The organism is Knoellia remsis (assembly GCF_003002895.1).
GTDB lineage: Bacteria > Actinomycetota > Actinomycetes > Actinomycetales > Dermatophilaceae > Knoellia > Knoellia remsis.
Genome location: NZ_PVTI01000006.1, coordinates 1 through 112,619, shown reverse-complemented (window position 1 = coordinate 112,619; position 112,619 = coordinate 1). Strand labels below are relative to the sequence as shown.

The 112,619-nt window shown below is 71.0% G+C and carries 107 protein-coding genes and 4 tRNA genes (1 of these 111 running past the window's edge); 41 read left to right on the top strand and 70 right to left on the bottom strand.

The annotated features are described in order from the left end of the window. Positions 1 to 213, top strand: the 3' end of a protein-coding gene (locus BCF74_RS05540; RefSeq protein ID WP_106296961.1) for a class I SAM-dependent methyltransferase. 516 nt of this gene lie to the left of the window's left edge; the window shows 213 of its 729 coding nt (coding positions 517-729); its start codon lies off the left edge, out of view; its stop codon occupies positions 211 to 213. Positions 214 to 257: 44 nt separating this feature from the next. Here BCF74_RS05540 and BCF74_RS05535 read toward each other — a convergent pair whose 3' ends face one another. Further along, positions 258 to 1,169 carry a TIGR03560 family F420-dependent LLM class oxidoreductase gene (locus tag BCF74_RS05535; protein ID WP_106296960.1) on the bottom strand — a complete coding sequence of 304 codons (912 nt, stop codon included), beginning with the start codon at positions 1,167 to 1,169 and terminating at the stop codon, positions 258 to 260. Positions 1,170 to 1,218: 49 nt separating this feature from the next. Here BCF74_RS05535 and thpR point away from each other — a divergent pair, with 49 nt between their 5' ends. After that, positions 1,219 to 1,830, top strand: coding sequence for an RNA 2',3'-cyclic phosphodiesterase (gene thpR / locus BCF74_RS05530; protein WP_106296959.1), 612 nt, complete (start codon positions 1,219 to 1,221; stop codon positions 1,828 to 1,830). Positions 1,831 to 1,848: 18 nt separating this feature from the next. Here thpR and ettA read toward each other — a convergent pair whose 3' ends face one another. The 4 genes from ettA to BCF74_RS05510 form a co-directional block, all read right to left on the bottom strand. Continuing rightward, the gene (gene ettA / locus BCF74_RS05525) at positions 1,849 to 3,531 is read right to left on the bottom strand and encodes an energy-dependent translational throttle protein EttA (protein ID WP_106296958.1); all 1,683 of its coding nucleotides are present in this window, start codon (positions 3,529 to 3,531) and stop codon (positions 1,849 to 1,851) included. A gap of 60 nt (positions 3,532 to 3,591) precedes the next feature. Continuing rightward, the gene (locus BCF74_RS05520) at positions 3,592 to 4,104 is read right to left on the bottom strand and encodes a single-stranded DNA-binding protein (RefSeq protein ID WP_170070144.1); all 513 of its coding nucleotides are present in this window, start codon (positions 4,102 to 4,104) and stop codon (positions 3,592 to 3,594) included. Between the two features lie 168 nt (positions 4,105 to 4,272). After that, a complete protein-coding gene (locus BCF74_RS05515; protein ID WP_106296956.1) occupies positions 4,273 to 5,943 on the bottom strand; it encodes a YfjP family GTPase in 1,671 nt (556 codons plus the stop codon). Then, complete coding sequence (locus BCF74_RS05510; protein WP_106296955.1) at positions 5,940 to 7,652, bottom strand: dynamin family protein; 1,713 nt, start codon at positions 7,650 to 7,652, stop codon at positions 5,940 to 5,942. The genes BCF74_RS05515 and BCF74_RS05510 overlap by 4 nt, the downstream gene beginning before the upstream one ends. Positions 7,653 to 7,759: 107 nt before the next feature. Here BCF74_RS05510 and BCF74_RS05505 point away from each other — a divergent pair. Both BCF74_RS05505 and BCF74_RS05500 read left to right on the top strand, forming a co-directional pair. Further along, positions 7,760 to 7,832 (top strand) — tRNA-Arg (locus BCF74_RS05505). A gap of 281 nt (positions 7,833 to 8,113) precedes the next feature. Further along, on the top strand, positions 8,114 to 8,794 hold the full coding sequence (locus tag BCF74_RS05500; protein ID WP_106296954.1) for a 4'-phosphopantetheinyl transferase family protein: 681 nt from the start codon (positions 8,114 to 8,116) through the stop codon (positions 8,792 to 8,794). A 12-nt stretch (positions 8,795 to 8,806) separates the two neighbouring features. Here the strand turns inward: BCF74_RS05500 and BCF74_RS05495 are convergent, their stop codons facing one another. Both BCF74_RS05495 and BCF74_RS05490 read right to left on the bottom strand, forming a co-directional pair. After that, positions 8,807 to 10,087, bottom strand: a complete 1,281-nt coding sequence (locus BCF74_RS05495; RefSeq protein WP_106296953.1) for a M20 metallopeptidase family protein — start codon at positions 10,085 to 10,087, stop codon at positions 8,807 to 8,809. Further along, positions 10,087 to 11,265 carry a PrsW family intramembrane metalloprotease gene (locus BCF74_RS05490; RefSeq protein ID WP_106296952.1) on the bottom strand — a complete coding sequence of 393 codons (1,179 nt, stop codon included), beginning with the start codon at positions 11,263 to 11,265 and terminating at the stop codon, positions 10,087 to 10,089. The genes BCF74_RS05495 and BCF74_RS05490 overlap by 1 nt, the downstream gene beginning before the upstream one ends. Before the next feature lie 38 nt (positions 11,266 to 11,303). Between BCF74_RS05490 and orn the strand changes: the two genes are divergently transcribed. From orn to rpmB, 4 genes are all read left to right on the top strand, one after another. After that, positions 11,304 to 12,032, top strand: a complete 729-nt coding sequence (gene orn, locus BCF74_RS05485; RefSeq protein ID WP_177426634.1) for an oligoribonuclease — start codon at positions 11,304 to 11,306, stop codon at positions 12,030 to 12,032. A 49-nt stretch (positions 12,033 to 12,081) separates the two neighbouring features. Further along, positions 12,082 to 12,157 (top strand) — tRNA-His (locus tag BCF74_RS05480). A gap of 123 nt (positions 12,158 to 12,280) precedes the next feature. Then, complete coding sequence (locus BCF74_RS05475) at positions 12,281 to 12,907, top strand: copper resistance CopC family protein (RefSeq protein WP_170070143.1); 627 nt, start codon at positions 12,281 to 12,283, stop codon at positions 12,905 to 12,907. A gap of 183 nt (positions 12,908 to 13,090) precedes the next feature. Then, positions 13,091 to 13,285 (top strand): 50S ribosomal protein L28, encoded by a 195-nt coding sequence (gene rpmB, locus BCF74_RS05470; RefSeq protein WP_009778186.1) that lies wholly within the window; start codon positions 13,091 to 13,093, stop codon positions 13,283 to 13,285. A 176-nt stretch (positions 13,286 to 13,461) separates the two neighbouring features. Here rpmB and thiL read toward each other — a convergent pair whose 3' ends face one another. Then, positions 13,462 to 14,511, bottom strand: coding sequence for a thiamine-phosphate kinase (gene thiL / locus BCF74_RS05465; protein ID WP_106296950.1), 1,050 nt, complete (start codon positions 14,509 to 14,511; stop codon positions 13,462 to 13,464). A gap of 137 nt (positions 14,512 to 14,648) precedes the next feature. On the opposite strand from thiL, the gene BCF74_RS05460 reads away from it, so the two are divergent. Both BCF74_RS05460 and BCF74_RS05455 read left to right on the top strand, forming a co-directional pair. Then, positions 14,649 to 14,882 carry an Lrp/AsnC ligand binding domain-containing protein gene (locus BCF74_RS05460; RefSeq protein WP_106296949.1) on the top strand — a complete coding sequence of 78 codons (234 nt, stop codon included), beginning with the start codon at positions 14,649 to 14,651 and terminating at the stop codon, positions 14,880 to 14,882. A gap of 14 nt (positions 14,883 to 14,896) precedes the next feature. After that, positions 14,897 to 15,349 (top strand): DUF3515 family protein, encoded by a 453-nt coding sequence (locus BCF74_RS05455; protein ID WP_170070142.1) that lies wholly within the window; start codon positions 14,897 to 14,899, stop codon positions 15,347 to 15,349. Between the two features lie 136 nt (positions 15,350 to 15,485). Here the strand turns inward: BCF74_RS05455 and BCF74_RS05450 are convergent, their stop codons facing one another. Next, entirely contained in the window at positions 15,486 to 16,604 is a 1,119-nt protein-coding gene (locus tag BCF74_RS05450) for a D-alanine--D-alanine ligase family protein (protein WP_106296948.1), read from the bottom strand. A gap of 116 nt (positions 16,605 to 16,720) precedes the next feature. Here BCF74_RS05450 and BCF74_RS05445 point away from each other — a divergent pair, with 116 nt between their 5' ends. After that, entirely contained in the window at positions 16,721 to 17,812 is a 1,092-nt protein-coding gene (locus tag BCF74_RS05445) for a trans-sulfuration enzyme family protein (protein WP_106296947.1), read from the top strand. A gap of 83 nt (positions 17,813 to 17,895) precedes the next feature. Here the strand turns inward: BCF74_RS05445 and BCF74_RS05440 are convergent, their stop codons facing one another. Together BCF74_RS05440 and BCF74_RS05435 are read right to left on the bottom strand one after the other, a co-directional pair. After that, positions 17,896 to 18,894 carry an NAD(P)H-dependent glycerol-3-phosphate dehydrogenase gene (locus BCF74_RS05440; protein ID WP_106296946.1) on the bottom strand — a complete coding sequence of 333 codons (999 nt, stop codon included), beginning with the start codon at positions 18,892 to 18,894 and terminating at the stop codon, positions 17,896 to 17,898. Then, positions 18,891 to 19,736 carry a lysophospholipid acyltransferase family protein gene (locus tag BCF74_RS05435; protein WP_245889229.1) on the bottom strand — a complete coding sequence of 282 codons (846 nt, stop codon included), beginning with the start codon at positions 19,734 to 19,736 and terminating at the stop codon, positions 18,891 to 18,893. Before BCF74_RS05435 ends, BCF74_RS05440 begins: the two co-directional genes overlap by 4 nt. 130 nt (positions 19,737 to 19,866) lie before the next feature. On the opposite strand from BCF74_RS05435, the gene cofC reads away from it, so the two are divergent. Together cofC and BCF74_RS05425 are read left to right on the top strand one after the other, a co-directional pair. Then, entirely contained in the window at positions 19,867 to 20,490 is a 624-nt protein-coding gene (gene cofC, locus BCF74_RS05430; RefSeq protein WP_170070141.1) for a 2-phospho-L-lactate guanylyltransferase, read from the top strand. Between the two features lie 10 nt (positions 20,491 to 20,500). Beyond that, positions 20,501 to 20,713 carry a hypothetical protein gene (locus BCF74_RS05425; protein WP_106296944.1) on the top strand — a complete coding sequence of 71 codons (213 nt, stop codon included), beginning with the start codon at positions 20,501 to 20,503 and terminating at the stop codon, positions 20,711 to 20,713. A gap of 73 nt (positions 20,714 to 20,786) precedes the next feature. On the opposite strand, the gene BCF74_RS05420 is transcribed toward BCF74_RS05425, so the two are convergent. The 3 genes from BCF74_RS05420 to leuC form a co-directional block, all read right to left on the bottom strand. Further along, positions 20,787 to 21,431 carry an HU family DNA-binding protein gene (locus BCF74_RS05420; RefSeq protein WP_106296943.1) on the bottom strand — a complete coding sequence of 215 codons (645 nt, stop codon included), beginning with the start codon at positions 21,429 to 21,431 and terminating at the stop codon, positions 20,787 to 20,789. A 389-nt stretch (positions 21,432 to 21,820) separates the two neighbouring features. Then, a complete protein-coding gene (gene leuD, locus BCF74_RS05415; RefSeq protein ID WP_106296942.1) occupies positions 21,821 to 22,408 on the bottom strand; it encodes a 3-isopropylmalate dehydratase small subunit in 588 nt (195 codons plus the stop codon). Position 22,409: 1 nt separating this feature from the next. Further along, a complete protein-coding gene (leuC, locus tag BCF74_RS05410) occupies positions 22,410 to 23,837 on the bottom strand; it encodes a 3-isopropylmalate dehydratase large subunit (RefSeq protein ID WP_106296941.1) in 1,428 nt (475 codons plus the stop codon). A 142-nt stretch (positions 23,838 to 23,979) separates the two neighbouring features. On the opposite strand from leuC, the gene BCF74_RS05405 reads away from it, so the two are divergent. Next, positions 23,980 to 24,723, top strand: coding sequence for an IclR family transcriptional regulator (locus BCF74_RS05405; RefSeq protein ID WP_106296940.1), 744 nt, complete (start codon positions 23,980 to 23,982; stop codon positions 24,721 to 24,723). 209 nt (positions 24,724 to 24,932) lie between these two features. On the opposite strand, the gene BCF74_RS05400 is transcribed toward BCF74_RS05405, so the two are convergent. From BCF74_RS05400 to gltX, 3 genes are all read right to left on the bottom strand, one after another. Beyond that, positions 24,933 to 25,005 (bottom strand) — tRNA-Glu (locus tag BCF74_RS05400). Between the two features lie 72 nt (positions 25,006 to 25,077). After that, positions 25,078 to 25,152 (bottom strand) — tRNA-Gln (locus BCF74_RS05395). A gap of 109 nt (positions 25,153 to 25,261) precedes the next feature. After that, positions 25,262 to 26,806: a glutamate--tRNA ligase gene (gltX, locus tag BCF74_RS05390; protein ID WP_106296939.1), complete on the bottom strand. Its 1,545-nt coding sequence runs from the start codon at positions 26,804 to 26,806 to the stop codon at positions 25,262 to 25,264. A gap of 55 nt (positions 26,807 to 26,861) precedes the next feature. On the opposite strand from gltX, the gene BCF74_RS05385 reads away from it, so the two are divergent. Beyond that, positions 26,862 to 27,419: a GNAT family N-acetyltransferase gene (locus tag BCF74_RS05385; protein WP_106296938.1), complete on the top strand. Its 558-nt coding sequence runs from the start codon at positions 26,862 to 26,864 to the stop codon at positions 27,417 to 27,419. A 6-nt stretch (positions 27,420 to 27,425) separates the two neighbouring features. Here BCF74_RS05385 and BCF74_RS05380 read toward each other — a convergent pair whose 3' ends face one another. Beyond that, positions 27,426 to 27,623, bottom strand: coding sequence for a hypothetical protein (locus BCF74_RS05380; protein ID WP_106296937.1), 198 nt, complete (start codon positions 27,621 to 27,623; stop codon positions 27,426 to 27,428). A 234-nt stretch (positions 27,624 to 27,857) separates the two neighbouring features. On the opposite strand from BCF74_RS05380, the gene BCF74_RS05375 reads away from it, so the two are divergent. After that, positions 27,858 to 28,892, top strand: a complete 1,035-nt coding sequence (locus BCF74_RS05375; protein ID WP_106296936.1) for a LamG domain-containing protein — start codon at positions 27,858 to 27,860, stop codon at positions 28,890 to 28,892. Then, positions 28,889 to 30,523 carry an alpha-L-fucosidase gene (locus tag BCF74_RS05370; RefSeq protein ID WP_106296935.1) on the top strand — a complete coding sequence of 545 codons (1,635 nt, stop codon included), beginning with the start codon at positions 28,889 to 28,891 and terminating at the stop codon, positions 30,521 to 30,523. Before BCF74_RS05375 ends, BCF74_RS05370 begins: the two co-directional genes overlap by 4 nt. A 14-nt stretch (positions 30,524 to 30,537) precedes the next feature. Here the strand turns inward: BCF74_RS05370 and BCF74_RS05365 are convergent, their stop codons facing one another. Then, positions 30,538 to 31,311 (bottom strand): fumarylacetoacetate hydrolase family protein, encoded by a 774-nt coding sequence (locus BCF74_RS05365; protein ID WP_106296934.1) that lies wholly within the window; start codon positions 31,309 to 31,311, stop codon positions 30,538 to 30,540. 38 nt (positions 31,312 to 31,349) lie between these two features. On the opposite strand from BCF74_RS05365, the gene BCF74_RS05360 reads away from it, so the two are divergent. Next, positions 31,350 to 32,270 (top strand): 3-methyladenine DNA glycosylase, encoded by a 921-nt coding sequence (locus tag BCF74_RS05360; protein WP_106296933.1) that lies wholly within the window; start codon positions 31,350 to 31,352, stop codon positions 32,268 to 32,270. Here BCF74_RS05360 and arfB read toward each other — a convergent pair. The 15 genes from arfB to BCF74_RS05285 form a co-directional block, all read right to left on the bottom strand. Then, positions 32,236 to 32,697, bottom strand: a complete 462-nt coding sequence (arfB, locus tag BCF74_RS05355) for an alternative ribosome rescue aminoacyl-tRNA hydrolase ArfB (RefSeq protein ID WP_106296932.1) — start codon at positions 32,695 to 32,697, stop codon at positions 32,236 to 32,238. The two genes, BCF74_RS05360 and arfB, sit on opposite strands and share 35 nt — an antisense overlap. A gap of 29 nt (positions 32,698 to 32,726) precedes the next feature. Then, positions 32,727 to 34,355, bottom strand: coding sequence for a citramalate synthase (gene cimA, locus BCF74_RS05350; protein ID WP_106296931.1), 1,629 nt, complete (start codon positions 34,353 to 34,355; stop codon positions 32,727 to 32,729). A 436-nt stretch (positions 34,356 to 34,791) separates the two neighbouring features. Further along, a complete protein-coding gene (locus BCF74_RS05345) occupies positions 34,792 to 35,910 on the bottom strand; it encodes an MBL fold metallo-hydrolase (protein ID WP_245889228.1) in 1,119 nt (372 codons plus the stop codon). A gap of 10 nt (positions 35,911 to 35,920) precedes the next feature. Continuing rightward, positions 35,921 to 36,661 carry a gamma-glutamyl-gamma-aminobutyrate hydrolase family protein gene (locus tag BCF74_RS05340; protein ID WP_106296929.1) on the bottom strand — a complete coding sequence of 247 codons (741 nt, stop codon included), beginning with the start codon at positions 36,659 to 36,661 and terminating at the stop codon, positions 35,921 to 35,923. A gap of 3 nt (positions 36,662 to 36,664) precedes the next feature. Continuing rightward, a complete protein-coding gene (locus BCF74_RS05335; RefSeq protein ID WP_106296928.1) occupies positions 36,665 to 37,432 on the bottom strand; it encodes a 3-oxoacyl-ACP reductase in 768 nt (255 codons plus the stop codon). A 33-nt stretch (positions 37,433 to 37,465) separates the two neighbouring features. Next, the gene (locus BCF74_RS05330) at positions 37,466 to 38,842 is read right to left on the bottom strand and encodes an aldehyde dehydrogenase family protein (RefSeq protein ID WP_106296927.1); all 1,377 of its coding nucleotides are present in this window, start codon (positions 38,840 to 38,842) and stop codon (positions 37,466 to 37,468) included. Between the two features lie 6 nt (positions 38,843 to 38,848). Further along, positions 38,849 to 40,234 carry a glutamine synthetase family protein gene (locus tag BCF74_RS05325; protein ID WP_177426633.1) on the bottom strand — a complete coding sequence of 462 codons (1,386 nt, stop codon included), beginning with the start codon at positions 40,232 to 40,234 and terminating at the stop codon, positions 38,849 to 38,851. 16 nt (positions 40,235 to 40,250) lie between these two features. Continuing rightward, positions 40,251 to 40,979: a FadR/GntR family transcriptional regulator gene (locus tag BCF74_RS05320; protein WP_245889227.1), complete on the bottom strand. Its 729-nt coding sequence runs from the start codon at positions 40,977 to 40,979 to the stop codon at positions 40,251 to 40,253. A gap of 19 nt (positions 40,980 to 40,998) precedes the next feature. After that, positions 40,999 to 42,546 carry an amino acid permease gene (locus tag BCF74_RS05315; RefSeq protein WP_106296926.1) on the bottom strand — a complete coding sequence of 516 codons (1,548 nt, stop codon included), beginning with the start codon at positions 42,544 to 42,546 and terminating at the stop codon, positions 40,999 to 41,001. 147 nt (positions 42,547 to 42,693) lie between these two features. Next, a complete protein-coding gene (locus BCF74_RS05310) occupies positions 42,694 to 43,791 on the bottom strand; it encodes a branched-chain amino acid aminotransferase (protein ID WP_106296925.1) in 1,098 nt (365 codons plus the stop codon). Positions 43,792 to 43,866: 75 nt separating this feature from the next. Continuing rightward, a complete protein-coding gene (locus BCF74_RS05305; RefSeq protein ID WP_106296924.1) occupies positions 43,867 to 44,967 on the bottom strand; it encodes a 3-isopropylmalate dehydrogenase in 1,101 nt (366 codons plus the stop codon). Positions 44,968 to 45,101: 134 nt separating this feature from the next. Continuing rightward, positions 45,102 to 45,191 (bottom strand): 3-isopropylmalate dehydrogenase, encoded by a 90-nt coding sequence (locus tag BCF74_RS05300; protein ID WP_245889226.1) that lies wholly within the window; start codon positions 45,189 to 45,191, stop codon positions 45,102 to 45,104. Positions 45,192 to 45,437: 246 nt separating this feature from the next. Continuing rightward, a complete protein-coding gene (gene serA, locus BCF74_RS05295) occupies positions 45,438 to 47,021 on the bottom strand; it encodes a phosphoglycerate dehydrogenase (RefSeq protein ID WP_106296922.1) in 1,584 nt (527 codons plus the stop codon). Positions 47,022 to 47,180: 159 nt separating this feature from the next. Continuing rightward, on the bottom strand, positions 47,181 to 47,519 hold the full coding sequence (locus BCF74_RS05290) for a type II toxin-antitoxin system PemK/MazF family toxin (protein WP_106296921.1): 339 nt from the start codon (positions 47,517 to 47,519) through the stop codon (positions 47,181 to 47,183). Continuing rightward, positions 47,503 to 47,730 (bottom strand): DNA mismatch repair protein MutS, encoded by a 228-nt coding sequence (locus BCF74_RS05285; RefSeq protein WP_106296920.1) that lies wholly within the window; start codon positions 47,728 to 47,730, stop codon positions 47,503 to 47,505. Before BCF74_RS05285 ends, BCF74_RS05290 begins: the two co-directional genes overlap by 17 nt. A 17-nt stretch (positions 47,731 to 47,747) precedes the next feature. On the opposite strand from BCF74_RS05285, the gene BCF74_RS05280 reads away from it, so the two are divergent. Further along, on the top strand, positions 47,748 to 48,530 hold the full coding sequence (locus BCF74_RS05280) for an SDR family oxidoreductase (RefSeq protein ID WP_106296919.1): 783 nt from the start codon (positions 47,748 to 47,750) through the stop codon (positions 48,528 to 48,530). Here the strand turns inward: BCF74_RS05280 and BCF74_RS05275 are convergent. From BCF74_RS05275 to BCF74_RS05245, 7 genes are all read right to left on the bottom strand, one after another. Further along, positions 48,519 to 48,983 (bottom strand): DedA family protein, encoded by a 465-nt coding sequence (locus tag BCF74_RS05275; protein ID WP_245889225.1) that lies wholly within the window; start codon positions 48,981 to 48,983, stop codon positions 48,519 to 48,521. The genes BCF74_RS05280 and BCF74_RS05275 overlap by 12 nt on opposite strands. A gap of 114 nt (positions 48,984 to 49,097) precedes the next feature. After that, entirely contained in the window at positions 49,098 to 50,126 is a 1,029-nt protein-coding gene (gene ilvC, locus BCF74_RS05270; RefSeq protein WP_106296918.1) for a ketol-acid reductoisomerase, read from the bottom strand. A 102-nt stretch (positions 50,127 to 50,228) separates the two neighbouring features. Beyond that, positions 50,229 to 50,738, bottom strand: a complete 510-nt coding sequence (ilvN, locus tag BCF74_RS05265) for an acetolactate synthase small subunit (RefSeq protein WP_106296917.1) — start codon at positions 50,736 to 50,738, stop codon at positions 50,229 to 50,231. After that, positions 50,738 to 52,654 carry an acetolactate synthase large subunit gene (locus BCF74_RS05260; protein ID WP_106296916.1) on the bottom strand — a complete coding sequence of 639 codons (1,917 nt, stop codon included), beginning with the start codon at positions 52,652 to 52,654 and terminating at the stop codon, positions 50,738 to 50,740. Before BCF74_RS05260 ends, ilvN begins: the two co-directional genes overlap by 1 nt. A gap of 327 nt (positions 52,655 to 52,981) precedes the next feature. After that, complete coding sequence (gene ilvD / locus BCF74_RS05255) at positions 52,982 to 54,700, bottom strand: dihydroxy-acid dehydratase (protein ID WP_106296915.1); 1,719 nt, start codon at positions 54,698 to 54,700, stop codon at positions 52,982 to 52,984. A gap of 218 nt (positions 54,701 to 54,918) precedes the next feature. Then, positions 54,919 to 55,467: a SixA phosphatase family protein gene (locus BCF74_RS05250; RefSeq protein ID WP_106296914.1), complete on the bottom strand. Its 549-nt coding sequence runs from the start codon at positions 55,465 to 55,467 to the stop codon at positions 54,919 to 54,921. 69 nt (positions 55,468 to 55,536) lie between these two features. After that, a complete protein-coding gene (locus tag BCF74_RS05245; protein WP_106296976.1) occupies positions 55,537 to 56,454 on the bottom strand; it encodes a 2-hydroxyacid dehydrogenase in 918 nt (305 codons plus the stop codon). Between the two features lie 29 nt (positions 56,455 to 56,483). Here BCF74_RS05245 and BCF74_RS05240 point away from each other — a divergent pair, with 29 nt between their 5' ends. Then, complete coding sequence (locus BCF74_RS05240; protein ID WP_106296913.1) at positions 56,484 to 57,653, top strand: PQQ-dependent sugar dehydrogenase; 1,170 nt, start codon at positions 56,484 to 56,486, stop codon at positions 57,651 to 57,653. A gap of 150 nt (positions 57,654 to 57,803) precedes the next feature. Continuing rightward, a complete protein-coding gene (locus tag BCF74_RS05235) occupies positions 57,804 to 58,448 on the top strand; it encodes a DUF937 domain-containing protein (RefSeq protein WP_106296912.1) in 645 nt (214 codons plus the stop codon). Between the two features lie 135 nt (positions 58,449 to 58,583). On the opposite strand, the gene gatB is transcribed toward BCF74_RS05235, so the two are convergent. The 5 genes from gatB to BCF74_RS05210 all read right to left on the bottom strand — a co-directional run bounded on the left by gatB (position 58,584) and on the right by BCF74_RS05210 (position 62,870). Next, entirely contained in the window at positions 58,584 to 60,161 is a 1,578-nt protein-coding gene (gene gatB / locus BCF74_RS05230) for an Asp-tRNA(Asn)/Glu-tRNA(Gln) amidotransferase subunit GatB (RefSeq protein ID WP_245889224.1), read from the bottom strand. 1 nt (position 60,162) lies between these two features. After that, positions 60,163 to 61,692, bottom strand: coding sequence for an Asp-tRNA(Asn)/Glu-tRNA(Gln) amidotransferase subunit GatA (gene gatA / locus BCF74_RS05225; RefSeq protein WP_106296910.1), 1,530 nt, complete (start codon positions 61,690 to 61,692; stop codon positions 60,163 to 60,165). Between the two features lie 109 nt (positions 61,693 to 61,801). Next, positions 61,802 to 62,098 carry an Asp-tRNA(Asn)/Glu-tRNA(Gln) amidotransferase subunit GatC gene (gatC, locus tag BCF74_RS05220; protein ID WP_106296909.1) on the bottom strand — a complete coding sequence of 99 codons (297 nt, stop codon included), beginning with the start codon at positions 62,096 to 62,098 and terminating at the stop codon, positions 61,802 to 61,804. 66 nt (positions 62,099 to 62,164) lie between these two features. After that, positions 62,165 to 62,548, bottom strand: coding sequence for a hypothetical protein (locus tag BCF74_RS05215; RefSeq protein ID WP_106296908.1), 384 nt, complete (start codon positions 62,546 to 62,548; stop codon positions 62,165 to 62,167). Between the two features lie 31 nt (positions 62,549 to 62,579). Beyond that, entirely contained in the window at positions 62,580 to 62,870 is a 291-nt protein-coding gene (locus tag BCF74_RS05210) for a hypothetical protein (protein WP_146132879.1), read from the bottom strand. Positions 62,871 to 62,997: 127 nt separating this feature from the next. Between BCF74_RS05210 and BCF74_RS05205 the strand changes: the two genes are divergently transcribed. Together BCF74_RS05205 and BCF74_RS05200 are read left to right on the top strand one after the other, a co-directional pair. After that, the gene (locus tag BCF74_RS05205; RefSeq protein ID WP_106296906.1) at positions 62,998 to 63,459 is read left to right on the top strand and encodes a YbaB/EbfC family nucleoid-associated protein; all 462 of its coding nucleotides are present in this window, start codon (positions 62,998 to 63,000) and stop codon (positions 63,457 to 63,459) included. Beyond that, positions 63,456 to 63,854: a hypothetical protein gene (locus BCF74_RS05200; RefSeq protein ID WP_106296905.1), complete on the top strand. Its 399-nt coding sequence runs from the start codon at positions 63,456 to 63,458 to the stop codon at positions 63,852 to 63,854. The genes BCF74_RS05205 and BCF74_RS05200 overlap by 4 nt, the downstream gene beginning before the upstream one ends. Positions 63,855 to 63,883: 29 nt before the next feature. On the opposite strand, the gene BCF74_RS05195 is transcribed toward BCF74_RS05200, so the two are convergent. Then, positions 63,884 to 64,495 (bottom strand): hypothetical protein, encoded by a 612-nt coding sequence (locus BCF74_RS05195; protein ID WP_146132878.1) that lies wholly within the window; start codon positions 64,493 to 64,495, stop codon positions 63,884 to 63,886. A gap of 28 nt (positions 64,496 to 64,523) precedes the next feature. Further along, on the bottom strand, positions 64,524 to 64,814 hold the full coding sequence (locus BCF74_RS17275) for a hypothetical protein (protein ID WP_170070140.1): 291 nt from the start codon (positions 64,812 to 64,814) through the stop codon (positions 64,524 to 64,526). Positions 64,815 to 64,941: 127 nt separating this feature from the next. Here BCF74_RS17275 and BCF74_RS17270 point away from each other — a divergent pair, with 127 nt between their 5' ends. After that, positions 64,942 to 65,250: a type VII secretion target gene (locus BCF74_RS17270; RefSeq protein ID WP_170070139.1), complete on the top strand. Its 309-nt coding sequence runs from the start codon at positions 64,942 to 64,944 to the stop codon at positions 65,248 to 65,250. Then, positions 65,250 to 66,251 carry a hypothetical protein gene (locus BCF74_RS05180; RefSeq protein WP_106296901.1) on the top strand — a complete coding sequence of 334 codons (1,002 nt, stop codon included), beginning with the start codon at positions 65,250 to 65,252 and terminating at the stop codon, positions 66,249 to 66,251. The genes BCF74_RS17270 and BCF74_RS05180 overlap by 1 nt, the downstream gene beginning before the upstream one ends. Before the next feature lie 77 nt (positions 66,252 to 66,328). Here BCF74_RS05180 and ligA read toward each other — a convergent pair whose 3' ends face one another. Next, entirely contained in the window at positions 66,329 to 68,521 is a 2,193-nt protein-coding gene (gene ligA, locus BCF74_RS05175) for an NAD-dependent DNA ligase LigA (protein WP_106296900.1), read from the bottom strand. A 36-nt stretch (positions 68,522 to 68,557) separates the two neighbouring features. Beyond that, entirely contained in the window at positions 68,558 to 68,893 is a 336-nt protein-coding gene (locus tag BCF74_RS05170) for a hypothetical protein (protein WP_106296899.1), read from the bottom strand. 155 nt (positions 68,894 to 69,048) lie between these two features. Between BCF74_RS05170 and BCF74_RS05165 the strand changes: the two genes are divergently transcribed. The 4 genes from BCF74_RS05165 (at position 69,049) to BCF74_RS05150 (ending at position 72,674) form a co-directional block, all read left to right on the top strand. Beyond that, on the top strand, positions 69,049 to 69,996 hold the full coding sequence (locus BCF74_RS05165; RefSeq protein ID WP_245889223.1) for an ABC transporter ATP-binding protein: 948 nt from the start codon (positions 69,049 to 69,051) through the stop codon (positions 69,994 to 69,996). After that, the gene (locus tag BCF74_RS05160) at positions 69,993 to 71,972 is read left to right on the top strand and encodes an FtsX-like permease family protein (RefSeq protein WP_106296897.1); all 1,980 of its coding nucleotides are present in this window, start codon (positions 69,993 to 69,995) and stop codon (positions 71,970 to 71,972) included. Before BCF74_RS05165 ends, BCF74_RS05160 begins: the two co-directional genes overlap by 4 nt. Before the next feature lie 79 nt (positions 71,973 to 72,051). Next, complete coding sequence (locus tag BCF74_RS05155) at positions 72,052 to 72,294, top strand: type II toxin-antitoxin system VapB family antitoxin (protein ID WP_106296896.1); 243 nt, start codon at positions 72,052 to 72,054, stop codon at positions 72,292 to 72,294. Next, on the top strand, positions 72,291 to 72,674 hold the full coding sequence (locus BCF74_RS05150) for a type II toxin-antitoxin system VapC family toxin (RefSeq protein ID WP_106296895.1): 384 nt from the start codon (positions 72,291 to 72,293) through the stop codon (positions 72,672 to 72,674). The genes BCF74_RS05155 and BCF74_RS05150 overlap by 4 nt, the downstream gene beginning before the upstream one ends. Here BCF74_RS05150 and BCF74_RS17540 read toward each other — a convergent pair whose 3' ends face one another. Together BCF74_RS17540 and BCF74_RS17535 are read right to left on the bottom strand one after the other, a co-directional pair. Then, positions 72,675 to 72,815 carry a DUF664 domain-containing protein gene (locus tag BCF74_RS17540; protein ID WP_218279200.1) on the bottom strand — a complete coding sequence of 47 codons (141 nt, stop codon included), beginning with the start codon at positions 72,813 to 72,815 and terminating at the stop codon, positions 72,675 to 72,677. It abuts the gene before it with no gap. Continuing rightward, positions 72,812 to 73,000: a hypothetical protein gene (locus BCF74_RS17535; protein ID WP_218279199.1), complete on the bottom strand. Its 189-nt coding sequence runs from the start codon at positions 72,998 to 73,000 to the stop codon at positions 72,812 to 72,814. The genes BCF74_RS17540 and BCF74_RS17535 overlap by 4 nt, the downstream gene beginning before the upstream one ends. Positions 73,001 to 73,092: 92 nt before the next feature. Between BCF74_RS17535 and BCF74_RS05140 the strand changes: the two genes are divergently transcribed. After that, complete coding sequence (locus BCF74_RS05140) at positions 73,093 to 74,628, top strand: long-chain-fatty-acid--CoA ligase (protein ID WP_106296894.1); 1,536 nt, start codon at positions 73,093 to 73,095, stop codon at positions 74,626 to 74,628. A 16-nt stretch (positions 74,629 to 74,644) separates the two neighbouring features. Here the strand turns inward: BCF74_RS05140 and BCF74_RS05135 are convergent, their stop codons facing one another. The 7 genes from BCF74_RS05135 to BCF74_RS05105 form a co-directional block, all read right to left on the bottom strand. Continuing rightward, positions 74,645 to 75,706 carry a DMT family transporter gene (locus BCF74_RS05135; protein ID WP_106296893.1) on the bottom strand — a complete coding sequence of 354 codons (1,062 nt, stop codon included), beginning with the start codon at positions 75,704 to 75,706 and terminating at the stop codon, positions 74,645 to 74,647. Beyond that, complete coding sequence (locus BCF74_RS05130) at positions 75,706 to 76,707, bottom strand: uroporphyrinogen decarboxylase/cobalamine-independent methonine synthase family protein (RefSeq protein WP_106296892.1); 1,002 nt, start codon at positions 76,705 to 76,707, stop codon at positions 75,706 to 75,708. The genes BCF74_RS05135 and BCF74_RS05130 overlap by 1 nt, the downstream gene beginning before the upstream one ends. Before the next feature lie 65 nt (positions 76,708 to 76,772). After that, entirely contained in the window at positions 76,773 to 77,747 is a 975-nt protein-coding gene (locus BCF74_RS05125; protein ID WP_106296891.1) for a pirin family protein, read from the bottom strand. A 73-nt stretch (positions 77,748 to 77,820) separates the two neighbouring features. Further along, a complete protein-coding gene (gene mnmA, locus BCF74_RS05120) occupies positions 77,821 to 78,972 on the bottom strand; it encodes a tRNA 2-thiouridine(34) synthase MnmA (protein ID WP_106296890.1) in 1,152 nt (383 codons plus the stop codon). Next, a complete protein-coding gene (locus BCF74_RS05115; protein ID WP_106296889.1) occupies positions 78,972 to 80,156 on the bottom strand; it encodes a cysteine desulfurase family protein in 1,185 nt (394 codons plus the stop codon). Before BCF74_RS05115 ends, mnmA begins: the two co-directional genes overlap by 1 nt. A gap of 98 nt (positions 80,157 to 80,254) precedes the next feature. Further along, entirely contained in the window at positions 80,255 to 81,211 is a 957-nt protein-coding gene (locus BCF74_RS05110) for an electron transfer flavoprotein subunit alpha/FixB family protein (RefSeq protein ID WP_106296888.1), read from the bottom strand. Between the two features lie 12 nt (positions 81,212 to 81,223). Continuing rightward, positions 81,224 to 82,015, bottom strand: a complete 792-nt coding sequence (locus tag BCF74_RS05105; protein WP_106296887.1) for an electron transfer flavoprotein subunit beta/FixA family protein — start codon at positions 82,013 to 82,015, stop codon at positions 81,224 to 81,226. Positions 82,016 to 82,239: 224 nt separating this feature from the next. Here BCF74_RS05105 and BCF74_RS05100 point away from each other — a divergent pair, with 224 nt between their 5' ends. Further along, on the top strand, positions 82,240 to 82,596 hold the full coding sequence (locus tag BCF74_RS05100; RefSeq protein WP_106296886.1) for a hypothetical protein: 357 nt from the start codon (positions 82,240 to 82,242) through the stop codon (positions 82,594 to 82,596). A gap of 30 nt (positions 82,597 to 82,626) precedes the next feature. On the opposite strand, the gene BCF74_RS05095 is transcribed toward BCF74_RS05100, so the two are convergent. Further along, a complete protein-coding gene (locus tag BCF74_RS05095; protein WP_106296885.1) occupies positions 82,627 to 83,421 on the bottom strand; it encodes an enoyl-CoA hydratase/isomerase family protein in 795 nt (264 codons plus the stop codon). 2 nt (positions 83,422 to 83,423) lie between these two features. Further along, complete coding sequence (locus BCF74_RS05090) at positions 83,424 to 84,008, bottom strand: T3SS (YopN, CesT) and YbjN peptide-binding chaperone 1 (RefSeq protein WP_245889222.1); 585 nt, start codon at positions 84,006 to 84,008, stop codon at positions 83,424 to 83,426. A 114-nt stretch (positions 84,009 to 84,122) separates the two neighbouring features. On the opposite strand from BCF74_RS05090, the gene glgX reads away from it, so the two are divergent. The 3 genes from glgX to BCF74_RS05075 all read left to right on the top strand — a co-directional run bounded on the left by glgX (position 84,123) and on the right by BCF74_RS05075 (position 91,118). Further along, positions 84,123 to 86,288: a glycogen debranching protein GlgX gene (gene glgX / locus BCF74_RS05085; protein WP_106296884.1), complete on the top strand. Its 2,166-nt coding sequence runs from the start codon at positions 84,123 to 84,125 to the stop codon at positions 86,286 to 86,288. A 65-nt stretch (positions 86,289 to 86,353) separates the two neighbouring features. Continuing rightward, on the top strand, positions 86,354 to 90,577 hold the full coding sequence (locus tag BCF74_RS05080) for an FtsK/SpoIIIE domain-containing protein (RefSeq protein ID WP_106296883.1): 4,224 nt from the start codon (positions 86,354 to 86,356) through the stop codon (positions 90,575 to 90,577). A 292-nt stretch (positions 90,578 to 90,869) separates the two neighbouring features. Further along, entirely contained in the window at positions 90,870 to 91,118 is a 249-nt protein-coding gene (locus tag BCF74_RS05075; protein WP_106296882.1) for a WhiB family transcriptional regulator, read from the top strand. Between the two features lie 139 nt (positions 91,119 to 91,257). On the opposite strand, the gene BCF74_RS05070 is transcribed toward BCF74_RS05075, so the two are convergent. Beyond that, positions 91,258 to 92,739 carry a sensor histidine kinase gene (locus BCF74_RS05070; RefSeq protein WP_106296881.1) on the bottom strand — a complete coding sequence of 494 codons (1,482 nt, stop codon included), beginning with the start codon at positions 92,737 to 92,739 and terminating at the stop codon, positions 91,258 to 91,260. Between the two features lie 26 nt (positions 92,740 to 92,765). After that, positions 92,766 to 97,694, bottom strand: coding sequence for an NAD-glutamate dehydrogenase (locus BCF74_RS05065; protein WP_106296880.1), 4,929 nt, complete (start codon positions 97,692 to 97,694; stop codon positions 92,766 to 92,768). Between the two features lie 159 nt (positions 97,695 to 97,853). Between BCF74_RS05065 and BCF74_RS05060 the strand changes: the two genes are divergently transcribed. From BCF74_RS05060 to BCF74_RS05050, 3 genes are read left to right on the top strand one after another with little or no spacing between them, the layout of a single operon-like run. Beyond that, a complete protein-coding gene (locus BCF74_RS05060; RefSeq protein ID WP_106296879.1) occupies positions 97,854 to 98,207 on the top strand; it encodes a hypothetical protein in 354 nt (117 codons plus the stop codon). 36 nt (positions 98,208 to 98,243) lie between these two features. After that, positions 98,244 to 98,756: a hypothetical protein gene (locus BCF74_RS05055; protein WP_106296878.1), complete on the top strand. Its 513-nt coding sequence runs from the start codon at positions 98,244 to 98,246 to the stop codon at positions 98,754 to 98,756. 60 nt (positions 98,757 to 98,816) lie between these two features. Then, positions 98,817 to 99,305 carry a DUF2505 domain-containing protein gene (locus BCF74_RS05050; RefSeq protein ID WP_170070137.1) on the top strand — a complete coding sequence of 163 codons (489 nt, stop codon included), beginning with the start codon at positions 98,817 to 98,819 and terminating at the stop codon, positions 99,303 to 99,305. Between the two features lie 136 nt (positions 99,306 to 99,441). Here BCF74_RS05050 and pruA read toward each other — a convergent pair whose 3' ends face one another. The 5 genes from pruA to BCF74_RS05025 all read right to left on the bottom strand — a co-directional run bounded on the left by pruA (position 99,442) and on the right by BCF74_RS05025 (position 105,475). Next, complete coding sequence (gene pruA / locus BCF74_RS05045; protein ID WP_106296876.1) at positions 99,442 to 101,070, bottom strand: L-glutamate gamma-semialdehyde dehydrogenase; 1,629 nt, start codon at positions 101,068 to 101,070, stop codon at positions 99,442 to 99,444. A gap of 243 nt (positions 101,071 to 101,313) precedes the next feature. Then, positions 101,314 to 101,739, bottom strand: coding sequence for a DUF6912 family protein (locus tag BCF74_RS05040; protein WP_106296875.1), 426 nt, complete (start codon positions 101,737 to 101,739; stop codon positions 101,314 to 101,316). 10 nt (positions 101,740 to 101,749) lie between these two features. Next, positions 101,750 to 103,180: a WS/DGAT/MGAT family O-acyltransferase gene (locus tag BCF74_RS05035; protein WP_106296975.1), complete on the bottom strand. Its 1,431-nt coding sequence runs from the start codon at positions 103,178 to 103,180 to the stop codon at positions 101,750 to 101,752. Positions 103,181 to 103,235: 55 nt separating this feature from the next. Further along, entirely contained in the window at positions 103,236 to 104,795 is a 1,560-nt protein-coding gene (locus tag BCF74_RS05030; protein ID WP_106296874.1) for a CpaE/TadZ family protein, read from the bottom strand. Next, entirely contained in the window at positions 104,792 to 105,475 is a 684-nt protein-coding gene (locus BCF74_RS05025; RefSeq protein ID WP_106296873.1) for a CpaB family protein, read from the bottom strand. Before BCF74_RS05025 ends, BCF74_RS05030 begins: the two co-directional genes overlap by 4 nt. 275 nt (positions 105,476 to 105,750) lie before the next feature. Here BCF74_RS05025 and BCF74_RS05020 point away from each other — a divergent pair, with 275 nt between their 5' ends. Continuing rightward, positions 105,751 to 105,963 (top strand): helix-turn-helix domain-containing protein, encoded by a 213-nt coding sequence (locus BCF74_RS05020; RefSeq protein WP_106296872.1) that lies wholly within the window; start codon positions 105,751 to 105,753, stop codon positions 105,961 to 105,963. A gap of 9 nt (positions 105,964 to 105,972) precedes the next feature. Here BCF74_RS05020 and BCF74_RS05015 read toward each other — a convergent pair whose 3' ends face one another. Next, positions 105,973 to 106,515 (bottom strand): hypothetical protein, encoded by a 543-nt coding sequence (locus BCF74_RS05015; RefSeq protein WP_106296974.1) that lies wholly within the window; start codon positions 106,513 to 106,515, stop codon positions 105,973 to 105,975. Positions 106,516 to 106,588: 73 nt separating this feature from the next. Here BCF74_RS05015 and BCF74_RS17050 point away from each other — a divergent pair, with 73 nt between their 5' ends. Together BCF74_RS17050 and BCF74_RS05005 are read left to right on the top strand one after the other, a co-directional pair. Continuing rightward, positions 106,589 to 107,515, top strand: coding sequence for a LysM peptidoglycan-binding domain-containing protein (locus tag BCF74_RS17050; RefSeq protein WP_146132877.1), 927 nt, complete (start codon positions 106,589 to 106,591; stop codon positions 107,513 to 107,515). Further along, positions 107,512 to 108,063, top strand: coding sequence for an Rv3235 family protein (locus BCF74_RS05005; RefSeq protein ID WP_106296871.1), 552 nt, complete (start codon positions 107,512 to 107,514; stop codon positions 108,061 to 108,063). Before BCF74_RS17050 ends, BCF74_RS05005 begins: the two co-directional genes overlap by 4 nt. A gap of 76 nt (positions 108,064 to 108,139) precedes the next feature. On the opposite strand, the gene secA is transcribed toward BCF74_RS05005, so the two are convergent. Further along, positions 108,140 to 111,100 carry a preprotein translocase subunit SecA gene (secA, locus tag BCF74_RS05000; RefSeq protein WP_106296870.1) on the bottom strand — a complete coding sequence of 987 codons (2,961 nt, stop codon included), beginning with the start codon at positions 111,098 to 111,100 and terminating at the stop codon, positions 108,140 to 108,142. Positions 111,101 to 111,262: 162 nt separating this feature from the next. On the opposite strand from secA, the gene BCF74_RS04995 reads away from it, so the two are divergent. Beyond that, positions 111,263 to 112,456 (top strand): GNAT family N-acetyltransferase, encoded by a 1,194-nt coding sequence (locus tag BCF74_RS04995; protein WP_106296869.1) that lies wholly within the window; start codon positions 111,263 to 111,265, stop codon positions 112,454 to 112,456. Positions 112,457 to 112,619 lie beyond the last annotated feature (163 nt).

Sequence of the window (112,619 nt, the reverse complement as noted above, 5' to 3'; positions counted from 1 at the left end):
TCAGTGTTCCCCGGTTTCGTGGCGGAGCGCCTGGTGCGCAAGGCCCGCGGCCCTCGGCACACCGGTGCGGTCGACATCGTCAAGGACCCCGAAGTGCCTCGGTTCCTCCACCACGCCCTGCTTGCCGCCTGCAAGGTCGACGAGGCCATCCTGCGCCGCACCAACCTGCCCTTCGGCAGCTCGGTCTTCCTCGCCGCCACCAAGCCGATCTGACGGACGCTGCGTCAGGAGGCCGTCACCACGCCGTCACCACGCCGTCACCACGCCGCGGCAGTCACCGGTTCCAGCTGACGCACCAGGTCGGCAACGAGCTCGTATGCCGCGTCGTCGGTGTTGTTGTCCATGCTGAGGATCACGGTGTCAAGACCGACCTCGGCCAGACGCGCGTAGTGGTCGACGGCCTCGTCGACGCTGCGAATCTCGTTGCCGGACACCGATGTTCCGCCGTTCGTGCCGAGCGTGAGCCGCGACAGTGCCGTGACCTCGATGTCGCGCGGGTCGCGTCCGACGTCCTCGCAGTGCCCGCGCAGGATGGCGAGCCGCGCCGCCATCGCGTCAGGACCCGCGTCGAAGAGGTTGCAGGCATCGGCGTACTGCGCGACGAGCCGCAACGTCTTCTTCGGTCCGCTGCCACCGACGAGAATCGGCACCCGCCGCAACGGCGCCGGCACGTTGAGGGGACGGTCGAGCGTGCCGTGCCGGCCGGCATACGGACTGTCGTCGCCGTCGAACATGCGACGTGCGATCTGCAGCGTCTCCTCGAGACGCTCGAAGCGCTCACGCGTCGAGGGGAAAGGCACGCCGAGGCCGCGGTGCTCCTCCTCGTTCCACGCTGCGCCGATGCCGAGCCAGGCCCGTCCGCCGGAGAGGACGTCGAGGGTCGTCACGGTTTTGGCGAGGAGGCCGGGGTGGCGATAGGTCACCCCGGTGACGAGGGTGCCGAGCTCGATCCGCTCGGTGACCGCCGCGGCATACCCGAGCGCGGTGTAGCCCTCGAGCATGTCCAGCTCAGGAGGGCCGATCATCGAGATCTGGAAGAAGTGGTCCATGACCCACAGCGACGACAGACCGGCGGCCTCGCTGTTGCGGGCGATCCGCGCGAAGGTTGGGCCGATAGACGCCGGCGCTCCGGGCCAGGAGAAGTACGAGATCTGGGTGCCACACCGCATGGCGTGATCCTGCGCAGAATTTCGCGGTCCTGACAAGCACAATGGCGCGGTGCGAGTCTTTGCCGCGATCGTCCCGCCCGAGGATGCCCATGCCGACCTCGAGGAGTTCGTCGAGGTGCGCCGCGAGGTCGAGTCGGACCTGCGCTGGACGCCGGCCCACCTGTGGCACGTGACCCTGGCGTTCATGGCCGAGGTGCCCGAGCGGATCCTCGACGACGTCGGGGACGCCGTCGCGGCAGTCGCGGCCACCACCGTGCCGATCCCGTTGCGGCTGAGGGGCGCTGGCGTTTTCCCCAATCCCTACGAGGCGCGGGTCGTCTGGGTGGGGGTGGCCTCGGACGACGGTACCGGGCTGTCCCGGCTGGAGTCGCTGGCGCTGGGCACCCGCCGCGCGTGCGGTCGCGTCGGCGCCACCGCGGCGGGTGGGGACTACCGGCCGCACCTCACGCTCGCGCGCTCACGGCGCCCCTTCGAGGCGACGCGGTGGCTGCGGACCATGGACACGTATGCCGGCCCGTCCTGGACCGCGGAGGAGGTCACCATCTTCGTGTCCCACCGGGGAGAAGGGAGGGGCAGACCGCACTACGAACCTGTGGCGGTCTGCCCCCTCGGTGGCGAGGTCGGCGGGGCCGGTGACGCGGACGACGCCGTGTCTCCTTGACCGGTCCCGGCCGGCAGCTCAGTCGCGCGTGAGCTTGCGGTAGGTCACGCGGTGCGGGCGCGCGGCCTCCTCGCCGAGCCGCTCGACCTTGTTCTTCTCATAGGCCTCGAAGTTGCCCTCGAACCAGTACCACTTGGCCGGGTTCTGCTCGTCCCCCTCGTAGGCGAGGATGTGCGTCGCGACGCGGTCGAGGAACCAGCGGTCGTGGCTGATGACGACGGCGCAGCCGGGGAACGCGAGGAGCGCGTTCTCGAGCGAGCCGAGGGTCTCGACGTCGAGGTCGTTGGTCGGCTCGTCGAGGAGCAGCAGGTTGCCGCCCTCCTTGAGGGTGAGCGCGAGGTTGAGCCGGTTGCGCTCGCCACCGGAGAGGACCCCGGCCTTCTTCTGCTGGTCCGGGCCCTTGAAGCCGAACTGCGAGACGTAGGCGCGCGAGGGGATCTCGACCTGGCCGACCTGGATGTAGTCGTGGCCGCCGGAGACGACCTCCCAGAGGTTCTTGTTGGGGTCGAGGCCGCCACGGCTCTGGTCGACGTAGGAGATCTTCACGGTCTCACCGATGTCGACGGTGCCGCCGTCGGCCGGCTCGATGCCGACGATCGTCTTGAAGAGGGTCGTCTTGCCGACACCGTTGGGACCGATGACGCCGACGATACCGTTGCGCGGCAGCGAGAACGAGAGACCGTCGATGAGGACGCGGTCGCCGAAGCCCTTCTTGAGGTCCTTGACCTCGATGACCTTGCTGCCGAGGCGCGGGCCCGGCGGGATCTGGATCTCCTCGAAGTCGAGCTTGCGGGTGCGCTCGGCCTCGGCGGCCATCTCCTCGTAGCGGGCGAGACGAGCCTTGGACTTGGTCTGCCGGGCCTTGGCGTTGGAGCGGACCCACTCAAGCTCCTCGGAGAGGCGCTTGGCGAGCTTGGCGTCCTTCTTGCCCTGGACCTCGAGGCGAGCCTGCTTCTTCTCGAGGTAGGTCGAGTAGTTGCCCTCGTAGGGGTAGGCGCGGCCGCGGTCGAGCTCGAGGATCCAGCCGGCGACGTTGTCCATGAAGTAGCGGTCGTGCGTCACGGCGACGACGGCGCCGGGGTAGGACGCGAGGTGCTGCTCGAGCCAGAGCACGGACTCGGCGTCGAGGTGGTTCGTGGGCTCGTCGAGGAGCAGCAGGTCGGGCTTCTGCAGGAGGAGCTTGCAGAGCGCGACGCGGCGGCGCTCACCACCGGAGAGGACGGAGACGTCGGCGTCCGGCGGCGGGCAGCGCAGGGCATCCATCGCCTGCTCGAGCTGGGAGTCGAGGTCCCACGCGTCGGCGGCGTCGATCTCCTCCTGGAGCTTGCCCATCTCGGCCATGAGCGCGTCGAAGTCGGCGTCCGGCTCACCCATCTCCTCGGAGATGGCGTTGTAGCGGTCGAGCTTGGCCTTGATCTCGCCCGCGCCCTCCTCGACGTTGCCCAGGACGGTCTTGGTCTCGTCGAGCTCGGGCTCCTGCATGAGGATGCCGACGCTGTAGCCCGGGGTGAGCCGCGCCTCGCCGTTCGACGGCTGGTCCAGGCCCGCCATGATCTTCAGGACGGACGACTTGCCGGCGCCGTTCGGGCCGACGACGCCGATCTTGGCGCCGGGCAGGAACGACAGGGTGACGTCGTCGAGGATGACCTTGTCGCCATGCGCCTTGCGGGCGCGCGACATGACATAGATGAACTCGGGCATGGGGCAAGGCTAACGACCTGCCCGCCCCATCCCCGAATCGGTTTGCCGGTCCGAACCCGTTCAGGCGGCGTTGTGCCCGACGAGCGGTCCCGTGTCGCTCTCGCCGGCGGTGTCGTATGCCGTCCGCTCGGGATCGCCGAAGCTCTCCTCCTCGTCGCGGATGGTCTCGAGGGCCTCGTCGTGCCGGTCGCCGTCGCCGTAGGTCGGGCGTGCCACCTTCTCGTAGGCGGCCTGACCCCAGCTGAGGTCGTGGCCGACACTGTTGGCGACGATGCTCACCGAGCTGCCGTAGGTCCCGTCGTCCTTCTTGAACTCCCGCGAAGAGATCCGGCCGTGCACGACGACCGGCTGCCCCTTCTCGATGGACCGGAGGAGGTTGGCGCCGAGGTTGCCCCAGGCGAAGACCCGGTACCACGACGTCTCGCCGTCCTCATAGGTGCCGGGGGCGCCACTGACCTGGTGCCGCGGCGTCGACGCGATCTTGAAACTCGCGAAGGGGTTGTTGTTCTTCGAGACCTTCATCTCGGGGTCGGTGGCGACCCGCCCCTGCACGGTGATGTAGGTGTCCTGCATGAGTGGACCTCCACTGCTCTGGCCCCCGCCCGTGCGGAGGCGTGAGGCACCAGACTCGGGAGCGGACGGCATACGGCACAACGGCGAAGGCCTTCGCCTGTGGACAACGCCGAGGCACGGCCCCACCTGTGGACGACCGCCACGCACGAATGCGCGACGGAACGCCACTCAGACCTTCGCGGCGTCCTTGAGATGGGTGCGGGTCGACCGATGCCGCTCGAGGACGTCGGCGACCGGCTCGAGGATCCGCTCGTGGGCGACCTTGGTGATCGACTCGTGCAGCCGCTCCCGCATGACCCGGCCACGGCGGCGCGCCCCGATCCCGGCGAGGAACCGTGACACGAGGGCGAGCAGGAGTCCGGCGAGCACTCCCCCGACGAGGAGCACGAACGGCCAGGGCAGCGGACCCCACATGGGCGTCTCGATGCTCGGGAACTGCAGCCATCCGAGGAGCATGAGGACCAGGACCCACAGCAGACCGGCGAGGGCCGTGAGGGCGAAGAGCACCTGAAAGATGCCGACGACCTGCCACCAGATCGGGTTGCGCGCCCGGAGGGACGTGCTGATGACCGCCTGGTCGAGCGCGTCGGTCATGTCCGCCCCGGGTGGTGCCGCCGCGGCATGCACCGCGTCGCTCCACGGCACGGGCAACGCGGAGCCGGCCTTGTCGGCGAGTTGGCGCGTGGCCAGGTCCACGGCTGCGCGAGCCGCCGGGGTGGGCGGCGGGAGGGACGATCGCCCGAGGACCGAGCGCACGTCGGCGTTGCTCACTTCGATGCCACCGCCGCGACCGTCGTCGAGACGCAGCCGGCGCAGGGGCTTGGGACGCAGGCGCTGCACCCAGCGGGTGAACGGCCAGCCGGTGTGCTGGACGGCCTGCATGCGGTAGTCGCGCTCGACCGCGCCCACGACGACCGGCACACCGGCCGCCCTCGCCAGGGCTGACACGAGCTCGTCCTCGCCGCTGGCGTTGATCGCGGGCTCGCTGTCGGCGACGGCCGGGCTCAGCGCGGCGGCGCTCTGGCGCACGTCGGCCGCGAGACGTGACCGAGCGGCGCCCGCACCGGCGACGGCGTTGCTCAGCCGCTGCCCGAGGACATCGAGCCCCTGACCGGTGCGTGCCGACGTCGGGATGACGGGGGCGTCGGGCATGCCGTCGCGCGCCATGAGGCGCTTGAGGTCGGCGATGCACTCCTCGACCTGCTGGGGCGTGAGCCGGTCGACCTGGTTGAGGACCACGAGGGTCACCGCGTCGTGGGTCGCGAGGGCAGCGACGTAGTCGTCGTGCAGCCGCGCGTCGGCGTACTTCTGCGGGTCGGTCACCCAGACGAAGACGTCGACGAGCTCGAGGACACGCTCTGCCTCTTCCCGGTTGGAGGTCTCGCGGGAGTCGAAGTCCGGCAGGTCGAGCAAGACGAGCCCGTCGAGGCTGCCGATCGTGCCCTCGCGGGGCGAGGTGTTGTCGACGTGGTGGCGGGCGGCGACGTCGAGCCAGTCGAGGAGCGGCGCGGCGGGCTCGTCGCCCCAGATCGCGGCGGTCGGCCGCGACGTCGTGGGGCGGCGGGCGCCCACCGTCGCGACGTCGGCGCCGGCGAGCGCGTTGAAGAGCGAGGACTTGCCACTGCCGGTGGCGCCGGCGAGGGCGACGACCGTGTGTCCGCCGACGAGCGCGGTGCGCTCGCCGACCTTGGTGATGATCGCGCGAGCGCGCTCGGCCTGGGTCTGCGGGAGCTGGGCGCCGCCCGACTCCAGCGCGGACCCCAGCGAGGAGGCGGCCGACGCCAGCGACTCGGCCGAGACCGCGGGTGCGTTCGCGCGACCCATGCGCAGCGGGCTCATGCGCTCACCTCGCGCACGCGCGCGGCGGCAGCGGCAAGCTGCGCGGACTGGCCCTCGGGGTCCCCGAGACCGGCGACGGTCTCGGCGTAGCGGGCGCGCTCCGCGGCATACAGCTCCTCGACGTGGCGCAGGAGGCTCTTGCGGGCCTTGGCCGCCATCTCGCGGACGGCCTGGTCGCCGAAGATCGCCTCGAGCACGCGCTGGGCCAACACCGAGGTGCCACCGGCGATACCGACCTCGGCGCCGGTGAGGCCCCCCGTGGCGGCGAACGACACGAGCATGAGGAAGAGGCCGATGCCGTTGACGCCGTATGCCGCGATGCGGGCGTTCGTGCGCCGGTTGGCTCCCTCGCTGCGGACGATGTCGAAGACCTCGCCCTGCCAGAGGCGCACCGTCTTCTCCACCTGCGCCGAGAAGTCAGGCGAGGACTTCGCGAGGGCCGGGTGGTCGGCGAGGAGGGCGTCGCCCCCGGGGAGCCGGCGCCACTCGCGCGCCGTGTCCGCGGAGGCGCCGTTCGCCTGGGACAGGATGAGGTTCGCGACGCCGGACTGAAGGGCCTCGCCGAGGTCCTCCGCGGGTGCGGGCTGGCCCTTGACGGCGGCGGTGACGCGGTCGCGCAGCTTCGAGAGCCGGGACTCGATCTGCCGGAAGAACTCGCCGGTGCCGACGAACTCCTGCCAGCGGGCGAGGACCTCGCCGCGCAGCAGCGTGCCGTCGGTCATGCCGTCCTTGACCCCGGCGAGGGCGCGGTCATAGTTCTCCCCCGCGACGGCGGAGAGAGCGCGCGCGGCGCCGGCCTGCTGCGAGGAGGCCTGTGCCAGAGCGGTGGTGCGTCCGGACAGGGAGCCCAGTGCACCCTTGAGCGTCTGGCTCACCACGACGGAGCGGGCCCTCGAGTCGCCGGCGAGCGCCTCGAGCCAGGCCTTGAGCCGACCCATCGCCTCCGGCGGGAGGAACCCCTGCTCGGTCAGCGTCGTCTCGGGGACGGTGAAGATCGGTGCCGTCGGCAGGCCCTGTTCGCGCAGCATGCCGGCGAGGTGGGGGCGGATTTCGTCGATGGCCTCGGGCGCGACGCGGTCGAGGACGATCGCGACGGCGGTGCCGCGCTCGGCGGCGGTGCGCAACAGGTCCCATGGCACGGCGTCGGCGTAGCGGGCCGCGGTGGTGACGAAGAGCCAGAGGTCAGCGGCCGAGAGGAGCTGGCCGGCGAGCTCGCGGTTGGCCTGGACGACGGAGTCGATGTCGGGGGCGTCGAGAAGGGCCATGCCCGAGGGCAGCGTGGTGGACTCGACGAGGCGCACGGTGCCGGGCTGCGACTGCTCGGTCGGGGCTCCGGTGACGCGCGAGAGGCTGGGGAGGATGCGCTCGTCGGCGAACCAGCGACGGTCCTCGGGGTGGTGGACGAGGACGGGGCTCGTCGTCGTCGGGCGCAGGACGCCGGAGCGGCTCACCTGCGTGCCGACGATGGAGTTGACGAGGGTGGACTTGCCGGCGCCGGTCGACCCGCCCACGACCGCGAGCAGGGGTGCGTCGATGGACCGGAGCCGGGGCAGCACGTAGTCGTCGAGCTGGTCGAGCAGCTCCTTGCGCACGCGCACACCCTGGTCGCGGTCGGGCGTCGAGAGCGGCAGGATGGTGGCCTCGACGGCGTCCCGCAGTCCCGACACGGCGTCGACGAGTGCGGCTGTCTCATCCGCGGTCCTGGTCACGCGTTCACCCTAACCAAACTGGAGGAACCTGCACGTCAGGCAGGCGAGCTCCTGAGACTCGTCGTGCCCGCGAGAGCAGCACTTCCGTCTCACTAGACTGCTCGTCGGCCCCCGTGGCGCAATGGATAGCGCAACGGCCTTCTAATCCGTAGGTTGCAGGTTCGAGTCCTGCCGGGGGCGCAAACGGCCAAGCAGCGCGGAGCGCTGGCTTGGCCGTTGTGCCCCGGGCAGAAGCAACAGGCGCTCGAACGCAGTGAGAGCGCCGACGGGGGCGCGGACCCAGGCCGGCGGGGGCGCAGACCCGCGCCGACGGACGTGCAATGCGGCGCCGACATGCCACTCGTCATGCTCATCGCACAGCGTCGCCACCGGGCCAGGCCGCCAATGCACGTCCGTCGGTCCGCAGCCCGGGCACGTGGACGGGCGCACAGCTCGTCGACGGCCAATGACATGATCGGCACATGTCCTCCGTCGTGATCCGCGCCACACCCGTCGTGGACGACGCGCGGCTCCTCGACCTCCTCGATGACGGCGAACGCGAGCGCGCGGACCGTCGTCGCGACCCGAACCCGTTCGTCACGGCTCACGCCCTGCTGCGGCGCCTCGTCGCCGACGAGACCGGTGCCGACCCGCGCGCGATCGAGTTCGAGAAGCGGTGCGCCACGTGCGGCACCGACAAGCACGGCAAGCCGCACGTCGTCGGACATCGGGACCTCTTCGTCTCCGTGTCCTACGGCGAGCGCGCAGCAGTGGCGGCGGTGACCCGGCTCGGCGAGGTGGGTGTCGACGTCGAGGACTTCGCGTCGACGGACTTCGACGGCTTTCCCTCCGTGACGCTGGACGCCTCGGAGCAGGGCTACTTCGCCGACCTCACCGGGAACGACCTCCTGGCGGCGCGGGCGACGACGTGGGCGCGCAAGGAGGCGATCCTCAAGGCGACGGGCCACGGGCTCGTCGTCGACCCGAGCGAGGTCCTCGTCTCGGCCCCCGACGTGCCGGCGGAGCTGCTCGAGTGGAAGGCGAAGGAGCACCCACCGGGCCCGACGCAGGTCCGCGACGTCAGCATGCCCTGGCCGGACCACCGGGCTGCCGTGGCGGTGCTCACCGACCGCGAGCTCGACCTCGATGTCCACACGGCGTGAAGGCCGGTCGACTCAGTCGTCGACCCCGAGCGCGCAGCGTCGCAGCGCGAGCTCGGCGAGCAGGGCCGCGACGTCGGGGACGACCGAGTCGTCGAACGCCGCCCGCGGAGAGTGGTTGTCGTCGGCGAGTGTGTGGTCGTCGAGCACGCACGCCCCGACGTTGAGGTAGGCGCCGGGAACCTGTTCGAGGACGAACGCCATGTCCTCGGACCCGGCCTCGGGCGTGACCATGTCCGCCCAGCGCTCGCTGCCGAAGAGCTCGACCGCTGTCGCCTTCGCGAACGCGAACTCGTCCGCGTCGTTGACCGTCACCGGATAGCCGCCCCCGATCTCGACGCGCGCCTCGAGCCCATGCGCTGCGGCGACGTGCTCGACGACCCGCCTGATCTCGGCGTGCGCGAGGTCGCGGTGCTCGGCCGAGAAGGTGCGCAGCGTCGCGTCGAGCCGGGCCGAGTCCGGGATGACGTTGCCCACGGTGCCCGACTCGATCCGCCCGACGGTGAGGACGACCGGGTCGAAGGCGTTGAACCGGCGCGTCACGATCGTCTGCAGGGCGAGGACGAGCTCGCACGCGACCGGCACCGGGTCGAGCGCGTAGTGCGGCTGCGACCCGTGCCCACCCCGCCCAGCGATGATGATCGCCACCTCGTCCGCCGCCGCCATCTGTGGCCCCGAGCGCCCGAACCACACGCCACGCGGAACCTCCGCGGCATACACATGGACCGCGTATGCCGCGTCCACGCGTCGTCCGGCCACGTCGAGAAGTCCTTCGCGCAGCATGGGTTCGGCCCCTCCGGGGCCCTCCTCCCCCGGCTGGAACATGAAGACGACGTCGCCTGCGAGGTGGTCACGCAGGTGGTGCAGGATGCGCGCCGCACCGACGAGACCGGCGACGTGCAGATCGTGACCGCAGGCGTGCATGAGACCGTCCTCGACCGAGGCGAAGTCGAGACCGCTCGCCTCGGTGACGGGCAGGGCGTCCATGTCGCCGCGCAGCAGCACGACGGGCCGGGGAGCGTCGGCACCCGGCCCGTCCAGCTCGTCGCCTCCGGACCGGCCTCGCCCGCGCAGGACGGCGACGACGCTGCTCAGCTCCTCGCCCAGCGTGACCTCGAGGTCGAGCCCGGCGAGAGCCTCGAGCACCGCCCGCTGCGTCCAGGGCAGGTCGTTGCCGAGCTCGGGGTGGCGGTGCACGTCCCGGCGCAACGCCACGAGGTCGTCGGCGATCTCGGCGGCTGCGTCGCGCACCGACGGCCAGCCGTTTGCGGCCACCGCTGCCGGCTCGGGGGCCATCAGATCAGCTGTCCAGCGAACTCCCGCCGCCGTCGCGTGAGCACCGCCAGGAGGTCACGCTCGTCGCGCAGGGTGCGCTCGTCCGGGGGGATGTGCTGCATCCGGCGGCGCAGCAGGGCGAGCTCGCTCGCGGCGTCCTGGAAGTCCTCCATAGACCTCAGCGCAGCACGTCCGCCGTTGACGCGAGCCCACTGCCGCGCCTCGCGACGACGCGGCATCGACGCCAGCATGACGACCTCCGCGGGCGAGAGCCAGCCCGCGTCCGCGTAGGGGCTGAGGAACTGGCCGATGAGTCGGCCCTCCCGGCGTCGCACCCACACGACGAACCCGAGGAAGGCGAGGAAGATCGGCACCTCGACGAGCAGGTAGACCGCAATGAGGCCCTGCGCTCCGCTCACGGCGGCGAGGTTCCACAGCGCGTGTGCGAGGACCGCGATGACGTACCCCGCGCCGATGGCGACGATCCGCACGAGCCAGCGGCGGGTCATGGCGGCGACCCCGACCCCGACACCGATGCAGATCGTGAACATCGGGTGGGCGAACGGCGACATGATGCCCCGCCCGATGAAGGTCGCGGTGAGGCCCTCCTGGCCGTACTCGACCCACGCGAGCGCGAGGTACTGGATGTTCTCGGTGAACGCGAACCCGGCAGCCGTGACCCCGGCATACACCATCCCGTCGGTGATCCCGTCGAACTCGCGCTTCGCGAAGAGCCACACGAGGAGGACGAAGGCCCCCTTGGCGGCCTCCTCGACGAACGGCGCGACGAAGACCGCGGTGAGCGCGAGCGACTCGTCCGCGGGCACCGATCCCCACAAGACGAGCTGCCCCGCCGTGTTGAGGGTCATCGCGATGAGGACGGCGATGAGCGCGCCCCAGAGGAAGGCGAGGACGAGGTTGCGGGTCGGTTCGGCCTCGAACCGGTCGAGCCACAGGAAGGTCGGCACGACGATGCCGAGCGGGATCATCGCGATGACGAACCCGAGCAAGGTCGCGCTCACCCCGGCCGCGGCTCCGATAGCCACCGCCACGGCGAGCGCCGCGAGCCCGAACCCGACCACGGCGATTCCGGTGAGGATCCAGCGGCGCAGCATCGGGCGGCCCCGGTGCGCACCCGCGCTCCGCTGCGGGGTCGGCGGCACGGGCGTCTGGACGTCCACGGACAGGTCCCCACTCATGGACAGCGAGACTAGTGCAGCGCCATACGATTGAGCCCATGTCCGCAACGCCCGACCGAGCCCTGACCGACCGCATCGTCTGGATCGACTGCGAGATGACCGGGCTGTCGCTCGAGACCGACGCACTCGTCGAGGTCGCCGCGCTCGTCACCGACTTCGAACTCAACATCCTCGGCGACGGCGTCGACGTCGTCATCCGCCCGCCGGACGCCGCGCTCGCACAGATGGGCGACTTCGTCCGCCAGATGCACTCGACGTCGGGCCTCATCGACGAGCTCGCGTCCGGTGTCACCCTCGAGGAGGCGCAGCGTCAGGTCCTCGACTACGTGCGCGAGTGGGTTCCCGAGCCGCGCAAGGCACCGCTCGGGGGCAACACCGTCGGCACCGACCGCGGCTTCCTCGCCAGGGACATGCCCGAGCTCGAGACCCACCTGCACTACCGGATCATCGACGTCTCGTCGGTCAAGGAGCTGTCACGTCGCTGGTTCCCGCGGGCGTTCTTCGCGGCGCCGGAGAAGTCCGGGGGCCACCGCGCCCTCGCCGACATCCGCGAGTCCATCGCCGAGCTGCGCTACTACCGCGAGGCCGTCTTCGTCGACCCGCCCGGGCGCACGAGCGAGGAGCTGCGTGCGCTCGCGTCCCGTCATGTCGTCGACCACGAGTCGCCCGTGTCCTCGACTGCCACGGCGACTGCCACGGCGGACGGAGCGGATGCGCCCGGGCCGGCGGACGTGGTCGGGAGCACCCCCGAGGAGCAGGTACGATAGTCCGCGCTGCCCGCACCGGACTCGTTCCGTATGCCGTGCAGTCGCCGTGGTGGGCGTAGCTCAGCTGGTAGAGCACCGCGTTGTGGTCGCGGGGGTCGCGGGTTCAAGCCCCGTCGCTCACCCCACTCGAAAGCCCCTGTCCTGCAGGGGCTTTCGTCATGTGTGGAGGAGATCTGCGGTCCGGCACCCCGCAAGACCTGCCCGTCCCCGATCAGCCTTCGCTCAGGAAACTTTGCCAAACTGGTGTCATGCGCCTGATGACCCGCGGACTCCTGCTCGTGATCGTGACGACCTTGCTCGGCATCGGTGTCGGCGCGCTCCCGGCGGGCGCCCACTCGCAGCTCATCTCGATCACCCCCAAGGACGGCGCGACCCTGCCGTCCTCTCCGACCGAGGTCGTGCTCACCTTCAACGAGGACGTGAACCCGCAGTTCGTCACGGTCAGGGTGACCGACTCCGAGGGTGGTGACGTCGTCGGGGCCAAGGCGACGGCGGACGGGCCGAAGGTGACGCTGCCCGTCGGCGACCCCATCGCCGCCGGCAGCTACAACATCGTCTACCGCGTCGTCAGCGCCGACTCGCACCCGATCTCGGGCTCGACGACGTTCACCATCGAGGGCGACCCGCAGGCCCCTGCCCCGAGCGCGACGTCCTCGTCGGCCGACCCGTCGGCGTCGTCCAGCGAGAGCACGTCCCCGTCGGCCTCGGGTCCGGTCGCCCCGGCACCGAGCGCGAGCTCCACCGACGCCGCCGACTCACCGCAGGACCAGTCCGGCGACAACCACCTCCTCGTCTGGGCGCTCGTGCTCGCCGCCCTCGCCGCCGCCGTCGGCGCCACGCTCTACGCCGTGCGCAAGGACCGCGGCAGCGAGTGACGGTCGCCGACCGCGCCCACCCCTCCGGCGACGTTTTGGAGGGACAGGCGCACCTCCGCTAGGATTTGACGGTTCCGTGTGAGCCCGCTGCCGGTAGAGCAGGGTGGACACCGGAGACTCGACCTGGGGAGTCCGGCCGACGCCGGGCTCTTCGTCTGAACACCTCACTCAAGGAGATCACCCGTGGCTGCCAACTGCGATGTCTGCGGCAAGGGACCCGGCTTCGGCCACAGCATCTCGCACTCGCACCGCCGCACCAAGCGTCGCTGGAACCCCAACATCCAGCGCGTCAAGGCTCTTGTCGGTGACAAGGGTGTGACCCCGAAGCGTCTCAACGTCTGCACCTCCTGCCTCAAGGCGGGCAAGGTCAAGCGCTGACCCGAGCTGCAACCCGATACGGGGCGTCGTCCATCGCGGACGGCGCCCCTTGTCGTCTCACCAGCCCCAGCGTTATCGGGTCACCCGATAGCGTCACGGTGGACCCGAGCAGCCTTGTCGGGTCGAGCAGGCCGGTATCGGGTCACCCGACAACGTCACGGTGAGCCGTATGCCGGTCAGCCGGCGAAGTGGTCCCAGCCGGTGACGCTCGGTTCGGCTCCGCCGACCGTGAGCCGAGGGCCTGCCGCACCTGCTTCGACGACCTCGCCGATGACGGTCCACGGCGCGCTCGGGTCGTCGGGTACCGCTCCCGGGGGGAAGGTCGCGAGCAACGAGTGCTCCTCTCCCCCGGACAGCACCTGGCGCCAGCCCTCATCCTCACCGACGGCGTCCGCGACGACACCCGCGAGGAACGTCTCGCGCAGCACCCGCTCGTCGAGCGCCAGCTCGACCCCGCTGGCGGCAGCGATGCGACCACCGTCGCGCACGAGCCCGTCGGAGAGGTCGATCATCGAGCTTGCCCCCACGGCCGCGGCGACGGGACCGGCCTCCCACGGCGGTCGCGGCGACCGGTGGAACCACGTCACGAGCGAGCGCGCCCGTTCCACGGAGCCTTCCCTGGCCTTCCTCTCGGAGCCGGCGCGAGGGTCTGACGGGCCGGCCTCACCGGCGAGGAGGAGCGCGAGCCCCGCGCCCGACCAGCCGAGCGATCCGGCGACCGCGACGACGTCCCCGGGCCGGGCACCGGAGCGCAGCACCGGCGCGCGCCCCTCGAGGTCCCCGAAAGCCGTCACCGCGACGATGACGACGCCCTCCGGCGCCGACGACAGGTCTCCCCCGACGACCGGACACCCGGCGTCCTCCGCCCCGGCGGCGATGCCGTCGGTGAGGTCGACGACCCAGTCGAGTGAGGTCGCCGGGGCGGCGGCCAGGGCGATGAGCAGGCCGGTCGGGACAGCGCCCATCGCGGCGACGTCGGCGACGTTCTGCGCGACGAGTTTGAGACCCACGTCGTGTCCGCTCGACCAGTCGTCCCGCCAGTCCATGCCCCGCACCATCGAGTCGGTTGTGACAACGACCGAGCCGCCGGTCGCGAGCACCGCGGCGTCGTCCCCCGGAGGCACGAGCACGCCTCGCCCCGCACCCTTTCCGGCGGCGAAGACCGGCAGGATGCGAGCCAGCAGGTCGGACTCGCTCAGCTCGCCGATCGTCGTGTGCGCGACCACACACCCACCTCCCTGAACCGCCCGAGACGCCAGAACCACCGGCACGGTACCGTGACGGCACCCGCCACCCCGGTGGCGGCCGACGACAACCGGCGAGCCCGCACCGGCGGGCTCCCCCGACAGTGAGGTGATCCGAAGTGGTCCAGGCCTACATCCTCATCCAGACCGAGGTCGGTCGCGCCGCCGCGGTCGCCCAGGCGATCGCCGACATCCCGGGCGTCGCGCTCGCCGAGGACGTCACCGGCCCCTACGACTGCATCGCTCGCGTCGAGGCCCCCACCGTCGACGAGCTGGGCAAGCTCGTCATCGCGAAGATCCAGGAGGTCGAGGGGATCACGCGCACCCTCACCTGCACGGTGGTCCACGTCTGAGCGTGGCTCTGCTCATGGCTCGACGGACGGCGGTGGCGCTCGGCGCCACCGCCGTCGTCGCTGTGATCGGACTGACCGGGTGTTCGTCGGCCGTCGAGATCGCGCCCACTCCCCTCGCGTCCGGTGACGTATGCCGTTCCGTCGCCGACGCGTGGCCGGCCACCGTGGGTGACCGGGAGCGACGGAAGGTCACCGACGAGGAGGCGGGGGCGGCATACGGCGACCCGGCGATCATCGCGAGGTGCGGCGTCCCGGCACTCGGGCCCACCGACTCGGACTGCATCGAGGTGGACGGCATGGGCTGGGTGGCTCAGAAGCTCAGCGACGGCACCCGGTTCACGACGTTCGGACGCGACCCGGCGATCGAGGTGCTCATCCCGGCCGACTACGCGCCCGAGCCGCTGCTGCTGCCGGCGTTCACCGCCGCCGCCGAGAAGCTGCCGAAGAACAGCTACCGCTGCCGCTGACCCCACTCCCGGGTCCCCCGCCGGCCCGAAACCCGCAACGCCCGCGCACGATCCGGTTCGCGAACCATCGGGTGCTTCGCAGAGTCCGGATCGATCCGGACTGCGCAGCACCGGGCGGTTCGCGAACAGTTGTGGGTCAGCGCAGGCCGACGCGGCGCTCCATGGCGAGCCCGATGAGCTCGTCGATGAGCTCGGGGTAGGTCAGGCCGGCCGCGTCCCACATGCGCGGGTACATCGAGCTCGGCGTGAAGCCGGGCATCGTGTTGATCTCGTTGATGAGGATCTCGCCGTCGTCGGTGAGGAAGAAGTCGCACCGGGCCAGGCCCTCGCAGCCCGCGGCAGTGAACGCGGTGACCGCCATCTCGGCGATGCGCACGGCGACGTCGTCGGGCACGTCGGCCGGGGCCTCGAGCCGGATGTCGTCGTCGGCGAGGTACTTCGCCTCGAAGTCGTAGAACTCGTGGTTCTGCACGACGATGCACTCGCCGAGCGGGCTCGTGCGTGGCAGGTCGGTGCCGTGCCCATCGAGGACACCGCACTCGATCTCGCGCCCGGCGATGCCCTGCTCGACGACGACCTTGGGGTCGTGCTCGCGGGCCTTCTCGACGGCGGCGGCGAGCTCACCGGGCGAGTCGACCTTGCTGATGCCCATGCTCGACCCAGCCCGGGCCGGCTTGACGAAGACGGGGAACTCCAGTGCCTCGACCCGTGCGAGGGCCGCGTCCGGGTCGCGCAGCCAGTCGCGGTCGGTGATGACGGCATACGGTCCGACGGGCAGACCGGCCTGCTCGAAGACGACCTTCATGAGGTGCTTGTCCATCATCACGGCTGAGGCGGCGACCCCGGACCCGACATAACGGACCCCCGCAAGGTCGAGCATCCCCTGGAGCGTGCCGTCCTCGCCGAACGGGCCGTGCAGCAGCGGGAAGACGACGTCGACCTCGCTCAGCTCGCGCGGCGCGGCCCCCGGCTCCTGGACGATGAGGTGCCGAGCAGTCGCGCTCGTCGGGACGAGCACGCTCGGGCCGGAGGGGTCGACCTCCGGGATGTGGTCCGCGGTGAGGCGCAGCGGCTCGGGATCGCTTGGAGCGAGCACCCAGCTGCCGTCCTTGGCGATGCCGATGGGGATGATCTCGTAGCGCTCGGGGTCGAGCGCCGAGATGACGCTCGCCGCGGTCGCGCAGGACACGGCGTGCTCGGACGAGCGGCCCCCGAAGACGAGGGCCACACGGAGCTTGCGCGAGGTGGTGTTCATCGCCAGCGACCCTATCTCGCGCCGCAGTGGACCCGAGACCGCCCGGCGGGCGCGGGTCGCACGCGCGCGGCAGGCGCGGATCCCACGCCCTGCGCGGAACGGCATACCCTCACCTCGTGGACGCCGGAGAACGCACCCCGCTCAGCCCGAACACCCGGGTCGTGGCCCTCGGCCGCGCGGACCCCACACCCGGGGAGCAGGTCGGTGCGCCGCTCGTGCTCACGTCGACCTACCACGCCGACGGGCCGGTGAACTACGCCCGCGGGGGAAACCCGACGTGGAGCGCGTTCGAGGAGGCGCTCGGCAGCCTCGAAGGCGGTGACGCGCTCGTCCTCGCTTCCGGCATGGCCGCGGTGGCGGCCGCGCTGTCGCTCGTGCCCCATGGCGGTCGCGTCGTCGTCCCGACCGCGGCCTACAACGGCACCCTCGTCACCCTCGCGGACCGCGAGGCCGCCGGCGAGGTCACGACCACCGCCGTGGATGTCACCGACACCGACGCCGTCGTCGCCGCCCTCGACGGGGCCGCGATGCTGTGGGTCGAGTCGCCGACGAACCCGCTGCTCGACGTGGCCGACGTGGCCGCACTCGCCGCCGCCGCGCGCGAGCGCGGGGTGCTCGTCGCCGTCGACAACACCTTCGCCACCCCGCTGCTCCAACGGCCGCTCGAGCTCGGCGCCGACGTCGTCGTGCACTCGGTGACGAAGTACCTCTCCGGGCACAGCGACCTGCTGCTCGGAGCCGTCGTGACGGGGCCGTCCGAGGCCGGCCGCGCCCTGCACGAGCGGCTGCGGAGGCAGCGCCAGCTCCACGGCGCGGTGGCCGGGCCGATGGAGACGTGGCTCGCGCTGCGCGGGCTGCGCACCCTCGCGATCCGGCTCGAGCGGTCCTCCGCGAACGCCGCCGAGCTGGCCCGCCGGCTCGAGGAGCACCCGGCGGTGAGCCGCGTGCGCTACCCCGGGTTCGGAGCGATGGTCTCGATCGAGGTCGGCGCCGGACCGCACGACGCCGACGCGGCCGAGCGGGTGGCGGCGGCGACCCGGGTGTGGGTGCACTCGACGAGCCTCGGCGGAGTGGAGAGCCAGATCGAGCGACGGCGGCGGCAACCGGGCGAGCCGGATGTCGTCCCGGAGAGCCTGCTGCGGCTCTCGGTCGGAATCGAGGACGGCGAGGACCTGTGGCGCGACCTCGACGCCGCATTGCGCGCGTGAGCGCGTGACCTCGCGCCCCGTCACGCCCGGGGTCGCCGCGGCGGCCCCCGGAACGTGGTCCGGGCACACGAGCTCGCGACGCGTCAGTCGGTCTCGGACTTGCGCGGCCGGGAGAGCAAGGTCTCGACGACCTCCTGGGCTGAGCGGCCCTCGGTGATCATCGCGTTGACCTGCTCGATGATCGGCACGTCGACGCCGTGCCGGTGCGAGAGGTCGAGGATCGACGTCGCCGACTTCACGCCCTCGGCGGTTTGCTTCGTCACCGCGACGACCTCGTCGACGCTCATGCCCTGACCGAGCCTCACTCCGAAGCTGTGGTTGCGCGACAGCGGCGACATGCACGTGGCGATGAGGTCACCGACGCCGGCGAGCCCGGCGAAGGTCACCGCCTCACCCCCGAGAGCGGTCCCGAGCCGCATCGTCTCGGCGAGGCCGCGGGTGATGATCGACGCCTTGGAGTTGTCGCCCATGCCGAGACCTTCGGCCATGCCGACGGCGAGGGCGATGACGTTCTTCGTCGCACCGGCGATCTCGGTGCCGATGACGTCGGTGCCGGTGTAGGGACGGAAGTACGGCGCATGGCAGGCATCGGCGACCCGTTGCGCCGCAGACTCGTCCGAGGACGCGACGACGCTCGCGGCGGGCTGCTTCACGGCGATCTCGCGGGCGAGGTTCGGCCCGGAGACGACGGCAATGCGCGACGGGTCGACGCCCGCAGCGTCGGTGATGACCTCGCTCATCCGCTTCGTCGTCCCGAGCTCGACGCCCTTCATGAGCGAGACGACGTCGGCATGCTGCGGCAGGGCGCTGCCCCACGACTCGAGGTTGGCGCGCAGCGTCTGGGACGGGACAGCGAGAACGACGAGGTCGGCACCGGCCGCGGCCTCTTCGGGGTCCGTCGTGGCGCGGATGCGCGGCGAGAGAGGCAGCTCGGGGAGGTACTCGTCGTTGCGGCCCGCGTTGATCGCGTCGACGACCTCATCTCGGCGGCCCCACATCGTGCAGTCGGTGCCCGCGTCCGCGAGGACGGCGGCGAACGCCGTCCCCCAGCTGCCGGTGCCGTAGACGGCGGCCGTCGTCATGCGCGCTCCTCGGTGTCGTCGGAGGGGGTGGGTGTGCGGGACGAGCCGGTGCTCCCGGCCGCGGAGCCGGCGCTGCCGGCCGCGGTGCCGGTGTCCCCGGGTGTGGGGCGGGGCCGGCCGATCGAGGTCACGCCGCGGGTGCGCGGGTCGAAGCGCTCCGCCGGTGCGGTCTCGCCGCGCAGCATCTCGAGCTCACGGGTGATGGCCGTCATGATCCGCTCGGTCGCCTCGGCGAGGACCTCGCGGGTCACCGGCTGGCCGCGCAGGTCGTCGAGGTCGACGGGCTCTCCCGCGCGCACCCGGATCGTGTGTCGCGGAAGCAGGCTGGGCTTCCTGCCGTACGGCGCGAGGATCTCCTGGGCACCCCACTGCGCCACCGGGATGACGGGGCAGCCCGTCTCGAGGGCCACCCGGGCGGCACCGGTCTTGCCGCGCATCGGCCACACACCCGGTTCGCGGGTGATGGTGCCCTCGGGGTAGATCGCCACGCACTTGCCCTCGGCGATGGCCTCGACGGCGGCGCGATAGGCGTCACCGGCCTGGCCGGTCTCGCGGTACACCGGGATCTGCTCGGCGGCCCGCACGATCGCCCCGACCCCGGGGATGTCGAACACCTCGGCCTTGCCGAGGAAGTGCGGCACGATCCCGTTGTCGTTGAGGAAGTGCGCGAAGGGGAGGACGTCGACGTGCGAGATGTGGTTCGCGACGGCGACGAACCCGCGGTCCCTGGGCAGGTTCTCGCTTCCGGACCACTCGCGCCGGGTGAGCCCCATGAGCAGCGGCCGCACGACGCCGACAATGAACCGGTATGCCGGTGGGGAGTTGCGGGGTCCGACTCTCATGCACGCCTTCCGTCTCGAGCGCCCGTGCCGTCGCCGTGCGGGTTTTCGGTCCGGTCGTCGGGTCACCGACATCTTGGTCGGCGGCAGGGGCGATGTCGAGACACGGCACGCGGGACGGGAGGATCGGGTCATGCAGGCGCAGCGCGACACCGGCTGGTTCGTCGTCGTCCCCGTCAAGGGCGGGACGGGTGCGAAGTCGCGCCTGCGCACCGCGGTGGACGACCCGGCGGTCGTGCGCGCCATCACCCACGACACACTCGCCGTCGCCGCCGAGGTCGTCGGAGCCGACCGCGTCGTCGTCGTGACGTCCGACCCCGACGAGACCTCGTATGCCGTGTCGTCCGGTCTCGTCGTCGCTCCCGACCCGGGTCGGGGGCTCGACGCCGCCGCGTCCGCGGGTGTCGAACGGGCGCGCTCGCTCGGTGCCACGTCCGTCGCGGTCCTGCTCGGCGACCACCCCGCCCTGGCGCGCGCGGAGCTGCGCGAGGCACTCGAGGCGAGCGGACGGCATACGAGTGCGTTCGTCCCGGACGCGGACGGAACGGGGACGGCCCTCGTTGCGGTGACTGCCGCGGGAGAGGCGAGGTTCGCCTTCGGGCCGGGCAGCGCGGCGCGCCACGAAGCGCTCGGTCACGTCCGCCTCGACCTCGACCTCGCGGGCCTGCGCCACGACGTGGACGACGCGGCCTCGCTGCGAGTCGCCATCCGCGACCTCGACCTCGGCCCGCGCACGCGGACAGCCCTGGGCCGGTAGCGTCGCGTCCGTGCAGGCATCGATCCACACCTGGTCCGACGACGACGGCTCGGGCTCCGCGCTTCTCGACGACGGCCGTCTCGTGACCTGGGCACCCGAGGTCTTCGACGCGAGCTCCCTGCGACATCTGCGGGTGGGTCAGCGGGTGAGCGTCGACCTCGACGGCACGACGGTGACGCGCCTCTGGATCGTCGGGATCGGCGAGGGCGAGACGATCCGCTGAGTCGCGGCCGGACGCGCCGACGGGGCCGGTGCCTCAGCGGCGCCGACCCCGTCGGGTGTTCGTGGTGACCTGCTCAGCGGCGGGTGGCCTTCTTGGCCGTCGCCTTCTTCGCCGTGGTCTTCTTGGCGGTGCTCTTCTTCGCCGCGGTGGCCTTGGTGGCGGTCTTCTTCGCGGGGGCCTTCTTGGCGGCCGCCTTGGTGGCGGTGGCCTTCTTCGCGGTGGCCTTGGTCGCCGTCTTCTTGGCCGCCGCCTTGGTCGCGGTCGCCTTCTTGGCGGTCGTCGCCTTCTTGGTCGTGGTCGCCTTCTTGGCGGTCGTGGCCTTCTTCGCCGCCGTCTTGGTGGCGGTCGCCTTCTTGGCCGCCGTCTTCTTCGCTGCCGTGGTGGCGGTCGTCGCGGTGCCGGCGCTGGCACGCTGGACGGCGGGGGCGGCCTTGGGCAGGGTCGACGGCTTCTTGACGTACGACTTGAAGGACGCACCGGCACGGAAGCGCGGCGCCTTGGACTTCGGGATGCGCACGCTGGCGCCCGAGCGCGGGTTGCGGCCGGTGCGGGCGGCCCGCTCGACGCGGTCGAAGGTGCCGAAGCCGGTGATGCCGACCTTGCCGCCCTTGGTGACCTCGCGAACGATCGTGTCGAGGACGGCCTCGAGGGCGTCCGATGCGGCCTTGCGGCTGCCGAGACGCTTCTCCAGCTCCCGGACGAGTTCTGCCTTGTTCACTGCTGTCTCCATCGAGGTGAGCCGTCGGGACCGACCCGACGAGGTGTTGTCCAAGCTGTTGCCTGGTCACTCACGACGTTAGGTGCGCAAACAACACGAGTCCATCACCCCTGCGGCCCTTTGCGTTGTCGCACAAGACCTTTCGGCATCGTCGTCCTGCGTCGGGGCACGCCGCGCCCACCGCCACCGGAGTCGCGCCGCACGCAACGATCAGAGTGAACATCCCTGTGCGCCAACGGTTTTCGCGACAGCACCTCCAGCCACTCGCCCTTGCCCGGAGGTTCCGTGGCCTGGGTGGCGATTCACATTCGTCACACCAGTCACACGACGCGGGTCAGACGCCGGCTCCGAATTGCCCACTGCCGCACGGCGTGTCGCGCGCCCGGGCGTCAGAGAGTGACGGGCTTCCAGCTCGGTCGACCCTGCTCGTATGCCGTGATGTCGCCCTCGTGTCGCAGCGTCAGCGAGATGTCGTCGAGGCCCTCGAGGAGCCGCCACCGGGCGTAGTCGTCGACCTCGAAGGCGATGACGAGGTCCCCGGCGGTGATGGTCCGCGACTCGAGGTCGACCGTCACGGAGGTGCCCGGCTCGTTCTCGAGGAGCTTCCAGAGCAGCTCGACTTCGTCCTGGCTCACCTGTGCCGTGAGCAGCCCGGACTTGCCGCTGTTGCCGCGGAAGATGTCGGCGAAGCGGGAGGCGATGACGACGCGGAAGCCGTAGTTCATCAGCGCCCACACCGCGTGCTCTCGCGAGCTGCCGGTCCCGAAGTCGGGACCCGCGACGAGGACCGACCCACCGGCATACGACGGGTTGTTGAGGACGAAGGTCTCGTCCTGGCGCCAGGCAGCGAAAAGGCCGTCCTCGAACCCGGACTTCGTCACCCGCTTGAGGTACTCGGCTGGGATGATCTGGTCGGTGTCGACGTTGCTGCGGCGCAGCGGGACGCCGATGCCGGTGTGCGTCGTGAAGGCATCCATGTCAGGCCCCCTGGGTGGCGAGGTCGGCGGCGGGCACGGGCTCGAGGTCGGACGGCGCGGAGAGCGTCCCGCGCACCGCGGTCGCCGCGGCGACGAGCGGGCTCACGAGGTGCGTCCGCCCCCCCTTGCCCTGCCGGCCCTCGAAGTTGCGGTTGGACGTCGAGGCGCTGCGCTCCCCCGGCGCCAGCTTGTCGGGGTTCATCGCGAGACACATCGAACAGCCGGCCAGGCGCCACTCGGCCCCGGCCTCGGTGAACACCCGGTCGAGACCCTCGGCCTCGGCCTGGAGCCGCACCCGGGCGGATCCGGGGACGACGAGCATGCGCACGCCCTCGGCGACCCGACGACCGCGGACGACGTCCGCGGCCGCGCGCAGGTCCTCGATGCGGCCGTTGGTACAGGACCCGACGAAGACGGTGTCGACGGCGACCCGGCGCAGCGGGGTGCCCGGCTCGAGGCCCATGTACTCGAGCGCCCGCTCGGCGGCCTGGCGCTCGGTGTCCTCCATCATCGCGGGGTCGGGCACGCTGTCGCCGAGCGGGGCGCCCTGTCCGGGGTTCGTACCCCACGTGACGAACGGCGTGAGGCTTGCGGCGTCGAGGACGACCTCGGTGTCGAACTCGGCGTCGTCGTCGGTACGCAGCTCACGCCACGCCGCGACGGCGGCGTCCCAGTCGGCGCCCTGCGGCGCATGGTCGCGACCCTCGAGATAGGCGAACGTCGTCTCGTCCGGCGCGATCATGCCGGCCCGGGCACCGGCCTCGATCGACATGTTGCACACCGTCATCCGGGCCTCCATCGAGAGCGCGCGGATGGCGCTGCCGCGGTACTCGATGACGTGGCCCTGACCACCGCCGGTGCCGATCTTGGCGATGACGGCGAGGACGATGTCCTTGGACGTGACTCCGGCAGGGAGCTCGCCCTCGACCGTGACCGCCATGGTGCGGAACGGCTTGAGCGGCAGCGTCTGCGTCGCGAGGACGTGCTCGACCTCGGAGGTACCGATGCCGAAGGCGAGGGCGCCGAACGCGCCGTGGGTCGAGGTGTGGCTGTCGCCGCAGACGACGGTCATGCCCGGCTGGGTCAGCCCGAGCTGCGGGCCGACGACGTGGACGATGCCCTGCTCGGCGTCACCCATGGGGTGCAGCCGGACGCCGAACTCCTCGCAGTTGCGGCGCAGCGTCTCGACCTGGGTGAGGCTCACGGGGTCGGTGATCGGGCCGGGCGTCGTCGGGACGTTGTGGTCCTCGGTCGCGAGGGTGAGGTCGGGGCGGCGGACCGGACGTCCGGCGAGGCGCAGCCCGTCGAAGGCCTGCGGGCTCGTCACCTCGTGGATGAGGTGGAGGTCGATGTAGAGCAGGTCCGGCTCGCCGTCCCCTCGTCGCACGACATGCGACTCCCACACCTTCTCGGCCAGGGTCTTCCCCACTGCCCACACCTCTTCCCGAACGTCTGCTGACATCTCGCGGGTCGCGGGCATGGTTGCCGCGACGCCGCTGACGTGTCGAGGCTCGCACGGTGTCCGGAGTACGGAATTTGCGTCTCACGGCTTGGGACGGCAGGATCAGCACATGGACAACACCAGTGGGGTGGGCGTTCTCGACAAGGCGGCCATCGTCTTGAGCGCTCTCGAAGCCGGACCCTCCACGCTCGCACAGCTCGTCACGGCCACCGGCCTGGCGCGCCCGACGGCGCACCGCCTCGCCGTCGCCCTCGAGCACCACCGCCTCGTCGGACGCGACATGCAGGGGCGCTTCGTCCTCGGGCCGCGACTCGGTGAGCTCGCCGCCGCGGCCGGTGAGGACCGCCTTCTCGCCGCGGCCGGTCCCGTCCTCGGGGCACTGCGCGACCACACCAACGAGAGCGCCCAGCTCTTCCGCCGCCAGGGCGACCACCGCATCTGCGTCTCGGCCGCCGAGCGCCCGGTCGGCCTGCGCGACTCCATCCCGATCGGCGCCCAGCTGACGATGCTCGCGGGCTCCGCGGCCCAGGTCCTGCTCGCCTGGGAGGAGCCGGACCGGCTGCACCGCGGCCTCCAGGGCGCGGCCTTCAACGCCACGTCGCTCTCCGGCGTGCGCCGTCGCGGCTGGGCCCAGAGCGTCGGTGAGCGCGAGGCCGGCGTCGCGTCGGTGTCCGCGCCGGTGCGCTCCCCCTCCGGCCGCGTCATCGCGGCCGTTTCGATCAGCGGTCCGATCGAGCGCCTCTCCCGTCAACCCGGTCGACTGCACGCCGCGACCGTCATCGCCGGCGCGAACAAGCTCACCGAGGTCCTGGCCCGGCACGCCCGCCAGACCGAGGAGCAGAACACCGCCTGACTCGTCACCGTTGCGGTATGCCGCACGCGCGCCTCGCGGCGCCCGGTCCGGTCCCGCCGGGCTCGATTCGTGGCTGGTGTCTCGACTCGCCGGACGTCCGGCGAATCGGGATGCTTCCGGCGAGCCGAACACGGCAGGCGCGCGGACGGCATACGGACAACGAGAACGTCCCCGCCACCTCGACGAGGTGACGGGGACGTTCTGCTCTGTAGCCCCGACGGGATTCGAACCCGCGCTACCGCCTTGAGAGGGCGGCGTGCTAGGCCGCTACACAACGGGGCCCTAGGCAACGGAGAAGAACCATACCGGGCGGTGAGGATTTCTCCGAATCGCGTGACGGCGACGTCATCGCGATGGCTGGGGTACCAGGACTCGAACCTAGAACGACTGAACCAGAATCAGCTGTGTTGCCAATTACACCATACCCCAAGGGGGTATCACCGGACTGCTGTCGCGGCCCTGTGAACCGAGGAGTGATCCTACCCGCGCCTCTCCCCCGCACCCAAATCGACCGCGCCGACCCGGGCACCGCCGGCGGTCAGAGGGTGTCGCGCAGCGCCCGCAGCCGAGCGAGCGTCGAGGTCTTGCCGAGGATCTCCATCGACTCGAAGAGCGGCGGGCTGACCCGCTGGCCGGACACGGCGGTGCGCAGCGGGCCGAACGCGAACTTCGGCTTGATGCCGAGCCCGTCGACGATGGCCTCGCGCAGCGCCGCCTCGATGGTTGCGGCGTTCCACGCGGACTCCGAGCCGAGCAGTCCGGTGCCGGTGTCGTCGATGTCGCCCAGAGTCTCGAGGGCGGCGTCGAGCACCTGCGGGGCGTCCTCCTTGAGCTGCGCCCGCGCGTCCTCCGCGATCTCGAGGGCGTCGTCGGCGACGAAGAACGGCCGCACGAGGGCGGTCGCCTCGGTGAGGTGGGCGATGCGGGTCTGGATGAGCTCGGCGACCGCCTTGAGCCGGCCGAGCTCGCCGAGGGACGGGCTGCCCGAGAGCACCTCGTCGCGCTCGAGGAACGGCAGCAACCGCGAGGTGAAGTCGCCGAGGTCGAGCTCGCGGATGTAGACGCCGTTGAGCCAGTCGAGCTTCTTGAGGTCGAAGATCGGGCCGACCGGGTTGACCTTCTTCCAGTCGAACCCGTCGCTGAACTCCTCGAACGTGAAGACCTCGCGCTCGGTGCCGTCCGCCTCGATGACCGGCGGATAGGCAAGCAGCGCAAGGAAGTTCACGAGCGCCTCGGGCAGGTAGCCCTCCTCCTGGAACCAGGTGAGCCGGGCCGCGGGGTTCTTGCGCTTGGAGATCTTGGACTTGTCGGTGTTGCGCAGCAGCGGCATGTGCGCCCACTTCGGCGGCTCCAGCCCGAACCACTGGTAGAGCAGGATGTGCTTCGGGGTGCTCGAGATCCACTCCTCGCCGCGCACGACGTGGGTGATGCCCATCTCGTGGTCGTCGACGACGACGGCGAGGTGGTAGGTCGGGAACCCGTCGGCCTTGAGGATGACCTGGTCGTCCGGCCGGGGCGCCGAGACGGTGCCGCGGATGAGGTCCTCGAAGGTCAGCGGCACGTCGTCGGGGATGAGCATCCGCACGACCGGGGTCTCGCTGAAGCCGGGCAGCTCGGCCCGCTCCTCGCGGGTCTTGCCGTGGCAGAGCCGGTCGTATCCCGTGGGCTGCTTGGTCTTCTGCTGCATCTCGCGCATCTCGGCGAGCCGCTGCGGCGTGCACCAGCAGTGGTAGGCCTTGCCCTCCTCCAGCAGCCGGTCGACATAGGGCCGGTAGTTGTCGAGCCGCTCGCTCTGCCGGTAGGGCGCGAACGGTCCGCCGATGTCCGGGCCCTCGTCCCATGTCAGCCCGAGCCAGTGGAGCGTGTCGAAGACCTGGCTCTCGCTGTCCTCGCGGAACCGTGCCCGGTCGGTGTCCTCGATGCGCAGGACGAACCGGCCGCCCTGCTGTCGCACGAACGCGAGGTTGAACAGCGACATGTAGGCCGTGCCGACGTGCGGGTCGCCGGTGGGCGACGGCGCGACGCGCAGGCGCGGCGTCGCGTCGGGGGCGGGAGTGGTTGCGGGGGCGGTCTGCTCGGTCATGATGGGCCGAGTCTAGGGACTGCGGCGGTGGTGCGACGATCACCTGGTGTCCCGTATGCCGTCCGCTCCCCCGCCGTCGCTCGTCACCGAGCGACTGCGGTTGCGCCGCTGGCGCGACTCCGACCTCGAGCCGTATGCCGCGATGAACGCCGACCCGGAGGTCATGAGGTACTTCCCCGCACCTCTGACGAGAGCCGAGAGCGATGCGATGGTGGGCCGGCTCGAGGCCGGGTTCGACGAGCACGGCTATGGCCTGTGGGCGGTGGAACGCCGCGACTGCGGTGCCTTCGTCGGATTCACCGGTCTGGGGACGCTGCCCGCCGGTTCTCCGTGCCCCGGGGGTGTCGAGGTGGGCTGGCGCCTGGCCCGGTCCGCGTGGGGCGTGGGCTTCGCGACGGAAGCGGCGCGCGCGAGCCTCGCGGACGGCATACGACGCATCGGCATGCCGGAGGTCTGGTCGTGGTCGGTGGCGTCGAACATCGCGTCGATCGCGGTGATGCGACGGCTCGGAATGACCCACCGGTGGGACGGTCCGAACCCCAAGGTCCCCCTCGGACATCCCTTGAGCGACACCGTCGGCTACCACCTCGACGCCGCGACGTGGAGTGGTTGAGCCGGCTCATTCGACCGAGCGAGCGCCTTCGCTCCGTTCGGCGAGCTCGTCCCGCATCTGGGCGATGAAGGCGCCGAGGCCGACCACGACGCCGAGGGTGATGAGTGCCCAGCCGAGCTTGTCCGGGTTGTTCGTGAGGACGACGCCGGCGAGGACGAGTCCGATCCCCCACGCGACGTGGATGCCGAACGGGAACATGCGCATGGCGCACAGTGTGGCAGTGCTCCGGCTCGCTGACCGGGACGCTGGGCACCACAGGCCCGATCAGTCCGCCGGTCGGCCTGACTCGGGTTCGCTCACCGTGACTGAGCGACCCGGTGAACATCGGGTCAAAAGGCGCGCGCGGGCTGGGCGGCGGCACGCCCGTCGCCCACGATGGACGCCATCGACGCGCGCGCCAGCGCACACCCGGTCACGCCTCGGAGGCGAGAGAAACGCATGGCTCACACGACACGCATCCGCTCGGCGGCTCTGGGGCTGGTCACCGTCCTCATGGCGGCGCTGCCGTCCGTGACGTCCATCCCGGCCACGTCCGCCGCGGAGACCGATGCGCTCAACATCGGCTTCAACGGATCGCTGGTCGGCACCACGGCATACACGACCGCCGGCAGCGAGATCATGCGAGGCATGGCGCACCGCGCCGACGGCGCGGAAGCCCAGGACCCCACCGTCGGGGTGCGCCTCGGCGGCGGTCGGCAGGGCATCATCTTCGATGCGTCGACGCTGAACCTCGGTGACGGGTCGACGGCCACGACCGGCTTCATCGCGGAGGTGAAGTTCACCCCGGCCGCGACGCAGGGCAGTCTCGCGACCCTCTTCGCGGCGGGTGGCGGCCTCCAGGTGCGTTACCAGGACGGCCTGCTGCGCTACGGCTACGACTCGTTCACCGACGGGTCCTGGGTGAGCAACACCCAGACCGTCCGCGTCCCGGCCGCCGGGACCGAGCACGCCTTCTCCCTCCAGTACCTGCCGGGAACGACGGGCACCCGCCTCGTCGCCTACCTCGACGGAGTCGCCCAGCCGGAGGTCACTTCGCCCGACCCCGCCTCGCTCAACCCGGACCTGCGTTCTCGCTTCGGCTTCGGCAACGACGTGCATCCGCAGGCGCTCACGCGAGGCTTCACCGGCAGCCTCCGTCAGGTCCGGGTGGCGCCGGGGACCGCGACCTTCGAGACGTCGAACTTCGAGCTGCAGCCATCGGGGCCGACGACACCGCCGGAGCAGCCGTGCGAGCCGAAGACCTACGAGCCGGCCAACACGATCCCGGTGACGGCCACCGACTGCGCCGCGAACCTCGTCAAGGCCGCCTCGGCCCTCCGCCCGACCGAACAGCAGTGGGCGTGGCAGGAGCACAACCTCAGTGCCTTCATCCACTTCGGCATCAACACCTTCTACAACCAGGAGTGGGGTCACGGCACCGAGGACCCGGCGAAGTTCAACCCCACTGGTCCGGTCGACACCGACGCCTGGTGAAGGCGCTCGCCGACGCCGGCTTCCGCCGCGTCATCTACACGGTGAAGCACCACGACGGCTTCGCGATGTGGCAGTCCCGTTACACCGACTTCGGCGTCAAGGCCTCCCCGTGGCTCGGCGGCGAGGGCGACGTCGTGAAGATGCTCGCCGCGTCGGCGAAGAAGTACGGCCTCGAGCTCGGGCTCTACATCTCCCCCGCCGACTCCTACCAGGAGATCCAGGGCGTCTTCGCCAACGGCAGCCCCAAGAAGACCCGGACCATCCCGACCCTCGTCGACGGTGACGACCGCGCCGGCAAGGACCTCCCGACCTTCACGTACGAGGCGACCGACTACGGCGCGCTCTTCCTCAACCAGGTCTACGAGCTCATGACCGAGTACGGGCCGATCGCCGAGGTCTGGTTCGACGGGGCGCAGGGCAACACCGGACGCGTCGAGCCCTACGACTTCACCGCCTTCTACGACCTCATCGAGAAGCTGCAGCCGAACGCGCTCACCGCCATCGAGGGCGAGGGCGTGCGTTGGATCGGCAACGAGGAGGGTGTCGCCCGCGTCAATGAGTCGAGCACCATCCCGACCGTGCGCAAGCCGACCGGCGCACTGAAGTTCGCCTACGACTCACCGAGCCTCGGCAGTGACGGCCAGATCGCGACCGCCGTGCAGACGCAGGGCATGACCGAGCTGCGCTGGTTCCCCGGCGAAGCCGACTTCAAGATGACCCAGGGCTGGTTCGCGCACCCGACGGACACCCCGAAGACACCGGCCGAGCTGCTCGGCCTCTACAACCGCAGCGTCGGCCGCAACGCCGTCTACCTCATGAACATCCCGCCGACGACGACCGGCTCGTTCGCCCCGGCCTCGGCGCAGTCGCTCGCCGGCTTCGGCGCCGAGCGCGCCAAGGCCTACACCAAGAACGTCGCGATCGGCGCCCCCGTCACCGTCTCCGATGCGACCGGGAGCACGACGACGACCGCTGTCACGGACGGCAACCACCTCACCGGCGCGGGCACCGGCCGCGCCGCGCCCACGGCATACGAGGTCACCCTCCCGCAGGCGACGGAAGTGAACAGCATCCAGCTCGCCGAGGCGACCCGGAGCAACGGCCAGCAGGTCACCGGTTTCACCGTCGAGGCGGAGCAGAACGGCGCATGGATCCAGGTCGGTGCGGCCGGCACCATCGGGGCGAGCCGCATCATCAGCTTCCCGTCCGCGGTGACGGCGAGCCGGTTCCGCGTGACGGTCACCGGGAGCCGGGCACCGGTGCAGCTCAGCGAGATCGCGCTCTACCAGCAGGACCCGAACGCGACCGTCGCGATGTCGCAGGCGTGGCTCGACTGCTCGGCGCCGACCGCGGGCGACGGCAGCCAGGCCCGGCCGTTCAACACCGTCGAGCAGCTGCGCTACGTCACCATGGCGCCGGGCAGCACGCTCAACGTCAAGGCCGGCGCGGACTGCGGCGCCTCGACCGCGCGCCTCTGGGGCTACGGCACCGCTGACGCGCCGGTCACGGTGGCGCTCTACGGCGGCACCACCGCACCGCGTGTCGGCGACGTGCCGCTCGCCGAGTTCCTCACGCCGTATGTGGCGCAGGGCTGGAACCTCTCCGGCCTCACCTCACCGACGGCGAGCTGAGATCGGTCCAAAGCTCAGTCGGCGGCGACGAAGGGGTTGCTCAGCACGCCGATCTGGTCGATCTCGACCTCGACCCGCTGGCCGGCTCCAACCGGCCCGACGCCAGCCGGTGTGCCGGTGAGGATGACGTCACCCGGGAGCAGCGTGAACGCCTGCGAGGCGTGGGCGATGAGCTCGGCGACGCCGTGGACCATGTCGGCGGTCGGACCGTCCTGGACGACCTCGCCGTCGAGGCGCGTCGTGATTCGGCAGGCCGCGGGGTCGAGGTCGGTCTCGATCCACGGGCCGAGCGGGCAGAACGTGTCGAGTCCCTTGGCCCGGGCCCACTGTCCGTCGTTGCTCTGGAGGTCCCGGGCGGTGACGTCGTTGGCGACGGTGTAGCCGAAGACCGTCGAGAGGGCTTCGTCTGCCGGCACGTCCTTGGCGACACGGCCGATGACCACCGCGAGCTCGCCCTCGTAGTGCACCTCGTCGGTGATGGCCGGGATGACGACGGGGTCGCCGGGGCCGACGACGGCGGTGTTGGGGATGAGGAACATCAGCGGGTTCGCGGAGGTCTCGCCACCCATCTCCTTGGCGTGCTCGGCGTAGTTGCGGCCGATGCCGATGACCTTGCTGCGCGGGATGACCGGCGCGAGGAGGCGGACGTCCTCGACGAGGTGCGTCGCCCCCGTCAGCTCGATGCGGGTGTAGAGCGGGTCGCCGGTGATCTCGGCGATCTTCTCGCCGGCCCCGTCGACGAGCCCGTATGCCGGGTCGTCACCTGTCGTGAATCTCGCGATGCGCACGTGCCCACCCTAGAACCACCCGCGATACTGGACACGTCATGCCTGCCGTTCCTGCCACTCGCCCTGCCGCCGTGCTCGGGCGCGACGAGTGGACGGCGCGGGCCCAGGCGCACGCGGCCCGCGTCGACGCGGCGACCGCGGGGCACCTCGCGCGGCGCGGGCGAGGCGTGCCGCACCCGGTGGAGGACTTCCTCTTCCGCTACTACTCGGCCACGCCCGCGCAGCTGCGGCGCTGGCATCCCGGCGCGGGCGTGCGGCTCGAGGGTGCGGCGGCTGACGAGCGGGCGGAGTGGCGGCACTACCGCGTCGTGGGCGACGACGTCGAACTCGACGTGGAGTCGTTCATGGCGGCCCGCGGGTCGGCGGTCGACTTCGTATACCGCCTGCTCGCCTCGACGCTGTCCCGTCCGGCGCGGCTGGGCTGCTTCGGGCTGCACGAGTGGGCCATGGTCTACCGGGCAGGCGAGGGCGACATCCGCCACGAGCAGGTGCCGCTGCGGCTGTCCCAAGCCGAGACCGACGCGGTCGTCGAGCGCCACCAGATCGCGTGCAGCCACTTCGACGCCTTCCGCTTCTTCACGCGAGATGCGGTGTCCCGCAACGCGATCCAGCCGAGTCGCGAGACTCAGGTCGATCTCGAACAGCCCGGATGTTTACACGCCGGCATGGACACCTACAAGTGGGCGACCAAGCTCAGCCCCCTCGTCCCGAGCGACCTCACCATGGACTGCTTCGACCTCGCCATGGAGATCCGCCTGCTCGACATGCAGGCCTCCCCCTACGACCTCTCCGCCTACGACATCGCGCCGGTGACGATCGAGACCCAAGCCGGCAAGGCGGCATACGTCGAACGCCAGCGCGACTTCGCCGACCGGTCGAATGCGTTGCGGCGCAGGCTGATCGACGTGTTCGCTGGCGTGAACGTCAGTCAGGACGCACTCGGGCGCGACCGGACTTGATCTCACCGCGGCGGGCCTTGGCGTCGAGGCGGCGACGCTGCGAGCCCCGTGTCGGTTTGGTCGCTCGGCGCTGAGGGGGTGGTGGCGCAAGTGCCTCGCGCAGCATCGCGGCCAGCCGCTCCCGGGCGGCCGCCCGGTTGCGCAGCTGCGACCGGTGCTCCGAGGCCACGACGACCAGGCGACCCTGGACGAGCCGGGACGCCAGCGCCTCGAGGACCCGCTCGGACTGCCGCGGTGTGAGGGAGCGCGACGTCGCTGGGTCGAAGGTCAGCTCGACCCGGCTGTCGGTCGTGTTGACGCCCTGACCTCCCGGACCGGACGAGCGCGAGAACCGCTCCTCGAGCTCGTCGGCACGGATGACCAGTCCCGCGGGCAGCCCCGGACCGGGCGGCACCGCGAGGTCGCCACTGGATCCGAGTCTCGTCATACCACCCATGGTGGCACCGGTCGGCAGGTTCAGCGGGCGGGGACGCCGGCGCGCACGAGCCCGTAGGTCACGCCGTCCACGAGCGCCTGCCAGCTCGCCTGGAGGATGTTCGCCGCGACACCGATCGTCTCCCACGTCGTCTCGCCGTCGCTCGTCTCGATGAGGACGCGGGTCACGGCGTCGGTGCCGTGCGCGGCGTCGAGGATGCGGACGCGGTAGTCGATGAGCTCGAGGTGCTCGATCTCGGGGTAGGCCGTCGAGAGCGCCAGGCGGAGTGCATGGTCGAGGGCGTTGACCGGGCCGTTGCCCTCGCCCGTGCGCAGGACCCGCTTGCCACCGGCGGTGAGCTTGACCGTCGCCTCGGAGAGCGCGTCGCCGGTGGACTGGCTGTCGGTGATGACGCGCCACGACTCGATCTCGAAGAAGTCGGGCAGCCCGTCCTGCAGCTCGCGGCGCAGGAGCAGCTCGAAGCTCGCGTCGGCCGCGTCGAAGGTGTAGCCGCGCAGCTCGAGGTCCTTGACGGTGGCGAGGACCTTCTTGACGAGGGCGCTGTGCTCCTCGTTCTCGGGGTCGAGTTCGACACCGAGCTCGCGCGACTTCAGCTCGATGGAGGCGCGGCCGGCCATGTCGGAGATGAGCATCCGCATGTCGTTGCCGACGGCCTTGGGGTCGAGGTGCTGGTAGAGGTCCGGATCGACCTTGATGGCACTGGCGTGCAACCCGGCCTTGTGCGCGAACGCACTTGAGCCCGTGTAGGGCTGGCGCGAGTAGGCCGGCACGTTGGTGATCTCGCTGATCGCGTGGCTGATCCGCGTCGCCTCCTGGAGATGGTGGCTGTCCATGACCTCGATCCCCTCCTTGAGCTGGAGGTTCGCGACGACGGTGACGAGGTTGGCGTTGCCGGTGCGCTCGCCGTAACCGTTGATCGTGCCCTGCACGTGGGTGGCGCCGGCGTCGACGGCAGCCATCGAGTTCGCGACGGCGCAGCCGGTGTCGTTGTGGCAGTGGATGCCGAGGCGCGCCTCACCGCTCGCCCCACCGTCCGGACCGGTGTCGAGACCGATGGCCTCGACGACATCGGTCACCACGTCCCACACCGGACCGGGGAGCATGCCGCCGTTGGTGTCACACAGCGCCGCCACCTCGGCCCCCGACTCGAAGGCGGCGCGCAGCGCCTCGATCGCGTAGGCGCGGTCGGCGGCATACCCGTCGAAGAAGTGCTCGGCGTCGAGGAAGACGCGACGACCCTCGCCGCGCAGGAAGCTCACGGTGTCGCGGATCATCTCGAGGTTCTCCTCGAGCGTCGTCTTCAGCGCGCGCTCGACGTGGCCGACGTGCGACTTCGCGACGAGGGTGACGACGGGCGCGCCGCTCTCGACGAGCGCGCGCACCAGCGGGTCGGTGGACGCGGCACCACCGGCACGCCGCGTCGCACCGAACGCCGCCAGCGTCGCATTCCGCAGCGAGAGCTCCGAGGCGGCGCGGGCGAAGAACTCGGTGTCCTTGGGATTCGCTCCGGGCCAGCCTCCTTCGATGAACCCGACCCCGAGGTCGTCGAGGTGCGACGCGATCGTGAGCTTGTCCGTCACGGAGAGGTTGAGCCCCTCCTGCTGGGCACCGTCACGCAGGGTGGTGTCGTAGACGTGCAGGTCACTCATCGGTCTCGCCTCTGGTCTCGTGCTCGGGTTCGTGTCTCGCTGCTGCAACACGTGTCCCTCAAGTGTCCTGCAATCGATCAGCGCTGCCGCTCAGGGGCCGGGGGTGTGGCCGCTGAACCCTCTGCTCGGCCGACCCGGCGCGCCGTCTCGACCCAACAAAAAGACCCCCCGGGTGTGGGAGGTCTGCGCGACGAACTGAGGCGTTCGTCGCGCTAGTCGATAATGACGGTGGCGGTGGCCACGTGCATGAGAGTCACGATGAGAACCCTCCCACTGCCGACCGGCATGCGGTATGCGTCGTCCGCATCGTGGTCACCCCAACTTTCCCGCCCCATGCGACAACCTAGCGCGAGGGGCGACTTCCGTAGTCGCACCTCGCCCAAGCTTCCGCTCCGTCGGCGGTATGCCGTCCGCTTGCCGGGGGCCTCCCGCCGCCTCAGGTGACCGAGCGCCACCAGGGAGTTGGCTCGGCGTCGGCTGTCGCCGCGTCGATGCGCAGCCGCTCCCCCGGACGCGGCACCACGACGCGCGCTCCGCGCCGCTCAGCCTCGACGAGCAGCCGCTCGATCGGTTCGCTCCACGCATGGAACGCGAGGTTGAACGTCCCCCAGTGCACGGGAACCATGACCGCCGCGCGCACGTCGAGGTGCGCCTCGACGCCGTGCTCGGGTGTCATGTGGATCGTCGGCCAGCCCGGGTCGTAGGCACCGACCTGCACGAGCGAGACGTCGAACGGCCCGTAGCGCTCGCCGATCTGCGCGAACCCGACGAAGTAGCCGGTGTCGCCGGAGTAGAAGACCCTCTGGGACGCACCCTCGATGACCCACGACGCCCACAGCGTCCCGTCGCGCGAGAGCCCGCGCCCCGAGAAGTGCTGCGCCGGGGTCGCAACGAGCCGCACCCCGGCCACCTTGGCGTCCTCGTGCCAGTCGAGCTCGTCTATGCGCTCCGGCGCGACGCCCCACTTCTCGAGGTGGGCGCCGATGCCGAGCGGCACGACGAACCGCGTCTTTGGACGCAGCCTCGCGAGCTCCTTGACCGAGTCCATGTCGAGGTGGTCGTAGTGGTCGTGCGAGATGACGACGGCGTCCACGGGCGGGAGGTCGCCCAGCTCGACCGGCACGGGGTGCAGCCGCTTCGGGCCGACCTGCTGCGAGGGTGAGCACCGTTCGCTCCACACCGGGTCGAGCAGCACGACGGTCCCGTCGAGCTGGACGAGCGCGGTCGAGTGCCCGAGCCAGGTGACGTGTAGCCCGTCGACCTCGGCCGTGAGCGGCTCGCGCACGAGTGGGACGTCCCCGACCGGGTGCCGCTCCTGACCTCCCGCGACGAGCTCGCGCACCGACCCCGCGAGCGAGCGCGATGACGGTTCGAAGCGCAGCTGCTGGTTGTGGAACTTCCCGTTCGACCACTCGGGCGACGCCGCCATCCGGGCCGCCCGCTCCCCGCTCGCGCGGGCGCCCATCGCCTCGGGCACGGGCCGGCCCGCGCGCAGCAGCCATGCGGCGAGGCCGGCGCCTCCGGCGGCGATGGCCAGTCCTGGTGCTCGTCTCACCGCACCAGTGTCACCCAGCCACGGCGCGTGTCGCGCACGCCTCGACGAACGCGTCGAACAGCCGCGTGTCGTCGCCCTCCTCCGGGTGCCATTGAACCCCGATCCGGAACGGGTATGCCGTGTCCTCCATCGCTTCCAGCGTCCCGTCCTCGTGACGCGCGGCCGGGGTGTAGCCGGGGTGCGTCGCGACGGCCTGGTGGTGGTAGGTCGGGACGTCCACCGGCTCGGTGCCGAGGATCTCCGCAAGCCGGGTGTCGGCAAGCACCTCGACGTGGTGCGAGGCATAGACGCCGGCCGACGGGCTGTGCGCCTCGTGCCCGACCTCGTCCGGTAGGTGCTGGTGCAGCGTGCCACCGGCGGCCACCGCCATGACCTGCATGCCGCGGCAGATCCCGAGGAGCGGCTGCCTCGTGCGGGCCGTCACCCGCGCCACGGTCAGCTCGAGCTCGTCCCGCTCGGGCCTCGGTGACTGCACACTCGGGTGCGGCTGCGCGGCATACCGGCTCGGTTCCACGTCGGCGCCGCCGGCGATGACGACACCGTCGAGGCGCGCGAGCAGCGCCTCGACCATGGCGTCGTCGGCGTCGAGCCGCGGCGGCAGCACGACGACGACGGCACCGGCTCGCTCGAGCTGACTGACATAGCTGTGCGGGAGTGCCGCGCTGCGCTGGCCGCGCCAGTCACCGCGGTCGACGTCCTCGACGTAGGACGTCACCCCGATGACCGGGCGGGCGCGGGGGGCGACGGTCACGGCTCAGAGCGGCGTGACGTAGGCGCCGGAGATGCCACCGTCGACGAGGAACGTGTTGGCGGTGATGAAGCTCGACTCGTCCGAGGCGAGGAAGAGCACCGCGTTGGCCATCTCCTCCGGCTCCGCGAACCGGCCCATCGGCACGTGCACGAGTCGGCGGGCCGCGCGCTCGGGGTCCTTGGCGAAGAGCTCCTGCAGCAGCGGCGTGTTGACCGGTCCGGGGCAGAGCGCGTTGACCCGCACGCCTTGGCGCGCGAACTGCACGCCGAGCTCTCGCGACATCGACAGCACGCCACCCTTGGACGCGCTGTAGGAGATCTGCGACGTCGCGGCACCCATGACCGCGACGAAGGACGCGGTGTTGATGATCGAGCCCTTGCCCTGCTCGATCATGTGGGGCAGCGCCGCCTTGCAGCAGAGGTACACGCTGGTGAGGTTGACCTCCTGGACCTTGCGCCACGCCTCGAGGTCGGTGTCGAGGATGGAGTCGTCCTCGGGCGGGCTGATCCCCGCGTTGTTGAAGGCGATGTCGAGGCTGCCGAACCTGTCCTTGGCGCCTCCGAAGAGGGCGTCGACGTGCTCCTTGTCGGTGACGTCACAGTGGACGTATGCGCCGCCGACCTCCTCGGCGATGCGCTCGCCGGCCGCGTCGTCGAGGTCGCCGATGACGACCGTGGCGCCCTCCTCGGCGAATCGGCGCACCGTCGCCAGGCCGATACCGGAGCAGCCGCCGGTGACGACGGCGACCTTGCCCTCAAGACGAGTTCCCATGTGTTGCAAGCCCTTTCGTGCTGTGGTGAGAGCTCAGCTCTCGGTGCTGATGAAGACGTTCTTGACCTCGGTGAACGCGTCGAGCGCGTCCGGGCCGAGCTCGCGACCGATGCCGCTCGACTTGAACCCGCCGAACGGGGTCGAGTAGCGGACGCTGCTGTGGCTGTTGACCGAGAGGTTCCCGGCCTCGACGCCCCGGGAGACCCGGATCGCGCGCCCGACGTCGCGGGTCCAGATCGACCCGGAGAGCCCGTATGCCGTGTCGTTGGCCTTCGCGATCGCGTCCGCCTCGTCGTCGAAGGGCATGACGCCCACGACGGGCCCGAAGATCTCGTCCTGCCAGACGCGGTCGGTCGTCCCGCCGGGGAGGACGACGGTCGGCGGGTACCAGTAGCCGGCACCCTCGGGCGCGGAGCCCCGGAAGGCGACGTCGACGCTGCCCTCGGCGTCCTCGACGAAGCCGCGCACGGTGTCGCGCTGGCCGGAGCTCACGAGGGGGCCCATCTGGGTCTGCTCGTCACCGGGGTCGCCGACCCTGACGTCCTTGATCGCCGACTCGAAACGCTCCATGAAGGCGTCGAAAACGCCCCGCTGCACGAGGATCCGCGTCCGGGCGCAGCAGTCCTGGCCGGCGTTGTCGAGGAACGACATCGGCGCTGCCGCGGCCGCGGCGTCGAGGTCGGCGTCGTCGAAGACGATGTTCGCCGACTTGCCGCCGAGCTCGAGGGTGACCCGCTTGAGCTGGTCCGCGGCCTTGCGCATGATGCCCTGCCCGACGGCGGTGGAGCCGGTGAAGCAGACCTTGCGCACGTCCGGGTGGGTGACGAACCGCTCCCCCACGACCGAGCCCTTGCCGGGGAGGACGGTGAAGACGCCCTCGGGAATGCCGGCGTCGAGGGCGAGCTCGCCGAGCCGGATCGCGGTGAGCGGGGTGAGCTCGGCCGGCTTGAGGACGACGGTGTTGCCCGCGGCGAGGGCAGGTGCGAAGCCCCAGCCCGCGATGGGCATGGGGAAGTTCCACGGGACGATGACCGAGACGACGCCGAGCGGCTCCTTGAAGGTGACATCGAGGCCGCCGGCGACGGGGATCTGCTGGCCGAGGAGGCGCTCCGGCGCGGCCGAGTAGTAGGCGAGGACGTCGCGGACGTTGCCCGCCTCCCACCGGGCGTTGCCGATGGTGTGCCCGGCGTTGGCGACCTCGAGCTGGGCGAGCTCCTCGAGGTGGTCGTCGACGACGTCGCTGAAGCGCCGCAGGAGGCGCCCGCGGTCGGCGGGAGCCAGCTCGCGCCACGCCGGGCCGGCCGCGACGGCATGGGCGATCGCCTCGTCGGTTTCCTCCACGCCGACGAGCTCGACGGAGGTCAGTCGCTCCTCGGTCGCCGGGTTGATGACGTCATGCGTGGTGGTCAATGGTGTTCAGAGCCTTTCGAATCCGCGGATGCGTTCCCAGTCGGTCACTGCGGCGTCGAACGCCTTGAGCTCGACGTCGGCAGCGTTGACGTAGTGGTCGACGACGTCGTCGCCGAAGGCCTCCCGGGCGATGGCCGACCCGGCGAGCAGGTCGCGCGCGTCCCGCAGGGTCGTCGGCACCTGGTCGACGTCGGCACTGTAGGCGTTGCCCTCGAAGGCCGGCTCGAGGGGCAGCTCGTTCTCGATGCCGTGCAGGCCGCCGGCGATCATGGCGGCGATGGCGAGGTAGGGGTTGACGTCTCCTCCGGGCACCCGGTTCTCGACGCGCAGCCCGGCCCCGTGACCGACGACCCGTAGCGCGCAGGTGCGGTTGTCACGGCCCCACGCCACCGCGGTCGGGGCGAACGACCCCGGCTGGAAACGCTTGTAGGAGTTGATGTTTGGGGCATAGAAGTAGGTGAACTCGCGCATCGTCGCGAGCAGCCCGGCGAGAAAGTGGTCGAAGAGCTCGCTCTGCCCGCCGTCTCGGTCGTCGTCGGCGAAGACGACCTCGCCGTCGGTGCCACGCAGCGAGAGGTGGATGTGGCACGAGTTGCCCTCACGCTCGTCGTACTTCGCCATGAAGGTCAGCGACATGCCGTGCTTCGCGGCGAGCTCCTTGGCCGCCGTCTTGTAGATGACGTGGTTGTCGCACGTGCGCACGACCTCGTCGTAGAGGAAGCCGATCTCGTGCTGTCCGAAGTTGCACTCACCCTTCGCGCCCTCGACGGTGACGCCCGCGGCATACATCTCGCCCCGGATGTCGCGCAGCAGCGGCTCGACGACGGTGCCGCCGGTGATGGAGTAGTCGACGTTGTAGCGGTTCGCGCCGGTGAGGCCGACGTAGCGCCGGTCCCAGGCGTCGGCGTAGGTGTCCTCGAAGACGATGAACTCGAGCTCGGTCCCGGCGATGGCGCCCCAGCCCTTCTCGGCAGCGCGCTCGACCTGGGCCTTGAGTATGCCGCGTGGAGACTGTCGTACCGGTCCCGAGCCGTCGAGCCAGGCGAGGTCGCACTGGATCGTCACCGAGTTCGGCTGACCCGGCGTTCGCCGCAGCGTGTCGAGATCCAGGACGAACTCGAAGTCGCCGTAGCCCTTCTCCCACGAGGACATCGCGTAGCCGTCGACGGTGTTCATGTCGACGTCGACCGCGAGGAGGTAGTTGCACCCCTCGACCCCACCCTCGAGGACGTGGTCGAAGAAGTAGCCGGCGTGCAGCCGCTTGCCCGTGAGCCGTCCCTGCATGTCGGTGAAGGCGACGATGACGGTGTCGACCACACCGCTGTCGACCTCGCTGCGCAGCTGGTCGAGGGTGAGCTGTGCCGGTCCGCGGTCGTGGATGGATCCGCTCATGTGTCGATCTCCTTCGTCATCCGATGAGTCCTCTGAGCAGGGCGGAGGTCGCGTCGCAGTGCTCCTCCATCGCGGCCCGGGCCGCGTCGTCGTCACCGCGCAGGACGGCGTCGACGACGGCGTCGTGTTGGTCGCACGAGTGGTCGATGTTGCGTGGCAGCACCGGGATGGCCGCGAGCATCTCGCCGAGCACCGCCTGGGCCCGGGTCACCGACTCGATGAGCATCGGTGACGCCGAGAGTGTGGCCACCGCGAGGTGGAAGCGGCTGTCGGCGATGCGGTGGGCACCGGTGTCCTGAGCGGCTTCTCGCACCGCGTCGGCAGACGCGACGAGCCAGGTCCGCTGGTCGGCGGAGAGCTCCTGGCGGGCGGCCAGCCACGCGGCGCCCGGCTCGACGACGCGGCGGAAGTCGAGGGCGTCGGCCAGCGCCGCACCGCGACGGGACGTCGGCTTCGACCCCGGCTCCGGCGAGGTGTACGTGACGACGGTCCCGCCACCACGCCCCCGGCGCGTGGTGACGAGCCCGCTGTCACGAAGTGCCGCGATGGCGTCGCGCAGGGTGCCGCGGGCGACCCCGAGGCGCTCGGCGAGCTCTCGCTCCGGCGGCAGCTGTTCGCCGTCGACGAAGACGCCGAGCCGGATCGCCGTCGCCAGCTGCTCGACCGTCGTCTCGAAGACGTTCGCCGTGGCGGGGCGCAGCACCGCGGCGGGGAGGCGACCCACCTCGGGAACCGGCGCGCTCACGGCATACCCCCGCCTTGGCTCACTGGAAGATCTCCGCGGGCGGGCGGGTGTCGTGCCCCTCCGGGACGTCGCGCATGAAGTGCTTGCGGCCGCGGACGAACCACGACACGAGGGCGAAGAGCACGACCACACCGACCGCGACGGGGGCGTAGTTGAACGTGTCGACGGTGATCGGTGACGCCGGCGGCAGCATGAACAGCACGCAGATGAACGCGACCCAGATGATGGCGATCCACCCGATCGGCGCCGACCAGCGACCGAGGTTCCAGCGCCCCTGACGGAAGTCGGGGTTGAGCCGGCGCAGCAGCACCGGTGTCACGTAGGCGATGTAGAGCCCGATGACGGCGATGGACGTCACCGCGAGGTAGGCCGTCGTGGACCAGAGCGACGGCGACGCGAGGACGATCGAGGCGATCGTGACCAGCCAGATCGAGTTCGTCGGCGTGCCGGTGCGGGGGTTGACCTTGGCCCACAGGCGCGACCCGGGCAGCGCGTTGTCGCGCGAGAACGCGAACGACATCCGCGACGAGCTCGTCACGCAGGCCATGCCGCAGAAGAACTGGGCGACGGCGCAGATGAGGAGGAGCCCCTTGCCGAGCGCCGGGCCGGCCGCGTCGATGAAGATCTGCGCCGGCGGCAGGCCGATCTCGGTGGTGCGCGCCGCTTCCCAGTCCTGCACCGCGAACGTCACGGCGAGCAGCAGGATCCAGCCCGCGACGAGCGAGACGACGACCGAGTTGACGATGCCCTTCGGTGCCGCGACGGAGGCGTTGCGCGTCTCCTCGGCAACGTGCGCGGAGGCGTCGTAGCCGGTGAAGGTGTACTGCGCCATGAGCAGACCCATGAGGAAGACGTATGGCGCACTCCCCCAACCGGTTTCGTTCTTGAACTCAGTGAAGACGAACGAGGCGCTCTGGTGCTGGTCCGGCACGAACGCGAGCACCGCGACGATGATCGCGACACCGGCGAGGTGCCACCACGCCGAGACGCTCGCGAGCATCTGGACGAGGTTGACGCCGAACGCGTTGAGCAGCCCGTGCAGCAGCAGGATGACGACGAAGCAGATGAACGTGCGGACCGCCGTGACCTCGACGCCGAAGGTGAGGTCCATGAAGGCCATCCACGTGATCGCCGCGCCCATGTCGACAGCAGTCGTCACGGCGACCTCGCCGAGGAAGTTGAACCAGCCGACGGTCCAGGCCCACTGGCGCTTGCCCTTGGTCGCGAGCCGGCCGGCCCAGAAGTAGAGCCCGCCGGCGGTCGGGTAGACCGAGCAGATCTCCGCCATGGCGAGCGCGACGCAGACGACGAAGAAGCCGACGAGCGGCCAGCCGATGGAGATCGCGACCGGCCCACCGGCGTTCATCGCGATGAGGTAGCTCGTGATGCAGCCGGCGAGCACGGAGATGATCGAGAAGGAGACCGCGAAGTTGCTGAACGCCCCGAAACGGCGATGCAGCTCCTGCTGGTAGCCGAGCTCGGCGAGCAGCGCGGCGTCGTCGTCGTGGTGCGTGTCCTGACCCGAGGTGCGGGAGGGCTCGATCGGCTCGTCGGTGCGCGTCGCCATGGGTGCTCCTGTCGCCAAATGGTCCGCTTCCGGACCCCTTTGTCCCGAAACCTCAACCGGGGACAGGAAACACCCACTCGCGCCACGTCGTCAATGGTTCGTTCGTGCACCTTTTGGTGCGCTCACGTTCCGAGACACACGCACGCCTCAGGCGAGGCGGGTGAGCCAGCCGCGCGAGTCCTCGGCGCGGCCGTACTGGATGTCCAGCAGGCGCGAGCGGATCGACCGGGTGACCTCGCCACCCTCGGCGCCGCCGACTGCCGGAGCCGTGCCGCCCTCCCAGCGCAGCTCGCCGACGGGCGTGACGACCGCGGCCGTGCCACAGGCGAAGATCTCGAGGATGTCACCCGATGCGACGCCGTCCTTCCACTCCTGGATGGGGATGCGCCGCTCGACGGGCTCGAGGCCCTCGTCCTTGGCGAGCTCGAGGATGGAGCTGCGGGTGATGCCCTCGAGGATCGAGCCGGTGAGCTCGGGCGTCACGAGCTGACCGTCCTTGGTGACGAAGAAGAGGTTCATGCCGCCGAGCTCCTCGATGTACTCCTGCGAGGCGGAGTCGAGGAAGACGGCCTGGTCGCAGCCGTTCTCGATGCCCTCGAGCTGGCCGGCGAGCGAGGACGCGTAGTTGCCGCCACACTTGGCCGAGCCGGTGCCGCCGACGCCGGCGCGCGCGTAGTGCTGCGAGATCCACAGCGTCACCGGCTTGAGGCCGCCGGAGAAGTACGGTCCGGCGGGCGAGGCGATGACGGAGTAGGTGACGACGTTGGCCGGGCGCACCCCGAGGAACGCCTCCGACGCATACATGAACGGCCGCAGGTAGAGGCTCGCCTCGGACCCGTCAGCCTCGGGGACCCACGCCTGGTCGACCTCGACGAGCGCCTTGAGGGAGGCGACGAAGTCCTCCTCACCCAGCTCGGGCAGGGCGAGCCGGCGAGCGCTGCGCTGCATGCGCGCGGCGTTGGCCTCGGGGCGGAACGTCCACACCGAGCCGTCGGCGTGCCGGTAGGCCTTCATCCCCTCGAAGATCTCCTGCGCGTAGTGCAGGACTGCCGCGCTCGGCATGAGCTGGATCGGGCCGTAGGCGCTGACACGACCGTCGGCCCAGCCGCCGTCCTTGGTCCACGTCGCCGTGACCATGTGGTCGGTGAAGTGCACTCCGAAGCCGGGGTTGGCGAGGATCTCGGCGCGACGCTCGTCACTGGCCGGGTCCTGTCGGCGTTGGACGGTGAACGAGAGGGCGCTCATGGCGGGGTCCTTCCGGGCGAAGAGGGTTCCTCGCGACCGGAGGGGGAGGGTGCGAGGGGTGGCTCGCTCGTGAGCCTATGACAGGCGCTCGGCGACGGCGTCACCGATGGCGCTCGTCGTGCGTACCTCGCTACCGCGCTCGGCGAGGTCGGCGGCGACCGCGGCCTCCACGCGCTGGGACTCCTCGGTGCGGCCGAGGTGGTCGAGCAGCATCGCGACCGAGAGGATCGTCGCGGTCGGGTCGGCCTTGCCCTGGCCGGCGATGTCGGGGGCGGACCCGTGGACCGGCTCGAACATGCTCGGCGCCTCGCCCGTGGGGTTGATGTTGCCGCTCGCGGCAAGGCCGATGCCGCCCGCGATGGCGGCGGCGATGTCGGTGATGATGTCGCCGAAGAGGTTGTCGGTGACGACGACGTCGAACCGCCCGGGGTCCGTGGCGAGGAAGATCGTCGCGGCGTCGACGTGCTGGTAGGCGGTCTCGACGTCGGGGAACTCCGTGCCGACCTCCTCGACCGTGCGCCGCCACAGGTGCCCGGCGTGGGTGAGCACGTTGTGCTTGTGCACGAGGGTGAGGTGCTTGCGCGGACGCGCCTGCGCGCGCGAGAACGCCTCTCGCACAACGCGTTCCACGCCGAAGCGGGTGTTGACGCTCACCTCGGTCGCGATCTCGTGCGGGGTGCCGGTGCGCAGCGAGCCGCCGTTGCCGACATACGGACCCTCGGTGCCCTCACGCACGACGACGAAGTCGATGCCGTCGGGGGCGACACGCTCGATGGCGAGCGGCGACTCGACACCGGGGAACAGCTTGGCAGGGCGGAGGTTGACGAAGTGGTCGAGCGCGAACCGCAGCGGCAGCAGGATCCCGCGCTCGAGGACGCCGCTCGGCACGCTCGGGTCGCCGATCGCGCCGAGCAGGATGACGTCGTGCTGGCGCAGCTCGTCCAGGACGCTGTCCGGGAGGGTCTCGCCGGTGGCGTTCCAGCGCTTCGCGCCGAGGTCGTATGCCGTGCTGGTCACCTTCGTGCCGGTGCCCGCGGTCACCGCCTCGAGGACCTTGAGACCCTCGGCGACAACCTCGGGACCGATGCCGTCACCGGCGATGACTGCGAGGTCGATCGCGTTCTCGCTGTTGGGCTTTGCGCTCGTACCGGTCCCCGCGTCGTTGCTGTCGGTCATGTCCCCACCCTAGGTTCGCGTCTCGTCATCCGGGATCACCGTCCCGCCATTCGAAATCAGGTCCTGCGGGCCCATGACTCAGGGCCACGCAATCCGGGGGATGCACGTGGCCCTGAGGCAGTCAGTCCGTGAGGTCAGGCGTCGGTGTGGTCCTGGTCGCGCAGGTCCATCGACTCCTGCAGCGCCTTCTGTGCCTGCTTGGCCTCTTCGCTCATGAAACTCATCCTTCTGGCATGTCTGAATGGGGTGGTCGGTCGGCTCCAGCCCTGGTGTGGGCGAACCGGTCAGCGACGTCGCGGGATCTCCGCGGCGAGGGAGCTGACTACCGGACCTCGCCGCGGCTGGCAATGAGGAGGCTCAACCGCTGCATGCCGACCACGGTAGGAGGACGTCCAACTATCGGGAAGATCCGGCTCACGTTCTGAGACACCGTCCACTGATTGCGTCGGTTCGACGGAGCGTGCGTGGTCTCAGTCGACGAGGTCGACGACGCGGACGTCCGCGTCGACCTCCGTGCCGATGGCCGCGACGACGTCGGCAGGGATCTTGTTGTCGACGGTGAGCGCGACGAGGGCCTTGCCGGACTCGTCACGCGCGACCTGCATGCCGCCGATGTTGACGTCGGCCTCGCCGAGCAGGCGACCGATGACACCGACGACACCGGGCCGGTCGGCATACGAGAAGAACGCCATGTGGTCGCTCAGCGGCACCTCGATGTCGAAGCCGTTGATGCCGGTGACCTTCTGGACCATCTTCGGGCCGGTGAGCGTGCCCGCGACGGAGACCGTCGTGCCGTCGGCGAGGGTGCCGCGCAGGGTCGTGACGTTGCGGAACTCCTCGGAGACGGCGTCGGTGAGCAGGCGCACCTCGAGGCCGCGGTCCTTGGCGAGGAGCGGGGCGTTGACGTAGGTCACCGGGTCCTCGGAGATGTCGGTGAAGAGGCCCTTGAGCGCCGAGAGCTCCCAGACGGAGACGTCGTGCTCGGTGATCTCGCCGCGCACGTCGACGTCGAGCTGGACCGGGACCGAGCCGGCGACACCGGTGAAGATGCGGCCGAGCTTCTCGACGAGGTCGATGCCGGGGCGGACCTCCTCGGCGACGGCGCCGCCGGAGACGTTGACGGCGTCGGGGACGAGGTCGCCGCCGAGGGCGAGGCGCACCGACTTGGCGACGGCGACACCGGCCTTCTCCTGGGCCTCCTCGGTCGACGCGCCGAGGTGCGGCGTGACGACGACGGACTCGTGCTCGAAGAGCGGGCTCTCGGTCGTCGGCTCGGTCGCGAAGACGTCGATGCCGGCGCCGGCGACGCGGCCCTCGCGCAGGGCCTCGGCGAGGGCGTCCTCGTCGACGATGCCGCCTCGGGCGGCGTTGATGATGCGCACGGACGGCTTGACCTTGGTCAGCGCCTCCTTGCCGATGAGGCCGAGGGTCTCGGGGCTCTTGGGCAGGTGGACGGTGATGAAGTCGGACTCGGCGAGCAGCTCGTCGAGGCTGACGAGGCGGGCGCCGAGCTGGCCGGCGCGCTGGGCCGAGACGTAGGGGTCGTAGGCGAGGATCTCGACGCCGAAGCCCTTGAGTCGCTCGGCGACGAGCTGGCCGATGCGGCCGAAGCCGACGACGCCGACCTTCTTGTCGAGCAGCTCGACACCGCCGTACTTGCTGCGCTTCCACGCGCCGCCCTTGAGCGCCTGGTTGGCCGGGGCGATGTTGCGGGCGGTCGAGAGGAGCAGGCCGACGGCGAGCTCGGCGGCGCTCGTGATGTTGGACGTCGGCGCGTTGACGACCATGACGCCGGCCTGCGTCGCGGCGGGGACGTCGACGTTGTCGAGGCCGACACCGGCGCGGGCGATGACCTTGAGGTTCTTGGCGGCCGCGATGGCCTCGGCGTCCATCTTCGTCGCGGAGCGGATGAGCACGGCGTCGACGTCGGCGAGGGCCGGAATGAGCTGGGAGCGGTCGGAGCCGTCAGTCTGGCGGATCTCGAAATCCGGTCCGAGGGCGTCGATGGTGGCCGGGCTGAGTTCCTCGGCGATCAGGACAACGGGCTTGGTCACGTGGGTTCCTTCAAGGCGGTCACGGGGGTGGGGACGGCGCACCTCGTCGTGCCCTTGGAGTCTAGAGCCGTGCCCAGCATGTGGATGCCGCCGCCCGCGATGCGGACCGGTGACGCCCACCACTCCAGTCGCTCGCACGTCCTGCCGGAAGGGCCCGGTTCACAGCCCAAGGAAGTCCGCCAGCCAGCGGCGCACCTCGGTCAGCTCCGCGTCCGAGGCGAGTCCGATGCGGCCGTGCAACCTCTGCCGGGACACCGCCCGGACCTGCTCGGTCATGGCGAACGACGCCCGCCCAAGGCCCGAGAGCGCGACATGGTTCGGCCAGCCCCGGTCGACCGAGGTCACCGGGACCACGAGGGCGAGTGCGTCGACGACCTCGAGGAAGCCCCGGCTCGCGACGACGAGAACGGGTCGGCGCCCGCCCTGTTCGCGACCCGCGCTCGGGTCGAGCTCGGCCCAGTGGACCGCACCGGGGACGAGCTCAGGAGAGGTCGGCATCGAGCCAGGCGTCGCGTTCGTGCTCGTATGCCGTGCGGGCGTCCTCGTCCATGGCGTCGATCGCCGTGCGGAGACTGGCGAAGCGGTCTTCGCGATCGGCCAGGTCGAGCAGTCGCTCGACGTGCTCCGCGAGCGTCTCGCCCCGACGGGCGGCGTGCTCCTTGAGCCGGTCGCGCGTCGCCACGGGCACCTTGATGGTCGTGGCAGTCATACCAGTAGTATACCGCCATGCGAGTCGTCGTGACGGGTGGCGCAGGGGACCTCGGGGCGCGCGTGGTGCGGGTGCTCTCCGCACGAGGGCACGAGGCGGTGGCGGCGAGCCGGCGCAGCGGCGTCGACCTCGCGACCGGGGCCGGCCTCGACGAGGTCCTGACCGTCGCCGACGCGGTCGTCCACGCGGCGACGTCGCAGCGCACGCCCCAGGAGGTCGACGTCGCGGGCGCCCGTCGCATCGCCGAGTCACTGAGACGAGTCGGCTCGGCCGCCCAGGTCGTGTCGATCTCGATCGTCGGCTGCGACCGCATCGGCTACCCCTACTACCGCGCGAAGGTCGACTCCGAGCGCGCGCTCGAGGAGTCCGGCGTCCCGGCCACGATCGTGCGAGCCACCCAGTTCCACTCTCTCGCAGCGTTCTTCGCGACCGCCGGCCGGATCGGGCCGGTCGCGTTCGCGCTCGGAGACATGCGCATCCAACCCGTCGACATCGACTGGGTCGCCGAACGCCTCGCCGACCACGCGACCGGCCCGCGACCCGACGGGTTCACGCGCGCGACCGACCTCGCTGGCCCCACGGCATACACCACACGACAGGTCCTCGACCTCGTCGCCGCACACGACGGCCGCACTCCCCCACGACTCGTGCGCATCCCGGCCGTCGGGGACGCGCTCAAGGGCTTCTCCGAGGGCCGCATCCTGCCGGGCCCGGATACCGAGCTCGGCGGGCAGACCTTCGAGCAGTGGCTCGAGACGCAGCCCCGGCCGCTCCCCCGCCGGTTCCACTCACCGACCTGACGGCACTCGCTGCTGGGCCCACCGCGTGACGCCCACGACGAGTCCGGCGACAGCCACGGGCACGAGCAACCACCACCACCGGCCTCCCGTCACCGCCTCCCACAGCGCCACCCCGACCGACGTGTAGAGCGTCGCCCACAGCACCGACCCGAGGGCCGACGCGGGCAGGTAGCGCGCGAGCGGCATACGCAACGCCCCCGCGGCCGCGTTGATGAGCGTCTGCACCCCCACGGTGAGGAAGCTCAGCACGACCGCCGGTGCGCCGAACCGGCGAACCAGCGCCTCGGTCCGGACCACCGCCGGCCGGTCGAGGCGCTCCGCGAGCCGCGACCGCTCTCCTCCGGCGCGCAGCCCGCGCCCGGCCCAGTAGGTCGCGTTCGAGCGGAGCAGCGCGATGAGCCAGAACGCCGCGAACACGGCCCAGACCGGCCATCCCTCGACGAGCTCGCTCACGCCGTCACTGTATGCAGCGCCTCGTTCACGGCGGAACCGGGGCGTTCGTGGCGGGACGGTTCCGCCACGAACGCCCCGGTTCCGTGATCAGGCGGGAAAGGGCACAGCCCCCTGTCACCGAGCCGCGGAACCCTCGGTGTAGTCGCTGTCCGTCTCCTTGATCCAACTCATCAGCTTGCGCAGGTCCTTGCCCGTCGCCTCGATCGGGTGCTGGGCGCCCTTCTCGCGCAGGGCCTTGAACTCGGGGCCACCGGCGTCCTGGTCGTCGATGAACCGCTTGGCGAACGCGCCGTTCTTCACGTCTGCGAGGACGGCCTGCATGTTCTCCTTGACGCTCGGGTCGATGACGCGCGGGCCCGAGACGTAGTCGCCGTACTCCGCCGTGTCCGACACCGACCAGCGCTGCTTGGCGATGCCGCCCTCGACCATGAGGTCGACGATGAGCTTGAGCTCGTGCAGGCACTCGAAGTACGCGACCTCGGGCTGGTAGCCCGCCTCGACGAGTGTCTCGAAGCCATACATGATCAGCTGCGAGGCGCCGCCGCAGAGGACGGCCTGCTCGCCGAAGAGGTCGGTCTCGGTCTCCTCGGTGAACGTCGTCTTGATGCCGCCGGCGCGCAGGCCGCCGATCGCCTTGGCGTAGGACTTCGCGAGGTCCCACGCCTGGCCGGACGCGTCCTGCTCGACCGCGAGGAGCACGGGCACGCCTCGGCCGTCGACGAACTCGCGGCGCACGAGGTGGCCGGGGCCCTTGGGCGCGACCATGATGACGTCGGAGCCGGGCTCGGGCTCGATGTAGTCGAAGCGGATGTTGAAGCCGTGGCCGAAGAGCAGCGCCGCGCCCTCCTTGAGGTTCGGCTTGATCTCCTCGGCGTAAACGGTGCGCTGCACCTGGTCCGGCGTGAGGATGACGACGAGGTCGGCGTCCTTGACCGCGTCGGCGACGGTCGACACGGGCAGGCCCTCGGCCTCGGCCTTCTCGCGGCTCTTGGACCCCTCGGCGAGGCCGACGCGCACGTCGACGCCGCTGTCGCGCAGGTTCAGCGCGTGGGCGTGGCCCTGGCTGCCGTACCCGATGACGGCGACCTTGCGCCCTTGGATGATCGACAGGTCGGCGTCGTCGTCGTAGAACATCTCGGCCATGGTTTCGCTCTCTCCTGGTTGGTGAATCGTGGTGTCGTGCAGTCTTTTTCGGTAGGCCGTTCGCGCGCCTTCGAGCGTATGCCGCCCACGCGCCTCCCGCTCTCAGGCGCCGCGCAGGGCCCGGTCGGTGATCGAGCGCGGGCCGCGGCCGATGGCGACGAGGCCCGACTGGACGAGCTCGCGCACGCCGTAGGGCTCGAGGACCCCGAGCAGCGCCTCGAGCTTCTCCGCGTGGCCGGTGGCCTCGATCGTCACGGACTCGCTGGCGACGTCGACAACCTTGGCCCGGAACAGCTGGACGAGCTCAAGGACCTGGCTGCGGGTCGCCGAGTCGGCGCGCACCTTGATGAGCATGACCTGTCGCTGGACGGCGGTCGCGTCGAGCTCGACGACCTTGAGCACCTCGACGAGCTTGTTGAGCTGCTTGGTCACCTGCTCGAGCGGCAGCCCCTCGACGTCGACGACGACGGTGATGCGCGAGATCTCCGGGTGCTCGGTCTCACCGACCGCGAGGGAGTGGATGTTGAACCCGCGCCGGGAGAACAGACCGGCGATCCGGGCGAGGACGCCGGGCTTGTTCTCGACGAGCACGGACAGGGTGTGCTGTGACATCAGGCGTCCTTCCCTTCTGCCTCAACGGCATTCGCGACCACCGCGTCGTCGGTTCCCAGCTCCTCGCTGTTGTCGGCGTCCTCGTCCTGCTCGACGGCGTCGGAGTCCTCGAGGTCCCACTGCGGGGCGGTGTCCTTGGCGACCTGGATCGCGTCGTTGCTCACGCCGGCCGGGACCATCGGCCAAACCATCGCGTCGCGGTGGACGATGAAGTCGACGAGGACCGGCCGGTCGGTGACCTCCATGGCCTTGCGGATCGTGTCGTCGACATCCTCGGGCCGCTCGCACCGCAGGCCGACGCAGCCGTAGGCGTCGGCGAGCTTGACGAAGTCGGGGATCCGGGTGCCGTCCGCGGAGGTGTGCAGGTCGGTGTTGGAGTAGCGCTCGTTGTAGAAGAGCGACTGCCACTGACGGACCATGCCGAGGCTCGAGTTGTTGATGACGGCAACCTTGATCGGGATGTTGTTGATGACGCAGGTCGCGAGCTCCTGGTTCGTCATCTGGAAGCAGCCGTCGCCGTCGATGGCCCACACGGTGCGGTCGGGCTCGCCGACCTGGGCACCCATGGCGGCCGGGACGGCATACCCCATGGTCCCGAGGCCACCGGAGTTGAGCCACGCGCGCGGCCGCTCGTACTGGACGAACTGCGCCGCCCACATCTGGTGCTGCCCCACGCCCGCGACGTAGACCGCCTCGGGCCCGGCGATCGCCGAGAGCCGCTCAAGCACGAACTGCGGTGCGAGAGTGGCGTTCTCGGGTTCGGTGTAGCCGACGGGGAAGTCCCGCTTCCAGCCGAGCGTCCGCTCCCGCCATGCCGTGTAGTCGCCGGCGCGGCCGGAGTCGATGTCGGTGTCCACGGCCTCGATGAGGTCGACGAGGACGTCCTTGCACGACCCGACGATCGGCACGTCGGCCGTGCGGTTCTTGCCGATCTCGGCGGGGTCGATGTCGGCGTGGATGACCTTGGCCTCGGGCGCGAAGGTCGACAGCTGCCCGGTGACCCGGTCGTCGAAGCGGGCACCGAGGGTGATGAGCAGGTCGGACTTCTGCAGCGCGGTCACCGCGGCGACCGAGCCGTGCATACCGGGCATCCCGAGGTGCAGCTCGTGACTGTCCGGCAGGGCGCCGCGTGCCATGAGCGTCGTCACGACGGGGATGCGGGTCAGCTCGACGAACTGGCGCACCTCCTCCGCCGCGTCGGCGCGGATGACGCCGCCACCGACATAAAGCACCGGACGCTCGGCTGCCGCGATGAGCCGCGCGGCCTCGCGGATCTGCTTGGAGTGCGGACGGGTCACCGGGTGGTAGCCGGGCAGGTCGATCCGTGGCGGCCACGAGAACGTCGTCGACGCCTGGAGGGCGTCCTTGCTGATGTCGACGAGGACGGGACCCGGCCGGCCGGTCGAGGCGATGTGGAACGCCTCGGCGATGACCCGCGGGATCTCGGCCGGGTCGGTGACGAGGTAGTTGTGCTTCGTGATCGGCATCGTGATGCCGCGGATGTCGGCCTCCTGGAAGGCATCCGTGCCGATCGCGGCGCTGGCGACCTGGCCGGTGATCGCGACGATCGGGACGGAGTCCATGTGCGCGTCCGCGAGTGCCGTGACGAGGTTCGTCGCACCGGGGCCCGAGGTCGCCATGCAGACCCCGACCTTGCCGGTCGCGGCGGCGTAGCCCTCGGCGGCGTGCCCGGCGCCCTGCTCGTGGCGCACGAGGATGTGCCGCACCTTGACCGAGTCGAGCAGCGGGTCGTAGGCCGGCAGGATCGCGCCGCCGGGGATGCCGAAGACGGTGTCGACCTCCATGGCCTCGAGCGAGAGGACGAGGCTCTGCGCCCCGGTCACCTCGAGGGGAGCCTTGGCCCGCGCCTGCTGCGCGAGCCGCGCCGGAGTGGGCGCTGTCGCTGTCTCGCTCACGTCGTCACCATCTCTTCGTTCTCATGTGCCGTATCTCGGGTGCTGCCTGCGGTGTCGTGCCGTGGCTCCGGCCACAAAAAAACCCTCCCGTCCCACGCAGGCAAGGGGACGATGGAGGGAGGCGCCTGGCCGGTCCGTTCAGGAGGGGCCGGGCGCCTGGGGAAGTACGAGAGTGCGAGCCACGGGACGACTCTCCCCTCCCCCGTATGCCGTGTCAACGTGTGAGACGACACATCCCACCATGCGGTCGAGCGCGGGTCCTGCACGTGAGCCCATCGTCGTATGCCGGCCGCTCGCCTCCGCGGGACCCTCGCCTCCCGCCGTGGCTCAGTCGCAGACGGCGCCGCGACTGGCCGAGCCGACGAGCTTGCGGTACTTCGCGAGCACACCGCGGGTGTACTTCGGCTCGGGGTGGGCGACGCCCTCGCTGCGACGGCGCTGCAGCTCGTCCTCATCGACGAGCAGGTCGAGCGTGCCGTTCGCAACGTCGAGCCGGATGCCGTCGCCGTCGCGGACGAACGCGATCGGCCCCTCGTCGACGGCTTCGGGGGCAACGTGCCCGACGCACAGGCCCGTCGTGCCGCCGGAGAAGCGGCCGTCGGTGAGGAGCAGGACGTCCTTGCCGAGCCCGGCGCCCTTGATCGCGCCGGTGACGGCGAGCATCTCGCGCATGCCGGGGCCGCCCTTGGGCCCCTCGTAGCGGATGACGACGACGTCCTTGGGCTTGAGCGTGCCCTGCTCGACGGCGTCCATGGCGGCGCGCTCGCCGTCGAAGACGCGCGCGGTTCCCTCGAAGACGTCGGTGTCGAAGCCGGCCGACTTCACGACCGCTCCCTCGGGTGCGAGCGAGCCGGAGAGGATGGTCAGTCCACCGGTGCGGTGGATCGGCTCGGCCATGGCGCGCACGACGTTGCCGTCCGGGTCCGGCGGGCGGATGTCGGCGAGGTTCTCGGCCACCGTGCGGCCGGTGACGGTGAGCGCGTCGCCGTGCAGCAGCCCGGCATCGAGGAGCGCCTTCATGACGACCGGCACGCCCCCGACGCGGTCGATGTCGGTCATGACGAACTGCCCGAACGGCTTGACGTCGGCGAGGTGCGGGACGCGCGACCCGATCCGCTGGAAGTCGCCGATGGTGAGGTCGACCTCGGCCTCGTGGGCGATCGCGAGGAGGTGCAGGACGGCGTTGGTCGAGCCGCCGAACGCCATGACGACGGCGATGGCGTTCTCGAACGCCTCCTTCGTCATGATCCGGCGCGCGGTGATGCCCTCGCGCAGCAGGCCGACGACGGCCTCACCGGACTTGCGGGCGAACCCGTCGCGGCGGCGGTCGGTGGCCGGCGGGGCCGCCGAGCCGGGCAGGGACATGCCCATCGCCTCGGCGACCGACGCCATCGTGTTGGCGGTGTACATGCCACCGCACGCGCCCTCGCCGGGACAGATCGCGCGCTCGATGGCGTCGACGTCCTCGCGCGACATCCGGCCGGCGGCGCAGGCACCGACCGCCTCGAAGGCGTCGATGATCGTCACGGTCTTCTCGGACCCGTCCGAGAGCTTCGCGACCCCGGGGAGGATCGACCCGGCATACAGGAACACCGAAGCCAGGTCGAGCCGCGCGGCGGCCATGAGCATGCCCGGCAGCGACTTGTCGCAGCCGGCGAGGAGGACCGAGCCGTCGAGGCGCTCGGCGTTCATCACCGTCTCGACGGAGTCGGCGATGACCTCGCGCGACACGAGCGAGAAGTGCATCCCCTCGTGGCCCATGGAGATGCCGTCGGAGACCGAGATCGTGCCGAACTCGAGCGGGTAGCCGCCGGCCGCGTGCACGCCGTCCTTGACGGCCTTGGCGAGCCGGTCGAGGGAGAGGTTGCACGGCGTGATCTCGTTCCACGAGCTCGCGACGCCGACCTGCGGCTTGACCCAGTCGTCGTCGCCCATACCGACGGCGCGGAGCATGCCGCGGGCCGCGGTCTTCTCGAGGCCGTCGGTGACGTCGCGGCTGCGGGGCTTGATGTCGGGCGCGCTCGGGTCGGTGCTCTCCGGACTCATGGCCACACTCTAGGACGCCTGTCCACGAGGTGGGACGCCGATCTCATGCCCTGGCCGTATGCCGTCCGCCCACCCGGGCGGTCAGGCCGCGGCGGACACGCGCGGCTCGGTTCGCCGATGGCGCCTCGATTCGTGGGACGTCCGGCGAATCGAGACGTCGATGGCGGATCGAGGTCCCGGCTCCCCGGCGGCCCGGAGGCGACGTGAGCCGAGCCGGCTCAGGCGTCGGCGGACTCGCGCTTCTCGGCCCGCGCGACGTGGAACCGGTCGAGCCGGGCCATCCCGGGGGCGAGGTCGCTCCAGTGCCCCGAGAAGCGCAGCACCGCGATGCCCGCGGTCGGGAAGCCCTGGCTGAGCAGGTCGTGGGCGCGCTCGCTCCCCTCACCGTCGGCGAGGATCGACGTCAGAGCCGGTATGCCGGGTGCGTGCCCGACGACCATGACGACGTTGGCGTCGCTGTCCGCTTCGCGGACGGTCTCGAGGATGCGGTCCGCCGACGCGTCGTAGATGCGTCGCTCGTGGTGGATGTCCGCCTCGGAGCAGCCGGCGCTCCAGATGCCCTCGCAGGTCTGCTGGGTACGCGTGGCGGTGGAGCAGAGGACCTCGTCGATGCCGATGCCCTGGGCGCAGAGCCATCGGCCGGCCTCGGCCGCGTCACGGTGGCCGCGCGGCGTGAGCTCGCGGTCATGGTCGGCGTCATAGCCGTCCTGCTGGGCCTTGGCATGCCGGACGAGGACGAGCGTCCGGTCCTCGGCTGCGGAGGTCATGCCTCGAGTCTGCCCCGGCTCGGGCGCGATGTCAGGTCTTGACATTCCCGTGGGCCGCACGCCCGCAGTTCAGGGCCGGACGAGGTGGATGGGGTCGCGCCCCTCGACCAGCCCGCTGAGCTGCTCGCGCACGAGGTCGGCCATCCGCGGGATCAGCACGCTCGTGTTGCCGCCCGCGTGGGGCGTGATGAGCACGTCCGGAGCCGACCACAACGGGTGGCCGTCGGGCAGCGGCTCCGGGTCCGTGACGTCGAGGGCGATCCGTAGCCGGCCCGCGTGCTTCACGAGCGCGTCGGTGTCGGCGACCGGGCCGCGGGCGACGTTGACGAGGAGCGCACCCTCGGGCATGGCGGAGAGGAAGGTGTCGTCGACGAGGCCACGCGTGGAGTCACCGAGCGGGGTGATGACGACGACGACGTCCTGGTGCGGCAGCAGCTCGGGCAGCTCGTCGACGCCGTGGACCCGCTCGACGAGGTCGTCGCCGTCGCGGGCGCGCGATGCGACTGCAGTGAGCTCGACCTCGAAGGCGGCGAACCGACTCACGATGGCCCGACCCACCGACCCGTAGCCGACGATGAGGACACGGCTGCCCGCGAGGGCGGGACGACGCCCGAGCGGTCGCCATGTCGCATCGTCGGCGGAGCGGACGGACTCGGGGATGCCGCGCAGCGACGCGAGCGTGAGGCCGAGGGTGAGCTCGGCGGTCGGCGCGTCGTAGACCCCGGCGGCGTTGGCCACCGCGATCCGCTCGGGCACCACCTCGAGCACCCCGTCGTATCCCGCGGACTGGAGCTGCACGAGCCGGCACCGGGGCAGGTCGGCGACGGGGGCGAGCCGCTGGGCGGCACCGAGGTAGGGAGCAACGACGACCTCGATGCGCTCGTCCCCCGCCTCGTCCGAACCCGGGTCCCACAGCACGGACTCGACACCCGGCACCTCCCCCACGGCGTCTCGCAGCTCGGCTTCGGGGAAGGAGACGACCAGCATGCTCACAACCCTAGAGGCCACAATGGGGCATGGACCTCCTCCCTGCCCTCGCCCGACGCACCGCGGCGCTGACCGCCGCGACGGCTCTGGCACTCGCGCTCACCGCCTGCGGGTCCGGCGAGGACGAGCCCTCCGCGACACCGACCCCGTCGGCATCGTCACCCACCGCGACACAGTCCACTCCCTCCGGCAGCGCGACCAGCCCGAGCGCATCGCCCACGGCGATCCCGAGTGGCGAGCCGAGTGACGTCGTCACCGGGCTGGACGTGCCGTGGGCCATCGCCTTCCTGCCCGACGGGAGCGCGCTCGTCACCCTGCGCGACGAGGCGCAGGTCGTGCGCGTGACGGCAGACGGGCAGCGCACGACGATCGGCGAGGTCCCCGGCGTCGACGCCGACGGTGAAGGCGGCCTGCTCGGTATCGCCGTCTCTCCCGACTTCGCCACCGACGCCACCGTGCACCTCTACCTCACCGCCGCCGACGACAACCGCGTCGTGCGAACCACACTGCGCGACAACAGGTTCGGCGACTTCACACCCGTGCTCACCGGCATACCCAAGGCCGGCAACCACAACGGCGGGCGCCTCAAGTGGGGACCGGACGGCTTCCTCTACGTCACGACCGGTGACGCGGCCGAGCCGAGCCGCTCGCAGGACCGCGGCAACCTCGGCGGCAAGATCCTGCGCGTCACCGCCGACGGCAAGCCCGCGCCGGGCAACCCGTTCGCCGGCAGTCCGGTGTGGAGCCTCGGCCACCGCAACGTGCAGGGCATCGCGTGGGGCGCCGACGGCACGATGTATGCCAGCGAGTTCGGCCAGAACACGTGGGACGAGCTCAACGTCATCGAACCGGGCAAGAACTACGGCTGGCCCGAGGTCGAGGGCATCGAGGGCAGCAGCGGTGACTTCGTCGCGCCCATCGCGCAGTGGTCCACCGAGGACAGCTCCCCCAGCGGCATCGCCGTCGGCCCCGACGGCGCGGTGTACATGGCGGCGCTGCGGGGCGAATCGCTGTGGAAGGTGCCGGTGAACGGCTCCGTCCGGGGCGAGGACCCGGAGCGGTTGTTCGAGGGCGAGTTCGGCCGACTGCGCGACGTCGTCGTGGCCCCCGACCGGACGCTGTGGGCGCTGTCCAGCAACACCTTCCGCGGCGACCCCCGCGACGGGGACGACCGCATCCTGCGCGTACCGGTGGGCTGAGCCGGGCGCGTCCCCTGCGTCCGCCCTGCCGCGCGCACCTGTGCGTATGCCGTCCGCTCGCCCGTAACCCCCACCGCACCGTCCGTCGTGGGTACGTTGAGCAGGAGTGTGGGCATCGGGCCCACCCGAGCACACGAGAGAGGTGGCCTCATGGCCGCAGTTGACGACATCCTCCAGAGCCTGCCGGTGGACCAGATCGCGCAGCAGGTGGGCGCCCAGCCCCAGGAGGTCGAGCAGGCCGCCCAGCAGGCGCTGCCGGCGCTCCTCGGCGGGCTCCAGGCCAACGCGCAGGGCGGCGGCGCGAGCTCCATCCTCGACGCCCTCGGCCAGCACGACAACGACCTGCTCCAGGGCGGCGTGAACCTCGACCAGGTCGACACCGCCGACGGTCAGAAGATCGCGTCGAACATCTTCGGCGCCAACGAGGAGCAGGTCTACAGCGCCCTCGGCAGCAACGCCGGGGGCGGCGCCAGCAGCGCGCTCATCAAGAAGCTCATCCCGATCCTCGCCCCGATCGTGCTGTCCTACCTGGCGAACAAGGTGCTCAAGGGTGGCGGTGGCGGTCTCGGCGGCGGGACGGCACAGCAGGCTCCGGCTCCGGCAGACAACTCCGGTCAGGGTGGCCCCGGTTCGCTCGACTCGATGCTGCAGGACGTCCTCGGTGGCGCCCTCGGTGGCGGCACGACCCAGACCCAGCAGGCCGCTCAGCAGCAGGCTCCGCAGCAGACCCAGCCGTCGGTCGGTGGTTCGGTGCTCGACATCCTCGGCGGCCTCCTCGGCGGCGGCCGCCGCTGACCCGCTCCCTTGGCCGCTGACCCGGTCACCCCACTGACCGCTGACCGGCCATTGCACTGATTGCGCAGGGTTCGCATCGCGAGCGCAGCAAGCGATGCGAACCCTGCGCAATCAGTGCGTCAGGGGAAGGGTCCTTCAGGACTGGCCGAGCCTGGCGAGGATGATCTCGCGGGCCTTGCCGGCGTCGGCCTGACCCTTCATCTCCTTCATGACCTGGCCGATGAGGGCGCCGGCGGCCTGGACCTTGCCGTCACGCACCTTCTGCGCGATGTCCTCGTTGCGGGCGATGACCGCGTCGACCGCGGCCTCGAGGGCGCCGTCGTCCTGGACGAGCTCGAGCCCGCGCGCGTCGGCGACCGCGGTCGGTGCGCCCTCGCCGTCGAGGACGCCCTCCCAGACCTGGCGCGCCATCGAGTCGTTGAGCCGGCCAGAGGTCACGAGACCTTCGAGCTCGACGACGTGAGCGGGCTCGATGCCGCGCTCACCGGCATACGACACGACGTCGGCGCCGTCGGCGTTGGCGCGTCGGGCGATCTCACCGGACCACCACTTGCGCGCGCCCGCAGGCGTCGCCCCCGCAGCGACCGTGGACTCGATGAGCTCGACGAGGCCGGCGTTGAGCACGTCGCGCATCTCGAGGTCACTGAAGCCCCAGTCGGACTGGAGCCGCTTGCGGCGCTGCGCCGGCGGCTCGGGCAGCGTCGCGCGCAGCGCCTCGACCGTCTCGCGCGACGGCGCGACCGGGACGAGGTCCGGCTCGGGGAAGTAGCGGTAGTCGTCGGCGTCGGACTTCGGCCGGCCGGCTGTCGTCATGCCGGTGTCCTCGTGCCAGTGCCGGGTCTCCTGCAGGACCGAACCGCCTTGCGAGAGAACGGAACCATGACGGCACATCTCGTAGCGGACGGCCCGCTCGACCGAGCGCAGCGAGTTGACGTTCTTGGTCTCGGTGCGGGTGCCGAACGTGTCCGACCCCTTCGGCATGAGCGAGAGGTTGACGTCGCAGCGCATCGAGCCCTGCTCCATCTTGACGTCGGAGACGTCGAGCGCCTTGAGCAGATCACGCAGCGTCGCGACGTAGGCCTTGGCGACCTCGGGCGCGCGCTCCCCGGCCCCGACGATCGGCTTGGTGACGATCTCGATGAGCGGGATGCCGGCGCGGTTGTAGTCGACGAGCGAGTGCGTGGCACCGTGGATGCGCCCCGTCGAGCCGCCGACGTGGAGCGACTTGCCGGTGTCCTCCTCCATGTGCGCACGCTCGATCTCGACGCGGAAGGTCTCGGTGCCCTCTCCGGACTCGGCCGGGATCTCGACGTCGAGCCAGCCGCCGAACGCGATCGGCTCGTCGTACTGCGAGGTCTGGAAGTTCTTGGGCATGTCCGGGTAGAAGTAGTTCTTCCGCGCGAACCGGCACCATTGCGCGATCTCGCAGTTGAGCGCGAGCCCGATGCGGATCGCCGACTCGACGCCGACCTCATTGACGACCGGCAGCGCGCCCGGCAGGCCGAGGCAGACCGGGCAGACCTGGGTGTTGGGCTCGGCGCCGAACTCGGTCGCGCAGCCGCAGAACATCTTCGTGTTCGTGCCGAGCTCGACGTGGACCTCCAGCCCGAGGACGGGGTCGTATGCCGCGAGGACGTCGTCCCACGGGATCGTCGCTTCGGTGTCGATGCCGGAGTTGGTCGGGCGGGTCTCGCCCGCGGCGGAGATCGTCATGTCAGGCCTCCTTGGAGGTCGAAGCAGCGGACAGCTCGGGCGCCCGCCCGAGCAGCGGACCACCCCACGACGCGAGGAGGCGCTGCTCGAGTGCCGCGCCCGCGGCATACAGGCGGTCGTCGGCCATCGCCGGCGCGAGGATCTGGAAACCGGTCGGCAGCCCGTCCTCGTCGGCGAGGCCGCTCGGGAGGGACATGCCGGGGACGCCGGCGAGGTTGGCGGGGATGGTCGCGATGTCGTTGAGGTACATCGCCATCGGGTCGTCGAGCTTGTCGCCGAACCGGAACGCGGTCGTCGGCGCGGTCGGCGAGACGAGGACGTCGGCGGTCTCGAAGGCCTTGGCGAAGTCGTCGGCGATGAGCCGGCGGACCTTCTGGGCCGAGCCGTAGTAGGCGTCGTAGTAGCCCGAGGAGAGTGCGTAGGTGCCGAGGATGATGCGGCGCTTGACCTCGTCGCCGAAGCCGGCGTCGCGGGTCGCGGCCATGACCTGCTCCGCACTGGGGTCGGTGACGCCCTCGGGGAGGACGCGCAGGCCGTAGCGCATCGCATCGAACTTCGCGAGGTTGCTCGACGCCTCGCTCGGGAGGATGAGGTAGTACGCGGCGAGGGCGGCGGTGAAGCTCGGGCAGGACACCTCGACGACCTCGGCGCCGGCGTCGACGAGGTGCTGCACCGACTCGTCGAAGCGGGCCTGCACGCCGGGCTGGAAGCCGTCGCCGGTGAGCTCGCGGACGATGCCGATCTTCATGCCCGTGACGTCGGCGCGGCGGGCGGCCTCGACGACGGCGGGCACGGGTGCGTCGATCGAGGTCGAGTCCATCGGGTCGTGACCGCCGATGACCTCGTGCAGCATCGCCGCGTCGAGGACGGTGCGCGTGCAGGGTCCGGCCTGGTCGAGCGAGGACGCGAGGGCGACGAGGCCGTAGCGGGAGACGCCGCCGTAGGTCGGCTTCGTGCCGACGGTGCCGGTGACGGCCGCCGGCTGGCGGATCGAGCCGCCGGTGTCGGTGCCGATGGCGAGCGGCGCCTGGAACGACGCGACGACGGCGCTCGAGCCACCGCCGGAGCCGCCGGGGATGCGCTCGAGGTCCCACGGGTTGCGGGTCGGCCCGTAGGCGGAGTGCTCGGTCGAGGAGCCCATCGCGAACTCGTCCATGTTGGTCTTGCCGAGGATCGGCATGCCCGCGGCCTTGAGCCGGGTCACGAGGGTCGCGTCGTAGGGCGGGACCCAGCCCTCGAGGATCCTGCTGCCGCAGGTCGTCGGCAGGCCCTGGGTCGCCATGACGTCCTTGACGGCGATCGGCACGCCCGCGAGCGCGTGCAGCTCCTCGCCGGCCTTGCGGCGCGCGTCGACCGCGCGCGCGGTGGCGAGGGCTCCGTCGCGATCGACGTGCAGGTAGGCGTGGACGTCGCCGTCGACGGCGTCGGTCCGCTCGAGCAGCGCCTCCGTCACCTCGACCGAGCTCGTCTCACCGGCGGTGAGGAGGTCGGCGAGCTCGGCTGCGCTGGCGCGGGTGAGGTCTGTGGTCACGTCGGTCCTTGCGGTGGTCTGTGGCGTTCGGTGCGGTGTGCGAAAGGTGCGGTATGCCGGGTGCGCGCCACCGGCATACCTGCCGGAACGGCTTGCGGCCCAGTGCGATTCAGTCTTCGTCGAGGATGCGCGGGACGGAGAAGCGCTGCTGCTCGACGGCGGGCGCGGCGGCGAGCGCCTGCTCGGCGGTGAGGCCGGGGCGCACCTCGTCGGGGCGGGTGACGTTGACGATGGGCATGGGGTGGCTCATCGGCTCGACGTCCGCGATGGGCGACTGCTGGACGACGGCGACGGACTCGAGGATGACGCCGAGCTCCCCGACCATGCGGTCGAGCTCGGCGTCGGAGAGGTCGATGCGGGCGAGGTCGGCGAGGTGGGCCACGTCGTCGCGGGTGAGTTCAGCCATGGGCGTCAGTCTATGGGGCGGGTCTAGGTCGCCCGCGCCACCGTGGTCGCGCTTGGCCGGCGGTGATCAGACCCAGCCGAGGCTGAGGAGCCGGACGATCTGGCAGCCCGCGTAGGGAACCATCAGAGTGAAGACCAAGGCGACATACGCCCAAAAGGCCCACCGGACCACCAGGGCGCGCCTCGTCGTGGGTTGCTGCGCGCGGAACACCGCCCACCAACGGTTGCTGGTCAGAGGCCCCCAGCTCCCGTCCGCCCGCGGGAGGAAGGGCAGCCACCAGTTCTGCGCAGCCTTGGCACGGAGAGCCTCGGTGAAGACGGGCCGCGCGATGAGCCACCAGCTCCCGAGGAACACTCCGAAGAGCACCGAGCCGAGGATGACGAGGAGGACACGCAGGCCCCAAATCAGGAGGACGAACTCGTCGATGCCGGCGTAGTCCTCGGTCCCCACGCTGCTCAACCGTAGTGGGACCCTCGAACGGTCAGCGGAAGAAGGCGTTGTACGCCGAGGCGAACAGGAAGAGCACCGTCAGACCTCCCCAGAAACCCCAGCGCAGGACGAGCCCACCCGTGGTGCGGCTTCCCGGCCTCGGCGCGCGCAGCACACTGAAATACCGGCCGGGGACCAGGGCTCCGTTCCGCTCGAACGGCCTCCAGGGGTCACCGCTGCCGACCTGAACCACCGCCCGAAGGAGCGGCACGACGAAGAAGAGGGTGATGAGCGCGAGTCCGAGTAGCGCGACGGGGTTCTCCACGGGCACGAAGTTATCCATCGGCATCCACGACGCTGGCAACATGACGCCTGGGTCCACTCGAGACGCCTCGGAGGTCTCTTGGCGTACCCAGCGACGGAAGGACTCTGCACACCGGCTGCGCAGCCACTGTGACTAGGCTGTCGGCATGTCCGATCCAGAGGTGGAAGCAGCACACGCACGTGTGAATGCCGACATCCGCGAGGTCCAAGACCGTGCGGTTCGAGTGGAGCAGTGGAAGAACGATCTCGAGAGCGCAGTCGCCGAGGGGCGCTCAAGTCAGGGCCGGGTCCGCGTCCGGGTCGACCTCAGTGGAGCGGTGGTGGGCCTTGCTGTCGCTGACAGCCTTGCCTCACGCGGCGGCCTTGCGGTATCCCAGGCGGTCGTCCAGGCGCACAACGCGGCACAGCAGTCCATGCGTGAGCTGACCGAGCAGCTGACGTCTCGCACATTCGGCAGCTCCGAGTCCACCGCAGCGGTGACCGCCGAGGTGGGCCGGAGCAATCCTGGCGCTGCGACGGTGGCCGAGAACGCGCCAGCCCCCCGCGACCAATCGCCGCCGGGGTCAGACGGGACGCCGCGGAACGACGACCGAGGAGGGACCTGGTGAACGCTCAACCTGATGACCTCTACGCCAACGGCGCACCGACCGACTTCGAGCTGGACCGACTCGTGTCTCGGGCCCGCGACGCATTTCGGTGGCGTGCACAGGTGGACGAGTTCGTCGGCTTCGGGGCGCTGGAAGGCGTCACGGCCAGGGTCAGGACTCAGGGCGGGTTGATCGACCTCAAGGTCGACGACGAGGCATGTGCGAACGGTGGCGAGGCTGTTGCCGGACGCATCCTGTCTGCGATTGCCGCGGCTCAGCAGCATCTCTCGGAGCAGATCCGGGAGAGTGGCCGGCAGACCTTTGGTGAGGGCAGCGACTGGAGCCAGACCATCGAAGAGGCGGCATCAGCGCGTTTCAGCGGACGTGGAAGCGTCTTGGGGGCTGACGACTCGTGAGACCGCCGTCACACCCAGAATGCCGTCACTCAGTGCTTCTCGAGCTCGTCGAAGAAGTCCCGCGTGACGTCATCCGTGGGTAGCTCGGGACGAGCTCGCACCCACTCGCGCAGGTTTGACAGGACCTGAAGCCACCGGACTTCCCGTGTGGAGTAGCTGGCCTCGATTCCGCCATACTTGTTCAGGATGACGAGCCGCGCTGGGGTCCGGCCGAACGCGACGCTGGACGTCGGCTGCTGGTACTCGATACCGCCCGCCTCGGTCAAGGTTGTGCCGGATCGCTTCAGGAGGAACCACAGACTGGCTCTCTCGGTGGTGAGGCGTTGCCAGAAGCTCAGGATCACGGCGATCGAGCCCAACATCATGACGAGCAGCGTCAGCGCAACGACCCACGCGAAGGCCACATAGACGCTCCATCCCTCGTCGCCGAGCGGCTCTCCCGGATTACCGGAGCTGATCGCCATCCAGATGCTCTGCATCAGGCCGTAGCTCAAGCCTGCCAGGAGCGGCACACCCAAGAGGATGAAGAGCCACGGAGCATGCACGTTGACGGGCCGAGGCTCGGGAAGGCGCCCTGACTCGAACCCTTCCCATCCCCGGATCTCGCGACTGTCCGTGGGGGCACCTCGCTCGTCTGCCACGGCGCTGACCCTACCGTCAGTGTTCCGCTCAGATCCACGAGCCGTACGTCCACCACAACCACACGATGAACCCCACGCCAGCCAGTCCGGTCATCAGGAGATATCCCCATCGCACAACGAGACCAAGCGTGCTCCCTGGACGATCTGCTTGGAGCGCTTGGTTGAGCCGGATATTGGCCGCACCGTGATACTGCCCCAACCCGTCGGCCACGAAGGGCGCCCAAGGGGAGCGCTGCACCATGGCGACGTGCACTGCTTGACCGAGCATCCATACCGGGATGAGGAAGAGCAAGGAGAGCAGAGTCAAGAACAGCAGCACGGTCCGACGGTACCTCCGGACGGGGAGTCCTCCCCATGGCACCCGGGCTCGTCCGGCTCCTAGACTCGCGAACCAAGCGGTGAGAGCACAGCGGGGAGACCACCGCACAATCCCAAGGAAGGCAACCATGAAGTTCGACGTGAACCCGGAAGTGCTGCGCAGCCACGCAGGGAACATGGATCGCGAGTCATCCAACCTCGATGGCGCGAAGTCTGCTCTGCAGACTGCGGTCAGCGACGATGCATTCGGCCTTCTCTGCAGTTTCCTCGCTGCACCTGTCCGAGAGGTGGGCCCGGACGCACAGTCAGCGGTGTCGGGGATGTCCACAGCGGCTGGAAACACTGCGGATGGGATGCGCCTACAGGCGACGGCGTACGAGTTCGTTGACTTCCTGGCCCAGGCAGGCATCACATCAGCGGGCGGGGGTGGCCGCTGATGGGGGGCAACGACCTGGTCGCAGGAGTCGAAGACAATGAGATCTTCGCGGGGGCAGGTATCTTCGACAGCTCGGAGCAGCTGGTTCGATCGCTGGGGAGCGGCGACTGGGTCAGCGCAGGACTGGCTGGCCTGTCGACTGGAATTGACGCCATGGCCACCGCGTCCGACCCTTTTGGCAGCCTGATCGCGGCGGGGATTGGGTTCGCCATGGAACACTTCAGTCCCCTCAAGGGTTGGCTGGATGATCTCGCTGGGAACCCGGGACAGATCATCGCCAACGGGCAGACGTGTGAAAACGTCCGCAAGGAGCTCATTCGGATCGCGGACAGTATTGATGAACTTGTCGCCTCAGATCTGGCGGATCAGGATGCTCCGTCCATCACTCAGTACCGCAGCAACACTCGGGCCATGACCAAGGGTTTCCGCCAGCAGGCCGAACTGGTGGGCAGCCTGAGACCTGGTATCGAGGGCGCGGCCGCGCTCGTGGCCGTGGTTCGGTCGATCGTCCGGGATGCAATTGCTCAGGTCGTGGGCGCTTTGGTGAGCTACGTGGCCGAACTGGTCATCTCGCTCGGCACGGCAACCCCCTACATCATCTATCAGGCGACGACGCGAGTGTCGGCACTTGCCACCAAGGTCGGAAGCAAAGTCGATGAGTTGATCGAGTCCTGCGGCAAGCTGAAGAAGCTCGTCGACGGCATGAAGAAGATCTACCAGGCCGTCAAGAAGGCCGGTGACGCGTGGAACGCAAAGTCCCTCATGCGCAACGGCGAGCCGGTCACGGGCGTCAAATATCACATCGTCCCGCCAGGTGCCTTCAAGAACGTTGACCCATCCGCGACCGCGTTCAAGGACTTGCGATTGCGACTCGCCGAGAACTGGGGGCCGCTGGCCAAGCAGCACCTCAAGGATCTCGGCTTTGACTTCTTGCTCAACAAGAAGGACATCCTGATCAACGCCGGGAGCGAGGGTGGGAGAACGAATCCCAGGAACAACTAGCCTCCCACCCGAGGCTCGTGCACACTCCGGGAACCCCCACAAGCCGTGCCCCGAAGAAGGCGCAGGCAGGTGTCAGGTCACGCCCCGTCCGGAGCCGGCTCGCCCTCACCCGTCTCGAGGAGGGTGACGAAGCCGGCCTCGTCGAGGATCGTCAGCCCGAGCTCGCGCGCCTTGGTCTCCTTGGACCCGGCACCAGGTCCGACGACGACGTAGTCGGTCTTCTTCGACACCGACCCCGACGCCTTGCCGCCGCGGGCGAGGATCGCCTCCTTGGCCTCGTCGCGGCTGAAGCCCTCGAGAGACCCCGTCACGACGACGGTCAGCCCGGCCAAGGTCTGCTGCACCGACTCGTCACGCTCGTCGACCATGCGGACGCCGTCGGCAGCCCACTGGTCAACGATGTTGACGTGCCAGTCGCTGCCGGCACCGTCGAACCAGTCGCGCACCGACTCGGCGATGACTCCGCCGACGCCCTCGACACCAGAGAGTTCCTCGACGGATGCCGCCCGGATCGCGTCCATCGACCCGAAGTGCTGGGCCAGCGCCCGCGCCGCCGTCGGTCCGACGTGCCGGATCGAGAGCCCGACGAGCACCCGCCACAGCGGCTGGGTCTTGGCGGCAGCGAGGTTGGCCGCGAGCCGCGCACCGTTGGCCGACAGCACCCGACCGTCCACGACGGCGTCGGCGGGGTCGGTCTTCTTCGCCGCCCGCGTGAAGAGCGGAACCTGCGCGATCTCCTTCTCCCCCAATCCGAACAGCGTCGACTCGTCCGTCAGCACCCCGGAGTCGAGCAGCGCGATCGCGCCCTCGAACCCCAGCGCCTCGATGTCGAACGCTCCCCGCCCGGCGAGGGACGACAGCCGCTCCCGCAGCTGTGCCGGACAGGTGCGCGAGTTCGGGCAGCGGATGTCCTTGTCGCCCTCCTTCTCGGGCGCGAGCGCCGTGCCGCACGACGGGCACTCGGTGGGCATGACGAACTCGCGCTCGCTGCCGTCGCGCAGGTCGACGACCGGGCCGAGGATCTCGGGGATGACGTCGCCGGCCTTGCGCAGCACGACGTTGTCGCCGATGAGGACACCCTTGCGGCGCACCTCGTCGGCGTTGTGCAGCGTCGCCCGCTCGACCGTCGACCCGGCGACGACGACCGGCTCCATGACCCCGAACGGCGTGACCCGTCCGGTCCGCCCGACGCCGACCTGGATGTCGAGGAGCGTGGTGTTGACCTCCTCGGGCGGGTACTTGAACGCGATGGCCCAGCGCGGCGCGCGTGACGTCGACCCGAGCTGACGCTGCGCGGAGATCTCGTCGACCTTGACGACGACACCGTCGATCTCGTGCTCGACATCGTGGCGGTGCTCACCGGTGCGCTCGATGAAGGCGAGCACCTCGTCGATGGTGTCGACGACGCGGTAGTGGCTCGACACCGGCATACCCCACGCCTTGAGCGCGTCGTAGGCCTCGCTCTGGCGCTTCAGCGCGAAGCCCTGCCGCTTGCCCAGACCGTGGACGAGCATCCGCAGCTGACGGCTGGCCGTGACGCGAGGATCCTTCTGTCGCAACGATCCTGCCGCGGTGTTGCGCGGGTTGGCATAGGGCGGCTTGCCCGCCTCGACGAGCTGGGCGTTGAGCTCACCGAAAGCCTCGATGGGGAAGAAGACCTCACCGCGCACCTCGACGAGGTCGGGCACCGGGTGCTTCTTGGTGCCCTTGAGCTCGGTCGGTATGCCGTGCACCGTCCTCACGTTGAGGGTCACGTCCTCGCCCGTGCGACCGTCGCCGCGGGTGAGCGCGCGGGTGAGCCTGCCCTTCTCGTAGAGCAGGTTGACGGCGAGGCCGTCGATCTTGAGCTCGCAGAGGTAGTGCAACCCGGTGCCGGCCTCGCGCTCGACGCGGCCGGCCCACTCGCGCATCTCGTCCGCCGAGAAGGCGTTGTCGAGACTGAGCATCCGCTCGAGGTGGTCGACGGCCGTGAAGTCCGTCGAGAAGATCGCCCCGCCGACGGTCTGCGTCGGGCTGTCCGGCGTGCGCAGCGACGGGTGCTCGTCCTCGAGCGCAGTGAGCCGCCGCATGAGCTGGTCGTACTCGCCGTCGCTGACCGTCGGCGCGTCCTTGACGTGGTAGGCGAACTGGTGCGCGGCAGCCTGCTCGGCGAGCTCGGCCCACTCGTGTCGGGCCTCCTCGGGCACCTCGCCCCCGTCGGTCACCTCGGTGGCGCCGGTGGGGTCGTCGACAACGGTCTCGCTCGGCTCGGGACGGTCCTCATCGCTCACCGTCCCATCCTGCCGCACCCCACCGTCAGCGGGCCCTCACCCGAGCTGGCTCCGCTCCTCATCGGTGTCGCGGTCGACGAGGACGGCCGCGACACCGAAGCACGTCGCCACGAGCCCGAGGACCGACAGCACCGTGTAGGCGGGCGAGACCCACGCCGACGCGCCGATCGTGCTGTCGCTGCCCCACTGCTGCGTCAGCACGACGCCCAGCACGATGAAGGCGACGCCGACGAGCACGGCCAGCCCGAACGCGATCAACCCCCAACGCCACCAACGCCGGTCCGACGGGCGGCGCAGCAGCAGGACCAGCCCGACGAGCTGCGGCCCCATCCTCAGGACGACATCGGTGATGATCCACAGCCAGCTCTTCATGCGACTCCCCTGCCGTCCGCCCGCCGACGCGGGCTACCCGGGACCAACCATAGCCACGTTCGCCGACGCATCTGGCGTGTCGGGACCGGAAAGCCGCGCACGGCATACCGGGTATGTGGGAAGGTTCGAGCACATCGATTCGAGCAGGGGACCCGATGACGCAACCACCGCACGAGCCACGACGACCTGAGCAGCAACCGCCGGGGATGCCGCCACCGGGGACAGCGCCGCCACCGACCCAGCCGTATGCCGCCGCGTCGCCGACCGCGCAGCCGTCACCGAACACGGTCGCGGACTTCCTCGCCGCCTTCGGCGGTGACGTCGAGGCCGCGGTCGCCGCCCTCCGCGCGCACCACCCCACCACCGGGGCCGGCATCTCACCGATCCCGAGCCGGCCGCGACGGCAGCGGTCCGGCGACCACATCATCACCGTCACCGACCTGCAGAAGACCTACCGGATGGCTCGGCAGCGGGTCGCGGCGCTCGGTGGCGTGTCCCTCGAGATCGACCGAGGCGAGTTCGTCGCGCTCACCGGCGCGAGCGGCAGCGGCAAGAGCACCCTGCTCCAGCTCATCGGCGGGCTCGACAAGCCGAGCGGAGGCAGCGTCGTCGTCGACGGGGTGAACATCGGCAAACTCAGCGACGCCAAGCTCTCCCGGTTCCGCAACCAGACCATCGGCTTCGTCTTCCAGTTCTTCTACCTCCAGCCGTTCCTGCGGCTCACGACGAACACCGAGGTGCCGGGCATGTTCGCCCGCGCCCCCCGCAAGCAGCGCCGCGCCCACGCGCAGGCCCTCATCGACGAGGTCGGTCTCGGCGACCGGTCCCGTCACCTTCCCCGGGAGATGTCCGGCGGGCAGATGCAGCGCGCCGCGATCGCGCGCGCCCTGCTCAACCGCCCACCGATCCTGCTCGCCGACGAGCCGACCGGCAACCTCGACAGCGCGACCGGCGCCTCGATCATCGAGCTCTTCGAACGCATCCGCGACGAGTTCGGCACGACCGTCGTCATCGTCACCCACGACGACGACCTCGCCCGCCGCGCCGACAGAACCATCCGACTCAGTGACGGTCGCATCGTGCCGCAGGGCGTGGTCGCATGATCGGCTTCCGTGACTCGATCACCCTGGCGCACACCAAGATCCGCTCCAAGCGCATCCGGATGCTCATCACGACCATCGTCTCCGGCCTGCTCTTCGGCATCATCGGCGGTGGCGTCCTGCTCTTCGACGGCACCTCGGCCAGCGTCGACCGCTTCGCCGACGAGAACCTCGGCGGCCGCTACCTCGTGCAGGGGACCCCGACCATCCCCGCCGACCAGGCCTTCCCGAACCCCGAGGACCCCGCGCTTCTCAAGACCATCACGGCCGAGCACGCGGCATACCTCGAGGAACGCAAGGCGGCCGCGAAGAAGTACGACATCGACGACTACGACCCCAAGGACGAGGTGCCCGCCGTCGTCGACAACCCCTATGGCGATCCGAGCATCCCGGCCGGCCAGCGCAAGATGGTCAACCAGGAGTCCGTCGTCTGGAAGCGCCACCTCGCAGAGGTCTACGAGAAGGCGAGCGCGAACGCCAAGGCCACCCCGGAGGCGTTCGCGACGGCGGCACGGGCCGACGGCGCCACCGAGACCTACCAGCCGAAACCGTTGCGCTCGCTGGCCCTCACCTTCCTCAAGGACGGACGCGAGGACCTCACCAAGGTCGTGACACCCGAGGAACAGCAGGCGCAGATGGAGAACGGTCCACCGTCGAGCATCGAGTCCTCGGAGCTCACCCTCCTCGACGACGAGCTCGTCAGCGCGTTCGTCACCGACCCGAGCACGCGCGGCACGCCGAAGGGCATCCCGGTCCTCGTCCCGGTTGACGACGTCGTCGCGACCCTCGGCGCGCAGCTCGGACTGTCGAAGCGGCCCAAGGACAGCGCAGCGCAGATCGACTGGTTCCGCGAGGTGAAGGAGAAGTCCAACGGCGTCACCTTCACGGAGTGCTACCGCAACGCCGCCGAGAACACGCGGGTCGAGGAGGCTCGCCAGCAGGCCGCGGAGATCGCCGCGAACGCCAAGAAACCCGGCTGGACCAAGCCCTCCCGCATCCTCGCGCTGCCCACCACCCCGTGCGGTGAGGTGACCGTCGCCTCCGACACCCGCAGCGCACGGGAGAAGAAGGCCGACGCGAACCGGGAGGCGTTCGAGGCGCAGTTCGAGCCGAAGGAGGCGCCGCGCGCCGAGCTGCTCACCTTCCAGGTCGTCGGCGTGCTGCCGTCCGACCAGAGCTCGATGAGCGGGCTGGAGGCGGTCATCGGCGGCATCGTCGGCACCCGGTTCGGCTACGGGTCGATCGTCCCCGCCGGGCTCCTCGAGGCGGTGCCGGCCGCCCTGCGCGGGGGCGACCTGCTCACGAAGCCGCCCGTCACGACGACACCGGACCAGATGATGTTCGGCCCGTACGGTCCGGACGCGGCGTTCATCGCCTCGTTCCCGACGGTCGAGCAGGCCAAGACCTTCCTGCGCTCCCAGGCCTGCCCCGGCATGGACAGCTTCGCCGGTGACGTGTACTACGAGTGCGGGAAGGCGTTCTCGGTCGGCACCTACGGGTCGAACTACCTGGTCGTCGACGACATCGCCCGGCAGGGACGACCCTTCCTCATCGGCATCCTCGCGGTGCTGTTCGGTATCGCGACGATCATCATCTGGGCGATGATGGGCCGCGTCATCGCCGACTCCCGGCGCGAGACCGCCGTCTTCCGGGCGATCGGCGCGAAACGGTCCGACATCATCGGCGTCTACCTGCTCTACTCGCTGTGGGTGGCGCTACGGATCGCGCTCTTCGCGGCGCTGCTTGCCGCAGCGATTGCCGTCGCCATCGAGTACCTCTATGCCGAACGCGCTACTCGCGCAGCGCAGCTCGCGTATGGCGTGTTCGACGGGGACGCGCGGTTCCACTTCCTCGGGGTGCCCGGTCCGGTGTTCTGGGCCATCCTCGGCGGGATCATGCTCATGGCGCTCGTCGCCATCACTCCCCCGCTGCTGCGCAACATCCGCCGCAACCCGATCAGGGACATGCGCGACGAGTGAGAGAGCGGTCGTCCTGCATGCCATCGTGGAGGACGACCGCTTTCTACCCTACGGTAGACAAACGGCATACACTGCTCTCATGGCCTCCTTGAACATCAAGGACCCCGAGGTCCACCGGATGGCGCACGAGCTGGCGACGAGACGGCACACGACTGCGACCGGCGCGGTCCGCGATGCGCTGCGCGAGGCCCTGCAGCGTGAGCAGCGCAGCCGCGAAGGGATGGTCGAACGACTCAGGCAGATCGGTCGACGTTCCGCGGCCCGGCCCGAGCCGTTCCTCACCGACGACGACCTCTACGACGAGCACGGCCTCCCGAGGTGATCGTCGACACGTCCGCGATCATCGCGATCCTGCGCCAGGAGCCGGAAGCCGACACGTTCTCGCACCTGCTCAACGACAGCCCGGCGGTGAGAATCGCCGCGCCCACCGCCCTGGAGACCTACCTCGTCGCGGGGCCGACCCGATCCGTCGACGTCGAGGAGGTGCTGGGGCTGGGGATCGAGGTCGTCGCCTTCACCGAGGAGCACCTCGCGGTCGCTCACCACGCGCACATGACCTATGGCCGGGGGTCGGGCTCGCCGGCCCGCCTCAACTACGGCGACTGCTTCAGCTACGCCTTGGCCAAGGTGACCGGCGAGCCGCTGCTCTTCAAGGGTGACGACTTCGTCCACACCGACATCCAGTCGGCGACGGGCACCTGATCAGGGCGCGCGGGGCGCCACCCAGACGTCGCGGATGACCTCGAGCTGTCCGAGGTGCTGCGCGAGCTCCTCGTAGACGTGGAGCAGCACTGCACCCTGCGTCTCGTATGCCGTGAGGTCCCGGTCGGTGGGCGGGTTCACCGGCGGTGCGGCCCCCAGTAGCCCATGACCCCGGCGACGTGGGCGATGAGCCCGTATGCCGTGTTGGCGCCGTCCAGCCCCGGCGGCCGCGCACTCACGCGCGCGTCGCCGAGCTCACGCGCGAGAACGGCATACCCGTCGAGGGCGCGGTCGCAGAAGCTGAGGAGCTCGTCGGAGGTGACCACGTGACGAGCCTTTCACGTCAACCACTAACCACGGGTTACCTCGGCGGGCCACAATGGCGCGACACCACTCCCCGGCAAAGGAGCCACTGAGCATGAGCAGCACGGAGTCCAACCTCGCCTCGGCCCTCGTCCGCACGGCGACCGAGATGCCCGATCGTCCGGCCCTCAAGGTCAACGGCCAGGACATCACCTACCAGCAGCTGCTCGGGATGTCGGCGAAGCTCGCAGGAGCGTTGCGCGCCAATGGGATCGAGCCCGGAGACCGGGTCGCGCTCATCCTGCCCAACGTGCCGGCGTTCCCGGTTGCGTTCTTCGGCACGTTGCTCGCCGGTGGTGTCGTCGTGCCGATGAACCCGCTGCTCAAGTCGGGTGAGATCGACTTCTTCTTCACGAACTCCGGCGCCAAGGTCGCGTTCGTCTGGCCGGACTTCGTCGAGGAGGCGACCAAGGGCGCGCAGAACTCGGGGACGACGATCGTCGAATGCGGCCCACTCGGCCCGGTCGAGGGCTCCTTCGAGGGCGGCGAGCCGATCACCGAGCCGACCGAGCGCGCGGGCGACGACACCGCGATCATCCTCAACACGTCGGGTACGACCGGCCGGCCCAAGGGCGCCGAGCTCACCCACGACAACGTCTCCCTCAACGCGATGCGCTCGGCCGAGGTCATCCAGACCCTCACGTCGGACGACGTCGTCATGGGCTGCCTGCCGCTCTTCCACGTCTTCGGCCTCGTCGTCGGCCTCAACGCCGCGGTGCGGGTCGGTGCCTCGCTCGCGCTCATCCCCCGCTTCGACCCGGCGGCCGCGATCAAGGTCATCGGCGACGAGAAGGTCACCGTCATGCAGGGTGTGCCGACGATGTATGCCGCGATCCTCAACCACCCGGACTCGGACAGCCTGGATGCGTCGTCTCTGCGCACCTGTGCGTCGGGTGGGTCGGCCATGCCGCACGAGGTGATGAAGGCGTTCGAGGAGAAGTTCGACTGCGCGATCCTCGAGGGCTACGGGCTGTCCGAGACCTCGCCGGTGGCGTCGTTCAACATGCCCGACCGCGAGCGCAAGCCCGGCACGATCGGGGTGCAGATCCCCGGCTGCGAGATGCGGATCGTCGACGACGAGGGCAACACCCTGGCCGACGGCGAGGTCGGCGAGATCGCGATCCGTGGCGACAACGTCATGAAGGGCTACTGGCAGAACCCCGAGGCGACGGCCCAGGCCATCCCGGACGGCTGGTTCCGCACCGGCGACCTGGCCACCCGTGACGAGGAGGGCTACTTCACGATCGTCGACCGCAAGAAGGACATGATCCTGCGCGGCGGCATGAACGTGTACCCGCGCGAGGTCGAGGAGGTCATCTACACCCACCCCGACGTCCTCGAGGTCGCGGTCGTCGCGGTGCCGGATGAGCTGCTCGGTGAGCAGGTCGGCGCCGGCGTGGCCTTGCGCGAGGGCTCGACGGCGACGGAGCAGGACATCATCGACTTCACCAAGGAGCGGATCGCGGCCTACAAGTACCCGCGCCTGGTGTGGTTCGTCGACGAGCTGCCCAAGGGCCCGACGGGCAAGATCCTGCGCCGCGAGGTCAAGGCCCCAGAGAGCGAGCAGACTGCGGCGTCCGCCGACGCCTGAACCGAACCGCTCCCGGTCAGCGGGGCGCGGCGCTCGGCTCGCCGTCGAGGTCTCGGCTCGTGCGAGTTCCCGCGAGCCGAGACCTTCGTGGCGAGCCGAGCCCGGTCGCCGGGGCGTTGATGACGGCCGCCGCGGCAAGGACGATCGCGAAGCCGACGAGCTCCCAGACCGTGAGCGCCTCGCCGAGGACGAGGACGCCGAGCAGCACCGACACGATCGGGATGAGGTAGGTGATCGTCGAGCCGACGATCGGACCCGCGCCGCGCACGACGTCGAACTGCAGGATGTAGGCCGCCCCGGTCCCGACCATGCCGAGCGCGAGGATGCACAGCAGCGGCAGCCACGGCCACCCGCCTCCGGCACCGCCGGCCTCGATGCCGGACGTCCCGAGCCGGGCCCGGTCGTACGCCCACACCGACGAGATGCCGCCCGGCTGCAGCAGCCCCCACACGATCGTCGCGGGCACCATGAGCAGCGTGCCCATGAGCAGCGTCGCCGCGGGCTGGCTGAGCCCGCCGAGGTCCGCGCCGGCGAGGAAGCGCCGGTTGTACGTCCAGCCCACGCCATAACAGGCACCGCCGAGCAGGGCCATCCCGAAGCCGAGCAGGTCGGGCCGCTCCGAGGTCCACGGCTGCATGATCGTCACGACCCCGGCGAACCCGACGACGACCGCGAGCGCCTTGGCCCGGGTCGTCCGGGCACCGGGGAGGAAGGCCATCGTCGCCAGCACAGTGGCGATGGGCGTGGTCGCGTTGCCGATGCCCGCGAGCGCCGAGCCGACCCGCGTCTCGGAGAGGGCGAAGAGCGTGAACGGGAGGGCGCCGAGCAGCAGTCCCGTGACGACGAGGTGTCCCCAGACCCAGCGCTCCCCCGGGCCGCGACCGGGCAGCCGGCCGCCACGCAGCCACAGCAGGACGAGGATCGTCGCCGCGCCCGTTGCGAGGCGCAGCATGGCGATCTGGACGGCGCCGAGCGACTCCAGCCCGACCTTCATGAGCAGGAAGCTCGACCCCCAGATGAGGACGAGCGCGAAGTACTTGACCTGCCATGGCACCCTCGGCGCGGCGCTGTCCGGCATCAGCCGTCCTCCTTCTCGGTGATCTCTCGAGCCGCGTCGGCGGCCACCCGTTGAACGGTGACGGCCTGGGGTGGTGTGAGTCCGGGCAGCCCGCACGCGGGGGTGACGGTGACCTCGGCAAGGCGAGCGGACGGCATACCGACCGCGGCGAAGCCGTCGGCGACCCGCCGCGTGGCTTCACGAACGGCCCCCGCGGGCGACGTCACCGGGGCAGTCGGGACGACGCCGGCCCACAGCCGTATGCCGGTCTCGAGCGCTGCGGCGACAGCCTCCCACCGCTGTGGTCCGGCGTCGGTGAGGTCGAGCGCGAGCGCGCTCGCCCCGGTGCCCGCGAGGATCTCGACCGGCGCCGTGGGGTCGCAGGTGTGCAGGACGACGTCACCGGCATACGCCTCCCGGACCTCCCGTATGCCGCGCGCGACCTCCGCGCGGTCGACCGCGCGCACGCGTCCGTAGCCGGAGGCGGTGGGGAGCCGTCCGGCGAGGACGGCGACGACGGACGGCTCGTCGAGCTGGACGGTGAGCTCGGCGCCGGGGACGAGTCGCTGAACCTCGCCGACGTGACGGCGCACGCCCTCGGCGAGGGAGGCGACGAGGTCGCGGCGGGCGCCCTCGTCGGAGACGACCCGCTCCCCGCGGGGCAGCTCGATGGACGCGGCGAGGGTCCACGGGCCGGCGACCTGGATCTTGAGCGGGCCGGCATACCCGTCGTAGGCCTCGGCGAGCTCGTCGAGGTCCTGACGCCACAGCGAGCCGGCTCGGGCGAGGTCGCGACCGGGCCGGTCGGTGAGCCGCCAACCGGAGGGCTCGAGCCCGACGGGCAGGTCGACGAGGAGGGCGGCGGACCGCCCGATGATGTCGGACCCCGGCCCGCGAGAAGGCAGTTCGGGCAGGTAGGGGATGCCCAGGCCGTCGACGTCGGTGAGGAGGTCGCGGACCGTGACGATGGCCTCGCGGGCCGAGTCGCCGGGCCAGGAGCCGATGCCGGAAACGTGCGTCACGGCGACACTCTGGCACGCCCGGCCGACGCCGTCAGCATCGGCGTCGGCCGGGTACGCTCAGGACCTCAGAGGACGTCGTGGCCGGGTTGCGGCTCGGACGGGATCGTGCCGAGGCGCCCCGCCTGGAAGTCCTCGAACGCCTGCATGAGCTCGGCGCGCGTGTTCATGACGAACGGGCCGTAGGCCGCGACGGGCTCGCGGATCGGGCGCCCGCCCATGATGTAGAGGTCGAGGCTGGGGCTGCGGCTCTCCTGGTTGTCGTCGGCGCGGACCTCGATGACGTCGCCGCCACCGAGCACGGCGAGCTGGCCCATCCGCAGCGGCTGCCGGTCGGCGCCGATGCTGCCCTTGCCGGCGAGCGCGTAGACGAGGGCGTTGTAGCCGGGGTTCCACGGCAGCCGCACCTGCGCACCGGGCGCGACGGTGGCGTGCACGATCGAGATGGGCGTGTGGGTGATGCCCGGACCCTCGTGCCCGTCGAGCTCGCCCGCGATGACGCGCAGCAGCGCACCACCGTCGGGGCTGGAGAGCAGGGCGACGTCGCCGCCGCGGATGTCCTGGTAGCGGGGCGGGGACATCTTCATCGTGCTGGGGAGGTTGACCCACAGCTGCAGGCCGTGGAAGAGCCCGCCGCTCATGACGAGCTGCTCCGGCGGCTTCTCGATGTGAAGCAGGCCGGACCCGGCGGTCATCCACTGCGTGTCGCCGTCGGTGATCGAGCCGCCACCGCCGTGCGAGTCCTGGTGGTCGAAGACGCCGTCGATCATGTACGTCACGGTCTCGAAGCCGCGGTGCGGGTGCCACGGGGTGCCCTTGGGTTCGCCCGGGGCGTACTCGACCTCACCCATCTGGTCCATGTGGATGAACGGGTCGAGGGCGGCGAGGTCGACGCCGGCGAAGGCGCGGCGGACGGGGAAGCCCTCGCCCTCGAAGCCCTGCGGGGCCGTGGTGATGCTGCGCACGGGCCGGGTCGCGGCCTCGGGAAGCGGCTCGGTGACGCGCGGGAGGGTGAGGATGTTGTCGACGGTCACGGCAGGCATGTCGGTGGCTCCTTCGGTTCGGGACGGTGCCGGTGCGGCGTCGTCACCACGTCCAACCTAGTTGAACCTTAAACTATTTCGTATGCCGGGCGCCGACCTGGTGAGGCGGCTCCCCGACCCGCTCGCGCAGGGACGTCGCGGTGATCGTCGCCGAGCCCACGACCCGGGTGCCGTCGTAGAGCACGACCGACTGCCCTGGCGCCACACCCCGCACGCGCGAGTCGAGACGGACCCGCAGGACGTCGGGGTCGTCGACGTCGAGCTCGGCCCACGCCGGGATCTCCTCACCGTGCGCCCGGATCTGCGCACCCACCCGCACTTCACCCGTCGGAGCCTCTCCGCACCAGCGGGCGTGCTCCGCGGTGATGACGTCGACCCCGAGCAGGTCCTGGGTCCCGATGAGCACCCGGTTCGCCCCCGCCTCGACCCCGACGACATAGCGCGGCTCACCGTCGAGGGAGGACCGGTCGAGCCCCAGCCCCCGGCGTTGGCCGACGGTGAACCCGTAGGCACCCGCGTGCGAGCCGACGACCTCCCCACTCGTCGCGTCGACGATCTCGCCCGGCTGCTCCCCGAGCTCGCGCGTGAGGAACCCGCGGGTGTCACCGTCGGCGATGAAGCAGATGTCGTGCGAGTCCGGCTTCTTCGCCACCGAGAACCCCCGGGCCGCAGCCTCCTCGCGGATCTGCGGCTTCGTCGTGTCACCGAGCGGGAAGAAGGCGCGCGCCAGCTGGTCGGCGTCGAGGACCCCGAGGACGTAGGACTGGTCCTTCGCGGAGTCGACCGCGCGGTGCAGCTCGCGCCGCACCACACCGTCCGAGCCGACGCGCTCGACGACCTGCGCATAGTGCCCGGTCGCGACGGCGTCGAAGCCGAGCGCCACCGCCCGGTCGAGCAGCGCGGCGAACTTGATCGACTCGTTGCACCTCAGGCAGGGGTTCGGGGTGCGGCCGGCGCGGTACTCCGCGACGAAGTCGTCCATGACGTCACGCTGGAACCGGTCGGCCATGTCCCACACGTAGAACGGGATCCCGAGCCGGTCGGCGACCCGACGCGCGTCCCCGGCGTCCTCGATGGTGCAGCATCCCCGCGCCGACTCGCGCAGCGTCGCGGCCGACCGGGAGAGCGCGAGGTGGACGCCGACGACGTCGTGGCCCGCGTCGAGCATCCGGGCGGCGGCGACAGCGGAGTCGACGCCGCCACTCATCGCGGCGACGACGCGCATCAGGCAGCCCCACTGGCCCGACGCGCCCGATCGACGACACCCGGCAGGGCGGCGAGGACGGCGTCGACGTCGGCGTCGGTCGACGTGTGCCCGAGCGAGAGCCGCAGCGCACCGCGGGCCTCGCGCTCGGTGTAGCCCATGGCGAGCAGGACGTGGCTCGGCTGCGGCACCCCGGCCTGGCACGCCGAGCCGGTCGAGCACTCCACCCCGGCCGCGTCCAACAGGTAGAGCAGCGAGTCGCCCTCACACCCCGGCACGAGGAGGTGCGCGTTGCTCGGCAGCCGCCCGGACGCGTCGGCCTCGTGCCAGCACCCGCTCACCGTGATGCCGAGGTCGAGCGCCAGCGCACCCTTGACGAGCCGGTCCCGCAGGGCGGTGAGGCGCGCGGCACTCGCCTCGCGCTCCGCGACCGCCTCGTCGAGGGCAACCGCGAACGCCCGTATGCCGGCCGCGTCCACCGTGCCCGAGCGCACCTGCCGCTCCTGCCCGCCTCCGTGCGACAGCGGGACGAGCGCGGCGTCGCGACGGACGAGGAGGGCGCCGATGCCGACCGGCCCGCCCACCTTGTGCGCCGTCACGGTCATGAGATCGGCGCCGCTCTCGGCGAAGTTCACCGGGACCTGCCCGACCGCCTGGACGGCATCGGTGTGGAACGGCACCCCGGCCTCGCGGGCGACGGCGGCGAGCTCGGGAACGCGCTGGACCGTGCCGACCTCGTTGTTGGCCCACATGACGCTGACGAGCGCCGTCCCCGCGGCCGAGTCACCACCGAGCGCAGACCGCAGGTCGTCGACGGAGATGTGCCCGCAGCGGTCCGGCTCGAGCCAGGTCACCGTGGCGCCCTCAGCCTCCACGAGATGCTCGACCGAGTCGAGGACGGCGTGATGCTCGATGCCGCTCACGACGAGACGGGACGCGCCCACGGAGGCGCGGCGGGCGGCATACGTGCCCTTGATCGCGAGGTTGTCCGCCTCGGTGCCCCCCGACGTGAAGACGACCTCCGACGGGCGCGCACCGAGCGCGGCGGCGATCTGCTCGCGCGACTCCTCGACGACGGCGCGGGCGGCGCGGCCGGAGGAATGGAGCGACGACGGGTTCCCCACCCGCTGCGTCTGCGCGAGCCACGCGGCGCGCGCCGACTCCCGCATGGGGGTCGTCGCCGCGTGGTCCAGGTATGCCGTCACGAACGAAATTCTACGTCCGCCACGAACTACGACTCATTGCGACTTCGCAGAGCTCGTCGCTGCGTTCCTCACTCTGCGAAGTCGCAATCAGTCGGGTCTCAGCCCTTGGCCTTCTTGACGGCCTCGGTGGCCTGCGGCAGGACGGTGAAGAGGTCGCCCACGACGCCGAAGTCGACGAGCTCGAAGATCGGCGCCTCCTCGTCCTTGTTGACGGCGACGATCGTCTTCGACGTCTGCATGCCGGCGCGGTGCTGGATGGCGCCGGAGATGCCGGCCGCGACGTAGAGCTGCGGCGAGACCTGCTTGCCGGTCTGGCCGACCTGGTTGCTGTGCGGGTACCAGCCGGCGTCGACGGCGGCGCGCGAGGCACCGACCGCGGCGCCGAGGCTGTCGGCGAACTCCTCGACGGGACCGAAGTCGCCGCCGGTGCCGCGGCCACCGGAGACGACGATCGCCGCCTCGGTGAGCTCGGGACGGCCGGTGGCCTCCTTGGGCTTGGACTCGACGATCTTCGCCGCCTTGGCCGCGTCGGAGACGGTGACGTCGACGGCCTCGACCGTGCCGGCGGCCGGGGCGGCCTCGATGGCGACCGAGTTCGGCTTGACGGCGACGATCGCGGTGCCCTGGTTGACCGTGGCCTTGACGGTGTAGGAGCCGGCGAAGACCGACTGGGTGGTCTCGACGCCCTCGCCGCCGGCGGTGACATCGACCGCGTCGGTGATGACGCCGGAGTTCGTCTTGATGCCGAGGCGCCCCGCGATCTCCTTGCCCGCGGAGTTGCTCGGGATGAGCACGGCGACAGGGGAGGTCTTCTCGACGAGGGCCGCGAGGACCTCGGCCTGCGGGGCGACGAGGTACTCGAGCGCCTCGGGCGCGTCGAAGGTGTAGACCTTCTCGGCGCCGTACTTGGCGAGGGTGACCTGGGCGGTCTCGGCGCCGGGGCCGATGTGGACGGCGGACGGCTCGCCGAGACGGCGGGCGATCGTCAGCAGCTCGGCGGTGGACTTGCGGACCTTGCCGTCGACGTGGTCGACGAGGACGAGAACTTCAGCCATGGGGACGTCTCCTCAGAGGAACTTCTGGGCGGACAGGAACTCGGCGAGCTTGGCGCCACCGTCACCCTCGTCGGTGACGATCTGGCCCTGCTCGCGCGGCGGGCGCTTGGCGAACGAGGTCACCGTGGTCCAGGCGGCGTCGAGCCCGACCTGGCCGGCGTCGACGCCCAGGTCCGCAAGGGTCCAGGTCTCGACGGGCTTCTTCTTCGCGGCCATGATCCCCTTGAAGGAGGGGTAGCGCGGCTCGTTGATCTGGTCGGTGACCGACACCAGGGCCGGCAGGGACGACTCGATCGTCTCGGACGCGGCGTCGCCGTCGCGGCGGATCTTCAGGCCCTGGCCGTCGACGGTGAGCTCGGACGCGTAGGTCACCTGCGGCAGACCGAGGCGCTCGGCGACCATGGCGGGCACGACGCCCATGACACCGTCGGTCGAGCTCATGCCCATGAGGACGAGGTCGGGGTTCTCGCCGCCGGCGGCCTTCTTCACGGCCTCGGCGAGGATGAGCGAGGTGGCCGCGGCGTCGGAGCCGTGGATCGCCTCGTCGCTGACGTGGACGCCCTTGTCGGCGCCCATCTGGAGAGCCTTCTTCACGGCGTCGAGCGCCTGCTCGGGCCCCACGGTGACGACGGTGACCTCACCCTCGCCGGACTCGGCGATCTTGAGCGCCTCCTCGACGGCGTACTCATCGATCTCCGAGAGGAGACCCTCGACCCCGTCGCGGTCGGTGGTGTTGTCCGCCTCGTTGAAGGTGCGGTCGGCCTGTGCGTCGGGCACGTACTTGACGCAGACGACGATGTTCATGCGTGCCTCGTCCTTTGTCTCTGGTGGGTGTGTGTCTCTGGTGGGTGCGCAGGTGTGTGGTGTCCCTGCGGTAGGTCAGGTCCGAGCGTATGCCGGGCGCTCCCCTCCCGGACAATCCTGGCGGCGTGATTCCTGTCGCAGAACGCGATTCTGGGCAAGCACCACCGAGGACCACGTCAGTGCGGGACCATCGACGGACACCCCGAGCCCGAGGGAGACCGCCGGTGATCAAGGTCCTGCTTGTCGACCACGTGGACGACGACGTGCGCGACGTCGTCGACGATGCCCGCGCGACGATGCAGGTCCTCCTCCTCACGGACTCGACCGTGGGCGCGGACGCAGCGGTCCGCGGGTCCGACGCCGTCGACGGGGTGGTCTCCGGTGCCGAGCTCGGGCTCGCCCGTCCGGACCCGGACCTCTTCAGCGCCATCGCCCTGCGGGAGGGGCTCCTGCTCGGCGAGCTCGCCGTCGTCGACAGCGCTCCCGAGATGATCGCGGCCGCCGAGATGCTCGGCATCCGGTCGCACCTGTATGCCGGCCGGGCCGGCCTGCGTGAGTTCGTCGCCGGCCTGTCCGGCTGAGTCGACGAGCGCAGCCGGGGCGTGCCGGCCTCAGGCGCCCTCGAAGGTCGCCTTGCCCGGGCCGTTCTCGATGAACGAGTGCATGCCCGTCTCGCGGTCCTTCGTCGCGAAGAGCGAGGCGAAGAGCAGCCGCTCGATCTCGAGCCCGCTCTGCAGGTCGACCTCGAGACCGGAGTCGATGGCCTCCTTCGCCGCGCGGATCGCGTAGGCCGGCCCACCGGCATACCGGCTCATCATCTCCTTCGCGGCGGCGAGGACGGCCTCCGAGCCCTTCTCCCCCGGGTCGACGACGGCGTCGACGAGCCCGATCGCGAGCGCCTCCTCGGCGTCGACGAAGCGACCCGTGAAGATGAGGTCCTTGGCCTTCGCCGGGCCGATGAGCCGCGCGAGGCGCTGCGTGCCACCGGCACCGGGGATGACGCCGAGGAGCACCTCGGGCTGGCCGAGCTTGGCGTCCCTGGCCGCGATGCGGAAGTCGCAGGCGAGGGTCACCTCGCAGCCACCGCCGAGGGCGTAGCCGGTGATCGCAGCGACCGTCGGCTTGGGGATCCGGGCGAGGGCGCGGGTGAAGTCCTGGAAGAGCATCGAGTGGTCGACCATGTCCGTGTAGGACCAGTCGGCCATCTGCTTGATGTCGACGCCGGCCGCGAAGACCTTCTCACCGCCGTAGACGATGACCGCGAAGACGTCCTTGCGCTCGGTGGCCTCGGCCGCCGCCGCCATGATGCCGCGCTGGACGTCCGCGTCGAGCGCGTTCATCGGGGGACGGTCGAGACGAATGACCCCGATGCCGTCCTCGACCTCGAGCCGCACGACCTCGCTCATGCTCAGCTGCCCTGACCGGGCTGTCCCGGCTCACCCGGCTGACCCGGCTGACCGCCCGGACCGGCCTGACCCGGCTGGCCATTGGCCTCGGGAGCGCCGCCGGCGTCCGGGCCGGGCTCGCCTGCCTGGCCTGCCTGACCCGACTGGCCCGGCTCGAGACCGAGCGCGCGCTCGTGCCAGAGCTGCACGGCCGAGAGGATGATCGAGGTGCTCACCTGCACCAGGGTGTTGAGATCGGCCTGCGGGGTGACGATGTGCTCGCTCGTGACGACGAGGGTGTTGTTGGCGACGCCGGTCTTGACGCAGTTGAGGGAGAGGTTGACCTCGTTGCACGTCGCGGCGACCTTCTCGGGGTCGGCGGCGATCTCGTCGGGCAGGGTCCACTGGCCGAAGACGCGCATCACGGGGAGCTCGCCCTCGGTGACGCGGATGAAGATCGTCTGGTCGTTGGCCTGGTAGGCGACGTCGCCGTCACCGTCGATGTTGGGCTGGGCACCGGCGTCGACGAGGACGTCGAGGACGCGGCCGCGCAGCGGGTGCTCGTTCGCCGGCGGCGGGAAGTTCGGGAGGGACGTGGGATCGCTCATGGGTCCACCATGTCACGGCCGCCGCCGGTCGTGCGAGGGCGGCGAGCGAGGACGGCGACGCGCGGGCCCCGGGGCTGCCGAGACGAGGCTCGCTCCATCAATAGGCTGCCTGCCATGACGCCGCTGACGTCCGCCACGCCCGTCTCGTCCCTGCAGGTCTCCCGGGACCTGCCACCGGCTCCGGGGGTCACGGTCGTCGAGGGTGGTGTCGACGTCAGCGTGTATGCCGGTCACGCCGACTCCGTCGAGCTCTGCCTCTTCGACGAGGGTGACACCGACGGCTCGACCGAGCGACGAGTGCCCCTCGTCGACCACGCCTACGGCTGGTGGTTCGGGTTCGTGCCCGACGTCGGCGTCGGCCAGCGCTACGGCTTCCGCGTCTCGGGCCCGTGGGACCCCGAGCAAGGGCTGCGGCACAACCCCGCGCAGCTCCTCATGGACCCCTACGCGAAGGCGATCGAGGGGGAGGTTCGCTGGGGCCCGAGCGTCTACGGGCACGTCGTCGACGACACGACCTGGGACGGGGACGGCAGCACCCCGTCGGAGTCGAACTCGGCCCCGGACGTGCCGCGCTGCGTCGTCGTCGACACCCGGTTCGACTGGGGCGAGGACGCGCCACCGCGCACCACTCGCAGCGAGACCGTCATCTACGAGACGCACGTCCGCAACCTCACCGAGCAGCTGCCGGGCGTCCCCGAGGAGCTGCGCGGCACGTATGCCGGGATGGCCCACCCGGCGACCCTCGAGCACCTCACGAGCCTCGGCGTCACGGCGGTCGAGCTGCTGCCGGTCCACTCGTTCGCGTCCGAGCCCGCCCTCGTCCAGAAGGGCCTGGCGAACCATTGGGGCTACAACACCCTGGGCTTCTTCGCGCCGCACGCGGCGTATGCCGCAGCGCAGGACCCGCAGGGCGTGCTCGACGAGTTCAAGGGCATGGTCAAGCTGCTGCACGCGGCCGGTCTCGAGGTCATCCTCGACGTCGTCTACAACCACACGGCCGAGCAGAGTGTGACGGGCGCGACGCTGTCGTTCCGGGGCCTCGACAACCGCGCCTACTACCGCCTCGACGAGCGCGGCCGCGACATCGACGTCACGGGCACGGGCAACACGCTCGACCTGCGCCACCCCGTCATGTGCCGGCTCGCCCTCGACTCGCTGCGCTACTGGGTGGAGGAGTGCCACGTCGACGGCTTCCGCTTCGACCTCGCGGTCGCCCTCGGCCGCGGGCGGACCGACGAGTTCGACCCGGACCACCCGTTCCTCGTCGGGGTGCGCACCGACCCCGTCCTGTCGAGGACCAAGCTCATCGTCGAGCCCTGGGACGTCGGGATGCACGGCTGGCGCACCGGCCAGTTCCCGCCACCGTTCGCCGAGTGGAACGACCGGTTCCGCGACACGGTCCGCGACTTCTGGCTCGCGGACCACCGCCCGGGCGTGCCGGGCCAGGCCCCCCGCGGCGTCCAGGACCTCGCGACCCGCCTCGCCGGCTCGCGCGACCTCTTCGGCACCCACGACCGCGGGCCCACCGCCTCGATCAACTTCGTCACCGCCCACGACGGCTTCACGCTCGCCGACCTCACGGCATACAACGAGAAGCACAACGAGGCCAACGGTGAGCAGGGTCGCGACGGCTCGGACGGCAACCGCTCGTGGAACCACGGCGTCGAGGGGCCGACCGACGACGAGGCGATCCTCGCGATGCGCCGACAGTCGATGCGCAACCTGCTCGGGACGCTCCTCCTGTCGAGCGGCATCCCGATGGTCAACGCCGGCGACGAGATCGGACGCACCCAGCAGGGCAACAACAACCCCTACAACCAGGACAACGCGACGACGTGGTTCGACTGGGACGTCGAGCCCTGGCAGCAGGACCTGCTCGCGACGACACGCCACCTCCTCGCCATCCGGCGCGAGCACCCGGCGCTGCGGCAGCGGACCTGGGCCGAAGGACGGGAGGTCCACGAGGACGGCTCGCTCGACCTCGCGTGGTACGGCCCGGACGGCGAGCCGATGACCGACTGGTCCGACCCCGGCGAGCGGACCCTGCAGATGCTCGTCGGTGGCGCCTGGCTCGGACACGAGTCGGTGCTCGTCGTCCTCCACGGCAGCCGGGACGAGAAGCAGGTGACGCTTCCACGGGCACCGGGCCTCACGGCATACCGGCTGCTCTGGGACAGCGTCTGGGAACGCCCCGAGGACGGCGCCACGACGGCCGCCGGGGAGACGGTCACTCTCACACCGTTGAGCATGCGCGCGTATGCCGTGACCGACCCGACGTAGGCGGGTCACCTCGGGCCTGTGGAAAAGTCCGCGGCCGATTCCGTGATTTTCCCTAGCGTGCGGGCATGCAGTCCACCATTTCGCTCGCCCTCACCGTGCGACCCCGGTCCCGGTCCGGGGACGCCGTCGACCTCCGGGTCACCGCGCCGCACGGCACCACGTTGGCAGACGTGCTGCCGCTCCTCGCCGAGGCCACGGGCGAGCCGCCCGGCGCGGTGAGTTGTCGTGGTGCAGCGCTGGGCCCGGACGCGACGTGGGGTGCTCCTCCCCTGCTCCACGGAGCGACGCTGTGTCTCGACGACCCCCACCCGACCGGTTCGCCACGGCCCTCGACGGCGACCGCGGTCGACCTCGTCGTCGTGGCAGGGCCCGACGCCGGCCGTCGGGTGGCGGTGCCGCGCGAGGGCCTCGTCGTCGGGCGCTCCGCCGGCATCGGGCTGAGTCTCGCGGACGACAGGCTGAGTCGTCGCCATGCGCGAATCTCGCCTGAGGACAATGGATTTCGCGTGCTCGACCTGGGATCCACCAACGGCCTGCGCTGCGGCGGGACCGACATCCCCCCGGGAGGCGAGCACGACGTCGACGGGTCGGAGCTCATCGGTCTCGGTGACAGCGTGGCGCGTCTGGCGAGGGCCGGTACAGCCACGGCCCCGACCACCGCTCGCGGCGACGGGAGGGTCGCGGTGAACCGCTCGCCGCGCCCCCTGCCACCCCGCCGCAGCGCCGTGGTCCGGGCTCCTCGCGCCCCCGACGCACCGCGACGCGGCCGGATCCCGTGGCTCTCGGCAGCGCTGCCAGTGCCGTTCGCGGCCCTGCTGGCGTTCTTCTTCGGGCCGCAGATGCTCGCCTTCGCGCTGCTCTCCCCGCTCATGCTCGTCGGCAGTGTCGTCGGCGATCGCTGGTCCGGGCGTCGTGAACACGCCCGAGAGCTGGCCCAGCACGCCGAGGAGCTGGCCGCGCGGCGCTCAGAGCTCGACGAGCTGCACCGCCTCGAGCGGCACGAGCGGTGGGCCGAGCTGCCCGATCCGGCCACCGTGCTCGAGATCGCGAACGGCCCCGGCGCACGCCTCTGGGAGCGCCGCCGCGGGGCGGCCGACGCGGGACGTGTCCGTCTTGGCGTCGGCGACCTGCCGGCTCGCACCGCCTGGGTGCCGGACGACGGCATGAGCGGGAGCGGCGAACCGCAGCACCTGACTCTCGCCCAGCTGCCGGTCGAGGTCGGGCTGGACGAGGTCGGCGGACTCGGCATCGCCGGGCCCGCGGACGACGTCGCCGGCGTGCTGCGCCAGGTGCTGGGCCAGCTGGTCACTGCCCACTCGCCCCGCGACCTGCGACTCGTCGTCCGCGCCGGCGTGCGCCATGACGAGCCGCAGTCGTGGACGCGCTGGCTGCCGCACACGACCGCATACGGCGACGCGTCGACGTGCCTCGAGGCGCTGCGGCAGGTGGTCCGCACCCGTGAGGAGGAGCGCGAGCACGGCGGTCGCACGGCCTGGCCCACCGTCGTCGCGGTCCTGCCGGATGCGGACGCCGACCCCACGGCGGGTGAGCTCGCGGATCTGCTCGAGCGCGGCCGCGAGCTCGCCGTCCACTGTCTCGTCGGCGCGCAGCGAGCCGCCGCGCTTCCCGCCGCCTGTCACGCGGTGGTCACCATCCACGACGGTCGTGCCCGCCTGGACGTCGACGGCTCCGACCCCGTGCCGAGCTTCGTGCCCGACCGGACCCGGTGGTGGTGGGGCGAGCGGCTCGGTCGAGCCCTCGCCCCGCTCGTCGACGCCGCCGGGGACGCAGAGGCCCTGCCGACGTCGCTCGACCTCGCCGAGGCGACCTCATGGCTCGACCCGGAGTGCGCCGCCCGGACCATCTCCGACCAGTGGTCGACGACCGACGGCCGCCCCGTCGCCGTGCTTGGCCGTACGGCCGGTGACGACTGGTCCGTCGACCTCTCGACCGACGGACCCCACCTACTCGTGGGCGGCACGACCGGCTCGGGCAAGTCCGAGCTGCTGCGCACCCTCGTGACCTCCCTGGCCCTGCACTCCTCGCCCGAGGACGTGACCTTCGTCCTCGTCGACTACAAGGGCGGGTCCGCCTTCGGGGAGTGTGCCGACCTGCCGCACACGGTCGGACTCGTGACGAACCTCGACGAGGGCCTCGCTCGCCGAGCCCTCACGAGCCTCGAGGCCGAGATCACCCGGCGCGAGCGGCTGCTCGCCGACTCGGGCGCCCGCGACTTCGACGACCACCGTCGACGACGTGGCGGACTGCCCCGCCTCGTCATCGTCATCGACGAGTTCCGCGTCCTCGCCGACGAGCTGCCCGACTTCGTCGACGGAGTGGTCTCCCTCGCCGCCGTGGGCCGCTCGCTCGGAGTGCATCTCATCCTCGCCACCCAGCGGCCCGCGGGTGCGATCACGGCCGACATCCAGGCCAACGTCAACCTGCGCATCGCGATGCGGGTCCGCGACGTGGCCGACTCGCAGGACGTCATCGGCTCCGCCGATGCCGCCCACCTTCCGGCGGACCGCCCGGGGCGCGGGTTCGCCCGCGGAGGCGACGGCGAGCTCGTCGAGTTCCAGGCCGCCCGGGTCGGCACGCCCGGGGAGTCGCGGCGTCTCGATGTCGTCGCCCTTGATGCCCAGTGCCAAGCGCTCGGCCCCGTGCGGTCCACGAACCTCGACGCCGCCACCGGCACGGCCGCCGTCACGGCGCTTGACCTCGCAGCCCTGTCCGCCGCCGCCGGCGAGGCCGCCCGCGCTCTCTCGCTCGACACACCTCACCGACCCTGGCTCCCCGCGCTCAGCGAGCAGCTCACCCCGGCAGGCCTTCCCCGCGACGCGGTCGGGCTCGCGGACCTGCCAGCCGAGCAGCGCCAGGTCCCGGTCTCCCATCGGGCGAACGAGGGACACTGGCTCGTCGTCGGCGGCCCTCGGTCCGGGCGCTCGACGGCGCTGCGGACCATCCTCGCCTCCCACGTCGCCGAGCCGGGCTCGGACCTCTCGGCCTACGTCATCGACACGAGCGGCGACCTCGCCGACCTCGAGGAACTCCCCCACGTCGGGGCCGTCGTGCACGCTGCGGAGACGACGCGCGTGCGCCGCCTGCTCGACCTGCTGCGCACGAGCCGGGACACGGCCACCGAGCGCGAGGGCCGCCGGCCGGGCTCCACCGCCCGCCGCCCGGCGGCGAGCACGCTGCTCCTGGTCGACGGGTGGGAGCGGCTCGACTCCGACGACGACTTCGCCCTGGGCGGCGTGCGTGACGGACTACTCGACCTGCTGCGGTCAGGCGACCCCTCGCTGCGCGTGGTCGTCACGGGCGACCGGTCGCTGCTCACCGGCAAGCTCTCCACCATCGCGTCGCAGACCCTGCTCCTCCCGCTCGCGGACCCTGCCGACGCCGTGCACGCCGGCCTCTCGCGCCGGGACCTGCCGGCCAGCAGGGCTCCCGGTCGGGCCATCCGCCTCGGCGACCGGGTCGAGCTGCAGCTGGCGCGTCGCGACCCGCACCGGGAAGCGGCGGAGCGCGATCCCCGGGTCGCCCCGCCCACCCCGGTGACGCGACTGCCGCACCTCGTCGACCACGACACGGTGCTCACGGGCCACGGCGCGCTGTTCCGCGCGCCCGACGCGCTCGCGGACACCGAGTATCCGGCGACCGGCCCCGTCCCAACGCTGGGGCTGGCCGTCGGCCTGTCCGCCAGCACCGGAGGAGTCGCCATGGTGGACCCCGCACGGATGGGTCGACGCCTGCTCGTCATCGGCCACCCCGGCACCGGACGGTCCTGTGCCCTCGCCGCCATCGGACGTTCCGCGGCGGCTGCGGGCCGCACGGTCGCGGTCGTCGAGGGGGCGACCGGAACGGTGGCCCGCGCGGTGGGCACCTCGCTGCGCGTGCACCCGTGGGACGTCGAGGCGCTCGTCGCGGCCCGACGCGAGCATCCCGACCTGGTCGTGCTCGTCGACGATGCCGAGCAGGTCGAGGGGAGCGCCGCGGAGCCGGTTCTCGAGGAGATCACCTCCCTCGTGGAGCGCGACGGTGGACTCGTCGTCGCCGCGACGACACCGACCGTCGCGAGCACGACGTTCCGGGGCCTGGTCGCGACCCTCGCCCGGGCGCAGGCCGGCCTGCTCCTCTCCCCGCGCACCCCAGCGGACGGTGACACGTTCGGCATCCGGGCCCCACGCGGTGTGGACCAGACGCCGGGTCGAGCCCTGCTGGTCGCGGGACGTCGCCATGACGAGGTGCAACTCGCCCTCGTCCGCACCGCCCGGGAGGTCGCCGCCTGACCGGGGAACTCGCGTTGGTGGCCGATCGTTCACGCTCTCGGCCGCGGCATCGGTCGGTGGACGTACGACCTCCGGGCGCGAGATTCGCACACGAAATTGTGGGTCGGGCGTGCTGCCGCCGAAGAATCTCGCGAGATGGAACTCGTGACGAAATTGGGTCGCAGGGTCTAGACTGAAAGTTCGGACGCCTGTGTGTGTCCGCACGGTTTGCAAGGACGCAGCCCTCCGCTGGTCCCGCACCACCGTGCGCGCGGCCAGCACCACTGAACTCCACGGACAAGGAGCACCACCCATGGATTGGCGCGACCGCGCTGCCTGCCTCGATGAGGATCCCGAGCTGTTCTTCCCGATCGGGAACACCGGCCCGGCGATCATGCAGATCGAGGAGGCCAAGGCCGTCTGCCGCCGATGCGACGTCATCGACACCTGCCTCAAGTGGGCACTGGAGTCCGGTCAGGACGCCGGCGTCTGGGGCGGGCTCTCCGAGGACGAGCGCCGCGCACTCAAGCGCCGAAACGCTCGCGCACGACGCGCCGGCTGACCGCTCTCCCCGACCACCCTCACGGCCTCGCCTCGCGGCGGGGCCGTACTCATGCCCGGACGCGGCCGAGGCCGCGCCGCCCATTCTCAGCCGAGGGCACCGCTCAGCGGATGAGCACCGCTCAGCGCAGGTGCGTCGCTCAGCGCATGAGCGGCCGAAGCCGGGCCGTGAACTCGACGCGGGTGCCCTTGGGCTTCGCCGGCTCCCACCGGATCCGACCCTGGAGGTCCTGCACGAGCGAGGTGACGATGCGGGTGCCCAACCCCGCGAGCACCGGCCGGAACCCGGCCGGCAGGCCGCGACCGTCGTCGGTGATCGTCACGGTGAGCCCGTCGACGCCCGGTTCGACCTCCTCGCGCTGCACGGCGACCTCGATCCGCCCACCCCGCTCGGCGAGTCCGTGCTCGACGGCGTTCTGGACGAGCTCGGAGACGATCATCGCGAGCGAGGTCGCGTCCTCGGCCCGCATCCGGCCGAACGAACCGGTCACCGCGGACTCCACGGGGTGCTCGGTGACGGCCACGTCGACGACGGCTCGCAGGCCCCGCACGGCGATCTCGTCGAAGTCGACGGTCTCGTCGATGCCCTGGCTCAGCGTCTCGTGGACAAGGGCGATGGTGCCGACCCGGCGGACGGCCTCGTCGAGCGCGGTTCGCGCCGTGGGGTCGGGGATGCGGCGTGACTGCAGACGCAGCAGCGCGGCGACGGTCTGGAGGTTGTTCTTGACGCGGTGGTGGATCTCGCGGATGGTCGCGTCCTTGGTGATGAGCTCCTGCTCTCGCCGGCGCAGCTCGGACACGTCGCGCAGCAGCAGCATCGCCCCGCCGCGCGTGCCGTTCTCGGTGAGCGGGATCGCGCGCAGGGTCACGCTGGCCGACGGGGTGGACACCTCCGTCCACCACGGCGCGCGACCGGTGACGACGACCGCGAGCGACTCGTCGACGGCCGTCCCCGACGCGTGCATGAGCTCGGTGACGACCTTGGCGAACACCTCGCCGATGACGTCGCCGCGATGGCCGAGGCGATGGATCGCACTGATCGCGTTGGGGCTCGCATAGAGCACGTTCCCCTCGAGGTCGAGGTGGACGACCCCGTCGCCGACGCGCGGGGCGCCACGCCGTATGCCGGTGGGCGCCGCGGTGCTCGGGAACTCACCTGCCGCGATCATCCGGACCAGCGCCTCGGCGAGGAGGCGGTAGGTCAGCTCGAGGCGGCTCGGGGTACGCCCGGTGACGACGTTGGTGTGCTGGGTGATGACCGCGAGCGCTCGCCCGTCTCGCACGACGGGGACGGCGACCTCGCGCACCGCGACCTCCCCGTGACGCTCGGGCTCGCGTCCGGTGACGATGCTGCGCTGTCGGTAGGCCGCGTCGAGGATCGAGTCGGGACGACGCGAGGCCGTGCGGCCCACGACGTCCTCGTAGAAGACCATCGGCCCGGTGTTGGGGCGGACGTGCGCCACCGCACGCCAGCCGTCGAGCCCCCACGGCACCCAGAGGACGAGATCCGCGAACGCGAGGTCCGCGACGAGCTGCCAGTCCCCCACGACGAGGTGGACCCACTCGATGTCGTGGTCCTCCAGCGCGGTCCCGGACCGCAACGACTCGGCGAGTGTGCTCACGCGCGAAAGCCTAGGTCCTCGGCGCGTCAGGCTCCTGACCGGACCACGGAGCGCAAGGCTCGCAGGGCCACCGAAAGGGCGGCGATGTTCGGTGTCTCCAGTGCGAGGATGCCGGTCAGCTGACCCTCGGCGCGGCCGACCGCGTCACCATAGGACTCGCTCCACGCCTGGATGCGCTCGTCACCGGTGACCACGCCGTCACCGTCGAGGTCCTCGTCGAACTCGAAGGCGCTGCGGGTCAGCGCCTCGAGCACGGCATACAGGTCGTCGCGCAGCGCACCGCGCGCGAGCGCGTCCCACCGGTCGTCGCGGGGCAGCTGGGCCACGCGGGTGAGCATGCCGTCGATGCCGAACCGCTCGGACATCGTGTAGTAGACCTCCGCGACCTCCTCGGGCGTCTGGTCGAGGTCGGCGGCGATCTCGACGATGTCGAGGAGCGAGTAGCTGTCGAGCAGCCAGGCAGCTCGACGGGCGAGCTCCTCGGGTACGCCGGCCTGGAGCCAGTGCTCGGTCTGCGACTCGACCCGCTCCCGCTCGGCGCCGCGCAGGAGCTCGGGAATCCGCGGACCGAGGCTCGCGACAACGGGACTGAATCGCTCCACCTCGGTCGTGATGTCGAGCGTGGTGGGCCGCGCCGCGAGGAACCACCGCACGGCCCGGTCGAGGAGCCGGCGGAACTCGAGGTAGAGCTCGGTCTGCACGGCCGTCGGCAGGATGTTGTCTAGCTTCTCGACCTCCTCGACGAACCCGCGCAGACCGAAGATCTCGCGGCACACGATGAACGCCCGGGTCACCTGTTCGGGCGACCCGGCGGCTTCCTCCTGCGCGCGGTAGGCGAACGTGATGCCGCCCCGGTTGACCATCGAGTTCACGACGGAGTTCGTGATGATCTCCCGGCGCAGCGGGTGCTCACCGAGCTCCGCGGCATACCGCTCCCGCACGGCCTCCGGGAAGTAGTCCGCGAGTGTCGCCGCGAAGTACGGGTCGTCGGGGAGGTCGCTCGCGAGGAGGTCCTTCTTGAGCGCGAGCTTGGCGTACGCGACGAGCACGGAGAACTCCGGCGACTTGAGCCCGAGCCCCTCCGAGGCGCGCTTCTCGATCTCGGCGTCGCTCGGCAGGAACTCCAGCGCCCGGTCGAGCTCGCCGCGGCCCTCGAGCCAGCCCATGAGCCGCACGTGCACCGGGACCATGGACAGCTCCTGGGCGCGGGCGTTGCCGAGCAGGACGTTCTGCTCGTAGTTGTCGCGCAGCACGTGGGCGGCCACATCGTCGGTCATCGACGCGAGGAGGGTGTTGCGCTCCTCGATGGTGAGGTCGCCACGGCGCACGACGTCGCCGAGGAGGATCTTGATGTTGACCTCGTGGTCGGAGGTGTCGACGCCCGCGCTGTTGTCGATGGCGTCGGTGTTGACCCGCACGCCGGACAGGGCGGCCTCGATGCGGCCGAGCTGGGACAGGCCGAGGTTGCCGCCCTCGCCGACGACTTTGACCCGCAGCTCGTCACCGTTGACGCGGATGGCGTCGTTGGCGCGGTCGCCGATCGCGAGGTGGTCTTCGGTGCGGGCCTTGACGTACGTGCCGATACCGCCGTTCCAGAAGAGGTCGACCGGCGCGAGGACGATGGCGTGGATGAGCTCGGTCGGCGTCATCGTCGTGACGTCGTCGGCGAGGCCGAGCGCCGTGCGCATCTGCGGTGTGACGCCGATGGACTTCAGCGACCTGGCGAACACGCCGCCACCCTCGGAGATGAGCGAGCGGTCGTAGTCGTCCCACGACGAACGCGGCAGCTCGAAGAGCCGCTTCCGCTCCCGGAACGACTCTGCGGCAACGGGATTCGGGTCGACGAAGATGTGCCGGTGGTCGAAGGCGGCGACGAGCCGGATGTGCTCCGAGAGCAGCATGCCGTTGCCGAAGACGTCGCCGCTCATGTCACCGACGCCGACGACCGTGAAGTCCTCGTTCTGGGTGTCCAGACCCATCTCGCGGAAGTGCCGCTTGACCGACTCCCAAGCACCGCGAGCGGTGATGCCCATCGCCTTGTGGTCATAGCCGGCCGAACCACCGGAGGCGAAGGCGTCGTCGAGCCAGAAGCCGTAGGACTGCGCGACGCCGTTGGCGATGTCGGAGAAGGTCGCGGTGCCCTTGTCCGCGGCGACGACGAGGTAGGGGTCGTCACCGTCGTGGCGCACGACCCGCTCCGGCGGGACGATGTCGGTGCCGACGCGGTTGTCGGTGAGGTCGAGCAGGCCGGAGATGAACGTCCGGTAGGCCGACTGTCCCTCCGCGAGCCAGTCCTCGCGGGACACCGCCGGGTCGGGCAGCTGCTTGGCGTAGAACCCGCCCTTGGACCCGGTCGGCACGATGACGGCGTTCTTGACCATCTGCGCCTTGACGAGGCCGAGGATCTCGGTGCGGAAGTCCTCGCGCCGGTCGCTCCAGCGCAACCCGCCGCGGGCGACGGAGCCGAAGCGCAGGTGCACGCCTTCGACCTGCGGGCTGTAGACCCAGATCTCGTAGGCCGGCCGCGGGGCCGGGAGGTCGGGGATGGCCGTCGGGTCGAGCTTGAGCGAGACGTAGGTCTTGGGGTCGGTGACGCCGTCCTGGTCGACGTCCTCCTCCTGACCGGAGGTGACCTCCTGGAAGAAGTTGGTCCGCAGCGTCGCCTTCATGACGGCGAGGAAGGACCGGATGATCCGGTCCTCGTCGAGGGAGCTGACGTCGTCGAGGGCGGTCGTGACCCGCTCGGCGATCTCCTCCTGCGCGGCCGCACGCCCCTCGGGGTCGTCGGCGAACCGGTCGGGGTCGAACCTCGCCTCGAAGAACGCGACGAGGTCGGCGGCGATCGCGGGGTTCGCGACGAGCGCGTCCTCGAAGTAGGACTGGCTGAACGTGGCCTGGGTCTGGCGGAGGTACTTCGCCACCGTGCGCAGGATGACGACCTGGCGCCACGTGAGCCGGGCGAGGAGGACGAGCTGGTTGAACCCGTCGGACTCGGCCCGGCCGTCCCAGACCGCGAGGACGGCGCCCTCGAAGAGGTCGCGCAGGTCCTCGTGCGCGATGCCGGCCCAGACCTGCGGGTCCGAGACGCGCAGGCCGAAGTCGTAGACGTGCAGGTCGACACCGTCGGATCGGCCCACCTCGTAGGGCTGCTCGTCGACGACCTCGACGCCCATGTCGGTGAAGATCGGCAGGATGTCGGTGAGCGAGAGCGGGTCGACCCGGAAGAGCTTGAACCGGCGCAGCTCCTCGGGTGAGTCGGTCGGGCGGTAGAGCGCGACGCTGGTGCGTCGCTCGTCGCCGAGGCGGTCGAGGTGGTGGAGGTCCGCGACTCCCTGGACGACGGCGAAGGTCTCTTCGTATGCCGTGGGGAAGCCCTTGCCGAAGCGGTCGAGCAGGCGGTCACCCTCGACCTCACCGAGGCGGTCGCGCAGGCCGTCGCCGAGGCGGTCGGACCAGTTGCGGCTGACCTCGACGAGGCGCCGTTCGAGGTCGGCGCGCTGCTGGTCGTCGAGGCGGCGCACCCGCTCGCCGGACGGCATACGGACGACGAACTGCAGGCGCGACAGCGCCCGCTCGCTCACCCGTGCGGTGAACTCCACGCTCTCGCCGCCGAAGGCCTCCTTGAGGATCGCCGCCATCCGCGTGCGGACGCCGGTGTTGTAGCGGTCCCGGGGGATGTAGACGAGACAGGAGACGAAGCGGCCGAAGTCGTCCTCGCGCAGGAACAGCTTGGTGCGCCGGCGCTCCTGCAGCTGGGCGACGGCCATCGCCGTGTCGTAGAGCTGGTCGGGGCTGGCTTGGATGAGCTCGTCGCGCGGGTAGGTCTCGAGGACCTCGAGGAGGTCCTTGCCGGTGTGCGAGTCGGCGGCCAGGCCCGAGCGGGTGATGACCGACCGGACCTTCTCGGCGACGACGGGGAGGCGCATGACGGACTCGGTGTAGGCGGTCGAGGCATAGAGGCCGAGGAAGCGCTTCTCCCCCAGCGTGCTGCCGTCCTCGGAGTACGTGCGGATGCCGACGTAGTCGAGGTATGCCGGCCGGTGCACCGTCGAGCGCGAGTTCGCCTTCGTGAGGACGAGGACACCCTGCTCCCGGGCCTTGGCCGCGGACTCCGGACTGAGCGGTGTGACCGGGCGGTCGGCCGGCGGGTCCTCGCGCAGCATGCCCAGCCCCGTGCCGGGCATGGGCCGGATGATGTCGCCCTCGGGTGACTCCTCGAGCGAGTACTCGCGATACCCGAGGAAGGTGAAGTGGTTGTCGGCCATCCACCGCAGGAACGCGATGGCCTGGGCGAGCTCGTCGGCGGGGACACCGGCGGGCGGCGCACCCTCGAGCTCGGCCGCGATGACGAGGCAGCGGGTGCGCATGCGCGGCCAGTCCTCGACGGACTGCCGCACGTCCTCGAGGACGCCCTCGAGGACGGTGCGCAGCTCCTCGCGCTCGGACCCCTCGCTCTCGCGGTCGATCGTCAGCAGGATCCACGACTCGTCGAGGACCCCGGGCACATCGGACGCCGGCCCCGAGCAGTCCTCGTCGCAGAGCTCGAGGAGCCGGCCGCTTTCGTCCCGGCGGACCCGCAGCTGCGGATGCACGACGAGGTGGATGTCGACGTCCCGCTGGACGAGCGCGCCGGTGACGGAGTCGACGAGGAAGGGCATGTCGTCGGTGACGACCTGGATGACCGTGCGGGCGCTGGACCAGCCGTCGGCGTCAGTCGTCGGGTTGAAGACGCGCACGCGCGCGGTGCCGGGCGTCCGCTCCTCGGCGAGGGCCAGGTGCGACGCGACCGTCCCCGCCAGCACCTGGGGCGGTCGTGAGGTGAGCTCGTCCTCGGGGACGTGACGGAAGTAGCGGCTGACGACGACTGGGCCGTCGGGTCGGTCGTCGAGCTCGGCGAAGGCCTCGATGATGGCCTGCAGGGTGGTCGATCGGGGGTGGACCGATGACTCCGTCATGTGGTTCGGCGTCTCCTGGACTCGCGGCGTCGCCGAAGATCGTCCGGCGGGACGCATCATCTCGGAGAGCATCGTCGCGTCCGCGTCCGAGCCTACTCACCCTCGCGGCCCTGTGGATGACGGGTCCGGAGTCCCCGGGAGCGCCACTAGAGTGACGTGGTGGTCAAGCCCGTGCATCCCGCACGGCTCACCGAGGTGAGCCGGGTGCTCGACGACCTCCGCGACCGGCTTGCGGCCGCGGAGGACGACCTGCTCTCGTCCCTCGTCGTCCTCGGCGAGCCGGAGGCGCAGCGCACCGTCGACGGGTGGTTCGACCAGGTCGTGGACCTGCTCCGCGCGGTCGACGAGATCACCGACCAGCACGTCGTGACGCTCTCGCGTGCCGCCGCACGGCGAAGCTCCGACAGCGGTGCCGATGCCCCTGCACCGGCAGTCGAGGACGCGCTCGACCACCACGACGTCGTCGCCGGTCGGCTCGCCCAGGGCGAGCCGACCCCGAGGCAACCGTGGTGAGGCGGTCGTGGTGAGGCAGCCATGGTGAGGCGGCCGGTGCCGGGGGACTCCGGATCCCTCGCGGCCGCCGGGACGTCCGCGCGGCGCGCGGCCCGGGACCTCGAGGCCGCGCGCGAACGCAGCGGCGCGGCATACGACACCCTGAGGAGCGAGTGGAGCACCTCGACGTCGGTGCGGGTGCGCAAGGAGGGTGCCCGCGCGCTCGACGTCCTGGCCGAGGGCTCCGGGCACGCGGACCGGGTCGGCGCGCTGTTGCAGGAGCACGCGACCCGGTTGAGCGAGCTGCAGGCGCGCTCCCGCCGGTTGCTCGACGACGTCGCTGCAGCCGGACTCGAGGTCGAGGACGGTGTCGTCCGCCTGCCGTGGGGCGTCATCGGCGAGGCGGACGCGGCGGCCGCCCGAGGCCGCGCCGACGACGTACGCGCCTTCCAGGGCGAGCTCGACGCAATCCTCGCCCAGCACCGTCGTCGCCGCGACGCACTGCTCGAGCAGGTGGCTGCCTCCACGGCCGAGCTGGAGGGCCTCGCCCGCGCGCTGCGGCTCTCCTGAGGCCTCGCGGACGACCGCGATGGCAGGATCGGTGCTCCCGCCATCGATGAGGAGTCCCAGGTGAAGTTCACGCATCGTGCCGAATACCCCGCCGACCCCGAGACCGTGTTCGCGGCCATGACCGAGCAGTCGTTCCAGGACGCGGCCTGCGAGGCGACGACGACCGGCACCTGGACCGCCACCGTCGAGGAGTCCGGTGGGCGCACCGTCATCTCGACCGAGCGGGTCCTGCCGACCGACAACCTCCCCGACATCGCCCGTGGCTTCGTCGGCGACACCCTCACGGTCATCGAGTCGCAGACGTGGGGGCCGGCGGCCGCCGACGGCTCGCGCAGCGCCGACCTCAACCTGCACATCAAGGGCGCGCCGATGACCCTGCGCGGCACGATCACGCTCGCGCCGACGGCGACCGGCAGCGTCGAGGAGATCGACGCCGAGCTCAAGGCGGGGGTGCCGCTCATCGGCGGCAAGCTCGAGAAGGCCGCCGCCGAGCCGCTGCGCGCCGGGGTGCAGACGACGACCGACTTGCTGCGCGACCGGGTGAGCTGAGCGGTCCCGGCGGCCGTCCGCGGCAGGCGAGCGGACGGCATACGCGGACGAGCGAGCCACGAATGGGTGAGCCGACCACCCATGGGTGGTCGGCTCACCAACGTTTGCCTCGCTCGCGCCGCGAGCGCCGCGCCACTCAGCCCATGTGCGGGTAGGTGTGGTCGGTCGGCGGCACGAACGTCTCCTTGATCGAGCGCGGGCTGGCCCACCGCAGCAGGTTCTGGGCGGAGCCGGCCTTGTCGTTGGTCCCGGAGGCGCGGCCGCCACCGAAGGGCTGCTGGCCGACGACCGCACCGGTCGGCTTGTCGTTGATGTAGAAGTTGCCGGCGGCGAAGCGCAGCCGCTCCTGGGCCGCCGCGACCGCCGCCCGGTCCTGGGCGATGATCGAGCCGGTGAGGGCGTAGGCCGACGCACTGTCGATGATGTCCATGACCTTGGCGAACTGGCGGTCGGGGTACACGTGGACCGCGAGGATCGGGCCGAAGTACTCGGTCGTGAAGATCTCGTCGAGCGGGTCGTCACCCACGAGGACCGTCGGGCGGACGAAGTAGCCCTCGGAGTCGTCGTAGGTTCCGCCGGCGACGATGTCGATGCCGTTCGTCGCCTCGGCGCGGTCGATCGCGGCCTTGTGCTTGGCGAACGCGCGGTCGTCGATGACGGCACCCACGAAGTTCGACAGGTCGGTGACGTCACCCATGGCCAGGCCGTTGGTGAGCTCGACGAGGTCGTCCTTGATGACCTTCCAGAGGCTGCGCGGGATGAAGGCGCGCGAGGCGGCGGAGCACTTCTGGCCCTGGTACTCGAACGCGCCGCGGATGAGGGCGGTGCGGAGCACGTCGGGGTCGGCGCTCGGGTGGGCGAGGATGAAGTCCTTGCCGCCGGTCTCACCGACGATGCGCGGGTAGTGGCGGTAGGTCGTGAGGTTGGCGCCGATCTGCTGCCACAGGCTCTGGAACACCCGGGTCGAACCGGTGAAGTGCAGGCCGGCGAACTCGGGGTGGCTGAGCGCGACGTCGCTGACCTCGGGGCCCCAGCCGGAGACGAGGTTGATGACGCCGGGCGGCATGCCGGCCTCCTCGAGGACCTCGAGGACGAACTGGGCCGCGAGCTGCTGGGTGTGCGACGGCTTCCAGACGACGGTGTTGCCCATGAGCGCCGGCGCGGTCGGCAGGTTGCCGGCGATGGCGGTGAAGTTGAACGGCGTCACCGCGTAGACGAAGCCCTCGAGGGAGCGGTAGTCGGTGCGGTTCCAGATGCCGGGCGCGTTGGCCGGCGGCTGCTCCGCGAGGATCTCGCGCGCGAAGTGGACGTTGAAGCGCCAGAAGTCGATGAGCTCGCAGGCGCTGTCGATCTCGGCCTGGTATGCCGTCTTGCTCTGTCCCAGCATCGTCGCGGCGTTGACCTTGGCGCGCCACGGACCGGCGAGCAGGTCGGCGGCCTTGAGCAGGATCGAGGCCCGGTCGTCGAAGGACATGTCGCGCCACGCCGGGGCCGCGGCGACGGCGGCGTCGACGGCGGCGCGGGCGTCGGCCTTCGTCGCGTCGCGGATGGTGCCGAGGACCTTCCTGTGGGCGTGCGGCTGGCGCACGGGGATCTTCTTGCCGCGGCCCTCGACACGCTGGCCGGCGATGGTGTGCGGCAGCTCCCAGGTCGTGTTGCCCACCTCGGCGAGCGCGACCTCGAGCGCGGCACGCTCCGGGCTGCCCGGTGCGTACATGCGCACCGGCTCGTTGACGGGGGCGGGGACGTGGGTCACGGCGTCCATGGGAGAAGTCCTCGATTCGGGTGAGAATCCACAAAGGGAGTGGTATTGCAGCGGTCTCCCCATGGTCGCACGGGTCCCGTGACGCTCGTCACCGCGGTTCGCGGGACGGTACGGGCCGACGGACATGCAATGGGACTGCCGTGCCGGGATGCGCGTGCTCGCCGAGCGGACCGGTCGGCGCCTTGGGTGCTCATGGCACGTCCGTCGGGCCGGTTCGGCCCGCTGGGAGAGCGTCCGGGCGGTTCAGCCCGCTGGGTTCACCGCGGCGAGGACGTCGTCGAGCTCGGTGACGTCGTACCAGAGCAGGTCGGCGACGTCGCCTCCCGGCTCCTCGTCGATGTGGAACGAGGCGATCCGCGGCAGGGCCACGACGGAGTCCACCTCGACGGCGCTCTCGTGCTCGGTGCCCCGTCGCACGACGGCGGCGTCGACGTCCGCAGAGGCGATGACCCTCCGCGCACCGGTGGCCGCGCGCTCGCGGGCGTCGTCCGCGGCAGCCGACCACGCGGCATACTCACGCTCCTCCTCGTCGGCGCCGACGAGCCCGGGACGGGCACCGCCGCTCGTTGCGGCGTGACCCGCGAGCGGCGTGGGCGAGAGCTCACCGGTGTCGCGCAGCCGCGTGAGCGCTGCGGCATCGAGGGGAAGATAGACGCGGACGAGGGGCACGGTCGACCTTTCAGCGGGCCCGGGCGCGCGGCGCCTCGAGCAGCTCCTGGAGGGCGTCGACGACCGACTGGCCGAGGACGTCGACGTCGGGCAGGGCGTCGCGATCGGCGTAGAGGCCGTAGTAGACCCCGCCGTCGTAGGACGTCAGGCCGATCGAGAGGGCCTTGCCCTGACCGAGCGGCATGACCGGGTAGGTCGAGGCCATCTGTGCACCGGCGACGTAGAGCGGGTGCTGCGGGCCGGGGACGTTGGTGATGGCGACGTTGTAGAGGCGGCGCGACACGGCCCCGCCGAGCCGGGCGGCGAGGGTGTGCATCGTCGGTGGCGCGAAGCCGCCGAGCCCGGCCAGCGTGTCGGCGCCGACGGCACGCCCGGCCTCCATCTGCTGGCGCATCGCGAAGGCGATCTGGTGCAGGCGCATCGACGGGCCCGGCTCCCCCACCGGCAGGTCGACGAACGAGGCGGCGAGCTGGCGACCGGTCGGCAGCTCGCTCTCCTCGTCATGGACGCTCACCGGCACCATGGCGCGCACGGTGGTGGCCCCGTGGACGCTCTCGCCCCGGGTCATGAGCCACGTGCGGAACGCGCCGGTGATGGTCGCGAGGATGACGTCGTTGATGGACACGTCCTCGGCGAACGCGCCCTTGGTGAGCCGCGAGCGCACGGTGCGGTAGTCGTCGAGGTCGGTCCCGACCATGACGAACCGGCGGGCGCGGCCGACGTCGGCGCTGAGCGGTGACTCTGGTGCCGGCCGCGCCGACGCCCGGGCGAGGGTCGAGGCGAGCGAGCCGGCGACGCCGAGCAGCCGCCCGGCCGTGGCCTTGACGTCGGCGATGCCCGACTGGACGGTGTCGACGACCTGGCTCGGGGTCCGCACCGTGTCGGCGACGGCGCTGACGACGAGCTCGGTCTGCGACGGCTCGCGGCTCGGGCGCCAGGTGTCGTCGACGACCTCGGCGCTCGGGCTGTCGGAGTCCTCGAGGATGAGGTGGGCGATGTCGACGGCCTTGACTCCGTCGACGAGCGCCTGGTGGGTCTTGGTGACGATCGCGAACCGGTCGTCGGCGAGACCCTCGACCAGGTAGACCTCCCACAGCGGGCGGCTGCGGTCGAGCGGGCGCGGCATGATCCGGGCGATGAGCTCCTCGAGCTGCTCGTCGTCGCCCGGGCGCGGGAGGGCCGAGCGGCGCACGTGGTAGGTCACGTCGAAGCGCTCGTCGTCGATCCAGACGGGGTTGGCGATGCGGCCCGGCACCGAGCGGATCCGCTGGCGGTAGCGGGGAACGTAGGCGATGCGGCGCGAGATGATCCGCACGAGTCGGTCGTAGTCGAAGCCCTCGTTCGGGGCGTCGAAGACCATGACCGACCCGACGTGCATCGGGATCGTCGCTTCCTCGATGGCGAGGAAGCTGGCGTCGAGGGTGCTCAGGCGGTCGGACACGTGGACCACTCTCGCAGATCGGCGCCGACCTGGGTCCCGGACAGTGGCGGGACCCTCACGTGGTCCGGCGTGGACCCCGACCGCCGCGTCCGCGCGCGCTGCGCCGGTCCGCCCGCGTGCCGCCCGCGGGCACCAGCTCCGGGCGGACGACGTCGACGAGCCGCCCCACGGCCCGGGTGACGGCGGCGTTCGGGGCGAACTCCACGAGGCTGCGACCCGCGAGCAGTGCGCCGTCGCACTCGTCGGGCGCCCACGGCACGAAGATCGGCTCCTCGAGTCCGGCGAACCGCCCGAGCACATCGGTGATGGCCTTCTCCGGCTTCGGCCCCGTCGCGGAGGCCCGCACCTTGTTGACGACGACGATGGGTTCGGGCGACGGCACGACGCCGACGTCCTGGACGGCGCGCACGAGCCGCTGGAGCCCGATCGGGTCAGCGGCGCCGACGACGAAGAGGCTGTCGGCGTTCTCGAGGGCGGTGAGGGTCGTCGCGTTGCGTCGCGGGGCCGCCGTGTCGTAGCTCAGCTCCTCGTCGTCCTCGATCGCGAAGCCGCAGTCGACGACGACGTGGTCGACGAGACCGCGCGCCTTGTCGAGGACGTCCTCGACGGCGGCAGCCCGCAGCTCGGGCCAGCGGTCGGGCTTCGGGATGCCGGTGAGCACCCGCAGCCCCGGCCCGACCTCCGGGGCCACGCGCGCGAGCGCCGCTCGGTCGAGCGTGCCCTGTTCGGAGGCTCGCGCGGCGGCGGCGACACCCGGCGCCTCGTCGATGAGGGCGAGGAGCTGGGAGACGCTCGCGCCCCAGGTGTCGAGGTCGACGAGGAGGGTGCGGACACCGCGGGCGGCGAGCTGCCCGGCGACGGCGACCGCGATGGTCGTGCGGCCGGGCGCTCCCGTCGGGCCCCAGACTGCGGTGACGCGACCGCGACCGAATCCGCCGAGTCCGTCCGTCGACGAGTCGGTCTCCTCGAGGTCGACAGACTCTCCGCCGCGATCCGTTGCACCGTCCGCGGCGCTGCCCGCGGCGGCGCTGCCCGCAGTGGCGCCCGCGACGGCGCCCGTGACGGCGGCGAGCCGGGCCCGGGCGCCGGAGCCGGCGTCGGGCGCCGCGCCGGGCGAGGTCTCGAGGAGCCGCTCGAGGTCGGCGTCGGTGATCGACGTGCCCGCGTGGTCGTCTCCGGCGGCCGGCCCGCTGGAACGGCCGGCAGCTCCCGGGCCGGTGGCGTCGCCGTCGGCCCCTCCGGACGTGGACCGGCCATCGTCCCCCTCGACGAGGGCGACGATGGCGGCACCCAGCTCCTCGGGCTCGCTCCCGGGTCGCAGGATCGCCGTGATGCCGAGCTGGCGCAGGCGTGCCTCGCCGGCGTCGTCACCGGGCGTGACGTAGCCGGCTGCCCGCACGCCGTGCCCGGCGAGGTGGCGCAGGGCGTCGCGGTCGAGTCCACGGAAGTCGGCGGAGACGACGGCGACATCGGCGACACCCGAGGCGCCGGTCGAGAGGAGCTCGGCGACGTCGGCGCATCGGCGCACGACCTCCACCCCGCGCGCGGCGCCGAGGGCGGTGGCGAGCTCCTGCTCGTGATGGTGGGAGACACCGGTGATGACCGCCGTGGTCATGACGTCTTGGTCCCCACCGAGCCGGGCACCGCCACGAGGGTGATGCGGGCGCCGAGGTCGACGTCGCCGACGAGCTGCTGCACCTTCTCGCGCGGCACCATGACCTGCACCGGACGGGTGTCCCCCGCGCCGCCGCCGAGGACGTTGTCCTCGTCGGAGAGCGCGCTGACCGTGACCGACTCCAGGGCGAGCTGCGGCCCGGCGAGGTCGTCCGACCCGATGCCGCTGCCCTTGCCCTGGGCGGCGGGGCGGTTGACGTACACGTCGACGACCGACCCCTCGCGCAGCGTGGAGGCAGAGGTCGCGTCCACCTGGAGCGAGACGGGCTGGAGGCTTGCCTGCTCCCGGCCGCCGATGGCCGAGACCGGGACGAGCTCGCCCGCGCGCACCTCGCGGAGCACGACCCGGTCCGGGGCGAGGGCGCTTTCCGCGCTGAGGTAGTCCTTGGCGGACTCACCGAGCTGCACGTCGACGCGCACGAGGTCGTCGGCCTCGAGAGCCTGCCCGGCCACGAGACCGGACTTCGCGGCATACATCGGCACGCGGTCGTCGGCACGGCTCACGACATAGGCACCGATGGCGGTCGACGCGAGAACGAGGAGGATGCCGACCAGCAGGCGGCTGTCCCGCCAGGACGGCTTCTTGAGTCGCTGGGCGGTGGGTGTGGGCAGGTCACTCATCGGTGCTCCGTGTCAGGTCGTGCCATCGTCGGCGGACGTCGGTGAGGAACGCGTGGCGCCCCGGCGTCCGGGGCTTCTCCCCCGGGACATGATTGTGGCCTACCCGGCGTCGGGTTGCTCGCTGGCGTCCCCGTTCTGTGGACAAGCTCGCGGCCGGGTGCCCTGTGGACAACCTGCACGACCCGTCGTGGCGTGCGTGGCAGACTGGGTCGAACGGCAGAACGGACCGGTGCCCGCCCCACCACGGACGGCACCTGACAGCGGAGAGGAGCGTCGTGGCCAAGCGGTTCATCCCCCTCACCGAGGTGTCCGAGATCCTCGACATCTCCGCCGCCCAGGCCTACGCGCTGGTGCGCTCCGGCGACCTTCCGGCGATCAAGGTCGGGGGTCGCGGGCAGTGGCGCGTCGAGACCGACGTGCTCGAGGAGTACATCCAGCGCATGTACTCCCAGACCCGCGACTTCGTCCGCTCCCAGTCACCCGAGTGACCCGGTCGTTCAGCGTGACTCGACGCTGACGACCGCCGCGAAGGGCACCGTGCGCCTGCCCGTGACGTTGCTCGCGCGCCGGGACTCGCCCACCGCGTGCTCGGCGAGGTCGAGGAAGTCCGCCCCGACGACGTCGATCGTCCCGGTGACGACCTGGCCGCCTCGGTCGGTCACCGCGACCGTCGTGCGGTCGCGCGAAAGCCCGCGCAGGGCATAGCCCAGCCCGAACCGGCGGGCCGTGCGCGCCTGCGCCGACCGTGCCGCGAGCCCCGTCACGCCGACGATGGCCGCGAACGGCACGACACTGTCGCGCCCGGTGTCGCCCCGGAGCAGCAACCAGTCCTCACCGATGTCGAGCAGGGCGCCGCCGAGGACCGGTCCCGCAGCGAGATGCAGCCGCAGGGGCGCCCCGAGTGCCGCGGCGAACCGGGCTCCGAGCTCGACGGCCGCGCGCTCCCGGCGGGTGCGGTCGGCGACCTCGGAGTCGAGCTCACGCCGCTCCTGCGCCTGCAGCTGGGCCTCGAGGTCGTCGAAGAGCTGGTCCCACCGCATGCGGGGAGCGTAGATCGGCACGCCCCTCGTCGTCCTGTTGCGCAACCGAACGACATGAAATACGCTCCATCACATGCAAACCGCAGCAAACGGCATCAAACGACACGAAACCGGCACGGTCGAGCACGGACGTCGCGGCCTGCGACTCGCCCGCGCCGTCGCCGGCGGCCTCGTCGCCACCGTCGTCACGTTGCTGGTGCTGCGGGTCCTCGCCCTGGCCTGGGCGGCCGCGTACGCCGGTGTCGTCGCCCCGGGCCCGGCATCGGCCGACGAGATCCTCATGCTCGTGGCGGCGAGCCTCGCGTGGGCGGTCGCCGGCTGGCTCGGCCTCGGCACCGCGCTCGGGCTCCTCGCCCACGTCCCGGGCCGCGTGGGTCGCGTCGCCGCCGAGTGCGCCGAGCGGCTCACCCCGGCCCTGGCCCGCCGCGTCGCGGCGTTCGTGCTCGGTGTGGGCGTGGGCGTCGTGGGCGGCCCCGGTCAGGCGGTCGCAGCCCCACGAGGTGGTATGCCGTCCGCCGCCGCGAGTGCGTCGGCTCCGCACGACGGCCTCGCGCCTCTCGACCCGGGCTTCGTGCCGACGTCGGTCGCAGCAGGTGACCTGACCACCTCGGGCGACGGAACGGCATACGCGGACCCCGGGTTCATGCCGACGAGCCCGGCGGCGACCGCGCCGGAGCCGGGGTTCACGCCGGCGCCGCCCTCCCCCGGGTTCACCCCGTCCGCTCCGCGCGTCCGGCCGCAGGCCGACCCCGGTCTCATCGCGCCGCGTCCCCGCCCCGACAGCGACGGCGACGAGGTGGTCGTGCACCGGGGCGACTCGTTGTGGTCCATCGCCGCGCGCCACCTCGGGCCCGACGCCACCGACGCCGAGATCGCCCGCGCGTGGCCGCAGTGGTACGCGGCGAACCGCCCCGTCATCGGTGGCGACCCTGACCTCCTGCTCCCCGGCCAGATCCTGAAGGTCCCGACCCTCTCCGACGAAGTGAGCGTGACGCGATGAGCCCGGCGACGACTGTCCGAACCCACCTGCACCCGGTCAAGGTGAGCGCACCGCCCGCGGCCCGCCCGCCGGCGATCACGCTGTCCGAGGCGCTGCGGCGCGCCGAGGACGACGCCGGCCACCCGGCATACGTCCAGGGGACGCTCGCGGTCGACCTCGCCGCGGCGAGCGACGAGCAGCTCTTCGGGCCGCAGACCACGTCGAGCCACGACCTGCCGTGCGCGCAGGAGTGGGCCGGCCGGATCGGGCAGGCCATCGTCGAGGTCATGTCGGGGCTGCGTCCTCCGGCGCAGGTCGTGCGCTGGACGACCCCGGACGTGTATGCCGCGGTCGCGCGCCGCGGTGCCCTCGCCGGACGCCGTCGCGCAGCGGGCGCCCGGTCCCAGGCCCGCACGGCGCGCATCCACACCGTGCGGGTGTGTGAGCCCGCGGACGGTGTGGCCGAGTGCAGCCTCGTCATCGGGGAGGGCACGCGGGTGCGCGCCATGGCGCTGCGGCTCACCGGTCAGGACGGGCGCTGGCGGGTCGAGGCCCTCCAGCTCGGCTAGGGGACGAGGACGCGACGACGCCCCGGGCGACCACCGGTCGCGCCGGGGCGTCGTTGGCTCTGCGTGGACTCGCGGGTCAGCGGTCCTTGCCGTGGCACATCTTGAACTTCTTGCCCGAACCGCAGGGGCACTGCGCGTTCTTCGGCGTCGACTCCATCTGCTCCTTGGTGAGCAGTCCGTCGGCGCTGCCACCGGCCTGCGCCGAGCCACCACCGCGCGGACCCGCGGCGACGTCGCGCTCCACGGTCTCGCCGGTCTCGGACGGTGCCGTGTAGTGCAGCTGCGCCGGCTGGCGCGGACGCTCCACCCCGACACCGGCGACCTGCACCTGCGGCGTCGAGTCGTCGGGCGCCTGCGTGCCGTCCGAGCCCGAGAGCGTGGCGTCCTGCGCGGACGCGACGCTGCCACTGCCGTCATCCGCGGCGGGTGCGCCTGCGTTGCTGAGGCCACCGAACATCTCGGATACGTGCTGTGGTGAGGCCGCGACCTGCTGCTCACTGGGCTGGTCGACCTGGACGTCGACGTGGAACATGAGGCCGACGGCCTCCTCCTTGACCGCCTCGTTCATCGCCTCCCAGAGCTGGAAACCCTCGCGCTGGTACTCCACGAGCGGGTCACGCTGGGCCATGGCGCGCAGGCCGATGCCCTCCTGCAGGTAGTCCATCTCGTAGAGGTGCTCACGCCACTTGCGGTCGAGGACCGAGAGCATGACGCGCCGCTCGACCTCGCGCATGACCTCGGGCCCGAGGGCCTGCTCGCGGGCGTCGTAGGCGTGGTGGGCGTCGGAGAGGATCTCCTCCTTGAGCGTCTCCGGGCGCAGGCCGGAGCGACCACCGGCCGCCTCGACGACCTGCTCCTGCTCGATCGACACCGGGTAGGCGCCCTTCAGCGCGGTCCACAGCCGGTCCAGGTCCCAGTCCTCCGGGAAGCCCTCGGCGGTCTCCGCGTCGACGTAGCCCTCGACGACATCGCCCACGAAGTACCGCATCTGCTCCTCGAGGTCCTCGCCCTCGAGGACGCGGCGGCGCTCGTCGTAGATGACGGTGCGCTGGCGGTTGAGGACGTCGTCGTACTTGAGGACGTTCTTGCGGATCTCGAAGTTCTGCGCCTCGACCTGCGTCTGCGCGGACTGGATCGAACGCGACACCATCTTGGACTCGATGGGCGTGTCCTCCTCCATGCCGGTGCTGGCCATGACGCGGTCGACCATGCCGGCGTTGAAGAGGCGCATGAGGTGGTCCTGCAGCGAGAGGTAGAAGCGGGACTCGCCCGGGTCGCCCTGACGGCCGGAGCGACCGCGCAGCTGGTTGTCGATGCGGCGTGACTCGTGGCGCTCGGTGCCGAGGACGTAGAGGCCGCCGAGCTCGGTGACCTCCTCGTGCTCGGCCTTGACCTTGGCCTCGGCCTCCTCGAGCGCGGCGTCCCAGGCGGCCTCGTACTCCTCGGGGGTCTCCTCGGGGTCGAGCCCGCGCTCCTTGAGGGCGGCGACGGCCATGAACTCGGGGTTGCCGCCGAGCATGATGTCGGTGCCTCGACCGGCCATGTTCGTCGCGACGGTCACCGCGCCGCGACGGCCGGCGTCGGCGACGATCGCGGCCTCGCGCTCGTGGTGCTTGGCGTTGAGGACCTGGTGCTTCACCCCGCGGCGCCGCAGCTGCTCGGAAAGGTACTCGCTCTTCTCGACGCTCACCGTGCCGACGAGGACGGGCTGGCCCTTCGTGTGGCGCTCGACGATGTCGTCGACCACCGCGGCGTACTTCGCCTCCTCGGTCCGGTAGACGAGGTCCGGCTGGTCCATGCGGATCATCGGCCGGTTCGTGCGGATCGGGACGACGCCGAGCTTGTAGATCGAGTTGAGCTCGGCGGCCTCGGTCATGGCCGTGCCCGTCATGCCGGAGAGCTTGTCGTACATGCGGAAGTAGTTCTGGAGGGTGATCGTTGCGAGCGTCTGGTTCTCGTTCTGGATCGTCACCCCCTCCTTGGCCTCGATGGCCTGGTGCATGCCCTCGTTGTAGCGGCGGCCCTTGAGGATGCGGCCGGTGTGCTCGTCGACGATGAGGACCTCGCCGTCCATGACGACGTAGTCCTTGTCGCGGGTGAAGAGCTCCTTGGCCTTGATGGCGTTGTTGAGGTAGCCGATGAGCGGCGTGTTCGAGGACTCGTAGAGGTTGTCGATGCCGAGGTAGTCCTCGATCTTCTCGATGCCGGGCTCGAGGACGCCGACGGTCTTCTTCTTCTCGTCGACCTCGTAGTCGCCGCGGCTCGGGATGCCGCGCATCTGGTCGCCGCCCTCACCGCGCTCGAGGTGCTGCACGGCCTTGGCGAACTCCGTGTACCACTTCGTCGGCTGGTCGGCCGGGCCGCTGATGATGAGCGGCGTGCGGGCCTCGTCGATGAGGATCGAGTCGACCTCGTCGACGATGGCGAAGTTGTGGCCCCGCTGGACGAGCTCGTCGGTCGACCACGCCATGTTGTCGCGCAGGTAGTCGAAGCCGAACTCGTTGTTCGTGCCGTAGGTGATGTCCTTGGCGTACTGCTCGCGGCGCTGGTCCGGCGACATCGACGCGAGGATGCAGCCGGTCTCGAGGCCGAGGGCGCGGTGGACGCGGCCCATGAGCTCGGACTGGTACTCCGCGAGGTAGTCGTTGACCGTGACGACGTGGACGCCCTTGCCCTCGATGGCGTTGAGGTAGGACGGCAGCGTCGCGACGAGGGTCTTGCCCTCACCGGTCTTCATCTCGGCGACGTTGCCCTGGTGCAGCGCGGCGCCACCCATGATCTGCACGTCGAAGTGGCGCTTGCCGAGGGTGCGCCGGCTCGCCTCACGGACCGCGGCGAACGCCTCGGGGAGGATGTCGTCGAGCGTCTCGCCGTCCGCCAGGCGCTCGCGGAACTCGTCGGTCATGCCGCGCAGCTCGTCGTCGCTCATCGCGACGAAGTCGTCCTCGATGGCGTTGACCTGGTCGGCGATGTTCTCGAGCTTCTTGACGGTCCGGCCCTCACCGGCACGCAGCAGCTTCTCGACGATCTTGACCACGGTTTTCGGCTCCTCGTTGACGGGTGACCTGCCACGAAGGGTCGCGCAGGACGTGCTCAGGGTAGTCGAGCCGGTGGCCCGGCCCACACCTCACCGAGGTTTCAACGAGGCCGGCGCGTTAATGGTTTCCGCGCGCCTCGTCGTCTGTGGTGACATTCGCGTATGCCGTTCCCGGACTCCGTGCCCACCCTCACCGATGGCGTCGTGCGCCTGCGCGCCCACGCCAAGCGCGACGTCGACCGCATCGTCGAGCAGTGCCGCGACCCGCAGAGCCTGCGCTGGACCTCGGTCCCGCGCGACTACACCCGCGAGATGGCGCAGGAGTGGCTCGGCGTCATCGCCGACGGCTGGGACGCCGAGGACGGCTCCGCGAACAAGCTCTGGGCGATCGAGGAGGTCGCCGACGAGACCGGCGCGTTCAGCGGCACGATCGACCTGCGCCCGCGCGAGGCCGGCCGCGCCGAGATCGGCTTCGGCCTGCACCCCGACGCCCGGAACCGCGGGCTCATGGTGCGCGCCCTCCGGCTCGTCCAGCACTGGTGGTTCGAGCAGGGCGGACAGCGCGTCGACTGGTATGCCGAGCGCGGCAACTTCGCGTCGTGGGCCGTGGCCCGGGCCGCGGGGTACACGTTCGTCGCGACGCTGCCCGAGCACATCGCCCACGGCGAGGGCGGTCTCGCCGACGCGTGGTTCGCCACGCTCGGCCGCGACGACGACGGGGAGCCCACCGAGCCCTGGTTCCAGCCCCCGATCCTCGTCGCGGACGGCATACGGCTGCGCCCCTGGACCGACGACGATGCCGAGTTCGTCGAGGAACCGGACCACGCACCACACCACGTACCCGACCGGGCGATCCCGCGCCCCGACACCTTCGCCGAGTGGCTCCTGAAGCGGCGCGAGAACCTGTCGCGCGGCATCGGCTACAACTGGTGCATCGCCGACGCCGAGACCGACCGGCCGCTCGGCGACGTGTGCCTGTTCGGGTTCGACACCGGCCGTGACGGCGTCTCGGGGTCGGGCGAGCTCGGCTACGTCCTCTTCCCGTCGGCGCGCGGACGCGGCGCGGCGAGCACTGCCGCCCGGCTCGTGTCCGACTGGGCGCTCGCCCCGGTCGCCGAGGCCGGGCTCGGCCTGGACCGGCTCACCGCCGTCACCGCCTCGGACAACGCGCCGAGCAACCGGATCCTCGAGACGCTCGGCTTCACCCGCTGGGGGCACGAGGCGCAGGCGACGGCACCCGACGGCTCCATCGGCCCTGCCGACCACTGGGAGAAGCTCGGCCCCGCCCGTCCCCAACCGTCCAATTGGGTGAGCTCGGGACATGGGCCCACCGTCCCCAACCGTCCAATTGGGTGAGCTCGGGACACACCCGTCCAATGGGGTGAGCTCGGGACACGGGCCCACCGTCCCCAACCGTCCAATTGGGTGAGCTCGGGACGGCGGCTCAGGCGGGCAGCGGGGTGAGCTCGACCTCGCGCAGGTCGAGGTGGTCCGCGAGCGCGGTCAGCTCTTCGTGGAG

Excerpts from the sequence above, each read along its gene's own strand:
- BCF74_RS05515 (WP_106296956.1), bottom strand. The coding sequence starts at position 5,943 with ATGAGCCCGCTGCGCATGGGTCGCGCGAACGCACCCGCGGTCTCGGCC.
- BCF74_RS05090 (WP_245889222.1), bottom strand. The coding sequence starts at position 84,008 with ATGAGCGATCCCACGTCCCTCCCGAACTTCCCGCCGCCGGCGAACGAG.
- leuD (WP_106296942.1), bottom strand. The coding sequence starts at position 22,408 with ATGGATGCCTTCACGACGCACACCGGCATCGGCGTCCCGCTGCGCCGC.
- BCF74_RS05375 (WP_106296936.1), top strand. The coding sequence starts at position 27,858 with ATGGCTCACACGACACGCATCCGCTCGGCGGCTCTGGGGCTGGTCACC.
- BCF74_RS05475 (WP_170070143.1), top strand. The coding sequence starts at position 12,281 with ATGCGCCTGATGACCCGCGGACTCCTGCTCGTGATCGTGACGACCTTG.
- ilvC (WP_106296918.1), bottom strand. The coding sequence starts at position 50,126 with ATGGCCGAGATGTTCTACGACGACGACGCCGACCTGTCGATCATCCAA.
- BCF74_RS05495 (WP_106296953.1), bottom strand. The coding sequence starts at position 10,087 with ATGGCCCCCGAGCCGGCAGCGGTGGCCGCAAACGGCTGGCCGTCGGTG.
- BCF74_RS05110 (WP_106296888.1), bottom strand. The coding sequence starts at position 81,211 with ATGGCTGAAGTTCTCGTCCTCGTCGACCACGTCGACGGCAAGGTCCGC.
- BCF74_RS05125 (WP_106296891.1), bottom strand. The coding sequence starts at position 77,747 with ATGCCTGCCGTGACCGTCGACAACATCCTCACCCTCCCGCGCGTCACC.
- BCF74_RS05385 (WP_106296938.1), top strand. The coding sequence starts at position 26,862 with ATGCCGTCCGCTCCCCCGCCGTCGCTCGTCACCGAGCGACTGCGGTTG.
- BCF74_RS05310 (WP_106296925.1), bottom strand. The coding sequence starts at position 43,791 with ATGAGCGCCCTCTCGTTCACCGTCCAACGCCGACAGGACCCGGCCAGT.
- BCF74_RS17050 (WP_146132877.1), top strand. The coding sequence starts at position 106,589 with ATGCAAACCGCAGCAAACGGCATCAAACGACACGAAACCGGCACGGTC.
- orn (WP_177426634.1), top strand. The coding sequence starts at position 11,304 with ATGTCCGCAACGCCCGACCGAGCCCTGACCGACCGCATCGTCTGGATC.
- BCF74_RS05335 (WP_106296928.1), bottom strand. The coding sequence starts at position 37,432 with ATGGGAACTCGTCTTGAGGGCAAGGTCGCCGTCGTCACCGGCGGCTGC.
- gatB (WP_245889224.1), bottom strand. The coding sequence starts at position 60,161 with ATGACGATCTCCGCCGCGGGCGAGACCCGCCCGACCAACTCCGGCATC.
- BCF74_RS05080 (WP_106296883.1), top strand. The coding sequence starts at position 86,354 with ATGCAGTCCACCATTTCGCTCGCCCTCACCGTGCGACCCCGGTCCCGG.
- BCF74_RS05455 (WP_170070142.1), top strand. The coding sequence starts at position 14,897 with ATGGCTCGACGGACGGCGGTGGCGCTCGGCGCCACCGCCGTCGTCGCT.
- BCF74_RS05205 (WP_106296906.1), top strand. The coding sequence starts at position 62,998 with ATGTCCGATCCAGAGGTGGAAGCAGCACACGCACGTGTGAATGCCGAC.
- BCF74_RS17270 (WP_170070139.1), top strand. The coding sequence starts at position 64,942 with ATGAAGTTCGACGTGAACCCGGAAGTGCTGCGCAGCCACGCAGGGAAC.
- BCF74_RS05315 (WP_106296926.1), bottom strand. The coding sequence starts at position 42,546 with ATGGCGACGCGCACCGACGAGCCGATCGAGCCCTCCCGCACCTCGGGT.
- BCF74_RS05160 (WP_106296897.1), top strand. The coding sequence starts at position 69,993 with ATGATCGGCTTCCGTGACTCGATCACCCTGGCGCACACCAAGATCCGC.
- BCF74_RS05030 (WP_106296874.1), bottom strand. The coding sequence starts at position 104,795 with ATGACCACGGCGGTCATCACCGGTGTCTCCCACCATCACGAGCAGGAG.
- BCF74_RS05440 (WP_106296946.1), bottom strand. The coding sequence starts at position 18,894 with ATGACGACGGCCGCCGTCTACGGCACCGGCAGCTGGGGGACGGCGTTC.
- BCF74_RS05535 (WP_106296960.1), bottom strand. The coding sequence starts at position 1,169 with ATGCGGTGTGGCACCCAGATCTCGTACTTCTCCTGGCCCGGAGCGCCG.
- BCF74_RS05245 (WP_106296976.1), bottom strand. The coding sequence starts at position 56,454 with ATGCTGGTCGTCTCCTTCCCCGAAGCCGAGCTGCGAGACGCCGTGGGG.
- gltX (WP_106296939.1), bottom strand. The coding sequence starts at position 26,806 with ATGACCGAGCAGACCGCCCCCGCAACCACTCCCGCCCCCGACGCGACG.
- BCF74_RS05240 (WP_106296913.1), top strand. The coding sequence starts at position 56,484 with ATGGACCTCCTCCCTGCCCTCGCCCGACGCACCGCGGCGCTGACCGCC.
- BCF74_RS05135 (WP_106296893.1), bottom strand. The coding sequence starts at position 75,706 with ATGCCGGACAGCGCCGCGCCGAGGGTGCCATGGCAGGTCAAGTACTTC.
- BCF74_RS05305 (WP_106296924.1), bottom strand. The coding sequence starts at position 44,967 with ATGACCGACAGCAACGACGCGGGGACCGGTACGAGCGCAAAGCCCAAC.
- BCF74_RS05360 (WP_106296933.1), top strand. The coding sequence starts at position 31,350 with ATGCCTGCCGTTCCTGCCACTCGCCCTGCCGCCGTGCTCGGGCGCGAC.
- BCF74_RS05075 (WP_106296882.1), top strand. The coding sequence starts at position 90,870 with ATGGATTGGCGCGACCGCGCTGCCTGCCTCGATGAGGATCCCGAGCTG.
- BCF74_RS04995 (WP_106296869.1), top strand. The coding sequence starts at position 111,263 with ATGCCGTTCCCGGACTCCGTGCCCACCCTCACCGATGGCGTCGTGCGC.
- BCF74_RS05520 (WP_170070144.1), bottom strand. The coding sequence starts at position 4,104 with ATGCAGGACACCTACATCACCGTGCAGGGGCGGGTCGCCACCGACCCC.
- BCF74_RS05435 (WP_245889229.1), bottom strand. The coding sequence starts at position 19,736 with ATGAGAGTCGGACCCCGCAACTCCCCACCGGCATACCGGTTCATTGTC.
- BCF74_RS05405 (WP_106296940.1), top strand. The coding sequence starts at position 23,980 with ATGGACAACACCAGTGGGGTGGGCGTTCTCGACAAGGCGGCCATCGTC.
- ilvN (WP_106296917.1), bottom strand. The coding sequence starts at position 50,738 with ATGTCACAGCACACCCTGTCCGTGCTCGTCGAGAACAAGCCCGGCGTC.
- BCF74_RS05500 (WP_106296954.1), top strand. The coding sequence starts at position 8,114 with ATGTCCTCCGTCGTGATCCGCGCCACACCCGTCGTGGACGACGCGCGG.
- BCF74_RS05105 (WP_106296887.1), bottom strand. The coding sequence starts at position 82,015 with ATGAACATCGTCGTCTGCGTCAAGTACGTGCCCGACGCACAGGCCGAC.
- BCF74_RS05210 (WP_146132879.1), bottom strand. The coding sequence starts at position 62,870 with ATGGATAACTTCGTGCCCGTGGAGAACCCCGTCGCGCTACTCGGACTC.
- BCF74_RS05005 (WP_106296871.1), top strand. The coding sequence starts at position 107,512 with ATGAGCCCGGCGACGACTGTCCGAACCCACCTGCACCCGGTCAAGGTG.
- BCF74_RS05025 (WP_106296873.1), bottom strand. The coding sequence starts at position 105,475 with ATGAGTGACCTGCCCACACCCACCGCCCAGCGACTCAAGAAGCCGTCC.
- BCF74_RS05165 (WP_245889223.1), top strand. The coding sequence starts at position 69,049 with ATGACGCAACCACCGCACGAGCCACGACGACCTGAGCAGCAACCGCCG.
- pruA (WP_106296876.1), bottom strand. The coding sequence starts at position 101,070 with ATGGACGCCGTGACCCACGTCCCCGCCCCCGTCAACGAGCCGGTGCGC.
- mnmA (WP_106296890.1), bottom strand. The coding sequence starts at position 78,972 with ATGCGCGTCGTCGCCGCGATGAGTGGCGGCGTCGACTCCGCTGTCGCC.
- BCF74_RS05300 (WP_245889226.1), bottom strand. The coding sequence starts at position 45,191 with ATGAGTTTCATGAGCGAAGAGGCCAAGCAGGCACAGAAGGCGCTGCAG.
- ilvD (WP_106296915.1), bottom strand. The coding sequence starts at position 54,700 with ATGAGTCCGGAGAGCACCGACCCGAGCGCGCCCGACATCAAGCCCCGC.
- BCF74_RS05235 (WP_106296912.1), top strand. The coding sequence starts at position 57,804 with ATGGCCGCAGTTGACGACATCCTCCAGAGCCTGCCGGTGGACCAGATC.
- cimA (WP_106296931.1), bottom strand. The coding sequence starts at position 34,355 with ATGAGTGACCTGCACGTCTACGACACCACCCTGCGTGACGGTGCCCAG.
- BCF74_RS05250 (WP_106296914.1), bottom strand. The coding sequence starts at position 55,467 with ATGACCTCCGCAGCCGAGGACCGGACGCTCGTCCTCGTCCGGCATGCC.
- glgX (WP_106296884.1), top strand. The coding sequence starts at position 84,123 with ATGACGCCGCTGACGTCCGCCACGCCCGTCTCGTCCCTGCAGGTCTCC.
- BCF74_RS05285 (WP_106296920.1), bottom strand. The coding sequence starts at position 47,730 with ATGACTGCCACGACCATCAAGGTGCCCGTGGCGACGCGCGACCGGCTC.
- BCF74_RS05140 (WP_106296894.1), top strand. The coding sequence starts at position 73,093 with ATGAGCAGCACGGAGTCCAACCTCGCCTCGGCCCTCGTCCGCACGGCG.
- BCF74_RS05490 (WP_106296952.1), bottom strand. The coding sequence starts at position 11,265 with ATGAGTGGGGACCTGTCCGTGGACGTCCAGACGCCCGTGCCGCCGACC.
- BCF74_RS05180 (WP_106296901.1), top strand. The coding sequence starts at position 65,250 with ATGGGGGGCAACGACCTGGTCGCAGGAGTCGAAGACAATGAGATCTTC.
- BCF74_RS05170 (WP_106296899.1), bottom strand. The coding sequence starts at position 68,893 with ATGAAGAGCTGGCTGTGGATCATCACCGATGTCGTCCTGAGGATGGGG.
- gatC (WP_106296909.1), bottom strand. The coding sequence starts at position 62,098 with ATGGCTGAACTCACCCGCGACGACGTGGCCCACCTCGCCGACCTCGCC.
- BCF74_RS05065 (WP_106296880.1), bottom strand. The coding sequence starts at position 97,694 with ATGACGGAGTCATCGGTCCACCCCCGATCGACCACCCTGCAGGCCATC.
- BCF74_RS05280 (WP_106296919.1), top strand. The coding sequence starts at position 47,748 with ATGCGAGTCGTCGTGACGGGTGGCGCAGGGGACCTCGGGGCGCGCGTG.
- BCF74_RS05325 (WP_177426633.1), bottom strand. The coding sequence starts at position 40,234 with ATGAGCGGATCCATCCACGACCGCGGACCGGCACAGCTCACCCTCGAC.
- BCF74_RS05450 (WP_106296948.1), bottom strand. The coding sequence starts at position 16,604 with ATGAACACCACCTCGCGCAAGCTCCGTGTGGCCCTCGTCTTCGGGGGC.
- ettA (WP_106296958.1), bottom strand. The coding sequence starts at position 3,531 with ATGCCCGAGTTCATCTATGTCATGTCGCGCGCCCGCAAGGCGCATGGC.
- BCF74_RS05290 (WP_106296921.1), bottom strand. The coding sequence starts at position 47,519 with ATGCCGACCTCTCCTGAGCTCGTCCCCGGTGCGGTCCACTGGGCCGAG.
- arfB (WP_106296932.1), bottom strand. The coding sequence starts at position 32,697 with ATGACGAGACTCGGATCCAGTGGCGACCTCGCGGTGCCGCCCGGTCCG.
- cofC (WP_170070141.1), top strand. The coding sequence starts at position 19,867 with ATGCAGGCGCAGCGCGACACCGGCTGGTTCGTCGTCGTCCCCGTCAAG.
- BCF74_RS05380 (WP_106296937.1), bottom strand. The coding sequence starts at position 27,623 with ATGCGCATGTTCCCGTTCGGCATCCACGTCGCGTGGGGGATCGGACTC.
- BCF74_RS05015 (WP_106296974.1), bottom strand. The coding sequence starts at position 106,515 with ATGCGGTGGGACCAGCTCTTCGACGACCTCGAGGCCCAGCTGCAGGCG.
- BCF74_RS05095 (WP_106296885.1), bottom strand. The coding sequence starts at position 83,421 with ATGAGCGAGGTCGTGCGGCTCGAGGTCGAGGACGGCATCGGGGTCATT.
- BCF74_RS05155 (WP_106296896.1), top strand. The coding sequence starts at position 72,052 with ATGGCCTCCTTGAACATCAAGGACCCCGAGGTCCACCGGATGGCGCAC.